At 73.0% G+C, this 112,072-nt stretch carries 108 protein-coding genes, 3 tRNA genes and 4 pseudogenes (1 of these 115 cut by a window edge); 50 read left to right on the top strand and 65 right to left on the bottom strand.

The window, feature by feature from the left end; genetic code table 11:
• Window positions 1-305: 305 nt before the first annotated feature.
• A pseudogene (locus ACTMS0_RS23325) lies at window positions 306-617 on the bottom strand (PfkB family carbohydrate kinase); the annotation flags it as partial.
• A gap of 29 nt (window positions 618-646) precedes the next feature.
• Window positions 647-1,489, bottom strand: coding sequence for an ABC transporter ATP-binding protein (locus ACTMS0_RS23330; protein ID WP_441157387.1), 843 nt, complete (start codon window positions 1,487-1,489; stop codon window positions 647-649).
• 131 nt (window positions 1,490-1,620) lie between these two features.
• Here ACTMS0_RS23330 and ACTMS0_RS23335 point away from each other — a divergent pair, with 131 nt between their 5' ends.
• Window positions 1,621-2,631 carry an ABC transporter ATP-binding protein gene (locus tag ACTMS0_RS23335; RefSeq protein WP_441157388.1) on the top strand — a complete coding sequence of 337 codons (1,011 nt, stop codon included), beginning with the start codon at window positions 1,621-1,623 and terminating at the stop codon, window positions 2,629-2,631.
• Entirely contained in the window at window positions 2,628-3,644 is a 1,017-nt protein-coding gene (locus ACTMS0_RS23340) for an ABC transporter permease subunit (protein ID WP_441157389.1), read from the top strand. The genes ACTMS0_RS23335 and ACTMS0_RS23340 overlap by 4 nt, the downstream gene beginning before the upstream one ends.
• Before the next feature lie 118 nt (window positions 3,645-3,762).
• On the opposite strand, the gene ACTMS0_RS23345 is transcribed toward ACTMS0_RS23340, so the two are convergent.
• Window positions 3,763-4,938, bottom strand: coding sequence for an ROK family transcriptional regulator (locus ACTMS0_RS23345; RefSeq protein ID WP_441157390.1), 1,176 nt, complete (start codon window positions 4,936-4,938; stop codon window positions 3,763-3,765).
• Between the two features lie 166 nt (window positions 4,939-5,104).
• Between ACTMS0_RS23345 and ACTMS0_RS23350 the strand changes: the two genes are divergently transcribed.
• Window positions 5,105-6,556, top strand: a complete 1,452-nt coding sequence (locus ACTMS0_RS23350; protein WP_441157391.1) for a glycoside hydrolase family 3 N-terminal domain-containing protein — start codon at window positions 5,105-5,107, stop codon at window positions 6,554-6,556.
• A 115-nt stretch (window positions 6,557-6,671) separates the two neighbouring features.
• Window positions 6,672-7,874 carry a PP2C family protein-serine/threonine phosphatase gene (locus ACTMS0_RS23355; RefSeq protein ID WP_441157392.1) on the top strand — a complete coding sequence of 401 codons (1,203 nt, stop codon included), beginning with the start codon at window positions 6,672-6,674 and terminating at the stop codon, window positions 7,872-7,874.
• A gap of 7 nt (window positions 7,875-7,881) precedes the next feature.
• Here ACTMS0_RS23355 and ACTMS0_RS23360 read toward each other — a convergent pair whose 3' ends face one another.
• Entirely contained in the window at window positions 7,882-8,241 is a 360-nt protein-coding gene (locus tag ACTMS0_RS23360) for an STAS domain-containing protein (protein ID WP_441157393.1), read from the bottom strand.
• A gap of 329 nt (window positions 8,242-8,570) precedes the next feature.
• The gene (locus tag ACTMS0_RS23365; protein WP_441157394.1) at window positions 8,571-9,233 is read right to left on the bottom strand and encodes a GNAT family N-acetyltransferase; all 663 of its coding nucleotides are present in this window, start codon (window positions 9,231-9,233) and stop codon (window positions 8,571-8,573) included.
• A 221-nt stretch (window positions 9,234-9,454) separates the two neighbouring features.
• On the opposite strand from ACTMS0_RS23365, the gene ACTMS0_RS23370 reads away from it, so the two are divergent.
• The 4 genes from ACTMS0_RS23370 to ACTMS0_RS23385 all read left to right on the top strand — a co-directional run bounded on the left by ACTMS0_RS23370 (window position 9,455) and on the right by ACTMS0_RS23385 (window position 12,022).
• A complete protein-coding gene (locus ACTMS0_RS23370) occupies window positions 9,455-10,150 on the top strand; it encodes a response regulator transcription factor (protein ID WP_441157395.1) in 696 nt (231 codons plus the stop codon).
• Window positions 10,143-11,204 (top strand): sensor histidine kinase, encoded by a 1,062-nt coding sequence (locus tag ACTMS0_RS23375; RefSeq protein WP_441157396.1) that lies wholly within the window; start codon window positions 10,143-10,145, stop codon window positions 11,202-11,204. Before ACTMS0_RS23370 ends, ACTMS0_RS23375 begins: the two co-directional genes overlap by 8 nt.
• A gap of 30 nt (window positions 11,205-11,234) precedes the next feature.
• Entirely contained in the window at window positions 11,235-11,417 is a 183-nt protein-coding gene (locus ACTMS0_RS23380) for a hypothetical protein (RefSeq protein ID WP_441157397.1), read from the top strand.
• Between the two features lie 92 nt (window positions 11,418-11,509).
• Window positions 11,510-12,022, top strand: coding sequence for a hypothetical protein (locus ACTMS0_RS23385; protein ID WP_441157398.1), 513 nt, complete (start codon window positions 11,510-11,512; stop codon window positions 12,020-12,022).
• Window positions 12,023-12,028: 6 nt separating this feature from the next.
• Here the strand turns inward: ACTMS0_RS23385 and ACTMS0_RS23390 are convergent, their stop codons facing one another.
• From ACTMS0_RS23390 to ACTMS0_RS23400, 3 genes are all read right to left on the bottom strand, one after another.
• Window positions 12,029-12,769 (bottom strand): Clp protease N-terminal domain-containing protein, encoded by a 741-nt coding sequence (locus tag ACTMS0_RS23390; RefSeq protein WP_441157399.1) that lies wholly within the window; start codon window positions 12,767-12,769, stop codon window positions 12,029-12,031.
• Window positions 12,770-12,834: 65 nt separating this feature from the next.
• Complete coding sequence (locus ACTMS0_RS23395) at window positions 12,835-14,118, bottom strand: hypothetical protein (protein ID WP_441157400.1); 1,284 nt, start codon at window positions 14,116-14,118, stop codon at window positions 12,835-12,837.
• The gene (locus ACTMS0_RS23400) at window positions 14,115-14,633 is read right to left on the bottom strand and encodes a SigE family RNA polymerase sigma factor (RefSeq protein ID WP_441157401.1); all 519 of its coding nucleotides are present in this window, start codon (window positions 14,631-14,633) and stop codon (window positions 14,115-14,117) included. Before ACTMS0_RS23400 ends, ACTMS0_RS23395 begins: the two co-directional genes overlap by 4 nt.
• A 200-nt stretch (window positions 14,634-14,833) precedes the next feature.
• Here ACTMS0_RS23400 and ACTMS0_RS23405 point away from each other — a divergent pair, with 200 nt between their 5' ends.
• Window positions 14,834-15,661 (top strand): DUF72 domain-containing protein, encoded by an 828-nt coding sequence (locus tag ACTMS0_RS23405; RefSeq protein ID WP_441157402.1) that lies wholly within the window; start codon window positions 14,834-14,836, stop codon window positions 15,659-15,661.
• Between the two features lie 47 nt (window positions 15,662-15,708).
• Here the strand turns inward: ACTMS0_RS23405 and ACTMS0_RS23410 are convergent, their stop codons facing one another.
• Both ACTMS0_RS23410 and ACTMS0_RS23415 read right to left on the bottom strand, forming a co-directional pair.
• Complete coding sequence (locus ACTMS0_RS23410; protein WP_441157403.1) at window positions 15,709-16,797, bottom strand: DNA glycosylase AlkZ-like family protein; 1,089 nt, start codon at window positions 16,795-16,797, stop codon at window positions 15,709-15,711.
• Window positions 16,798-16,807: 10 nt separating this feature from the next.
• A complete protein-coding gene (locus ACTMS0_RS23415) occupies window positions 16,808-17,425 on the bottom strand; it encodes a hypothetical protein (RefSeq protein WP_441157404.1) in 618 nt (205 codons plus the stop codon).
• Window positions 17,426-17,610: 185 nt separating this feature from the next.
• Here ACTMS0_RS23415 and ACTMS0_RS23420 point away from each other — a divergent pair, with 185 nt between their 5' ends.
• The 4 genes from ACTMS0_RS23420 (at window position 17,611) to ACTMS0_RS23435 (ending at window position 19,729) form a co-directional block, all read left to right on the top strand.
• Window positions 17,611-18,021 (top strand): VOC family protein, encoded by a 411-nt coding sequence (locus tag ACTMS0_RS23420; protein ID WP_441157405.1) that lies wholly within the window; start codon window positions 17,611-17,613, stop codon window positions 18,019-18,021.
• A gap of 32 nt (window positions 18,022-18,053) precedes the next feature.
• Window positions 18,054-18,518 carry a helix-turn-helix transcriptional regulator gene (locus tag ACTMS0_RS23425; protein ID WP_441157406.1) on the top strand — a complete coding sequence of 155 codons (465 nt, stop codon included), beginning with the start codon at window positions 18,054-18,056 and terminating at the stop codon, window positions 18,516-18,518.
• A 5-nt stretch (window positions 18,519-18,523) separates the two neighbouring features.
• Window positions 18,524-19,150, top strand: a complete 627-nt coding sequence (locus tag ACTMS0_RS23430; protein ID WP_441157407.1) for a glyoxalase — start codon at window positions 18,524-18,526, stop codon at window positions 19,148-19,150.
• A gap of 159 nt (window positions 19,151-19,309) precedes the next feature.
• Window positions 19,310-19,729, top strand: coding sequence for a pyridoxamine 5'-phosphate oxidase family protein (locus ACTMS0_RS23435; RefSeq protein WP_441157408.1), 420 nt, complete (start codon window positions 19,310-19,312; stop codon window positions 19,727-19,729).
• A gap of 148 nt (window positions 19,730-19,877) precedes the next feature.
• Here ACTMS0_RS23435 and ACTMS0_RS23440 read toward each other — a convergent pair whose 3' ends face one another.
• From ACTMS0_RS23440 to ACTMS0_RS23450, 3 genes and pseudogenes are all read right to left on the bottom strand, one after another.
• The gene (locus tag ACTMS0_RS23440) at window positions 19,878-20,540 is read right to left on the bottom strand and encodes a pentapeptide repeat-containing protein (protein WP_441157409.1); all 663 of its coding nucleotides are present in this window, start codon (window positions 20,538-20,540) and stop codon (window positions 19,878-19,880) included.
• 60 nt (window positions 20,541-20,600) lie between these two features.
• The gene (gene amcA, locus ACTMS0_RS23445; RefSeq protein ID WP_441157410.1) at window positions 20,601-20,783 is read right to left on the bottom strand and encodes a multiple cyclophane-containing RiPP AmcA; all 183 of its coding nucleotides are present in this window, start codon (window positions 20,781-20,783) and stop codon (window positions 20,601-20,603) included.
• Window positions 20,780-21,235: pseudogene (locus ACTMS0_RS23450) on the bottom strand (cyclophane-forming radical SAM peptide maturase AmcB); the annotation flags it as partial. The pseudogene ACTMS0_RS23450 and the gene amcA, both read right to left, overlap by 4 nt.
• Window positions 21,236-21,249: 14 nt before the next feature.
• Between ACTMS0_RS23450 and ACTMS0_RS23455 the strand changes: the two are divergent.
• From ACTMS0_RS23455 to ACTMS0_RS23465, 3 genes and pseudogenes are all read left to right on the top strand, one after another.
• A pseudogene (locus ACTMS0_RS23455) lies at window positions 21,250-22,011 on the top strand (hypothetical protein); the annotation flags it as partial.
• Window positions 22,008-22,583: a flavoprotein gene (locus ACTMS0_RS23460; protein ID WP_441157411.1), complete on the top strand. Its 576-nt coding sequence runs from the start codon at window positions 22,008-22,010 to the stop codon at window positions 22,581-22,583. The pseudogene ACTMS0_RS23455 and the gene ACTMS0_RS23460, both read left to right, overlap by 4 nt.
• A gap of 605 nt (window positions 22,584-23,188) precedes the next feature.
• On the top strand, window positions 23,189-24,469 hold the full coding sequence (locus ACTMS0_RS23465; protein WP_441157412.1) for a low temperature requirement protein A: 1,281 nt from the start codon (window positions 23,189-23,191) through the stop codon (window positions 24,467-24,469).
• Window positions 24,470-24,728: 259 nt separating this feature from the next.
• Here the strand turns inward: ACTMS0_RS23465 and ACTMS0_RS23470 are convergent, their stop codons facing one another.
• Both ACTMS0_RS23470 and ACTMS0_RS23475 read right to left on the bottom strand, forming a co-directional pair.
• Window positions 24,729-25,103 (bottom strand): HIRAN domain-containing protein, encoded by a 375-nt coding sequence (locus tag ACTMS0_RS23470; protein WP_441157413.1) that lies wholly within the window; start codon window positions 25,101-25,103, stop codon window positions 24,729-24,731.
• Window positions 25,104-25,497: 394 nt separating this feature from the next.
• Window positions 25,498-25,573 (bottom strand) — tRNA-Lys (locus ACTMS0_RS23475).
• A gap of 185 nt (window positions 25,574-25,758) precedes the next feature.
• Between ACTMS0_RS23475 and ACTMS0_RS23480 the strand changes: the two genes are divergently transcribed.
• Both ACTMS0_RS23480 and ACTMS0_RS23485 read left to right on the top strand, forming a co-directional pair.
• Complete coding sequence (locus tag ACTMS0_RS23480; protein WP_441157414.1) at window positions 25,759-27,006, top strand: Ig-like domain-containing protein; 1,248 nt, start codon at window positions 25,759-25,761, stop codon at window positions 27,004-27,006.
• A 129-nt stretch (window positions 27,007-27,135) separates the two neighbouring features.
• The gene (locus tag ACTMS0_RS23485; RefSeq protein WP_441157415.1) at window positions 27,136-28,407 is read left to right on the top strand and encodes an Ig-like domain-containing protein; all 1,272 of its coding nucleotides are present in this window, start codon (window positions 27,136-27,138) and stop codon (window positions 28,405-28,407) included.
• Window positions 28,408-28,454: 47 nt separating this feature from the next.
• On the opposite strand, the gene ACTMS0_RS23490 is transcribed toward ACTMS0_RS23485, so the two are convergent.
• Together ACTMS0_RS23490 and orn are read right to left on the bottom strand one after the other, a co-directional pair.
• Window positions 28,455-28,527: transfer RNA gene (locus tag ACTMS0_RS23490), tRNA-His, on the bottom strand.
• Window positions 28,528-28,615: 88 nt separating this feature from the next.
• Entirely contained in the window at window positions 28,616-29,212 is a 597-nt protein-coding gene (gene orn / locus ACTMS0_RS23495; protein WP_441157416.1) for an oligoribonuclease, read from the bottom strand.
• 68 nt (window positions 29,213-29,280) lie between these two features.
• Here orn and ACTMS0_RS23500 point away from each other — a divergent pair, with 68 nt between their 5' ends.
• Window positions 29,281-30,531: a glycosyltransferase family 87 protein gene (locus ACTMS0_RS23500; RefSeq protein WP_441157417.1), complete on the top strand. Its 1,251-nt coding sequence runs from the start codon at window positions 29,281-29,283 to the stop codon at window positions 30,529-30,531.
• A gap of 528 nt (window positions 30,532-31,059) precedes the next feature.
• Here the strand turns inward: ACTMS0_RS23500 and ACTMS0_RS23505 are convergent.
• The 4 genes and pseudogenes from ACTMS0_RS23505 to ACTMS0_RS23520 form a co-directional block, all read right to left on the bottom strand.
• Window positions 31,060-31,497 (bottom strand): annotated as a pseudogene (locus ACTMS0_RS23505) (hypothetical protein); the annotation flags it as partial.
• A 143-nt stretch (window positions 31,498-31,640) separates the two neighbouring features.
• Window positions 31,641-32,375 carry a YcnI family copper-binding membrane protein gene (locus ACTMS0_RS23510; RefSeq protein ID WP_441157418.1) on the bottom strand — a complete coding sequence of 245 codons (735 nt, stop codon included), beginning with the start codon at window positions 32,373-32,375 and terminating at the stop codon, window positions 31,641-31,643.
• A 17-nt stretch (window positions 32,376-32,392) separates the two neighbouring features.
• Complete coding sequence (locus ACTMS0_RS23515) at window positions 32,393-34,057, bottom strand: copper resistance CopC/CopD family protein (RefSeq protein ID WP_441157419.1); 1,665 nt, start codon at window positions 34,055-34,057, stop codon at window positions 32,393-32,395.
• Between the two features lie 61 nt (window positions 34,058-34,118).
• A complete protein-coding gene (locus ACTMS0_RS23520) occupies window positions 34,119-34,757 on the bottom strand; it encodes a zf-HC2 domain-containing protein (protein ID WP_441157420.1) in 639 nt (212 codons plus the stop codon).
• 106 nt (window positions 34,758-34,863) lie between these two features.
• Here ACTMS0_RS23520 and ACTMS0_RS23525 point away from each other — a divergent pair, with 106 nt between their 5' ends.
• From ACTMS0_RS23525 to ACTMS0_RS23540, 4 genes are read left to right on the top strand one after another with little or no spacing between them, the layout of a single operon-like run.
• Window positions 34,864-35,448: a sigma-70 family RNA polymerase sigma factor gene (locus ACTMS0_RS23525; RefSeq protein ID WP_441157421.1), complete on the top strand. Its 585-nt coding sequence runs from the start codon at window positions 34,864-34,866 to the stop codon at window positions 35,446-35,448.
• A 59-nt stretch (window positions 35,449-35,507) separates the two neighbouring features.
• Entirely contained in the window at window positions 35,508-36,026 is a 519-nt protein-coding gene (locus ACTMS0_RS23530) for a MauE/DoxX family redox-associated membrane protein (protein ID WP_441157422.1), read from the top strand.
• Window positions 36,019-36,732 carry a DsbA family protein gene (locus ACTMS0_RS23535; protein WP_441157423.1) on the top strand — a complete coding sequence of 238 codons (714 nt, stop codon included), beginning with the start codon at window positions 36,019-36,021 and terminating at the stop codon, window positions 36,730-36,732. Before ACTMS0_RS23530 ends, ACTMS0_RS23535 begins: the two co-directional genes overlap by 8 nt.
• Window positions 36,729-37,826: a hypothetical protein gene (locus ACTMS0_RS23540; RefSeq protein WP_441157424.1), complete on the top strand. Its 1,098-nt coding sequence runs from the start codon at window positions 36,729-36,731 to the stop codon at window positions 37,824-37,826. Before ACTMS0_RS23535 ends, ACTMS0_RS23540 begins: the two co-directional genes overlap by 4 nt.
• Window positions 37,827-37,834: 8 nt before the next feature.
• Here the strand turns inward: ACTMS0_RS23540 and ACTMS0_RS23545 are convergent, their stop codons facing one another.
• Genes ACTMS0_RS23545 through ACTMS0_RS23560 form a run of 4 tightly spaced genes read right to left on the bottom strand, consistent with a single transcriptional unit; the run spans window position 37,835 to window position 40,540 of the window.
• Complete coding sequence (locus ACTMS0_RS23545; RefSeq protein ID WP_441157425.1) at window positions 37,835-38,605, bottom strand: energy-coupling factor ABC transporter ATP-binding protein; 771 nt, start codon at window positions 38,603-38,605, stop codon at window positions 37,835-37,837.
• Window positions 38,602-39,372: a cobalt ECF transporter T component CbiQ gene (gene cbiQ / locus ACTMS0_RS23550; protein ID WP_441157426.1), complete on the bottom strand. Its 771-nt coding sequence runs from the start codon at window positions 39,370-39,372 to the stop codon at window positions 38,602-38,604. The genes ACTMS0_RS23545 and cbiQ overlap by 4 nt, the downstream gene beginning before the upstream one ends.
• Before the next feature lie 11 nt (window positions 39,373-39,383).
• On the bottom strand, window positions 39,384-39,827 hold the full coding sequence (locus ACTMS0_RS23555; RefSeq protein WP_441157427.1) for a PDGLE domain-containing protein: 444 nt from the start codon (window positions 39,825-39,827) through the stop codon (window positions 39,384-39,386).
• The gene (locus tag ACTMS0_RS23560; RefSeq protein ID WP_441157428.1) at window positions 39,824-40,540 is read right to left on the bottom strand and encodes an energy-coupling factor ABC transporter permease; all 717 of its coding nucleotides are present in this window, start codon (window positions 40,538-40,540) and stop codon (window positions 39,824-39,826) included. Before ACTMS0_RS23560 ends, ACTMS0_RS23555 begins: the two co-directional genes overlap by 4 nt.
• 628 nt (window positions 40,541-41,168) lie before the next feature.
• Here ACTMS0_RS23560 and bcp point away from each other — a divergent pair.
• The 4 genes from bcp to ACTMS0_RS23580 all read left to right on the top strand — a co-directional run bounded on the left by bcp (window position 41,169) and on the right by ACTMS0_RS23580 (window position 43,098).
• A complete protein-coding gene (gene bcp, locus ACTMS0_RS23565; RefSeq protein ID WP_441157429.1) occupies window positions 41,169-41,645 on the top strand; it encodes a thioredoxin-dependent thiol peroxidase in 477 nt (158 codons plus the stop codon).
• 97 nt (window positions 41,646-41,742) lie between these two features.
• Window positions 41,743-42,183: an HNH endonuclease gene (locus tag ACTMS0_RS23570; protein WP_441157430.1), complete on the top strand. Its 441-nt coding sequence runs from the start codon at window positions 41,743-41,745 to the stop codon at window positions 42,181-42,183.
• 175 nt (window positions 42,184-42,358) lie between these two features.
• Window positions 42,359-42,441 (top strand) — tRNA-Leu (locus ACTMS0_RS23575).
• A gap of 114 nt (window positions 42,442-42,555) precedes the next feature.
• Window positions 42,556-43,098 carry an N-acetyltransferase family protein gene (locus ACTMS0_RS23580; protein ID WP_441157431.1) on the top strand — a complete coding sequence of 181 codons (543 nt, stop codon included), beginning with the start codon at window positions 42,556-42,558 and terminating at the stop codon, window positions 43,096-43,098.
• A gap of 2 nt (window positions 43,099-43,100) precedes the next feature.
• Here the strand turns inward: ACTMS0_RS23580 and ACTMS0_RS23585 are convergent, their stop codons facing one another.
• Window positions 43,101-43,919: an MOSC domain-containing protein gene (locus ACTMS0_RS23585; protein ID WP_441157432.1), complete on the bottom strand. Its 819-nt coding sequence runs from the start codon at window positions 43,917-43,919 to the stop codon at window positions 43,101-43,103.
• Between the two features lie 4 nt (window positions 43,920-43,923).
• Complete coding sequence (locus ACTMS0_RS23590; RefSeq protein ID WP_441157433.1) at window positions 43,924-44,757, bottom strand: O-methyltransferase; 834 nt, start codon at window positions 44,755-44,757, stop codon at window positions 43,924-43,926.
• 116 nt (window positions 44,758-44,873) lie between these two features.
• On the opposite strand from ACTMS0_RS23590, the gene ACTMS0_RS23595 reads away from it, so the two are divergent.
• Window positions 44,874-45,941: an LCP family protein gene (locus ACTMS0_RS23595; RefSeq protein WP_441157434.1), complete on the top strand. Its 1,068-nt coding sequence runs from the start codon at window positions 44,874-44,876 to the stop codon at window positions 45,939-45,941.
• A 111-nt stretch (window positions 45,942-46,052) separates the two neighbouring features.
• The gene (locus ACTMS0_RS23600; protein ID WP_441157435.1) at window positions 46,053-47,606 is read left to right on the top strand and encodes a sugar transferase; all 1,554 of its coding nucleotides are present in this window, start codon (window positions 46,053-46,055) and stop codon (window positions 47,604-47,606) included.
• A gap of 44 nt (window positions 47,607-47,650) precedes the next feature.
• Here ACTMS0_RS23600 and ACTMS0_RS23605 read toward each other — a convergent pair whose 3' ends face one another.
• From ACTMS0_RS23605 to ACTMS0_RS23615, 3 genes are read right to left on the bottom strand one after another with little or no spacing between them, the layout of a single operon-like run.
• Window positions 47,651-48,631 carry a glycosyltransferase family 4 protein gene (locus ACTMS0_RS23605; RefSeq protein ID WP_441157436.1) on the bottom strand — a complete coding sequence of 327 codons (981 nt, stop codon included), beginning with the start codon at window positions 48,629-48,631 and terminating at the stop codon, window positions 47,651-47,653.
• Window positions 48,628-49,485: a glycosyltransferase family 2 protein gene (locus ACTMS0_RS23610; protein ID WP_441157437.1), complete on the bottom strand. Its 858-nt coding sequence runs from the start codon at window positions 49,483-49,485 to the stop codon at window positions 48,628-48,630. Before ACTMS0_RS23610 ends, ACTMS0_RS23605 begins: the two co-directional genes overlap by 4 nt.
• A 58-nt stretch (window positions 49,486-49,543) precedes the next feature.
• Complete coding sequence (locus tag ACTMS0_RS23615; protein WP_441157438.1) at window positions 49,544-51,130, bottom strand: hypothetical protein; 1,587 nt, start codon at window positions 51,128-51,130, stop codon at window positions 49,544-49,546.
• Window positions 51,131-51,649: 519 nt separating this feature from the next.
• Here ACTMS0_RS23615 and ACTMS0_RS23620 point away from each other — a divergent pair.
• Window positions 51,650-53,350 carry a hypothetical protein gene (locus tag ACTMS0_RS23620; protein WP_441157439.1) on the top strand — a complete coding sequence of 567 codons (1,701 nt, stop codon included), beginning with the start codon at window positions 51,650-51,652 and terminating at the stop codon, window positions 53,348-53,350.
• Window positions 53,351-53,368: 18 nt separating this feature from the next.
• Here the strand turns inward: ACTMS0_RS23620 and ACTMS0_RS23625 are convergent, their stop codons facing one another.
• The 7 genes from ACTMS0_RS23625 to ACTMS0_RS23655 all read right to left on the bottom strand — a co-directional run bounded on the left by ACTMS0_RS23625 (window position 53,369) and on the right by ACTMS0_RS23655 (window position 62,197).
• Window positions 53,369-54,961 carry a flippase gene (locus ACTMS0_RS23625; protein ID WP_441157440.1) on the bottom strand — a complete coding sequence of 531 codons (1,593 nt, stop codon included), beginning with the start codon at window positions 54,959-54,961 and terminating at the stop codon, window positions 53,369-53,371.
• Window positions 54,958-56,022, bottom strand: a complete 1,065-nt coding sequence (locus tag ACTMS0_RS23630; RefSeq protein WP_441157441.1) for a glycosyltransferase family 4 protein — start codon at window positions 56,020-56,022, stop codon at window positions 54,958-54,960. Before ACTMS0_RS23630 ends, ACTMS0_RS23625 begins: the two co-directional genes overlap by 4 nt.
• Before the next feature lie 17 nt (window positions 56,023-56,039).
• Entirely contained in the window at window positions 56,040-57,113 is a 1,074-nt protein-coding gene (locus ACTMS0_RS23635) for a glycosyltransferase (protein WP_441157442.1), read from the bottom strand.
• Entirely contained in the window at window positions 57,110-58,264 is a 1,155-nt protein-coding gene (locus tag ACTMS0_RS23640; RefSeq protein ID WP_441157443.1) for a glycosyltransferase, read from the bottom strand. Before ACTMS0_RS23640 ends, ACTMS0_RS23635 begins: the two co-directional genes overlap by 4 nt.
• Window positions 58,265-58,397: 133 nt before the next feature.
• Window positions 58,398-59,549 carry a glycosyltransferase gene (locus tag ACTMS0_RS23645; RefSeq protein ID WP_441157543.1) on the bottom strand — a complete coding sequence of 384 codons (1,152 nt, stop codon included), beginning with the start codon at window positions 59,547-59,549 and terminating at the stop codon, window positions 58,398-58,400.
• Between the two features lie 170 nt (window positions 59,550-59,719).
• On the bottom strand, window positions 59,720-60,841 hold the full coding sequence (locus ACTMS0_RS23650; protein WP_441157444.1) for a glycosyltransferase: 1,122 nt from the start codon (window positions 60,839-60,841) through the stop codon (window positions 59,720-59,722).
• Between the two features lie 87 nt (window positions 60,842-60,928).
• The gene (locus tag ACTMS0_RS23655) at window positions 60,929-62,197 is read right to left on the bottom strand and encodes a hypothetical protein (RefSeq protein ID WP_441157445.1); all 1,269 of its coding nucleotides are present in this window, start codon (window positions 62,195-62,197) and stop codon (window positions 60,929-60,931) included.
• A 129-nt stretch (window positions 62,198-62,326) separates the two neighbouring features.
• Between ACTMS0_RS23655 and ACTMS0_RS23660 the strand changes: the two genes are divergently transcribed.
• The 6 genes from ACTMS0_RS23660 to hutH are packed head-to-tail and all read left to right on the top strand — an operon-like array spanning window position 62,327 to window position 70,146.
• Window positions 62,327-63,178, top strand: coding sequence for a MurR/RpiR family transcriptional regulator (locus ACTMS0_RS23660; protein ID WP_441157446.1), 852 nt, complete (start codon window positions 62,327-62,329; stop codon window positions 63,176-63,178).
• A 12-nt stretch (window positions 63,179-63,190) separates the two neighbouring features.
• Window positions 63,191-64,840: a urocanate hydratase gene (gene hutU, locus ACTMS0_RS23665; RefSeq protein WP_441157447.1), complete on the top strand. Its 1,650-nt coding sequence runs from the start codon at window positions 63,191-63,193 to the stop codon at window positions 64,838-64,840.
• A gap of 11 nt (window positions 64,841-64,851) precedes the next feature.
• Window positions 64,852-66,066 carry an allantoate amidohydrolase gene (locus tag ACTMS0_RS23670; RefSeq protein ID WP_441157448.1) on the top strand — a complete coding sequence of 405 codons (1,215 nt, stop codon included), beginning with the start codon at window positions 64,852-64,854 and terminating at the stop codon, window positions 66,064-66,066.
• Entirely contained in the window at window positions 66,063-67,415 is a 1,353-nt protein-coding gene (locus ACTMS0_RS23675; RefSeq protein ID WP_441157449.1) for a formimidoylglutamate deiminase, read from the top strand. Before ACTMS0_RS23670 ends, ACTMS0_RS23675 begins: the two co-directional genes overlap by 4 nt.
• A complete protein-coding gene (gene hutI, locus ACTMS0_RS23680) occupies window positions 67,412-68,620 on the top strand; it encodes an imidazolonepropionase (RefSeq protein ID WP_441157450.1) in 1,209 nt (402 codons plus the stop codon). The genes ACTMS0_RS23675 and hutI overlap by 4 nt, the downstream gene beginning before the upstream one ends.
• Complete coding sequence (hutH, locus tag ACTMS0_RS23685) at window positions 68,608-70,146, top strand: histidine ammonia-lyase (RefSeq protein WP_441157451.1); 1,539 nt, start codon at window positions 68,608-68,610, stop codon at window positions 70,144-70,146. The genes hutI and hutH overlap by 13 nt, the downstream gene beginning before the upstream one ends.
• A gap of 101 nt (window positions 70,147-70,247) precedes the next feature.
• Here hutH and rdgB read toward each other — a convergent pair whose 3' ends face one another.
• The 11 genes from rdgB to ACTMS0_RS23740 all read right to left on the bottom strand — a co-directional run bounded on the left by rdgB (window position 70,248) and on the right by ACTMS0_RS23740 (window position 79,559).
• Window positions 70,248-70,862, bottom strand: coding sequence for an RdgB/HAM1 family non-canonical purine NTP pyrophosphatase (gene rdgB, locus ACTMS0_RS23690; protein ID WP_441157452.1), 615 nt, complete (start codon window positions 70,860-70,862; stop codon window positions 70,248-70,250).
• A complete protein-coding gene (rph, locus tag ACTMS0_RS23695; RefSeq protein WP_441157453.1) occupies window positions 70,859-71,584 on the bottom strand; it encodes a ribonuclease PH in 726 nt (241 codons plus the stop codon). Before rph ends, rdgB begins: the two co-directional genes overlap by 4 nt.
• A 56-nt stretch (window positions 71,585-71,640) precedes the next feature.
• Window positions 71,641-72,780, bottom strand: coding sequence for a glycosyltransferase (locus ACTMS0_RS23700; protein ID WP_441157544.1), 1,140 nt, complete (start codon window positions 72,778-72,780; stop codon window positions 71,641-71,643).
• 58 nt (window positions 72,781-72,838) lie between these two features.
• A complete protein-coding gene (locus ACTMS0_RS23705; RefSeq protein ID WP_441157454.1) occupies window positions 72,839-73,984 on the bottom strand; it encodes a glycosyltransferase family 4 protein in 1,146 nt (381 codons plus the stop codon).
• Between the two features lie 95 nt (window positions 73,985-74,079).
• The gene (locus tag ACTMS0_RS23710; protein ID WP_441157455.1) at window positions 74,080-74,826 is read right to left on the bottom strand and encodes an MBL fold metallo-hydrolase; all 747 of its coding nucleotides are present in this window, start codon (window positions 74,824-74,826) and stop codon (window positions 74,080-74,082) included.
• Window positions 74,827-75,104: 278 nt separating this feature from the next.
• Entirely contained in the window at window positions 75,105-76,070 is a 966-nt protein-coding gene (locus ACTMS0_RS23715) for a PLP-dependent cysteine synthase family protein (RefSeq protein ID WP_441157456.1), read from the bottom strand.
• Window positions 76,071-76,081: 11 nt separating this feature from the next.
• A complete protein-coding gene (locus tag ACTMS0_RS23720) occupies window positions 76,082-76,480 on the bottom strand; it encodes a MoaD family protein (protein WP_441157457.1) in 399 nt (132 codons plus the stop codon).
• 69 nt (window positions 76,481-76,549) lie between these two features.
• Window positions 76,550-77,038, bottom strand: a complete 489-nt coding sequence (locus tag ACTMS0_RS23725) for a Mov34/MPN/PAD-1 family protein (protein WP_441157458.1) — start codon at window positions 77,036-77,038, stop codon at window positions 76,550-76,552.
• 55 nt (window positions 77,039-77,093) lie between these two features.
• Entirely contained in the window at window positions 77,094-77,588 is a 495-nt protein-coding gene (locus ACTMS0_RS23730) for a DUF2017 domain-containing protein (RefSeq protein WP_441157545.1), read from the bottom strand.
• A 2-nt stretch (window positions 77,589-77,590) separates the two neighbouring features.
• Window positions 77,591-77,881, bottom strand: coding sequence for an ATP-dependent Clp protease adapter ClpS (gene clpS / locus ACTMS0_RS23735; RefSeq protein WP_441157459.1), 291 nt, complete (start codon window positions 77,879-77,881; stop codon window positions 77,591-77,593).
• 115 nt (window positions 77,882-77,996) lie between these two features.
• Window positions 77,997-79,559, bottom strand: a complete 1,563-nt coding sequence (locus tag ACTMS0_RS23740) for a hypothetical protein (RefSeq protein ID WP_441157460.1) — start codon at window positions 79,557-79,559, stop codon at window positions 77,997-77,999.
• A gap of 200 nt (window positions 79,560-79,759) precedes the next feature.
• Here ACTMS0_RS23740 and ACTMS0_RS23745 point away from each other — a divergent pair, with 200 nt between their 5' ends.
• From ACTMS0_RS23745 to ACTMS0_RS23760, 4 genes are all read left to right on the top strand, one after another.
• Window positions 79,760-82,450 (top strand): ATP-binding protein, encoded by a 2,691-nt coding sequence (locus tag ACTMS0_RS23745; RefSeq protein ID WP_441157461.1) that lies wholly within the window; start codon window positions 79,760-79,762, stop codon window positions 82,448-82,450.
• Between the two features lie 4 nt (window positions 82,451-82,454).
• Window positions 82,455-83,741 (top strand): nicotinate phosphoribosyltransferase, encoded by a 1,287-nt coding sequence (locus ACTMS0_RS23750; RefSeq protein ID WP_441157462.1) that lies wholly within the window; start codon window positions 82,455-82,457, stop codon window positions 83,739-83,741.
• Window positions 83,742-83,760: 19 nt separating this feature from the next.
• On the top strand, window positions 83,761-84,342 hold the full coding sequence (locus ACTMS0_RS23755; RefSeq protein ID WP_441157463.1) for an isochorismatase family protein: 582 nt from the start codon (window positions 83,761-83,763) through the stop codon (window positions 84,340-84,342).
• Between the two features lie 83 nt (window positions 84,343-84,425).
• The gene (locus tag ACTMS0_RS23760; RefSeq protein ID WP_441157464.1) at window positions 84,426-85,679 is read left to right on the top strand and encodes an MFS transporter; all 1,254 of its coding nucleotides are present in this window, start codon (window positions 84,426-84,428) and stop codon (window positions 85,677-85,679) included.
• Window positions 85,680-85,884: 205 nt separating this feature from the next.
• Here the strand turns inward: ACTMS0_RS23760 and ctaD are convergent, their stop codons facing one another.
• Window positions 85,885-87,645, bottom strand: a complete 1,761-nt coding sequence (ctaD, locus tag ACTMS0_RS23765) for an aa3-type cytochrome oxidase subunit I (RefSeq protein WP_441157465.1) — start codon at window positions 87,643-87,645, stop codon at window positions 85,885-85,887.
• A gap of 175 nt (window positions 87,646-87,820) precedes the next feature.
• Window positions 87,821-88,927, bottom strand: coding sequence for an FAD-dependent monooxygenase (locus ACTMS0_RS23770; protein ID WP_441157466.1), 1,107 nt, complete (start codon window positions 88,925-88,927; stop codon window positions 87,821-87,823).
• Window positions 88,928-89,238: 311 nt separating this feature from the next.
• Between ACTMS0_RS23770 and ACTMS0_RS23775 the strand changes: the two genes are divergently transcribed.
• On the top strand, window positions 89,239-90,390 hold the full coding sequence (locus ACTMS0_RS23775) for a GH12 family glycosyl hydrolase domain-containing protein (protein WP_441157467.1): 1,152 nt from the start codon (window positions 89,239-89,241) through the stop codon (window positions 90,388-90,390).
• 51 nt (window positions 90,391-90,441) lie between these two features.
• Here ACTMS0_RS23775 and ACTMS0_RS23780 read toward each other — a convergent pair whose 3' ends face one another.
• From ACTMS0_RS23780 to ACTMS0_RS23795, 4 genes are all read right to left on the bottom strand, one after another.
• Window positions 90,442-91,029: a hypothetical protein gene (locus ACTMS0_RS23780; protein ID WP_441157468.1), complete on the bottom strand. Its 588-nt coding sequence runs from the start codon at window positions 91,027-91,029 to the stop codon at window positions 90,442-90,444.
• Between the two features lie 111 nt (window positions 91,030-91,140).
• Window positions 91,141-92,103 carry a golvesin C-terminal-like domain-containing protein gene (locus ACTMS0_RS23785; protein WP_441157469.1) on the bottom strand — a complete coding sequence of 321 codons (963 nt, stop codon included), beginning with the start codon at window positions 92,101-92,103 and terminating at the stop codon, window positions 91,141-91,143.
• Window positions 92,103-92,267 (bottom strand): hypothetical protein, encoded by a 165-nt coding sequence (locus ACTMS0_RS23790; RefSeq protein WP_441157470.1) that lies wholly within the window; start codon window positions 92,265-92,267, stop codon window positions 92,103-92,105. The genes ACTMS0_RS23785 and ACTMS0_RS23790 overlap by 1 nt, the downstream gene beginning before the upstream one ends.
• A gap of 155 nt (window positions 92,268-92,422) precedes the next feature.
• Window positions 92,423-93,208: an aldo/keto reductase gene (locus ACTMS0_RS23795; protein ID WP_441157471.1), complete on the bottom strand. Its 786-nt coding sequence runs from the start codon at window positions 93,206-93,208 to the stop codon at window positions 92,423-92,425.
• A gap of 109 nt (window positions 93,209-93,317) precedes the next feature.
• Between ACTMS0_RS23795 and ACTMS0_RS23800 the strand changes: the two genes are divergently transcribed.
• Together ACTMS0_RS23800 and ACTMS0_RS23805 are read left to right on the top strand one after the other, a co-directional pair.
• On the top strand, window positions 93,318-94,361 hold the full coding sequence (locus ACTMS0_RS23800; RefSeq protein ID WP_441157472.1) for a DNA polymerase ligase N-terminal domain-containing protein: 1,044 nt from the start codon (window positions 93,318-93,320) through the stop codon (window positions 94,359-94,361).
• Between the two features lie 28 nt (window positions 94,362-94,389).
• Window positions 94,390-95,583 carry a threonine synthase gene (locus ACTMS0_RS23805; RefSeq protein ID WP_441157473.1) on the top strand — a complete coding sequence of 398 codons (1,194 nt, stop codon included), beginning with the start codon at window positions 94,390-94,392 and terminating at the stop codon, window positions 95,581-95,583.
• A 4-nt stretch (window positions 95,584-95,587) separates the two neighbouring features.
• On the opposite strand, the gene ACTMS0_RS23810 is transcribed toward ACTMS0_RS23805, so the two are convergent.
• Together ACTMS0_RS23810 and ACTMS0_RS23815 are read right to left on the bottom strand one after the other, a co-directional pair.
• Complete coding sequence (locus ACTMS0_RS23810) at window positions 95,588-97,384, bottom strand: glycoside hydrolase family 15 protein (protein ID WP_441157474.1); 1,797 nt, start codon at window positions 97,382-97,384, stop codon at window positions 95,588-95,590.
• A 65-nt stretch (window positions 97,385-97,449) separates the two neighbouring features.
• On the bottom strand, window positions 97,450-97,854 hold the full coding sequence (locus tag ACTMS0_RS23815; protein WP_441157475.1) for a cupin domain-containing protein: 405 nt from the start codon (window positions 97,852-97,854) through the stop codon (window positions 97,450-97,452).
• 360 nt (window positions 97,855-98,214) lie between these two features.
• Here ACTMS0_RS23815 and ACTMS0_RS23820 point away from each other — a divergent pair, with 360 nt between their 5' ends.
• A complete protein-coding gene (locus ACTMS0_RS23820; RefSeq protein ID WP_441157476.1) occupies window positions 98,215-99,312 on the top strand; it encodes a beta family protein in 1,098 nt (365 codons plus the stop codon).
• A gap of 10 nt (window positions 99,313-99,322) precedes the next feature.
• Here ACTMS0_RS23820 and ACTMS0_RS23825 read toward each other — a convergent pair whose 3' ends face one another.
• Window positions 99,323-99,601, bottom strand: a complete 279-nt coding sequence (locus ACTMS0_RS23825; protein WP_441157477.1) for an adhesin — start codon at window positions 99,599-99,601, stop codon at window positions 99,323-99,325.
• Window positions 99,602-99,881: 280 nt separating this feature from the next.
• On the opposite strand from ACTMS0_RS23825, the gene dacB reads away from it, so the two are divergent.
• Window positions 99,882-101,465 (top strand): D-alanyl-D-alanine carboxypeptidase/D-alanyl-D-alanine endopeptidase, encoded by a 1,584-nt coding sequence (dacB, locus tag ACTMS0_RS23830; RefSeq protein WP_441157478.1) that lies wholly within the window; start codon window positions 99,882-99,884, stop codon window positions 101,463-101,465.
• A gap of 91 nt (window positions 101,466-101,556) precedes the next feature.
• Here dacB and ACTMS0_RS23835 read toward each other — a convergent pair whose 3' ends face one another.
• The 3 genes from ACTMS0_RS23835 to ACTMS0_RS23845 form a co-directional block, all read right to left on the bottom strand.
• On the bottom strand, window positions 101,557-101,994 hold the full coding sequence (locus tag ACTMS0_RS23835; protein WP_441157479.1) for a nitroreductase family deazaflavin-dependent oxidoreductase: 438 nt from the start codon (window positions 101,992-101,994) through the stop codon (window positions 101,557-101,559).
• Between the two features lie 70 nt (window positions 101,995-102,064).
• Window positions 102,065-102,994, bottom strand: coding sequence for a hypothetical protein (locus ACTMS0_RS23840; RefSeq protein WP_441157480.1), 930 nt, complete (start codon window positions 102,992-102,994; stop codon window positions 102,065-102,067).
• A 202-nt stretch (window positions 102,995-103,196) separates the two neighbouring features.
• On the bottom strand, window positions 103,197-103,796 hold the full coding sequence (locus ACTMS0_RS23845; protein WP_441157481.1) for a pentapeptide repeat-containing protein: 600 nt from the start codon (window positions 103,794-103,796) through the stop codon (window positions 103,197-103,199).
• Between the two features lie 82 nt (window positions 103,797-103,878).
• Here ACTMS0_RS23845 and ACTMS0_RS23850 point away from each other — a divergent pair, with 82 nt between their 5' ends.
• Window positions 103,879-105,111, top strand: coding sequence for a serine hydrolase domain-containing protein (locus ACTMS0_RS23850; RefSeq protein ID WP_441157482.1), 1,233 nt, complete (start codon window positions 103,879-103,881; stop codon window positions 105,109-105,111).
• Between the two features lie 54 nt (window positions 105,112-105,165).
• On the top strand, window positions 105,166-105,807 hold the full coding sequence (locus ACTMS0_RS23855) for an NAD(P)-dependent oxidoreductase (protein WP_441157483.1): 642 nt from the start codon (window positions 105,166-105,168) through the stop codon (window positions 105,805-105,807).
• Here ACTMS0_RS23855 and ACTMS0_RS23860 read toward each other — a convergent pair whose 3' ends face one another.
• Window positions 105,808-106,266, bottom strand: a complete 459-nt coding sequence (locus ACTMS0_RS23860; protein ID WP_441157484.1) for a PPOX class F420-dependent oxidoreductase — start codon at window positions 106,264-106,266, stop codon at window positions 105,808-105,810.
• 12 nt (window positions 106,267-106,278) lie between these two features.
• Complete coding sequence (locus tag ACTMS0_RS23865; protein ID WP_441157485.1) at window positions 106,279-106,929, bottom strand: DUF6642 family protein; 651 nt, start codon at window positions 106,927-106,929, stop codon at window positions 106,279-106,281.
• A gap of 305 nt (window positions 106,930-107,234) precedes the next feature.
• On the opposite strand from ACTMS0_RS23865, the gene ACTMS0_RS23870 reads away from it, so the two are divergent.
• Complete coding sequence (locus tag ACTMS0_RS23870; RefSeq protein ID WP_441157486.1) at window positions 107,235-108,011, top strand: D-Ala-D-Ala carboxypeptidase family metallohydrolase; 777 nt, start codon at window positions 107,235-107,237, stop codon at window positions 108,009-108,011.
• 104 nt (window positions 108,012-108,115) lie between these two features.
• On the opposite strand, the gene ACTMS0_RS23875 is transcribed toward ACTMS0_RS23870, so the two are convergent.
• From ACTMS0_RS23875 to ACTMS0_RS23885, 3 genes are all read right to left on the bottom strand, one after another.
• Entirely contained in the window at window positions 108,116-108,625 is a 510-nt protein-coding gene (locus ACTMS0_RS23875; RefSeq protein WP_441157487.1) for a hypothetical protein, read from the bottom strand.
• 117 nt (window positions 108,626-108,742) lie between these two features.
• Window positions 108,743-109,459 carry a response regulator gene (locus tag ACTMS0_RS23880; RefSeq protein ID WP_441157488.1) on the bottom strand — a complete coding sequence of 239 codons (717 nt, stop codon included), beginning with the start codon at window positions 109,457-109,459 and terminating at the stop codon, window positions 108,743-108,745.
• On the bottom strand, window positions 109,438-110,685 hold the full coding sequence (locus ACTMS0_RS23885; protein ID WP_441157489.1) for a sensor histidine kinase: 1,248 nt from the start codon (window positions 110,683-110,685) through the stop codon (window positions 109,438-109,440). The genes ACTMS0_RS23880 and ACTMS0_RS23885 overlap by 22 nt, the downstream gene beginning before the upstream one ends.
• Before the next feature lie 131 nt (window positions 110,686-110,816).
• On the opposite strand from ACTMS0_RS23885, the gene ACTMS0_RS23890 reads away from it, so the two are divergent.
• Entirely contained in the window at window positions 110,817-111,716 is a 900-nt protein-coding gene (locus ACTMS0_RS23890) for an ABC transporter ATP-binding protein (RefSeq protein ID WP_441157490.1), read from the top strand.
• A protein-coding gene (locus ACTMS0_RS23895) for an ABC transporter permease (protein ID WP_441157491.1) crosses the window boundary here: on the top strand, window positions 111,713-112,072 show its beginning. The gene runs 483 nt beyond the window's last position; 360 of the gene's 843 nt are visible here — the first part of the coding sequence; its start codon is at window positions 111,713-111,715; the stop codon falls past the right edge of the window. The genes ACTMS0_RS23890 and ACTMS0_RS23895 overlap by 4 nt, the downstream gene beginning before the upstream one ends.

Genomic DNA, 112,072 nt, shown 5'->3' on the forward strand with positions numbered 1-112,072 from the left:
CCAGCGTGCGCCAGCACCGCCCGCTCCTGCGCGGGGGTCAGATCGAGGGCGAACCGGTACGCCTGGATCACCCTCATGCCACCACGATGCCATCGCGGCATGGCCACAACGTGGAGGCCCGCCCGCCGCGGTGGCACAACGACTTCGAGTGGTCAACGCACTGACCGGCCGATCCGGCAACGAAATCATCACCGAAGCGGTCACCGAATGACTCGACCGCAACCAGCCAGCGAACGACGCTCATCGTGGAGCACCACAGCGCGCCATCGACCACTATAGAAGGCTCATCCGACAGCGGTTAGCAACCCCTCGGCGTTGACCATCACCAACGCGACGCCCGAGGTGCCGTACGCCACCCGCAGGTGGCTGGTGTCCACCCCGGCGGCGGTGATCCGGGCGCGGAGGGTGACGCCGAACGAGTCGGAGCCGATGGCGCCGAGGAACGCGCAGGACGCGCCGGCCCGCACGGCGGCGACGGCCTGGTTGGCGCCCTTGCCGCCCGGCACCATGACGAAGTCGGTGCCGAGCAGGGTCTCGCCCGGCCTCGGCAGGGCCGGGGCGGTCGCCACGAGGTCCATGTTGGCGCTGCCCACGACGACGACGCGGGTCTGCGGCACGTGGACACCTCCCGGTGTCATGGGGAAACTCAGGCGGCGCGGGCGGTGTACCGGTCGCCGTGGCGTTCGACCAGCAGGGGCAGGCCGAAGGTCTTGGAGAGGTTGTCCCCGGTCAGCGTCTCGCCGAGCAGCCCCTGCGCCACCACGCCGCCCTCGCGTAGCAGGAGCGCGTGGGTGAAGCCGGGCGGGATCTCCTCCACGTGGTGGGTGACCAGCACCAGCGCCGGGGCGTCCGGGTCGTACGCCAGCTCGGCGAGCCGGGCGACCAGGTCCTCCCGGCCACCCAGGTCGAGCCCGGCGGCGGGCTCGTCGAGCAGCAGCAGTTCCGGGTCGGTCATCAGCGCGCGGGCGATCTGCACCCGCTTGCGCTCGCCCTCGGAGAGGGTGCCGTAGGGGCGGTCGGCCAGCGCGCCGACCCCGAGTTGGCCGAGCAGGGCCCGGGCTCGTGCCTCGTCGCCGCGCTCGTAGCTCTCCCGCCACCGGCCGACGACCGACCACGCGGCGGTGACCACCACGTCGGCGACCCGCTCGTCGGCGGGGATCCGCTCGGCCAGGGCGGCGGTGGAGAGCCCGATGCGGGTCCGCAGCTCGGTCACGTCGGTGCGGCCGATCCGCTCGCCGAGCACGTGGGCGGTGCCGGTGGTGGGGTGCAGCCGCCCGGAGGCGAGGTTGAGCAGGGTCGTCTTGCCGGCGCCGTTGGGGCCGAGGACCACCCACCGCTCGTCCAGCTCGACCCGCCAGTCCAGGTCGTGCAGAAGGGCCGTGCCGGAGCGGCGTACGCCGACGCCGTCGAGGCTGACCACCAGATCCGCGTCCACGGGCGAGGGGGCGGCAGCGGCGCCGGTCGCGCCGGGGATCAGGTCACCAGTCACGAGCCCATCCAACCACGCACCGCCGGGGTGCCCCCCACGGGCGGCGTGCCGGCCCTAGGCTGAGGCGCCGTGTCGTTGATCACCCCCACCGGAGGACCGCCGATGCCCGTTCCGAGCATGGAGCCGCGCGGATGAGCGCGGTCATCGAGATCGAGGGTCTGCGGAAGACCTTCCACAGCCTGCGGCGCGGGCGCCGGGTGGCGGTCGACGGGTTCGACCTGCTCGTGGAGGCCGGCCAGGTGCACGGTTTCCTGGGGCCGAACGGGTCGGGCAAGACGACCACCCTGCGCGCCCTGCTCGGGCTGGTACGAGCGGACGAGGGCCGGATGCGGGTGCTCGGCGAGGACTCGCCGGAGCACCTGCCCCGGGTCACCGCCCGGGTGGGTGCGATCGTGGAGAGCCCCCAGTTCTTCGGCAACTTCACCGCACACCGGACGCTGCGACTGCTGGCCCGCGCCGGGGGCGTGCCGACCAGCCGGATCGACGAGGTGCTGGAGCAGGTGGGCCTGCGCGACCGGGGCCACGAGCGGGTGAAGGGCTACTCGCTGGGCATGAAGCAGCGCCTCGCGGTGGCGTCGGCCCTGCTCAAGAGCCCGGAGCTGCTGATCCTCGACGAACCGGCGAACGGGTTGGACCCGGCCGGCATCCGAGAGATGCGGGACCTGATGCGGACGCTGGCCGACTCGGGCGTGACCGTGCTGGTCTCCAGCCACATCCTCGCCGAGATCCAGGTGATCTGCGACCACGTGACCATCATCTCGCAGGGCCGCCGGGTGGCGGCGGGACGCGTGGACGAGGTGCTGGCCGGCTTCGACCGGCACGAGGTGCTGGTCCGGGTCGACGAGCCCGACCGGGCGGCGGAGCTGCTGCGCGTGGCCGACCTCACGGTCACCCAACACCCCGACCACCTGGTGGTGCACGGTGTCGACGACGCCACCGCGGTCAGCCGGACCCTCGGCGAGCAGGGTGTCTGGGTCCGCGAGCTGACGCCGCTCCGGCCGGATCTCGAGAGCGTGTTCCTCGAGCTGACCGGGCCGGTCGCGCACCCGGCGGTGCCCCGGCAGGTGGACGGCTCCACGGAATCCGCCGCGGAGGCCCGCGACGACGTGACCGACCTGGGACGCAAGGGAGTGGACGCGTGAACCTGGTCCGTGCCGAGTTGGAACGCCTCGGGGCCCGGCGCTTCGTCCAGCTGATGCTCGTCCTGCTGGTGCTGGCGTTCGGCGTGACCGCGCTGACGAATGTGGCCATCTCCCACCGGCCGACCCCGGACGAGATGACGGTCGCCCAGCAGAGAGCCGACAGCGAGCGGCGCGAGATGGAGCTGCACCACGAGCGGTGCCTGGCCCGGCAGCGGGGCGAGCTGCCGTCCGAGCCCTTCGACGGCGGCTACTACCCGGCGGACTGCAGCGAGGTGGATCCCGCCCTGCGCGAGCGGTTGCCGGTGGCCGCCGACCATCTCGTCGAGGTCTTCACCTTCAGCCGGGACACCCGACCCCTCCTGTACTTCCTGATCGCCTTCCTCGTGCTCTTCGGTTTCCTGGTCGGGGCCTCCTACATCGGGGCCGACCTGAACTCCGGCGGGGTGGTGAACCTGCTGCTGTGGCGACCTCGCCGGATCGCGGTGCTCGGCGCGAAGCTCGGCACGCTCATGGCGGTGGTGCTTCTGCTGTCCCTGCTGGCCTCGGTGGCGTACCTCGCCACGTTCTGGATGATCGCCCTTGTCGACGGCTACGTCGGCCCGGTGGACGGGGACTTCTGGTCCGACCTGGGCGCCGTCTGGGCGCGCGGCCTGGTCGTGGTGCTGCTGTCCACCGCGATCGGCTTCGCCATCGCCACGCTGGGCCGGCACACCTCGGCGGCGCTCGGCGCGGTCGCCGCGTACGCGGTGGTCTGGGAGCTGGGGGCCCGGCTGGTGATGGAGATCCTCTCGGTGGGCCGCCCCGACCAGCTGATGTTCTCCAGCTACCTGGGCGCGTGGCTGGCCGGCCAGGCCGAGTTCTGGGACCGCCGCGGCTGCACCGATCCGTACGGCGGGTTCTGCGACGGCACGTACGTGCTGACCTGGCGGCCGGGCCTGGTGGTCCTGCTGCTGCTCGCCGGCGGCCTGACCGCGGCGGCCTTCGCGGTGTTCCGCCGCCGCGATCTCATCTGACGCACGTCGCCGGGCCCGGTGACGCACGTCGCCTGGCCGGCGGGCTGCGGCAAGACCTTGCAGTCCGCCAGCCAGGGGTGAAATATTTCTTCACATGGCGGACGGCGGCGACACCCGGTCAGCCGACCGTGGAGCCGAACACCTCGTCCCGGACGGCCTCCAGGGCGGTGTGCAGGGCGCCCCGCAGGATCGGCTCCTCGGTCAGCCCGGTCGGCACCACCCGTGGGCGGACGAGCGTGATCGCCGCGACCTCGTGCTGCACCCGCTCGGCGAGCGCCACGCCGCCGGCCTGGCCGACATCTCCGGCCAGCACCACCAGCGGCGGGTCCAGCACGACGCAGGTGCTCGCCACACCCAGGGCGAGCCGGCGGGCCAACTCGTCGAGCAGCGGGCCACCGGCCGCGCCGTCGGCGATCGCCGCCCGCACCGCCCCGGCCGCGGTGTCGTCCCGGTACCCGTGCTCGGCCGCCAGCGCCAGGACCGTGTCACCGCCGACGAGCTGCTGGAAGGCCGGCTTCGCCCGGCGGGAGACGTCGCGCGGGATGGGCGCGCCGGGCACCGGCAGGTAGCCGATCTCGCCCGCGGCGCCGCTGCTGCCGTGGTGCAACCGGCCGCCGAGCATGATCGCCAGACCCACGCCGGCACCGACCCAGACCAGCACGAAGTCGGGCACGCCCTGCGCCGCGCCGGACTGCGCCTCGGCCATCGCGGCCAGGTTGACGTCGTTCTCGAAGACCACCGGGGTGTGCAGGTCCTCCCGAAGGGCGGCGAGCAGGCCGGCGTGCCAGCGCGGCAGGTTGAACGCGAAGGTGATGTCGCCGCTGGCCGGATCGACCAGACCCGGGGTGCCCAGCACGATCCGCCGTACGCTCGACAGCTGCGCCTGCGCGCTGCTCGCCACCCGGACGACGGCGTTGTGCACCACGCCCACCGGGTCGTCGGTGTCCCGCGTCGACTGCTCGACGCGACCGATCACCGCCCCGGTGATGTCGGCGCAGGCCGCGACCACCCGGTCCGGCCCCACGTCCACGCCCACGACGTGGGCGCTGCCCGGGCGGACGGCGTACAGCTGGGCGTTCGGGCCCCGCCCGCCGGCCTGCTCGCCGACCCGGGTGACCAGCCCCCGCTCCTCCAGGCGCTCGACCAGCTGGGAGGCGGTGACCTTGGACAGCCCGGTCAGCTCGCCCAGTCGGGCGCGGGTCAGCGGGCCGCGCTCCAGCAGCAGTTCCAGTGCCGCGCGGTCGTTGAGCGCCCGCAACAGACGGGGGGTGCCGGGGAGCCGGGTCGCACTCATGCAACGTCCTCGAGATTCTATAAAGTTTGCTAACTGTAAACCGACCTGCGAACGGGTAGCCGTAGCGTATCGGCCACCTGCGACCGGAGTGTTCGGCCGACCCGGTACGCCGGTGACCGCCTCCGGGACGACGTCCGTGCCACCGGGCACCGAAAGGGGAAGATCAGTGGGGCTGGATCCAGGACTCCGCCGGCTCGCGCTGGGCACGCTGCTCGCCGCGTACCCGGGCCCGGTCCCGCCGGACTGGGCCGTCGACCTGGTGGCCGAAGGGCTCGCCGGGCACACCCTGTTCGGCACGAACGTCCACAACCCGGCGCAGGTGGCGGCGAGCACGGCCACGCTGCGCGCCGCCCGGTCGGACGTGCTGATCGCGATCGACGAGGAGGGCGGGGACGTCACCCGGCTCGCCCACGCCACCGGCAGCCCGTACCCGGGCAACGCCGCACTCGGCGCGATCGGCGACGTGGCGCTGACCCGGCGCGTCCACGAGGCGATCGGCGCGGAACTCGCCACCCTCGGCATCACCGTCAACCTCGCCCCGACCGTCGACGTGAACAGCGCCGACGAGAACCCGGTGATCGGCACCCGGTCGTTCGGCGCCGACCCGGTCAGGGTGGCGGCGCACGCCGCCGCGGCGGTGGCCGGCCTCCAGGCGGCCGGCGTCGCCGCCTGCGCCAAGCACTTCCCCGGCCACGGCGCGACCGTCGCCGACTCCCACTACGAACTGCCGACCGTCGACGTGCCCGTGGACGTGCTCCGCGAGCGGGACCTGCCGCCGTTCGCCGCCGTGGTCGCCGCCGGGGTGCGGGCGGTGATGACCGCCCACATCCGGGTCCCGGTGCTGACCGGGGACGGCCCGGCCACCTTCAGCCGCGCGGTCCTGGTGGACCTGCTGCGGGGCGAGTACGGCTTCACCGGCACGATCGTCACCGACGCCCTGGAGATGAAGGGCGCCGCCGTGGCCGCCGGCGGCGTGGGCCCGGCCGCCGTCCGGGCCCTCGCCGCCGGGGCGGACCTGCTCTGCATCGGCGCCAAGGTCGACGCCGACCTGGTGGAGCAGGTCGCGGCGGAGATCGTCGCCGCGCTCGGCGACGGCCGGCTGGACCGGGCGCGCGTCGAGGAGGCGGCCGGCCGCACCGCGGACCTCGCCGCCTGGACCCGGGCCGCCGGCACCGTCGGGGCTGCGCCCGCCGACCTGGGGTACGCGGCCGCGCGGCGCGCCGTGCGGGTGGAGGGCGTGCTGACCGGGCTGGACCGTCCCCTGGTGGTGCAACTGCACTCGACCTCCACCATCGCCGAGGGGCGGGTGCCGTGGGGCCTCGGGCCGCACCTCGCCGAGGCGGAGGAACTGCGGGTGGTGGCCGCCGAGACCGACCCGGCGACCCTGCGCGCGCTCGCCGGCGACCGGCCGATCGTCCTGGTCGGCCGGCACCTGCACCGGTTGCCGGGCGCCGCCGACCTGGTCGCCGCGCTGGCCGCGCAGCACCCGGTGGCGGTGGTCGAGATGGGCTGGCCCGCGCAATGGCGGCCGGTCGGCGTCCGCGCCTTCGTCACCACGTACGGGGCGAGCCACGCCAACGGGCGCGCCGCCGCCGAGGCCCTCGGCCTGGCCGGCTGAGGGGGGCCGGCCCGCCCCCGGTCGCCGGGATCCGGCCGGCGACGGGCGAGGGCCCGGGTGCAGAGCGCGCGCCGGGCCGTGCATCCGACGGCACGGGTACGGGTATGCGGGTCGGATGACCGCGACCGAACCATGGCTCCGGGCGTTCGCCGACCTCGCCCACCGATCGCACCGGGCGCCGCCCGACGACCTGCCGGTCGCGGTGAACGCCGCACTCCGGCCGCTTCGGGTCTCGGTGACCATCTACCTGGTCGACGCGGAGCAGGACGACCTGCGTCCCCTGCCCGAACCCGGCCGCGCGGCGCCCGAGCCGCTGCCCATCGACACCAGCCTGGCCGGCCGGGCCTTCACGCAGGTGGAGGTGCACGCCGGGCACGGCCCGCCGCCCCGGCTGTGGCTGCCGATCGTGAACGGCACCGACCGGCTGGGGTTGTTGGAGGCGTTCCTGCCCGAGGACGTGGACCCGGCCGACGAGGCGCCGCGCGACGGGCTCCGCCTGATCGCCGGCCTGGTCGGTCACCTGGTGACGAGCAAGAGCGCGTACGGGGACGGCCTGCACCGGGCGCGCCGCAGCCGGCCCATGGCGCTCTCGGCCGAACTGCTCTGGCAGTTGCTCCCGCCGCTCACCTTCGCCACCTCGAACACCGCGATCAGTGCGATCCTCGAACCCTGCTACGAGGTCGGCGGCGACGCCTTCGACTACGCCCTCAACGGCGCGACGGTGTCGCTGGCGCTCCTCGACGGCGTGGGCCACGGCCTGCCGGCGGTGCTCACCACCTCGGTGGCGCTGTCCGCGTTGCGCGCCGCCCGGCGGGCCGCGGCCGACCTGGTCGGGCAGGCCCGGGCGGTCGACGCCGCCATCGCCGGCCAGTGGACCGACGCCCGCTTCGTGACCGCCGTCCTCGCCGAGTTCGACACGGACACCGGTGCGCTCCGGTACGTCAACGCGGGCCATCCAGCGCCGGTCCTGCTGCGCCAGGGTCGAGCCGTGCAGACCCTCGCCGAGGGGCGGCGTCTCCCGTTGGGCCTTCGGAACGACCGTACGGACGTGGCGCACGTCCGCCTGGAGCCGGGTGACCGGCTCCTGCTGCACACCGACGGGGTGACCGAGGCCCGCGACACGGCGGGTGACCTGTTCGGACTGCCACGCCTCGCCGACCTCGCCGAGCGGCACATCCGCTCCGGCCTGCCCGGACCGGAGACGCTGCGGCGGATCAGCCACGCGGTGAGCGGGTACCAGGCCGGGCCGACCCGGGACGACGCCACGCTGCTGCTCGTGGAGTGGTCCGAGCGGGCCGCGGCCATCACCGAGCCCTGACCGACTGTCAGGTCAGGCGGCGCCAGGTGGGACCCTCGGCCCCGGCCGGGTCGGGCAGGCCGAGCAGCGGGCCCACCGCGGTGATCTGCAGGACGCGGGCCACCACCGGCTGCGGATCGGTCACCCGCAGGACGGCACCCCGCTCCCGGGCGGCGGTGGCGGCCAGCACGAGCACGCGTACGCCGCTGGAGTCCAGGAAGGGCACGTCGGCCAGGCCGACCACGACCTCGCGCAGGCCCGGGCGGGCCAGCGCGTCGGCGAGCGTGGCTTCGAGGGCGTCCGCCGTCGAGATGTCGACCTCGCCCGTCGGACGCAGCGTGACCCGGCCGGGATCCCCGCCCGGGCCGGCACCGGTGGACCGCCTCACTGCGCCCTCGCCTCCGCCTGACATCGTCCGCCCACCATACCGATCACCACCGCAACCGGCACGGTGAGCGCGTACGGCTCCCCGGCGTCGCCCGTCACACGCCGCATCACCGCTCGGCATCCGTGCCCGGCCGCTTCTCCGCAGGTCAGAGTCTGTTTCTCGACACTCCGACCTGCGCGCATGACCCTTGCCGTCGAGCCAATGGATACGTAGCGTGATCGATACACACGGTGTCCGGCGCGCCCGTCGGACGCCGACACGGGGCCTGGGGGGAAGGGCGCGGACCGGGGATCCGGCCCGGGAACTCCGGTCCGCGCCCTGCCGACGGGTCAGCTCGGGTAGACGCCGAACGACCGCCAGCCCCGGTCGGGGAAGCCGGCCGCCTCGGCGACCCGGGCGGAGGCGGCGTTGCGCCGGTCGTGCAGGTACGTCGGCACGGCTCCCTCGTCGAGCACGCGCCGGGCCGCCTGGGCGACCAGCCGCCGGGCCAGGCCGCGCCCGCGTGCCGCCGGCACGGTCCCGACCGCCAACTCCCGGCCGTACGCGTCGTGCCGCTTGATCCCCACGCCCGACAGGTACCGCCCCCGGTCGTCCCGCACCACCAGCACCGGCCGGTCGAACAGCCGCAGCCAGGGCGGCAGGCCCGGTGTGGTCGGGGGGACCCACTCCCCGACGTCGGGCAGCGGCGTCGGCGCGAGGCTCCACCGGAGCACGTCGTCGTGCACCGCCCACCCGGGGTGACCGACGGCCGCCGGCAGGCCGGACAGCAGCCGCCGCATGGAGCCCCGGGCCAGGTCGCGGGCGGCGGCGACCCGGTCCGGCGCCACGGACAGCACGGTGGTCGCCCCGGCGGAGACGGCGATCGCCGGGCGGAGCCGGCCGTCCCAGGCGGGCTGCGCCCGGCGGTGTGATCCGACGACGTGCAGGCCGGGGCCGGCGGGCCACTGGCCGAGCCACGTGGCCAGGTGCAGGTGGAGTCGCCGGTCGCGCATGGGCTCCTCCCTCCGGCCCCTGGTCGTCACTCCGGCGATCACCGTACGCCGACCGCGCCGCCCCCGAGGCACCCTTGCCCGCCTGCGGTACCGCCCGCCTCAGTGGTGCCCGCCGGGGGGGTATCTGCGAGGGACGTCGGTCACTGCGCCGAGGCGTAATCGACTCGCAAGGTTCGTCCCGGCCGGCCATGGCTAGGCTGGCCCGACACGAGGGAGGTCCGGTGGCGCAGCGGGTGCTGGTCGTCGACGACGACCGGACGGTCAGCGACGTGGTCTGCCGTTACCTGGAGCACGCCGGCTACCACGTCACGCACGTCGGCGACGGCGTCTCGGCGCTCGCCGCCGTGGCCACCGAGCCGCCGCACCTCGTCGTCCTCGATCTGATGCTGCCGGGGCTCGACGGGCTGGAGGTCTGCCGGCGGCTGCGCGCGCGGCCGGACGGCGTACCCATCATCATGCTCACCGCGCGCGGCGACGAGGCCGACCGGATCCTCGGCCTGCAACTGGGGGCCGACGACTACCTGGGCAAGCCCTTCTCCCCCCGCGAGCTGGTGCTGCGGGTCCGGTCGGTGCTGCGGCGCACCGGCGGCGAGCCCGCCACCGCGCCGCCGGACGTGCTGCGCGACGGCGACCTGGTGGTCGAGACCGGCCCCCGGGTGGCCCGGCTGCACGGCCGCGAGCTGACCCTCACGGTGCGGGAGTTCGACCTGCTGGCGCACCTGATGCGGCACCCGGCGCGGGCGTTCCGCCGGGCCGAACTGCTGGAACGGGTGTGGGGCTGGAGCTTCGGCGACCAGTCGACGGTCACCGTGCACGTCCGGCGGCTGCGGGAGAAGGTCGAGGCCGACCCGGCGAACCCCCGGCGGATCGTGACCGTGTGGGGCGTCGGCTACCGCTACGAGCCCACCGATGCGTGATCTCGCGCTGATCTTCGCGTTCGCGCTCGTCGCGGCACTCTGCGTGGGTGCGGTCGGCGCGCCCGTCCTGCGCCTGCTGCGCGGGCGGTCCATCACCGTCCACATCGTCGCCCTCTTGGCGGTCACCGTCACCGCGGTGGTGGCCGGCGTCGCGGCGGTCGCCGAGGCGATGTTCCTCTCCGCGCACGACCGGGACGTGGTGCTGATCACCGTGGCCGCCGCGGCCGCGGTGAGCCTCGCGGTGGGCTGGATGTTCGGGCGACGGCTGGCCACCGCGGCGGTCTGGGCCGATCAGGCCCGGCAGCGGGAACGACGGATCGAGCAGGGACGGCGCGACCTCGTCGCCTGGGTCTCGCACGACCTGCGGACCCCCCTCGCCGGGCTGCGGGCGATGGCCGAGGCGCTGGAGGACCGGGTGGTCGACGACCCGGCGACGGTGGACGAGTACCACCGCCGGATCCGGGTGGAGACCGACCGGATGACCCGCCTGGTGGACGACCTGTTCGAGCTCTCCCGCATCAACGCGGGCGCGTTGCGGCTGACGCTGTCGGCCGTCCCGCTGGGCGACGTGGTCTCCGACGCGCTCGCCAGCACGGCGCCGGTGGCCGCCGCCCGCCGGGTCCGCCTGGAGGCCCCCGACTCGGGCTGGCCCACCGTGCTGGCCAGCGAGCCGGAACTGGCCCGGGTGGTGGGCAACCTGCTGCTCAACGCGGTCCGCTACACGCCGTCGGACGGCACGGTCCGGGTGGACGCCGGGTGCGACACCGACAGCGCCTGGCTCGCCGTGGCGGACACCTGCGGCGGCATCCCGGAGGAGGATCTGCCCCGGGTCTTCGACGTCGCCTTCCGGGGCGAGCCGGCGCGTACCCCGCGCCCCGGCGACGGCGCACCCGCCAGTTCGGGCGGGCTGGGGCTGGCGATCGTGCGGGGGTTGGTTGAAGCCCACGGCGGGCGGGTACAGGTCAAGAACATCACCGACGGCTGTCGATTCGAGATCCGGTTGCCGCTCGCGGGAACCGGCGGCATCGATCGACCGTCATATCTATTTCCATAGACGTACAACTTTCTTTGGGACGGTAGGGTCATGCCGAATCAGCCGAATGACCGTTACCAACACGACCCCGAGCTGCTCTGGCCGGACACCGGGGTCGCGGGACGGTTCCCGGCCCAGCCGCCGTACCGGGGCAACCGCACGGCCACGCTCACCTGGGGTGAGCTGAACCGCCTGCCCGCCGGCACCTCCACCCACAACCTCAACACCCGCTGACGCACGGCGGCGAGCCAGCGCGGGCTTTCGCACACCTGTCGGGTAACGTCTTCTGGTCCTTCGACCGGCCTACGACAGGAGAAGCTCCGCGCATGGGCAAGAAGACGATCCGCGTCTCCGACTTCAGCGGCACGGTGCTCCAGCCCGACGACGAGGCCGTCCGCGTCGTCGTTCTGGAACACCCTGACCTGGTGGCCGGGCCCGTGCAGCTGGACGCCACCCCGGTCGAGGTGGAGAGCATCGACGACGCCGCCCTGGACGTCGCGGTCGTCGAGATCCACGACCGGCACGGCGGCGGCGAGCCCCGCCGGGTGGTGCTGACCGCCAGCGAGTTCGACTCGATGGCCACCGACGTGCCGATGGCGCAACTGCTGAAGACCGCCGAGCGGGTACGCCCGCCGAAGACACGCCGGGCCGCCGAGAAGGTCGACTACGGCACGATCGAGCACGCGGGCAGGCCGCACCGGGGCCGGGTCACCGAGGAGGAGGCCCGGCTGGTGCGCGAGCGGCTCGACGAGGTCAACAAACGCCTCGCCGACGCCGGGCTGCGCCAGATCGACCCGGCCGACCCGGAGCACGCCGCCCGGTACGGCTTCCCCGCCTGACCGTCGTCACTCGTCGGCGGTCGTCTGCTTGACGGCCGCCGCGACCGCCGCGGTCAGGTGCGCCTCGGCGGTCGCCTTGTCGACGCCCAGGCCGGACAGCACGCCGTCGCCGTCCTCCTGCTCCAGCAGGGCGAGCAGGATGTGCTCGGTGCCGATGTAGTTGTGCCCGAGCCGCAGCGCCTCCCGGAACGTCAACTCCAGCGCCTTCTTGCTCTGCGCGTCGTACGGGATCAGCGCCGGCACCTCGCCGCCGGGCGCCGGCGACAGCGCGGCGGTCGCGGCCTCGCGCACCCGCTCCAGGGACACGCCCTGCGCGACGATCGCCTTCGCGGCGAGCGCCTCCGGCTCGGCCAGCAGCCCCAGCACGATGTGCTCGGGGCGGATCTCGAGGTGTCCGGTCGCCCGCGCCTCGTTCTGGGAGGCCATCACCACGTTGCGGGCCCGGGGCGTGAACCGGTTGAAGCCCTCCTGCGGGTCGATCTGCGTGTCGCCCGACTTCGACACGAACCGCTTCTGCGCGGCCTGCTTGCTCACCCCCATGCTCCGGCCGATCTCCGTCCAGGAGGCGCCCGAGCGCCGGGCCTGGTCGACGAAGTGCCCGATCAGGTGGTCGGCGAGCTCGCCGAGGTGGTCAGCGACGACGACCGCGCTGGCCAGTTGGTCGAGCGCGTCGGTGTGCACCTTCTTGATGCCGTGGATGAGGTCGTCGAGGCGTACGGGGTTCGTCATCTGCACCGGATCCGTCATGCGTCAACCATAGGTTGACGCATGAGTGCCGTCAACCACCGGTTGACGGCACTCCGCGATCGACATCACGTGCAGCGCCAGACCACCGCTCGGATCGTGCCGGAGGCGTCGTCGGCCTGGCCGCCGATCGTGCGTCCGTCGTCGCTCACCGTCTCCCCGATGTTGGTCAGCGCGCCCGGCTCGTGCTTCACCAGGTCCGGCAGGGTCACCGGTCCCGCCTCGGAGAGGAACAGGCCGCGGCCCTGCGGGTCGGTTCCGACCTGCCAGCCGTGCGCGTTCGCCGTGCTGGCCCGGATGGCGAACTCCGGGAACACCCGCACCTCGCCGGTGCGGACGTTCCACCGGACCGCCGAGGCCGCGGCGCCGCCCCGCGTTCCGACGAGCACGCCGGTCGCCCAACCGTTGCGGACCGTGAACGCCCGTGCGCCGGTCACCCCCTGGACGTTCGGCAGCGGCAGTTCCCGGTGCGACCCGTCCGGGAACCAGACGTACGGCCGCTCGGTCCGGGCACCGTCGGTGATGACGGTGCCGACCACCGTGCCGTCCTCGTCGACGTCGTGCGCCTCACCGCCGTCCGCCCCCCGCGGCAGCGGCAGGGGGACCGCCTCGCTCGCCGGAGACGCCCAGACCACCGGCCGGCGACTCCGGTCGTCCACCCCGACGATCTTCCCGGCCTCGTTGACGGCCCTGGCCGAACCGAACGTCACGCCGCGCAGCCGGGTCAGCCTCCCCTCGGCGTACGCGTACGGGACCGGCCCGAACCCCTCGTCGCCGGCGCCCAGCCGCTGGTGGGCCGCCCCCACCGCGAGCCCGGCCGTCGTGACGTCGTGCAGCGTCTGGTCGGAGCCCCGCATCGGCACCTTCGTCGCCTTGCCCGCCGTCCAGACGAGGACCTGGTGATCGCCGTCGCGCGGGTACGAGCGGCCGAGCAGGATCCGCCCGGTCGGGTCGGCCCCGGTCACCAAGGCCATCGTCACGCCGTCGGGAACCGGGAGCTTCGAGATCGCGCAGCGGGTCGGTGGCGGAGGCGCCGCGGCGACCGACGGAGCGGCGGTCGGCCGGTCCGACGCGCTCGGCGTCGGTTCGGCGCTGGCCGACGCACTCGGCGCCGTGGTGGGCGCGCTCGCCGACCGGTCCGGCTGGTCGGTCCGGAGCGCGGCCACCGCCAGCGTGCCGCCGGCCACCACGACGACGCTCATCCCGCCCGCACCGACGTACGTGAATGCCCGCCGCAGCCGGCGTCGCCGCCGGCCCTCGGCCATCGCCCGCCCTACATCCACGGTGGACCTGGTGGACGGCTCACGGTCCAGCAACCACAGCAGCCCCAGGTCGTGATCGCGCTCGGTCATCCCGCGTACCTCTCTCTCGTCGCCGCGACAGGCGCCCGCTCGCCGAGCAGGCGGCGCAGGGCGGCCAGACCGTGCGAGGTCTGGCTCTTCACCGTTCCGGGCGAACACCCCAGGATCTCCGCCACCTCGTTCACCGGCAGGTCGCAGATGAACCGCAGCACCAGTACGGCCTGCTGCCGACGCGGCACGCGCGCCAGTGCGGCGCGGAGGACCTCCCGGTCCTCGGCGCCGGCGTCCTGCACCGCCGCCGGCTCCGGGGGCGCCGCGAACAGCCGCACCCGTGACCACGCCCGCCGCCGCTCGTCGATGAAGGTACGCACGAGCATCGTGCGTACGTACCGGTCGAGGTCGTCCGCGGCGCGGGCGCGGGCCCACTTCACGTACAGCGTGGTGATGGTCTGCTGGACCAGGTCGTCGGCCCGGTGTTCGTCCCCGGTGAGGAGACAACCGAGCCGGCGCAGCGCGGGTATCCGCGCCGTGACGTACTCGACGTACTCGTCGTCGCCGTCTGCCATTCGCCGCTCCTCCAACCGGTGACGTCCCACCCTCAGACGGGCCCGGCGGTCCGTCCGGTTGTATCCGATCGCGGGGAGGGCCCGGCACCCGTGCGTGGTCACGTTGCCCCGTCGGGCTCCTTGGACCGGACCCGCCGGACTTGCGTACGGCAGGCGGCATGGCGTAGGAGCAACGCATGCGCCTTCACGTGGGATGTGCGATGTGGACGCTCAGGTCGTGGCAGGGACGGCTTGTGGCGCATCCGCTGCCGTCCCAGGAACGCCTGCGGCACTACGCCGGTTGGTGCAACGCGGTCGAGGGCAACACCACGTTCTACGCGACCCCCACGCGCGACACCGTGGCCTCCTGGGCACAGCAGACCGACCTCGACTTCCGATTCGTGCTCAAACTGCCGAAGCTCGTCACGCACGAACGCCGCCTCGGTGACGTCGACGAGCCGCTCCGCGTCTTCCTCGACGCGATCGAGCCACTCGGGCCGCGGGCCCACGCCCTGTGGATCCAGTTGCCGGGATCCTTCACGCCCGCCGACGTCCCCGTACTCGCCCGCTTCCTGCGCCGGCTCCCCACGTCCCACCGGTACGCCGTCGAGGTCCGCCATCCCGCGTTCTTCGGCGACGCCAACGCCATTCGCCCCCTCGAAGAGGCACTCGCCACCGTGGCCGCCGAGTGGATCCCCTTCGACACCACCGCCTTCTTCCAGAGCCCGCCCAGCAGCGACGCGGAGCGGGACGCCTGGACCAAGAAGCCCCGTATGCCGCGCCGGTCGGTCGCGCTCACGGACCGGCCGATCGTCCGGTACCTCGGCCGCGACGACGACGCGCGGACGATCGAGGGTTGGCAGCACTGGGTGGACGTCGTCGCCGGGTGGCTGCGCGAGGGGCGGTCACCGACGGTGTTCATCCACATTCCGGACAACGCGGACGCGCCCGTCCTGGCGCGCCGCTTCCACGACGAGGTACGGGCCCACGTACCCGGGCTCGACCCGCTGCCCGAGCCGATCCCGGTCGAACCCCTGACCCTCTTCTGACCGTGTCTCGGCCGCAACGACTCAGACTGTGAGTCGCCGGGCGGCGATCAGCGGGTGCCGGTGACCTCAAGTCCGAGCCACACGGCGAGATCGTCGATCTCGGCGCGGACGGCAGCGGTCATGGCCTCGGTGAAGGGGACGTCCTCGTGGATCGCGTTGACGACGAGGGCACCGGCCCTGCGGTCCGCGGTCGCGTCGAGTTTTCCGACGAGTCGATCGTCGTGGAGGACGGGGAGCGCGAAGTAGCCCCACCGACGCTTCTCCCTGGGCTTGTACATCTCGAGGATGTACTCGAAACCGAAGAGCTGCTCCGCGCGAACGCGATCCTGGATGAGGCGGTCGAACGGCGACAGCAGCGCCGTACGCCCGGTGAACGGCAGGCCCAGATAGGCCGGGTGGACACGCCAGGTTCCCGGCGTGCCCTCGACGACGGCCTCCTCTCCGGCGTCGCCGACGTACGGCGACTCGCCCGGATTCTGTGGCCCGGTGGAGCGGGCGATGCCGAGCGCCGCGAGCCGGCGCTCGTTGCGGTGCCGGGATGCCGCCGCGCGATCCAACGTCGGCAGGTCGGCAGGGAACACGCGCTCGGGGAGGTCCCAGTAGCGCTGCCGTCCCTTGCGACCGGAGATCGCGACATCGCCGCGGAGGGCGAGGAACTCGAGCATCTTCGTGACGTTCCGATTGTTGGTCCAGCCCGACGACGGCCAGGGCTCGACGCTGGTGTCAGGGATGTCGCGGGAGAGCAGGGGGCCGTCCTTGTCCAGCAACGCGAGGATGTCGCGGCGGAACGGTGCGTTCTTCGCGAGCCATGCTGCCATTGCGGGGTACGCCTCCGCGTCGCGCACCTCGGCGATCACGGCGGGAAGGTCGCGCGGCACCCGGATGTAGGCGACGGTTTCGACAAGCGTGCGGTCGTTCTCGATCGCCGTGGTCAGATCGGCCGGGTCGTAGGTCGAGCCGAGCCGGCTCCACAGCACGAGGTCGGCGCTGGGGGCGATGGCCGCGGTCGGGTCGATCTGCAGGACCGCCAGGCGGTCGACGACGTCGACGAGGTCGGTCGGACGCGGGGCGTCGAGCAGTTGGGCATGGATCGCGATGCGGCGGGCTTCGTCCCGGTCCAGACGGTGGGCGGCCATGCTGACGACCCTAGTGGCGCCGCTGCCCGAACACGATTCGGGCGAGATGGCCCTTGTTCTGATTGGTATATGCAAGGACCAGCATGACAAGAAGGCTTGACCCGGCAAGCCAGATCAGCCAGTCACCGGGGGACTCCAGATGCGAGAGAGTTGCAATCAGGCAGGCGAGCCCGGACAACGGAAAGATCAGTTGCAACCCGAGTTCGTAGAGCAGCGACCGAGCGTCCTTGTGGCGCGCATAATATTCCTCCCACATGAACGTTCGCTCATCGGCCGAGCACTGAATGGCGACCGGCCGGAGAACCTCGCGAATGTACCTGTTCGCCGCCTCGCGATCCCTCCGACGCCTGAGGATGGTGACGCCAGAGACGGCCGACAGAACAGGAAGGGCAAGGAGCAGTCGTGGATCGGCGCTGTTCGCCACAACAAACCCCAGAATTACGGCCACAACGGTCATGTATGCGCCAACCAGAGCGTGTGACGCTGCCGACTTCTGAGCCGCGACAGCTCGAATTGCGTTGTACTCCGCGATAAGCAAATTCGTACGGCTGTCTGTGCGCGCGCCCGTCGCGACATTCTCATAGCCCCGCGGGGCGCCCAACTGACTGACCAGGTCTTCCCACGCCATAGCCCGATGATGGCAATTGACCGCAACCACTTGCCCGCCCACGCCTCGCTAGCCGCATCCCGCGGTGGCCGTCTCCTGCGCCACCAGGGCGGAGGTGACCGCCGGACCGGTCCATGGTGAGAGGTGGCCAGATCGATCAGGGATCGAGAAGCGCGGGCCACGGAGCCGCACCTAGCCTGATCGTCATGGACATCACCATTCACACCAGCTTCCTCCCGCATGTCGACCCGGACGCCTCCCTGGCTTTCTACCGTGACGCCCTCGGCTTCGAGGTCCGCAGCGACGTCGGACAGGGCAAGATGCGCTGGATCACGGTCGGCCCTGTCGGCCAGCCCGACACGTCCATCCTCCTGGCGCCGCCGGCCGCCGACCCCGGGGTCACCGAGGACGAGCGCCGCACCATCGTCGAGATGATGGCCAAGGGCACCTACGGCTGGATCCTGCTGGCCACCCGGGACCTCGACGGCACTTTCGAGAAGGTGCAGGCCGCCGACGCCGAGGTCGTCCAGGAGCCGACCGAGCAGCCGTACGGCATCCGCGACTGCGCCTTCCGCGATCCCGCGGGCAACCTGGTCCGCATCCAGGAACTTCGCTGAGCCGTCCGGTCATCCATCAAAGGAGTTCTCTCATGTGTCACCCCGCCTGGGGGCGCGCACGCACCGCGGCGCAGCGCCTGAGCGACCTCGCGCGATTGCGCCGCGTCCGCGACCGGATCGACCGGGAGTACGCGCAACCGCTCAACGTCGAGGCGCTCGCCCGCGGCGTGAACATGTCCGCCGGGCACCTGAGCCGCCAGTTCCGGATGGCCTACGGCGAGTCGCCGTACGCGTACCAGATGACGCGTCGCATCGAGCGCGCCACGGCGCTGCTGCACCGGGGCGACCTCAGCGTCACCGAGGTCTGCTCCGCGGTCGGCTGCTCATCGCCGGGCACCTTCAGCACCCGCTTCACCGAGTTGGTCGGCATGCCGCCCGACGCATACCCGCGCCGTGCAACGGGCGCCGCGGCGGGGAGGCCGCCGTATGCGGCAAAACGGGTGACAACACCGGTCAGGAATCAAGAAGCGCTAGTCGCCGAGCCGCACCTAGCGTGATCGCCATGGCATCCATCGAATCCGTCACCCTCGACGTGGCCGATCCCGCGGCCGCCAGCCGCTTCTACACCGCCGCCTTCGGTTTGGACACGCAGATACGCCTGCGGGCCTCGGAGGCACCCACAACCGGCTTCCGTGGGTTCACGCTGGCGCTCACGGTGTCCCAGCCGGCCACCGTCAACAGCCTCGTCGAGGCAGCCCTCGACGCCGGCGCCACGCCGCTGAAGCCTGCCGCGAAGTCGCTCTGGGGCTACGGCGGTGTCGTACAAGCCCCGGACGGGACGATCTGGAAGGTCGCGACCTCGGCGAAGAAGGACACCGGCCCGGCCACCCGGCAGATCGACGAGATCGTGCTCCTGCTCGGAGTCGCGGACGTGGTCGCGAGCAAGCGGTTCTACGTCGACCAAGGTCTTGCCGTGGCGAAGAGCTTCGGCCGCATGTACGTCGAGTTCGCTGCCGGCTCGAGTCCCGTCAATCTGGCGCTGTACCGGCGCCGTGCCCTTGCCAAGGTCGTCGGCGTCTCTCCCGACGGCACCGGATCGCACCGGCTCATGATCGGTGGCGATGCCGGGCCTTTCACCGACCCGGACGGGTTTGCCTGGGAGGCCGCATCGCCGGCACGCACGCCCTGATGTGTCACTGCTGCCTGCCCTGCCTGGTCGCCGATCAGGAGACAGCCGCCCCGGTGAACCGACCGAGGACCGACTGAGCCCGTCCGGTAAGGAAGGACTCTGCACGACGTGACTGGAGGAAGCATGACGGGCGCGCCGCCGCGTGGACGTGAGGAGAGGTTGCGGGACACTCGCGCGAAACTGGAGAGCGACGTCGATCTCTGGGTCGCGACGTCGGGCTCCCCGGGCGGCGTCCACCTCGTCCCGCTCTCGTACCTCTGGGACGGGACCGCGTTCCTCATCTCGACGCCGCGTGCCTCGGTCACCGGCCGCAACCTGCTGGCGGACGGGCGGGTGCGACTCAGCCTCGGGCCGACCCGCGACGTCGTCGTCGTCGACGGGACCGCCGAGCCGGTGGACATCGCCGACCTCGCCCCTTCCACGGGCGACGCGTTCGCGACCAAGACCGGTTTCGACCCGCGCGAGCTCGACGAGCCCTACCAGTACTTCCTGATCCGGCCGCGGCGCATCCAGGCCTGGCGTGAGGCGAACGAGCTGCGGGGACGCGACCTCATGCGCGACGGCCGCTGGCTCGGCTGACCGCAACACGGGAAAACACCGGCCCCACCCGGCGCCACTCGTGCGCGACGCTGCTCTACGGGCAGGGCGTGCCGATCGAGGATGCAGACGAGGACCGTGTCCGGGCTGCCGCTCGAAAGAACGTCGGCGGCCACGGTTTCCCTTGAAGTCAGTCGTTGCACACGGTCAGGCCCAGGGCGTTGACGGCCAACTGAGTGAGGTCAGAAAGTTGGTCCTCGGCGAGGGTGACGCCGTACAGGTTGTCGAGGGGCGTCTTGAGCCCGTGAAGGCGGCTGCCCCGCAGATCGGTGCCGTCGAGGTGGCAGGAGTCCAGTTCCAGGCCGTTGAGGTCGCAGGACCGCAGCGCGATGCGAGGTAGTCGGCAGGTGGACCAGGTGCCGTTGGTGAGGGTGCAGTCGGTGAACGCGACCGAGCCGGCGGCGGTGACGCGCTGGAAGGTGGCGTAGTCGAAGCGGCAGCCGTCGAACAGGACGTCCTTGAGCCGAACGTCGGCGAACCGGCTTCCGGTGAACCGGGAACCGGTGATCGCGCACCGCTCGATGGTGATGCCGGTGAGGGTCGCGCCGGAGAAGTCGGTGCGGGTGATCTCGCAGCCGTAGAGGCTGCCGGCTTCCCAGGTGCTCTCGCTGAGGTCCCCACCAGCGATCCGACTGCTGCGGATGCTGGGGTCCTCCAGCTGCGCACCGCGCCACGATGCGCCCTCGACGAAAGCCTCGGTGAGGCCGTCTGCCAGGTCGGTCACGCTGTCGAGGTCGTCCGGGTCGAGGTCCGGCAGCAGGATCCTCACGTCGCCGACTGTCGTGGTGCGCATGTCTCCTCAACCTGTGTAGGCGCGGGGTGGGCGCGCCACCCCGCGCGTTCCATGGTGGGGCTACTTCTTCTTGTTCCAGTTGTCCCAGCCGGGCCGGCTGTCGAACCTACCCTTGTTATCCCAGGTGGGGCGGTTGTCGAACTTCGCCGCGTCGATCGACGCTACCGACCGGTCCCGGTCGACGCCGAGGCCGGCGAGTTGCTCGGGTGCGGCGTTGACGAGGGTCGCCAGGGCGTTGGTCATGGTGGTCCTCCTTGAGGGGTGAGGTGGTCCGCAGCGGCGCGGACGAGGGCTTGCCTGCTGGTGCGGCAGTGAGCGGTCTCGCGAGCGGTGAACGTCGCGTGCTCGAAGTAGCGGTTGCCGGCCTGGGCGCCACGGCAGAAGTCGTAGAAGGCGCAATGATCGGCGCAGTCGTTGAGGGCGATGACGAACTCGGCGACGTACCGCAGGTCGCCGGCGCGGGCAAGCATGGCGGTGATCGGCTGATGGAGGACGTTGCCGGCGATGAAGTCGCCGTATCGCGGGTCGGTGATGCCGAGTAGCTCGGGCGACAGCAGGACCACCTGGCCATCCCAGGAGACGGTCGCGATTGGCTCGTACGGGGCGTGATGGACGTGTCCAGTGCGGGTGGCGGCGAGGTAGTCGGCCAGGCGGTCCACGTCGCGGATCCGCAGCGGGCTGCCGCCGAAACGGCGGTGCGGAGACCGAAGGCGAGCAGCGAGCGCAGGTAGAAGCCCTGGCCAGCGACCTCTACCACGTCATCGGCAGTGTGCTGCTCAAGGTCGGTGACAAGGGCATGGCTCTGGTCGCCGCCGAACGCAGCACGCGCGCCGCCTCGATCAGTCAAGACCCGGTGGCGATGGCCGCCAGCGCGCGGATCATGACCCACGCCCTCATGAGCAACGGCCACAACACCCAGGCACGGCAGTTCGCCGAAGACATGGCCGAGACCCTTCGACGCGACACGCGGCTCGCCTCGGACGACGCGGTGGCCGTCTACGGCGCCCTGCTGCTCCGCGGTGCTGTCGCCGCCGCCCGCGACGACAACCGCGACAACGCACAAGCCATGCTCGACGAAGCCTCCCATGCCGCCGGACGGCTCGGCTACGACGGCAACGACCGCTGGACCGGCTTCGGTGTCACCAACGTCCAGTTGCACCGCGTCAACATCGCGCTGACCCTCGGCGACGCCGGCACCGCCATCACCCTCGCTCGCCAAGTGCCGCTGGGCAAGATCAGCCTCGCCGAACGCAAAGCCTCCCTGTTCATCGACGTGGCCCGCGCGTACACGCAGTGGGGTCGCTACGAGCACGGCCTGAACGCACTACGCGGCGCCCATCAGGTGGCACCAGAAGAGATCCGGTGCCGTCCAGCAGTGCAGCGCATCGCCAGCGACCTGGCAGTCCTCACCCGCGGGCACGTCCGCACCGCAGTCCTCGACTTCGCCCAGCACGCCGGGATCCAGGTATGACTCGCGGCCATCTGCAAATCGTCGTCTGCGCCGCCGGCCCCGCCTCAGACGTGACCCAGCTGATCAACACCGCGACGCAACAATCGTGGACAACAGCGGTCGCCGCCACCCCCAGCTCCCTCGACTTCATCGACGCGGAAGCGATAGAGCGGCTGACCGGGCACCCTGTCCGATCCACCTACCGGTCGTCCCCCGGCACCCGCCGCTCCCTCCCCACCGCGAACGCGCTCATCATCGCCCCCGCCACCTACAACTCCCTCAACAAAATCGCCTTCGGCATCGCCGACAACTATGCGATGACCACGGTCGCCGAGCTGATCGGCCGGCAGGTGCCGACTGTGGTCGTACCGTTCGTCAACGCCGCCCTGGCCACGCGCGCGCCCTTCCAGCGCGCCGTGGCGAATCTCCGCGACGAGCGCGTCCGGGTCATCCTCGGGACCGACGACGGATGGGAGCCGCACCCGCCCGGCAGCGGCAACAGCCGCCAGCGGGCTTTCCCGTGGGCGGCGGCGTTCGAAGCAGCGACCCGGATGGCCGGCGACGTGCCTGCCAGCAGCACCGATCGGGGCTGATCCCACCTTGCGTCCAGCCCGGAGGCAGGAGGCATGATCAGATCCCGAGGTCGGCCAGTCGGCGGTTGTTGGCGTTCCCGGGCAGCCTCCACACCTGATCGTTGGGCCAGTGCCGATACCCACGGACGGGCGCACCTCAACCGACACCCTCCGCCGCCAGCCGCGCCGTCGCACGGTTGGGCGGGTGGCGTCCACGACCACGGCGCCACGTCCATCGACAGCCGGAACGGTCCCATTGCTCCCGAGCACCCCACCGAGCACTGGCCATCGCCCCGGACACAAAATGGCTCCGGCCGGGTGGAGAATCACCAGGCCAGAGCCCTTATTGCTGGTGCGTCGCCAGCGACTCGAACCCTGAACCCCTCGCGGCGGCTCAGGATCATTTCGAATCGGGCGGATCGGCGCTCTGACCTGGGTCGGCTCTTCCGCCGCCTTACAGCAGTTGACAGCCCTTGCCGGCGTCAGTTGTGCCCGGCTTGTGCCCGATGATCTAGCCAATTCCTGACGTACCGTCCAAGATCCGGCCTCGGCCGCGACCTCCCAAGGGAGAGCGCGTCTTACGCGTTTTGCGGTTGTTCGGTTCTTGTGGATTGAAGACTAGATCGGTGACCGAGGGTGAGGCCGGTGGTTGGCGGGATGAAGGGGGAGGGCGGAATCCGGATCCGCCCGGCCAGGAAGTGGCGAGGACGGAGAGCGCCGCGCGAGACAGCCGCCGGGCCAACTTCCTGGAGTTGTTCTTCGATCTGGTGCTGGTCTTCGCCTTGTCGGGAGTCGTCTCGCGGGTCGTGCCGGACTTGTCCTCAGAGGCCCTCGCCCAGCAGTGGGCGGGGCTGCTGTATGTCCTCGTGCTGGTCCTGCCGATCATGTGGCTCTGGACGACCACCGCCCACATCACGAGCCGCTTCGACCCGCGCCGGCCAGCCGTCCAGGCGATGGTGCTGCTCACCGCGTTAGGCGTGGTGTTCATGGCGTCGTCGTTGCCGTACGCGTTCTTCGAGCGCGGCTACGCGTTTGCCGTACCGTACGTGGTCCTTCAGGTGGGACGACCGTTGGTCCTCATCACGCTCGTGCGGGATCGTGCGCAACGAGCCCTCTACGCACGGTCGGCGCTCTGGTTCACCGTATCGGCCGTGCCGTGGCTGGCCGGCATCCTCGTTGAGGACGTGGCCCGGGTAGGTCTGTGGTCACTGGCCATCACGATCGATCTTCTGTCGGCCCGCTCCGCCTGGCCGGTACCCGGCATGAACCGGCAACTGGAGACCGCTTGGGAACCCACCAAGACCCATCACCTCGCCGACCGGTACGAGCAACTCCTGCTGATCGCACTCGGCGAGAGCGTGCTGTCTCTCGGGATCGCCTACACGGTCACGCCAGTGTCACTGGCCTCGACACTGGCGCTGCTAGTCGGCTTCGCCACCACCGTGCTCCTGTGGCGGATCTACTACTACCGGGCCGGGCAGGTGCTCCCCGAAGCCGTCGATTTAGCCGGCGACCAGGTCAGAGCCGGCCAGAACACCGGACGCGCCCATATCCTGATGGTCCTGGGCATCGTGCTCGTGGCGACCGGCTACGAAATCGTCCTGGCCCACCCGGGCGGCCCCGTGCGGCCAGCCTGGCTGGTCGCGATCCTCGGCGGGCCGATCGTCTACGTCGTCGGCCGGATCGTATTGGAACGCGTGGTCTTCAACCGGCTCGCCCGGCGCAGGCTCGTCGGCATCGCGGCCGTGGTCGCGTCGGCACTGCCGCTGGCCTTCACCACACCGTTGATCGTGGCCACAGGCGCCCTCGCAATCCTCCTCGGCATGGCCCTGGCCGACGCCCGACAGGCCTGGGGTCGGCCACCAGAAGCCCCATCACCAGCCGGTGCCCAGCCGAAGAGCACCTGATTCCGCAAAGCCGCAACGACATCACTCTGATGGGTCGCTGGCTGCGGTCGGCGTTGCCACTCCCACCAGAACCCGTCGAGACAACCTCTGCTTTGCAAAGGCGGCTCGATGCAGTGGACCTTCGCTGATCGATGTCGGCGATTGGCGTTGGAGGCAATGACCTTGCTGTCCTACGCCTGCGGATGCCGGTTATTGCCATGCATCTCGCTGACTTTTCGCTGACGGATGAGGTGGACAGTCTTCATCCGGCCCGCACGGCTCACCGCTCGTGCGCGGGCCGAGGCGCACCCACCGGACGCGGGCTCAGCAGGTGCCGCAGTACGCCGGGGCTCGCCGCCAGAACGGCCACCTGGTCGCACCCGACGCCGGAGCGGGTACCGCGGATTGAGATTGCCTCTATCTCGGTACCCGAGTCGATCAACTTCGCCAGCGTCCGGACCTTTTGCTTGTTGACGTACGCGGCCAGGTACTGCCCTGTGGCGTCGTACACCGCCACCGCGTTTCGGTCGTACGGGTTCTCCGGCTCGCGGACGAGCCGCACCGGCTCGCCGGGGTGAAAGTTGCCCGCCCGGCACTCCGCCTCGTGATGAGCTTCGCCGCGTAGCTGCGAAACGTAGATTCCAGCGCGGGGCAATCGGCGATCCGTCGGCCCGACCAGGAGGCCGGTGTCGTCCTCGCAAAGCCGCAGAACGTACTCGCCGCCTGTGTCCCGGTACGGGATCAGGCGCAGCGTTGGTAGGCCGCCCGCACCGACGAACCGATCAGGGTTGCCGTCCTGCGGGGCATACCACCTATCCGGGAGGCCATCGCCCTCTCTCGCCTGACTCGGTATGCCTCGTCCAGCTGGCTTGTCCTCCGGAGCAGCCTGTCCATGAAACCCATTAGCAGACTCTTTCAGCCCAGGCGCCCACGTGTTCGATTGGTGCGCGGGTGGGGTGGCATGAGGCCGCTGCTGTCGCCGTTGCTGTCACTCGCGCCGCAACGACGTCTGGGCACCCACCCTCAAGGGTGAATGCCCAGATGCTTGCTGGTGCGCCGCCAGGGACTCGAACCCCGAACCCGCGGATTAAGAGTCCGCTGCTCTGCCAGTTGAGCTAGCGGCGCTCGCTGGCAACGGGGAGAACCTTAGCACGCCCCGTCAGCCGGGTTCCAATCCGATCCCCGGCTCCCCCTTCGGTCGAGCTTATGGGGCAAAAGCGGCAAAGCGACCACCGCAATCACCGCGGAGCACGTACGGGATGGCCGCGATGGTGCACGATGTCGCCAGCTACGCGAGGACAGAGGTGGGGATGGGCAGGTTCACGCGGGCCGGGGCGGTGCTGGGGGCCCTCGGTCTGGTGGCGTCGTTGGCGCTGACCGGGTGCGGCAGCGACCCGGAGCAGGCGAAATTCGTGGAGGGCAGCGGCCCCACCGCGAGTGCCACGCCGGGCGAGCCGACGGCGGCGAACGGCCCGCCGTTGCCGCTCACGCCGGCGGACGGGGCGACGAACCGGCCGGTCAGCGCCGAGATCGGCGCCACCCTTCCCGACGGCGCGAAGGTGTCCGGCGTCACCCTGACGGCGGCCGACGGCAAGCAGGTCCAGGGTCGGCTGCGCGCCGACGGCTCGTCGTGGGTGCCGTCGGCGCCGCTGACGTACGGGACGAGTTACACGGCCACCGTCACCGCGACCGCGGCCGACGGCAGCACCCGCGAGGGGCGCAGCACGTTCACGACGATGGCGAAGCCGAAGTCGATGATCACCTCCGGCCTCTACCTCTTCGACGACAAGGAGTACGGCGTCGCGATGCCGGTGGTCGTCGAGTTCAACCCCGGCATCCCGAAGAAGGACCGGGCGGCGGTGCAGAAGCGCATGTTCGTGCAGACCGACCCGCCGCAGCCCGGCGCCTGGCATTGGATCGACGGCGGCACGCAGGCCTACTACCGCGCACCGAAGTACTGGAAGCCGGGCACGACGCTCAGCGTCCGCATCGCCCTGGCGGGCATCCCGCTCAGCAACGGCCGGTACGGCAACGTCGACCGCGTCGCGACCGTGAAGATCGGCCGCGCCTTCGAGATGAAGGTCGACAACTCCACCAAGCAGATGACGGTGTACGAGGACGGCCAGGTGGTCCGTACCCTGCCGGTGAGCCTCGGCAAGAAGAAGACCCCGTCGTCCAGCGGCACGATGGTGGTGATGGAGAAGAAGGAGTCCACCGTCTTCGACACCAGCGACGACCCGGACCCGGACAACCGCTACGTCACCGAGATCGACTTCGCGCAACGGCTCACCTGGGGCGGTGAGTACATCCACGCCGCACCCTGGTCCGAGCACGTGCAGGGCCGCCAGAACGTCTCCCACGGCTGCGTGAACGTGTCGATGGCCAACGCCCGCTGGCTGTTCGGCAAGACGAAGATCGGCGACCCGATCACCGTCACCGGCACCGAGCGGCGGTTGGCGGCCGGCAACGGCTGGACGGCGTGGAGCCTGAGCTGGTCCGAGTTCGTCAAGGGCAGCGCCCTTCCGGTGCCCGAGGGCGGTGCCGCCGCACCCTTCTGACCAGCACCGGAGCTGTCGAGGTTCGGACATCTCGGCCCGTGTGTTTCGGTTCACCCGGTGCAACGGGTATCAGGTCTGGTACGTCACTGAGAGAGGATGAGCAATCGGCACCACGACTGTGAGGAAACCATGCGAGCTGTCCAGGATCAGCCGACCCGGCGCGGTGGGCGACGCCGCATGCTCGCGGCCGGGCTTCTCGCCGCGGCGCTGACGCTCACCGCCGCGTGTACCTCCGGCGGCGACGACGGATCGTCCGGGCGGCGCGACGGCGGCGGGAACGCCCCGCCCGCCCCGAAGGCCGCCGTCACCATCGTCGAGCCGGCCGCCGACGCGAAGGACGTGCCGGCCTCGACCGGCATCACCTTCACGACGAAGGAGTCCGAGGAGACCACCGTCGAGCTGAAGGACTCGGCCGGCGGTGCCGTCGAGGGCACGCTCGCCGCCGACGGCGGGAGCTGGCTGCCGAGCGGCGCCCTGAAGTACGGCGAGACGTACACGGCGACCGTCACCGCCACCGGGGACGACGGCCGGCCCGCCACGGCGACCAGCACCTTCACCACCATGGCCGAGCCCGCCAAGCAGATCCGGATCAGCAGCTTCCTGGGCGACGGCCAGGTGGTCGGCGTCGGAATGCCGCTGATCGTGAAGTTCGGCCGGGCGATCCCGGAGGACCACCGGGACGACCTGCAGCGCCGGATGACCGTGACGGCCACCCCGGCGCAGGAGGGGATCTGGCACTGGGTCAGCCCGACCGAGGTCCGGTACCGGCCGAAGGAGTTCTGGAAGGCCAACAGCACCGTGTCGTACCGCCTCCAGGCCGGCGGCCTCCCGCTCGGCGACGGCTGGTACGGCCGGTCCGACCTGACCGTCGACATCAAGATCGGCCCGTCGCTGGTCATGACCGTGGACAACAAGACCAAGCGGATGACCGTCACGAAGAACGGCACCGTGGTCAAGACGATCCCGGTCAGCCTCGGCAAGAAGTCCACCCCGTCGTCGAGCGGCACGATGGTCGTCATCGAGAAGCTGCGGAAAACGGTCTTCGACACGTACGAGGAGCTGGGCCCCGAGGACGGCTACCGCACGAAGATCGACTACGCGCAGCGCCTCACCTGGGGCGGCGAGTTCATCCACGCCGCACCCTGGTCGGAGGGGCAGCAGGGCAGCGTGAACGTCTCCCACGGCTGTGTGAACGTCTCGATGGCCGACGGCGCCTGGCTCTTCACCAACACGCGGATCGGTGACCCGATCACCGTGAAGGGCACCGAGCGGAAGCTCCAGAACGGCAACGGCTGGACCGACTGGAACATGAGCTGGGAGGAGTACGTCAAGGGCAGCGCCCTACCGTACGAGCCGCCGACCGCCGACGACGCCGACCCGGACGCCAGCCCGACCCCCTGAGCAACGACGAAGGCCCCCTCCGTGCGGAGGGGGCCTTCGTCATACCGGGTGACTGATGGGAATTGAACCCACGACAACCGGGACCACAACCCGGTGCTCTGCCAACTGAGCTACAGCCACCATGCCGCCGCGCCGGTCATCCGGGCGGTGCGGACCAATAATAGCCACATCCCGGCCCGCCGCGTCCAGCGGGTTCGGCCGGCCGGAGCTACAGCTCCGCGGCGATCGCCTTCGCGCTCTCCACGTCCGGCCCCGGCAGGGGTACGAAGATCGTCCGCCGGTAGTACTCCAGCTCCCGGATGCTCTCCCGGATGTCGGCCAGCGCCCGGTGCGCGAGGCCCTTCTGCGGCTGCCCGAAGTACACCCGCGGGTACCAGCGCCGGCAGAGTTCCTTGAGCGACGATACGTCGATCATGCGGTAGTGCAGGTGGGCGTCGAGCCGGGGCATGTCCCGGGTGATGAAACCCCGGTCGGTGGCGATGGAGTTGCCGCAGAGCGGGGCGGTGCGGGGATCCTTCACGTGGCTGGCGACGTAGTCGAGGACCAACTGCTCCGCCTCGGCCAGCGTCACCGTGGAGCGCCGTACCTCGTCGGTCAGCCCCGACTTGGCGTGCATCGTCGCGACGATCTCGGGCATCGCGTCCAGCGCCGCGTCGTCGGCGTGGATCACCACGTCGACCCCCTCGCCGAGCACGTTGAGATCCGGGTCGGTGACCAGCGCGGCGACCTCGATCAGCTTGTCCTTGCCGAGGTCCAAGCCGGTCATCTCACAGTCGATCCAGACGAGAAGATCTGCCACCGGCACAGCCTACGCGCAGCCCAGCGGCCCGCGCGCCGCGCACCGCACCGCGGGGCGCCCGCTAGGGTTTCCCCGTGCCAGCCAAACCCGTCGCACCGCCCGCCGTCACCGACGACGACGCCGGCGGCCGTAGGGTCCGTCGCATCGTCGCCGCGCTGGCGCTGGCCGCCGTGCTGCCGGCGCTCTACCTGCCCGGGCGGGTGCACGACTTCTTCGACCTGAAGATCTACATGCGGGCGATGGACTGGTGGGCGGCCGGCAACCCGCTCTACGACTACGTCCAGCCGGACCGGGTGCAGGGTGCCCTCTACTTCACGTACCCGCCGTTCAGCGCGCTGCTGCTGCGCCCGTTCGCGCTGCTGCCGCTCGGTGCCACCGTGGCGATCTTCACACTGCTGACCATCCTGGCGGTGGTGGTGACCACCCGCTGGCTGGTCGGCCCGGTGATCGCCCGGCACCACCTGCCGCGGGTCTTCACGCTCACCGTGGCAGTGCTCCTGGTTCTCGCCGTGGAGAGCACCCGGGAGACGATCACGTTCGGGCAGATCAACATGCTGCTGGTGGTGCTGATCCTGGCGGACCTGCTGTTCGCCGTACCCCGGAACGGGCGCTGGGCCGGCGTGGGCGTCGGGCTGGCGGCGGCGCTCAAGCTCTTCCCCGGCATCTTCATCGTCTACCTGCTGGCCTGCCGCCGGTGGCGGGCGGCGGCCGTGGCCAGCGCGACGGCGGCCGGCGCGACGCTGCTCGCGGCGGCGGTCGCACCTCGCGACTCCTGGCGGTTCTGGACGCACGAGCTGTGGGCCACCGACCGGGTCGGCCGTACCGACTACACCGGCAACCAGTCGCTGTTCGGGCTGCTGAGCCGCCTCACCACGCCGCAGGAGCCGGACCGCCTGATCTGGCTGGCCCTCGTCACCCTGGTCGCCGGGTACGGGCTGTGGCGGGCGGCGCGGGCCGCCCGCGCCGGGGACGCGCTCACCGGCCTCACCCTCACCGGCCTGGTCGGCGCGCTGGTCAGCCCGATCACGTGGACGCACCACATCTACTGGTTCGTCCCCGCGGTGGTGGTGCTGGTCGACGCGGCCCTCGCCACGTCCGGGGGCGAGCGCCGCCGGCTGCTGACGGCCGCCGCCGGCACGACCGTCGTCATCGTGTACGGGGTGGTGACGTTCCAGGACTGGGGCACCGCCCAGGTGCCCACCGACTCGGTGGGCGAGTTCCTGGTGCGCAACACGTACGTGCTGATCAGTCTGCTGCTGCTGGTGGGGCTGCCGGCTCGCGGCGGCACCGGGCTCCCGGTTCAAACGGACAGACTTCCCGAGTAGCCCTCTTCGGCGCTAATCTGGTCTCAACTACCCCAGAGACGCTGCGGTAGCACCGAATCCCCCGGTGAGGACGGCCCTCCGTGTCGGCAGCACGGAGGGCCGTCCGCGTCCACCAGTCCCGCCCGGACCGGTGGCGGCTGCTCAGGAGGCCGGATCGGCCGGCACGGCGGGACGCAGCGGACCCGCGGGGGGCTCCCGCCGCGACGCGCGCTCGGGCCGCGACAGCGACGCCGGCGGCCGGACCGGCTCGGCCGGCCGGACGGGCTCCGGCGGCAGGACCGGCTCGGCCGGCGGGACGGGCTCCGGCCGCGACGCGGGCGCCGGCGGGGCGACATCCTTCGGTGTGGTGGGCGGCCAGGCGAGGGACAGGTCCACCTCGGACGGCCGCAGCGGCCCGACGCAGCGCGTGGCGTCCCGGCCCCGCCGGTCACGACGGCCGTCACCGCTGCCGCTCCACGGCCCCTCGCCGGAACCGTCCGGCTCGCCACCGTCCGGTGTCTCCATGAGGTCGGCCAGCGTCGCCGGGCGGCCGGCCGGCACCGGCCCGGTCGCGGGACCGCGTGTCGGCACCGGCTCCAGCGCCGGACGGGGCCGGTCGAGGGGCGCGCCGACGGACGCCAACTGGCGGGCCGGCGCGAGCGCAAGGTCGCCGTCCCGCGGCTGCTGGGCACCGAGCCCGCTCAGCGAGGTCACCCCGAGCCGGCCGGCCAGCACGGGCACCTGGTCCGGTTCGACCACGAAGACCACCTCGCGGGGGCGTACCGGCCGCAGCAGCAGGAGCAGGGCCGACGCCACGAGCACCAACCCACCGGCCAGCAGGCCGGCGGTGACCGGGGCGGTCCAGCCCGCGCGCAGCTCGGCGCGCAGGTCCAGGGTCAGATCCGCACCGAGTACGGCGCCGGCGAGCAGCGCCGGAATCCCGACGGTCAGCAGCAGCACCCCGGCGAGTACCCGCACCATCCGCATTGGCTTCGTCCCCCTCCGTAGCCGGACACCCGGCCGACCTTACCGAGACCGACCGTGCGATCAGGGGATATCCACGGCACCCGGCCCGGAAATGCGCTGGCCCGCCGGACGGATCCGACGGGCCGGTACGCGGGCGGGCGGGGTCACGCCTTGGGCGCGGGCTCCCGCCGGGTCCGGGCGAACGCCAGCCCGCCGAGCACCAGGCCGCCCAGGCCGGCGACCAGGCCGGCGACGCCGAGGCCGGTGGCCAGGCCGGTGCCCTCGGCCTCGTCGTCCGTCTCGGCCTCGCTGTCGGCGACGGCGTTCGCCGCCGGCGCGGCGGACGGGGAGGCGGCGGTCAGCTTCAGCACCGGCGCCGGGCTCTCCGGCTCATCGCCACCGGCGGTCGGCTCCTCGATCCAGCGCACGACGGTGCCGTCCGAGTACGTCTGGAGCGACTTGAAGACCATCTGGTCGACCTTGGGCAGCGGGCCCATCGAGACCGGGAACTCCTGGAACGTGCCGGGCTTGATCACGGCGTCCGCGGCGGCGGTCCAGGTCAGCTTCGACACCGCCTCGGTGAGCTGGCTGCCGTGCACCTCCACCGGCTGGTCGAGCTTGCGCTTCTCGACGGTCACGGTCCAGCCGGGGACCGGCATCGTCGAGACCGAGCCGACCGGCGCGTTCTCCGGAAGCACCACCTCCACCTTCGTGGTGGACGCCGTGTCGCTCTCGTTCGGCACCCGGAACGCGAGCCGGGCGTAGCCGCCCTGGGTCGCCTCCTTCGGGTTGATGCTGACGTGCGCCGACGCGGGCGCGGCGAAGCCGAAGACGGTGGCGGCGACGGCGCCGAGGGCGAGAGTGGCGGCGGCGGTTGCGGTACGCCGGAGACGGATCATGGAATGGGGACCTTTCGCTACCGGACGGGCACGGTGGCGGTCACCGTGGCCTGGTCGATGTCGGACGTACGGACCGTGACGCGCAGCTGCCACTCCCCCGACGCCGGCAGGTTGATCTCGCCGGTCACGTGGTTGTCGGTCAGCGGCAGCAACGGCACCTCGATCGGCTCGATTCCCGCGGACGGCAGGGCGGCGGTGGCCCGCCACTCCACGACCGGCTGGGGCCGGTTGTCCGGGGTGTACGCGTAGAAGTGGACGGTGTTGTTGCCCCGCTCGGCCGGGTCCATCTCGACCTGGAGCGAGCCCAGCGAGCTGGACAGCGTGGTCGAGAAGTAGCCGCTGCCGCTCGCGGCGGTGTCGGCGGCGGCGGTGCGGGCCGGCGTGGTCTGCACCAGGGTGGCCGTGAGGCCGAGCACCAACGCGGTGATCGCCAGCTCGGCCCAGATCGCCCGCCGCACGGGAGTGGGCCGGCCGGCGACGGTCCGCCGGCGCACCAGCGCCCGGGAGTACGCGGCCACGGCGATGACCAGCACGAACAGCCCGATCTTGCCGAGCAGCAGCCGCCCGTACGTGGTGCCGACCAGGGCACTCGGCGTGGCCACCTCGATCAGCGCCTGCACGGTGCCGGCGAGCAGCAGCGCGGACACGGCCAGCGCGGCCCAGCGGGACCAGATCGGCAGGATCGCCCCCAGCTCCCGCTCGTCGGCCTGGCGCAGCAGGAAGACCGCGAGCATGACCAGCCCGCCCAGCCAGACCGCCATGCTGCCCAGGTGCACGGCGTCCATCACGACGGAGACCGCCGGGGCCGGTGACGCGGCCGGGTGCCCGGCCAGCGGCCAGGTCAGCAGCGCCGCCCCGCCGAGGATGCCCAGGATCACCAGGTCGGTGCGGCCGACCGGCCCGGCCAGCAGCGGTCGGAGCAGGAACGCGGCGGCCGCCAGCAGGCCCAGCCGGACCAGGTGGGCCGCGCCGAACATGCTGCCCAGCACGCCGCTGAACCCCTCTCCGGTGACGTCGAACACGCCGCCGCCGGCGGTGTAGGGCACCTGGAGCCAGAGCGTCGCCAGAGTGGACAGCACCACCAGGCCCAGGCCGGTCCACGCCAGGCGGGTGGGCCCGCGGCGGGACAGCCGGCGCGGCCAGAGCGCGGCGAGGACCAGCGCCGGGCCGATCAGGAGCAGCAGGCCGGCGTAGCCGACGTACTTGGCGACCTTGACCGCGGCGCCCACCACCGGGTCGGCCCGGCTGTCGTCGCCCGTGTCGACCGGCGGCGGCGAGGGGGCGCCGACGGAGTACGTGAACGCCCCGGAGACCGGGTGGCTGTCGGCCGAGATCACCCGGTAGCTGACCAGGTAGGTGCCGCGGTCGCCGGCCGGGTCGACCGGGATGGTGACGACCCCGCCCTCGAACGTGGGCTCGCCCCGGTCGGCGCGGGACCCGTCCGGTGCGATGACGCGGACCTTGCCGGGCACCTTGCGGACGGACTCGCTGAACGTGAGGACCACCTCGGCCGGCGCGTTCGGCACCACGGCCGACGCGACCGGGCTGCTGCTCACCAGCACCGCGTGGGCACTGGCGGGCCCGGCCGGGGCGACCAGCAGGGCGACGAGGACGAACAGGAGACCGGCGGCGGCGGTGAACCGGCCGAACCAGCGGCGGAGGGCGGCAGTCATGTCGGTCATGCTCGCCCAGAACACCCCGCCGCGCCCAGCCCGGGCCGCGACGGCACGGAACCGGCCGCCGTCACCCGCGCCCCGCCGCGACAGCCGGCGTGAACGGCCGGTCGGTCTCGCCACTCACCCGGCCCAGCGCCCACAGCAGCCCTGCCTGCACCACCGCCGCCAAGTGGCCGACCTCGTGCACCAGAGCGGTGGTGGAGTTGGCGATGTCGACCGCGCTGGTGCCGGCCAGGCACACCGCGAGCACCAGCGCCACCGGGGCGAACACGCGGGCCCGCTCGGGCCGCCACGCCGCCAGCGCGAAACCGACGGCGAGGGCGACGTCGAAGGAGGCCATCTCCCGGCTGGTGTGCGGGTCCTGCGCCACGCCGAGCCCGGCCAGCAGGACCGGCAGTGCGATCGACAACTGCGCGACCGCCGCGACCGCGACCGCCACCCGCAGCACCTGGCGGCGGGCCCGTCGCGCGGCCGCCGGGGCGGTACGGGCCGCGTCGGCGGCGACCGCCGCGAGGACCGGGGCGGTCAGGTCCGGCACCGCCACCGGCTGGACCCGCACCAGCCGGGTCACCTGCTCGGCGCGGGCCAGCCACGCCCGGCACGCCGGGCAGGTTCCGGTGTGGGCGTCGAGCACCGCCGGTGCCGCCTGCGGGTCCTCCCCGTCCAGCCGCGCCGACAGCGCCACGCGGACGTCGTCGCAGTTCATGAGCGGATAGTCGGCCGGTGCACCGGAAAAGTTCCCGACGTGGCGCAGGCCATGAAGGGCCGAAGGACCCTCGCGGGGCACGACGCTCCGCGTAACCTGGACTGTCGTGATCCCCGCCCAGCGCGACACCGCCGCCGCCGGCCCGGCCGACGCCGAGGACGGGCCTGCGCGGGCCACCGAGTGGGCGCTCGCCGCCCGCGACGGGGATCCGGTCGCCCAGGCCGCGTTCGTCCGGCTCACCCAGGCCGAGGTGTGGCGGTTCGTGGCGGCGCTCGTCGATCCGGACACCGCGGACGACCTCACCCAGGACACGTACCTGCGGGCGTTCCGGGCGCTGCCCGGCTTCGAGGGTCGCTCCTCGGCGCGCACCTGGCTGCTCGGCATCGCCCGCCGGGCCTGCGCCGACCACCTGCGCACGGTCGTACGGCGACGCCGGCTCGACGCCCGCCTCGCCGCCGACGCGTGGACCGACCGGCCGCATCCCGATCCGGCCGGTCAGCTCGGCGCCGCCGACCTGCTCCGCCGGCTGCCCGCCGAGCGCCGGGGCGCGTTCGTGCTCACCCAACTGCTCGGCCTGTCCTACGCCGAGGCCGCCGCCGTGGAGGGGGTGCCCGTCGGCACCATCCGGTCCCGGGTGGCCCGGGCGCGCGCCGACCTGGTCGAGGCGGTCGACGACGCGCTGGCCGGGTAGGGCCGGTGTCGACGTCACCGGCTCCCGGGCGGGAACTTCCGCCGGACGGAGAACGACCAATGACCGTGACCGCGCCGAGCACCAGCCGCTGGCCCGCCGTACGCCCCTGGATCGGCACCGCCGCCCGGCTCGGGCTGGCCGCGGTCTGGCTCGTCGCCGGCGGCTCGAAGATCGGTGACCTGGCCGCGTCCGGCCGGGCCGTCAACGCGTACCAGATCTTCCCGTACGACGTGGCGACGGTGATCGGCGCCGCGCTGCCGTTCGTCGAGCTGGCGCTCGGCGTACTCCTGCTGCTCGGACTGGCCACGCGACTGGCCGCCGGGGTGTCCGCGGCGCTGCTGGTGGTCTTCATCGCCGGCATCGCCTCGGCCTGGTCACGCGGCCTCGCCATCGACTGCGGCTGCTTCGGCAGCGGCGGCCAGCTCGCCGAGGGGCAGGCCCCGAGCTACCTCCCGGAGATCCTCCGGGACCTGGGATTCCTGACCCTGGCCGGGTTCCTGCTGATCTGGCCCCGCACCCCGTTCTCGGTGGACGGCTGGCTGACGGGCGAAGCCGCCGTGGAGGACGAGGATGAGTAGTCGCAAGGAGCGCCGGGACGCGGCCCGCGTCGTCCGGGAACAGATCGCCCGGGAACGCCGGCGCAAGCGGACGCTGTGGGTGTCGGTGGGCGCCGTCGCCGTGCTGGTGATCGCCGGCCTGATCGGCTGGAGCGTCTACTCCAGCCAGCGCTCCGACGAGTTCACCCCGCCCCCGGGCGCCAACGACGCCGGCACCGGGATCGGGTACGGCTCCGGGCCGGTCACCATCGACCTGTACGAGGACTACCTCTGCCCCGCCTGCAAGCAGTTCCAGCAGGTCAGCGGCGAGACGATCGACCAGCTCGCCGACGAGGGCAAGGCCCGGGTGGTCTTCCACCCGGTCGCGTACCTCAACCGCTTCTCCACCACCGAGTACTCGACCCGGTCCTCAGCCGCCGCCGGCTGCGCGTCCGCCGGGGGGAAGTTCCGCGAGTTCACCGAGGCGCTGTTCGAGCGGCAACCGCCCGAGGGTGGCGCCGGGCTGAGCGACGACCAGCTCATCGACATCGGGGCGGAGGTCGGGCTGAACCGGGACTCGTTCGGCTCCTGCGTCCGGGACGGCACGTACGAGGCGTGGACCGAGCACGTCACCGAGGAGGCCAGCAAGGCCGGCGTCACGGGCACCCCGACGGTCCTGGTGAACGGGCAGCCGGTCGCCGACCGCTCACCGGAGGGCATCCGGTCGGCGGTGGAGGCCGCCGGGTGATCCGTACCCTCGTCACCCGCGCCGGCCTGGTGCTCGCCGGAGCCGTCACCGCGACGCTCGCGCTCGCCGCGCCGGCCGCGGCACACGGAGCGGACGCCCCGGACGGCACCGACTACCGCACCGAGGTCACCGCCGTCACCCCGGCCCGGGCCGGGCTGACCGCCCGTGCGGTGGAGGCCGGCGCCCGGCTGGAGCTGACCAACACCGGGGACCGGCCGGTCGAGGTGATCGGCTACTCCGGCGAGCCGTACCTGCGGGTCGGCCCCGACGGCGTGTACGAGAACCGGCGCTCCCCGGCCACGTACCTGAACCGCACCCTCGCCGGGGACACCCGGATCCCGGCCGAGGCGGACCCGGCCGCCCCGCCGGACTGGCGGCAGGTCGACGGCTCGACGACCGTGCGTTGGCACGACCAGCGGGCACTGTGGCGCGAGTCCGCGCCGCCGCCGCAGGTGCGTGCCGCCCCGGACCGGGAACACCGGGTCCGCGACTGGGTGGTGCCGCTGCGCGCCGACGGGGAAGCCCTGGAGATCCGGGGCACGCTCGACTGGGTGCCGCCGCCGGACGCGTACACCTGGTGGGTGGCCGCCACCCTCGGCCTGCTCGCCGTGGGTGCGCTGGGGCTGCTTCCGGCCGGGTCGACGCCGGGCGGACGGGCCCTCGCGGTGCTGGGCGGGCTCCTGGTCGCCGGTGGGGTCGCCGGCGTGGCCTACAGCGTCGGCCGGGAACTGGACGCCGGGGCGGACGGGATCGGCGGGCTGCTGCTGGGACTGCTCGGCGGTCAGGTGTGGCCGCTGCTCACCGGTCTCGGCGCGATCGCCGCCGGGGCGTACGCGCTGGCCCGCCGCCCGGCGGCGGACTTCGCGGTCGCGCTCGCCGGCGCGTGCCTCGCCCTGTTCGCCGGTGTGGCGAACGCGGCGGTGTTCGCCCGCTCGGTCGCCCCGGTCCCGTGGTCCGCGACCACCGCACGGATCCTGGTCGTCGCGACCCTGATCACGGGGGCCGGCGCGCTGGCGGCCGGCGCCCTGCGCCTCCACTCCGCCTCCCGGAGCCCCCGCCCCGAACCCCGAACCCCGACCCCCTCCCCGTCCTGACCCGGCGGTCAGCGGGGAGTGGGGCGGGGGGTGAAGCCGTAGGGCAGTTCCAGGCGGTGGCGGGACAGGAGGTCTTCGTCGGCCAGGATGTCCGCGGTCGGGCCGTCGGCGACGACCCGGCCGGCGTCCAGGATCACCGAGCGGTCGCACAGCTCCAGCGCGTACGGCAGGTCGTGGGTGACCATCAGCAGGGTCACCGGCAGGTTGCGCAGGATCTCGGCCAGCTCGCGCCGGGCGGCCGGGTCGAGGTTGGACGAGGGCTCATCGAGCACCAGGATCTCCGGGTGCATGGCGAGCACGGTGGCCACCGCCACCCGGCGGCGCTGCCCGAACGACAGGTGGTGCGGGGCCCGGTCCCGGTGCTCGCCCATCCCCACCGCGGCGAGCGCCTCGTCCACCCGGGCCGCCAGCTCGGCACCGCGCAGCCCCAGGTTGGCCGGGCCGAACGCCACGTCCTCCGCGACGGTCGGCAGGAAGAGCTGGTCGTCCGGATCCTGGAAGACGATGCCAACCCGGCGGCGCACCTCGGCGAGGGTCGCCCGGTCCTGGCTCACCGTCAGCCCGCCGACCGTCACGCTCCCCTCGGTCGGGGTGAGGATGCCGTTGAGGTGCAGCACCAGGGTGGTCTTGCCGGCGCCGTTCGGGCCGAGCAGCGCCACCCGGTCGCCGCGCGGCACCGTCAGGTCGACCCCGTGCAGCGCGACGTGCCCGTCCGGGTACGCGTACCGCACACCATGGACGTGGAGGCTCGGAGTCGTGGGCTGCACGCCTCCGATCATGTCAGGGCGAGCGCGGTGGCGGCGACGCCGGCCGCCAGCACCGGCACGGTGGCCGCGACCGCCCACTGACCGGCGGTCGCCGCGCCCGCGCCCTGCCACACCACCGGCATCCGCCCGGTGTAGCCGCGCGACAGCATCGCCAGGTACACCCGCTCGCCCCGCTCGTACGCGCGCAGGAACAGCGCGCCGACACCGGCGGCGAAACCCCGCAGCTGCCACACGAAGCGCGGGTCGTCGCCCCGGGACACCCGGGCCACCCGCATCCGGCGGGCCTCGCCGACCAGCACCTCCAGGTAGCGCAGCATGAACGTGGCGATCTGGGTGAGGATCTGCGGGCAGCGCAGCCGGTCCAGGCCGACGATCAGGTCCCGGGTCGTCGTGGTCGCCGCGAGCAGCAGCGACGCGAGCACCCCCAGGGTGCCCTTGGCGAGGATGTTCCACGCCCCGTACAGGCCGTCCTCCGACAGCCGCAGGCCGAGGACCTCCACCCGCTCGCCCGCGCCGAGGAACGGCAGGGCGAAGGCGAACAGGACGAACGGCAGCTCGATCAGCGCTCGGCGGAGCAGCCAGCCGGGCCCGACCCGCGCGGCCGCGGCGACGACGGCGACCAGCACCGCGTACGCCCCGAAGGCCCAGAGCGCCTCCCGGGGGGTGGCGACCACGGCCAGGGTGAAAGCCACCATCGCCGCGATCTTCACCTCGGGCGGGAGGCGGTGCACCGGCGAGTTGGCCTCCCGGTAGAGCGGGTGGGTGTAGCCGGCGCCCATCGTCGTACCCCTCAGCCGGCCCGGCCGGCGGACGTCTGCTCCGGCGTCGCCTCGACGGCCTGGCCGTCGGCGGCTCCGCGCTCAGCGGCCTGGCCGTCGGCGGCTCCGCGCTCGGCGGCCTGTGCCCCGCGGCGGCGGACCAGCCAGAACGCACCGCCGGCCACGGCGAAGGTCAGCAGGACGCCCAGCACACCGGAGAGCCCGGTGGAGAGGAACTCGTTGTCGATCCCCGCGATGCCGTAGTCGGCCAGCGGACCGCCGATCTCGTGCTCCTTCTCCTGCTGCGCCGGGCAGTTGCCGCCGGTGATGTTGTCCTCGGCGTCGAACGTGCAGCCCTCCCGCAGCGACGAGTCCAACCCGTCCGGGTGCGACGAGGCGAAGTTGCTCACCACGCCGGCCAGCAGCAGGGCGACCAGCAGCCCACCGACGAGGAAACCCCAGGAACGCTTCTTCACCGGACACCTCCGACAACCGGAACGGACGCCGGCGCGGCCGGCTTGAGGGCGCGCAGCGCGTACACGAGATCGGGCCGGACCTTCGCGACGGTGACCACCGTGGTCGCGGTGATCAGGCCCTCGCCGATGCCGATCAGCAGGTGGGAGACGGCCATCGTGCCGGCCAGGCCGGCGAGGTTGCCGCCGAGGTCGGTGGTGCCGCCGAGCTGGTACTGAACGACGAAACCCATCGCGGCCACCACCACGCTGACCAGCGCGGACACGAACGCCGTCACGGCGAGCCCGGCCGGTGTACGCGGCAGGACGCGCAGCAGCGCGGCGATCAGCAGGTACGCCACGGCGGTGCCGAGGACCGCCATGTTGGTGATGTTGAGGCCGAGCATCGCGACGCCGCCGTCGCCGAAGACCAGCGCCTGCACGACGAGCACGACCGCCACGCAGAGCGCGCCCACCCAGGGGCCGACCAGCAGCGCGGCGAGCGCGCCGCCGAGCAGGTGACCGCTGACCCCGGCGGTGAAGATCGGGAAGTTGAGCATCTGCACGGCGAAGATGAACGCGGCGACCAGGCCGGCCATCGGCGCCAGCCGGTCGTCCAGGTCCTGCCGGCCGCGCAGGACGCAGAACGCCATCGCCGCCAGCGCGACCGCCGCGAAGGCCGCGGCGACGGGACCGTTGATGATCCCGTTCGAGATGTGCATCGCCAGGGTTTCCACGCGACCTCCCACGCATCGGCGGGCCCGTCCACGCCGGCAGGGTCAGCCTATTTGGCACCCCTCTCTGTTGCCAATATCTGGCAACAAGCCATGGCTTTGATCACGCAGCCCGCCGCACCGCCGGGCTCCCGGCGCCTCGGCGCGTACGGCGAGCCGTCACGCCGGGATCACCCTGCGTGACGGAAGCCTGCCCTTCACAACCCCCCGCCGCCTGCCTTTGCTCTGCACCCCGATCCGCACCAGGCACGAAGCGCGACTATCGGAAATCCCCATCCCCCCGGACCGTTGACGAAAGACGCAGCTCACGGGGCATGGTGCGTGGAGGGGTGCAGAGCAAAGCCCCCGGCACGCGATCCATGCGCCGCGCTGACCAGCACGCTGAGTAGCCCGTCCCGGAGCCACAGAACGTTACCGACGACGACGCGCTCGCCCGGCGCGCGATCCGGAGCAAGGAGATCTTGGAAGGGAACGGCCCCTGGAGGGGCCGGAATCTTCCAAGATCTGCGCTCCCTGTCCGCCAGGCGCGGCCCTGGGGAGCGAGCGGGCAGGGAGCGGGCGGAGCAGCAGCCGTCGGTCGCGGCGCGTCGGGGGCGTAAAGCCGAGCCGGGGCGGCGGTAGGGTCGTGGCCATGACCGCGCCTGCCCGTCTCTCCCCCGGCGATCCCGCCCCCGAGTTCAGCCTCCCCACCGACACCGGTGACACCCTCTCGCTCGCCGACCTGCGCGGCCGCAAGGTCGTGCTGTACGCGTACCCGGCCGCCATGACCCCCGGCTGCACCAAGCAGGCCTGCGACTTCCGCGACTCGCTCGCCTCGCTCCAGGCCGCCGGCTACGAGGTCGTCGGCATCTCCCCGGACAAGCCGGAGAAGCTGGCGAAGTTCCGCGAGCGCGACGCGATCACCTTCCCGCTGGTCTCCGACACCGACAAGGCGGTGCTGAACGCGTACGGGGCGTACGGCGAGAAGCAGATGTACGGCAAGACGGTCACCGGCGTCATCCGCTCGACCTTCGTCATCGACGCCGACGGCAAGATCGAACGGGCGCTCTACAACGTCAAGGCCACCGGCCACGTCGCCAAGCTGCGCCGCGACCTCGGCCTCGACTGAGTTTGTCGCACCGGGTCACTACGGTCGTGCATGGTCCGGTACCGGTACACCCCCGAGGCGCTTGCCGGGGCCCGCCGCCGCGCGCAGCGTCACCGAGGTGATGCGGCTGCTCGGCGTACGCCTGAGCGGCGGTTCACACGCGCACATCAGCCGGCAACTCAAGCGCTTCGGCATCGACACATCCCACTTTCGTCGCCAAGCACACAACCGCGGCCAGCCGAGTCAGCGACGTACGACGTCGTCCCAACTGCTGGTGCGTGTGCCGGAAGGCTCCCGGCGGACGCCGGGTGCACGCCTGAAGTGGGCATTGAGCACTATCGGGGTGCCGGAAGAGTGCGAGGAATGCGAAACCGGGCCGTTCTGGCGTGGACAGCCGTTGATCCTCCACGTCGACCACATCAACGGTGACTTCCTCGACAACCGCCCGCCGAACCTGCGCCTGCTATGCCCGAACTGCCACAGCCAGACCCCCACCGGAGACGGGAACCGCCGCCCCTCACTCTCGCCGGCCGCGCTCTCACGGCTCGTCGGACCGTGAAGTCGTGATCAGGTATGCCCTCGACAATCCGGACTTGGGCCCGCGTAGGCTCGCACACCTGATACGCGAGTCCACCGACGGCCGGGTCAACGTACGTCACGGAACTGTCTCGAACGCCCTTCGAGCCGCCGGTCTGAACACGGCAGCAGCCCGACGCTCTAGACTCGTTGAGCCAGCGGGAGTGGCGGAATGGCAGACGCGCAGGATTTAGGTTCCTGTGTCCGTGAGGACGTGGGGGTTCAAGTCCCCTCTCCCGTACTCCAACACAGCCGGGCACGGTCGGCCACTCGTGGCTGGCTCTCGCACCGCCGGTAGTGTCACGCACGCCACAATCCTGGCTTGGGCAGATGCCCTTTGCGCAAGATGGCCGGCGTGACACTGCGGTTCGTTCTCGACCCCGACCTGACGCCCGAGCTGCGCGAGCAGATCGTCGCGCTCTGGACGGACGTCAGCAACGCCGGTGGCGCGGTGGGCTTCGTCCCGCCGGTGACGACCGCCGACGTCCGGTCCATCGCTGATCCGACCCTCGCCGGAATCGCCGACGGCCCGGACCGGTTGCTGATCGGGTACGCGGACGACCGGCTCGTCGCCATGACGATCTTCACCGACAACAGGTTCCACCTGAAGACCCACTATCGCGTGCTGACCCGGGTGATGGTCCACCCGGACACGCAGGGCCACGGCTACGGCCTGGACGTGATGCGGGAGGCCGAACGGATCGGCCGCCAGCTGGGTCTCGAGGCACTGCAGATCACCGTCCGGGACGGGTTGGGCCTGGACCGGTTCTACCGGCGCCTGGGGTACCGCGAGGTCGGACGGTTGCCCGGCGCGCTCCGGGTCGCCCCAGGAGACGACCGCGACGAGATCTTCATGTGGCTCGACCTGACGCGGACAAACGCGCTGAGCCGAAGCTGAGGTCACGCGTCGACGACCACCTCGTCGCCGACGGCGACGCGGCCCGTCGTCACGGGCACGAGGTTCAGTCCGAACAGGAGCTTCTGCCGCACGTTGCGGTACCGGCCCAACGTGCGCAGCGGCTCCTTGCCGCGTACCCCGGTCTCCTGGTCCGTCGTGGTGACGACGCACCGGTCGCACGGCCCGGCGGCGCGGAAGCGGACGCCCCCGATACGCAGCGGCCGCCCTATCCAGGTGTCCTCGGCCCAGGACGGCGCGCCCTCGACGACGAGGTTGGGGCGGAAGCGGGTCATGGGCACGGACGGCTCGCCGGCGTCGGCGAGCCACCCGTTGAGCGCGTCGAGCGAGGCGGCGTTGGTCAGCAGCAGCGGGTAGGCGTCGGCGAAGCTGACCTGGTCGCCCGTGTCGTGCTCGCGGTCCCCGGCGGGGATGTGGCGGGTGGGCCGGGCCAGCCAGACCAGGCGGACCGGCCGGTCGAGCAGGGCGCTGACCCATGCGTCCGCCGCCGGCCCGGCGGGGAGCGCGGGCACCGACAGCTTGCGGTTACGGAAGGTGCGGACTGGAACCGGTTCGCCGCCGGACGGTTCCGGGACCTCGAGATCGGGGTGGCCGGCCGCGCGCAGGGTGAGGCCGCCGTCGCGGGCCACCGCGCGCAGCGCGACGAGACCGGCGACCTCACGCTGGGTGACGCCGACACCGGCGGCGTCGACGACCATCCAGCGCCGGTCGCCGGCGAGGCCCCAGGGCCGCACCTCGGCGCCGTCGTGGTCGAGCCGGTGACACCCCTTGACGGGGTACGTGTGGATCGCGTTCAGCCGCACCGGCCTACCATGCCACGCCGATGCCGTCCCCCGGGTACCAGTGGTTGGCGGGCGTCTCGCGGTAGGCGAGGAACTTCCGGCCGGTGCGCTCGGCGTGCTCGGCGAGGACGTTGGTGACGGTCACGTTGTCGGTGAGCAGGATCGCGCCGGGGGCGAGCTTCGGCTCGACGGCGGTGAACTCGCGCCGCTCGTGGACGGTGCTGTGGTCGCTGTCGTGCAGGAAGAGGTCGACCGGCCGGTCCAGGGCGGCGATCGAGGCGAGCGAGTCGCCGATCACCAGGTCGACGACCTCCGACCAGGGGGCGACCTTGGCCAGGTAGCCCGCTTCCGGGTTGATGTCCAGGGAGGTGACCCGACCGGGGTGTCCCTCGGCGGCGTTGCGCAGCAGGGCGGCGGCTAGCACGACGCTGCCGAGTCCCTTGTCCACGCCGGTCTCCACGATGTGCTTGGGGCGGGAGGCGCGCACGATCGCGTACCAGCCGATGCGGCGGGCGTACCGGATCTGCTTGTCGGCGAGGCCGCGCCGCTCCGCGCCCGCGATCGCCTGCTGGAGGTGCTGCCGCAGGTTGTCGTCGGCCTCGATCTCGTCGAGGTACGCCCGGACCTGCTTGACCGGGATGTCGCACACGACGCTGACGAACCAGGCGAGGTGGTTGCGGCTGAGCGGGGTCAGGTCGTACGTGTAGTTGTGATGCTCGCGGGACTGGACCAGCCAGCGCGCCGAGGTGCTCAGCACCTTCGCGTCGTAGCGGGCGACCGCCCGGAGGCGCTTGGGGAAAGCGGCGACGGGGGCCAGCCGGGTGCGGGCGATGGCCCGCCGAAGCTTGATTCGATCCACGGGAGCGTTCTACCAGCCCGGGCCGCCCGATGGTATGAAAGTTTTCATTCATGACGCGGCCCGCCCGGCCCGGACGGGGGTACGCGGTTGCAAGGCGGACTCAGTAGCATCACGCCATGCGAGAGCGCCAGTCGTACGCGGAGCCCGAGACCCAGATTCTCGACCTCCATCGGGAACCGGAACCGACCAACAACCCGCGCCGGCGGCGTCCGCGGTGGCAAAAGGTCGCTCTGATCACCTTCCTCGTGCTGGCGTTGCTCGGCGGCGGCGGCATGATCGCGGGTGGGTTGTACCTCCGCTCGGTCGAATCCGGCATCGAACGTGTCGACGCCTTCGCAGGCGTGCCCGAGGAGTCCCGGCCGCAGGTCGTGGCGCAGGGCGCCATGAACATCATGATCCTGGGCAGCGACTCCCGGGACCCGGAGAACAACTCCGGCTCCCGGGCCGACACGATCATCCTGGCTCACCTTCCGAAGGACCGGTCGAGCGCCCAGCTCATCTCGATCCCCCGGGACACCTGGGTGAACGTGCCGAAGTCGCCGGAGGGGCGGGGCGGCCGGGACGCGAAGATCAACGCATCGTACGCGTGGGGTGGCGTTCCGCTGATGGTCCAGACTGTGGAGAAGTTCACCGGCGTCCGCGTCGACCACGTCACGATGGTCGACTTCGCCGGCTTCAAGGAGATCGTCGACGCCCTGGGTGGCATCGAGATCACCGTCGAGAAGGGCTTCACCTCGAAGCACTCGCTGAACCCGGACGGCCGGCGGGAGTTCGTCGCGGGCAAGCAGACGATGGACGGGGCCGCCGCGCTGGACTTCGCCCGGGAGCGGTACGCCTTCGCCGACGGCGACTTCACCCGCATCAAGCACCAGCAGCAGGTCATCAAGGCGATCCTGGACAAGGCCGCCTCCGGCGGCACCCTGGCCAGCCCCACCAAGCTGAACTCGTTCGTCCGGGCCACGGCCGACGCGGTGGCGGTGGACGAGTCGATGTCACTCCTGGACCTGGCGATGGAGATGCGCCACCTCCGCAGCGGCAACCTCGGCTTCTTCACCTGTCCCACGACGGGGACGGGCCGGATCGGCAACGAGAGCGTCGTGCTGGCCGACAAGGCGAAGGCCGACCGGCTCTTCGACGCGGTCCGTCGCGACGCGGTGCCGGAGATCCTGTCCGCCGCAAAGTAGGAACGCGAACTGTCTTGCCGGCCATGGTGGCGGGCTCCGCCCGGTCATATCCTGCGGTCGCCCTCTGAGTCGTGTCATGTGGCCGGGGGCTTTCACGGGGGAGGGTCGACCATGTCAAGCCAACGGGCGACGAGTGAGTCTGCGCCCGCGCCGCACCTCGGCGGGGTGGCGCAGCAGATGGTGGTACCGCGGCACGGTGCCGTCGGCGAGGACGTTTTCCGGGGCGGGCCGCCGTACGTCGGTCCGGTGACCGGCGAGCCGGAGGGCGTTGCGGCGTCGCGGGCCGGTCTGGACACGACCGCGGTCCTGCCGTACGCCAAGTCCCGGGCCTCGTCCCGGACGAGCTGGCTGCGCGCTTGGATGATGACGGTCCCGATCGACGTCGCCGCGCTGCTCGCGCCGCTGTTGCTGAGCCAGAACTACTGGCGCGGGACGCTGGCCAACGCCGTGCTCACGGTGGCCATCTTCGCGGCCGGCGGGCTCTACCGGCCCCGCCGGCACGTGAGCATCCTCGACGAACTGCCCAGCATCTTCGGGCGGCTGCTGGCCTCGGCCGCGGTGGTGGCCATCATCGCGGCGGAGCGTCACTCCTCCGTGGAGTACGTCGGCGGGTTCATGCGGGGCGTCGCACTCTCGGCGGGCCTGGTGATCGTCGGCCGGACGGCCAGCAGGTCGCTCACCAAGCTCGTGCGCAAGCGCCGGTGGGTGGAGCACAACGCCATCATCATCGGCAGCGGGCCCATCGGGCTCGAACTCGCCCGGCTGCTGCGCCGTTACCCTCAGTACGGTCTGCGGTTCGTCGGATGCGTCGACGCCCCGTCACGCCAGGGCACCGGGGCGCTTCCGCTCAGCGGCACCCTGGACGACCTCGAACACCTCGTCCGGCTGTTGGAGTGCGAGGTCCTGGTCATCGCCGACCCGGACTGCCTCGAGTCCACCCTGATGGAGACCCTGCTCCTGCCCCGCAGCTCCCGCTGCGACCTCTGGGCGGTACCGCGCCTGTGGGGCTCGCGCTCCCAGGGCGGCTACCCCGACCACATCGGGGCCATCCCGATCGTCAAGATCGGCGACATCTCGCTCTCCGGCCCGCGGTGGGCCATCAAGCGGGCCTCCGACATCCTGTTTGCCGCTGTCGCGCTGATCGCGCTGAGCCCGGTGCTGCTGCTCTGCGCCGTCGCCACGCTCATCGACGGCGGCCCCGGCATCTTCTTCCACCAGGAGCGGATCGGCCGCTACGGCAAGCCATTCAAGGTGATCAAGTTCCGGTCGATGCGTCCGGTGGACGAGCGTGAGTCGCAGACCAACTGGTCCATCGCGCACGACCAGCGGGTCGGCCCGATCGGTCGGTTCATGCGCCGCACGTCGCTGGACGAACTGCCCCAGCTGTGGAACATCCTGCGGGGCGACATGAGCGTCGTCGGGCCGCGGCCCGAGCGGCCGTACTTCGTCGAGAAGTTCTCGGCGGAGTACCCCACGTACGCGGCCCGCCACCGGGTTCCCGTCGGCCTCACCGGTCTCGCGCAGGTCAGCGGCCTGCGGGGCGACACGCCGATCTCCGACCGGGCGCGGTTCGACAACTACTACATCGAGAACTGGTCGCTCTGGCTCGACATCAAGGTCGTGCTGCGGACGGTCTCGGAGGTGTTCCGCGCCGGCGGCCGCTGACCGGGCAGGCCGGGTGACCGGCGAGGACGGCGGGTCGGGCAGCGCTAGCTGCCGGCCGCGGCCGTCCTCGCCATCACCTCGTCGATCGCCGCCGACCAGTGCTCCGCGAAGCGTTCGAGGCTGTTCTCCGCGCGAACGAACGCGGTGGCCTCGGCGACCGCCCGCTGCCGGGACGGAAGCAGCGTCAACGCCCGGGTGAACTCGTCCAGGTCGCCCGCCGGTGCGGTCAGGTCGCGGTAGGCCGGTAGCTGGTCGACGAGGGTGTGGACGTAGCCGACCCGCGTCGTCACGACGGCCGTGCCGGTCGCCATCGCCTCCAGGATGGCCAGCGAGCACGCCTCGTAGTCGCTCGGCGCGAGCACGCAGTCCACCGCCTGGATCCAGGTCCGCAACTCCGTCGGCGACAGCACACCGAGGCTGGTCGCGCCGTCGACGGAACCCGAGCCGGCGGTCAGCAGCCGGTAGCCGGCGCGGGACGCCGCCGCCGCCGCGATGTCCGGTCGCTTGCGCGCCTCCGCTCGGCCGATGAAAAGCGCGAGCCGCTCGTCCGCGGGGATCTGCAACTGCTTGCGGGCGACCTCGCGGTCGCCGATGGCGAACGTCGCGGTGTCGATCCCGTTCGGGATCACCCGGTGGACGCGGAGCCGGTACCAGTGCGCCACCTCTGCGGCCGTCGGCACCGAGACGGCCACCCGGTACGCGTTGGCGCCCGCCCAGATCTCCTTCGCCGCGCCCTTGACCAGGAACTGCGTCTTCCACGGCAGGGAGTAGTCGTTGGTTCGTGATCCCAGCCGGACGTGGTCCACCCAGCACCCGTGGTAGACGTGGATCCGGGGGGTCACCGTGCGACGGCTGACCATCCCGTTCGTGATCGCCAGATCGTGGGGAACCCTGTCGAGGTCGGCGGCGCCGACCACGGTGGCGGCACCGCCGAGCCGTCCGATGACGTCGCTGAGCGTGTGGCAGAAACGCTCGACGCCACCCGAGTTGTTGGCCGGGTTCGGGCTGACGATGGCGACCCTCATCGCTGCGCCCACCGGGTGAGGCGCCGTCCGGCGGCGCGGGCGAGCGGCTTCATCCGTCGGACGAACAGCGACGTCTGCTCCTGGGTCGATCCACGGATGAGACGCTGCTCGCGCAGCCAGGCGCCGTGCTTGCGCAGGAAGTACCAGTTGTTGCGGAGCACCGAGTACTCGTACCGGAGCTTCGACTGCCGGTCGATGCCGCCACCGAGCCGCGAACGGATGTACGTGTAACCCCGGTCGGTCACCACGACGCGGTGACCGGCCCGCGCCGCCGACACGTAGAGGTCCGTCTCCTCGCGGTAGAAGTTGCCGGTGTAGGACTCGTCGTACGCGACTGCGTCGAAGACGGATCGCCGGAACAGCGCGTTGGCGGGCATCCAGACGCACTGCGCCCATGCCGTCTCCGGGAAGAGCCCGGGTCGGTCCAGTTGCGGACCGCCGGGCGCCCTCGGGGCCCGCGCCACCAGCTCCTCGACGTTCTCGGCCTCACCGAGGTTGAACCAGGGCACGCCGACGACGTCCGCACCCGCCTCCTGCGCGACGCGGAGGAGCTCGGCGATGAGGTTGTCGCTGGGGATGTCGTCGTCGTCGATGACGAGCACCCACTCCGAGGTCGCGGCGCGGATCCCCATGTTCTTGGCCTTCGGGGGACCGACGTTGCGCTGGTTCACGATGACGCGGAGCCGGGAGTCCTGGTCCGCGAGGCTCTGCAGCCGGGCGGCGGTGTCGTCGGCGCTGCCGTCCACCACGAAGATCACCTCGCGTACGGCGGGTTGCGACAGCGCCCATTTCGCTCTCGCGCAGGCGAGGTGGCTCCGGTTCCGGGTCGGGACGACCACGGACACCGTGGCCACACCCGGATGATCCGCCTCACGCTCACGCAGCGGCACCCCTGTCACCATGACCTCCACATCAGGCTCTACCGGACTCTGTGCTGGCCCTCGCCCGGTGGGCGAGGATTCCGACCGCCACGCCCGTCAACAGCGGCCACCGGCTCGTCTCGGACAGGAACGGCGCAGTCATGAAACACAACGGCGCGATCAGGCAGAACGCGGCCGCCGACCGGACCACGACGTCGCTGCCGGGGTCGCGCAGACGGGCCAGTGCCATCAGACCGGCGACCGTGAGGAAGAGAACCACGAGCGCCGGCGCCGCGGGGCCGTACCGCAGCCAGTTCTGCAGCAGTTCGTTGTGCACGTACACCCGCTCGGCCTTGTCGGCCGTCAGACCCGAGAGTTGCGGCGCGAGAGGGCCCACCCCGGTCCAGACGTGCGCCCGCACGTGATCCCACCCGACGCGGAGGTCGCTGATGTGGCCGCTCGTCGACGCCGCCTGGTGGTCGGCACTCTGCGGCCCGGGCGCCGGTCGGCCGGATCCGGCAGGCGGGTTGGCCGGCTTGGGCGGCGGGGCCTGCCCGGGTGGCTGCGGAACACCCGTCGGCGCCGCCGGTCCGCCGGTCGCGGACGGGCGGCTCGTCCCGGGCGGTTGACCGGTCGCGGACGGGCGGCTGGTCGCGGGTGGTTGACCGGTCGCTGCGGGTGCACCGGTCGGAGCCGGTTTGCTGGGCGTGACCCATTGACCGCTCGCGACCGGTTCGCTGCTGCCGCCGAGCTCGAAGCTTCCCACGCTGCGCAGACCGATGTCCGCGGCGAGGCCCGGTGCGGAGAACACCACCACCGTCACCACGAGACCCGCGAACGCGAGCTGCTGGATCATCGGCCGCCACCGGGACCAGGCGACCACGAGAACGGCGACGAGGACCACCAGAACCGCGAGCCACACGCTCCGGCGAAAGCTGAAGACGACCAGCAGCGGTGCCGCGACGGCAACGCTCATGTGCCGCCAGTCCCAGCGCCACCCGCCGAGCATGCCGAGGAACACCGCCGCCGCGATCGCTGGCAGCGCCGAGTCGTAGAAGACGAAGTAGGCGCTGAGCCGGTCGTCGGCGATCTCGCCGAGGGGGATCGCGATGGCTGCCGCGACGAGCAGGCCGACCAACGCCCCTCCGGCGGCCCTGGCGAGCCACTTCTGGTCGTCCGGTAGCCACCGCAGGCTCATCCCGGTGACGAGGCCCAGAACCAGCAGGACGAAGGGGCGGGCGTTCTGGTTGACGGCCGAGAAGACCGACTGCCCGTGGACCAGGCCGCTGCCGACGGCCAGGAGGACGAGAGCCCCGGCGAGCCCGAGCAACACACCCCCGGCCGACCGGAGGCGGAGGTGCCTCGGTGGCCACCACCGGACGGCAGCCGCGAGCGCGGCCGTCACCGCGAGCGGCAGGACGACGGGAATCTTCCCGGACCCGAAGAACAGCTGGTGGCCCAGCGTCGTCAGCTCGCCGAAGCGCCCGTTGGGCCTGATCTCCTGGGCAAGCACGGCCACGAGCACGACGCCCGTCAGGGGAAGGCGAAGCATGAGGAGGGGCAGTACGATCGCGAAGACGATCCCGATGAGTGACGGCATCGTCCACGCCGTGTAGGCGGCGGAGAACGCCGCAACCACCCAGGCAGCCCATCCGACCGGCCGTCGAGCGGTGGCGAAGAGGGGACGCAGGACACGGGACACGGGATGCGGCGTGCGACCCGCTTCACCGGGGGCTTCGGGCTCGCGGCGGGGCTGCCGGGGCGACTGGATGTCGGCGTCCGTGCGCCAACCAGTCGAAGTTCCTCTGGAACCCATCGCCGCCTTTGCCCCGTGACCGGTTTCCGTCGTCCTTCGCTGAGACGGAACCCACTGACAACAACGCCGAACCGGTGCCGTGACAGTCGCGGGTCGACCACAGCCGAGGCGGCCCTGTGACCAGAGCGGTCGTGCATTGTGGTAGGTCGAAACATCACGGCGCAGCGGCCGTCGCGGCACACAGTATCAGGCACCGCGACCTGGAGCGCTACCGGAAGATTCGCCCGGCGAACCCTCGGGCGGGGGGTTTCAGTAGGATGCCGGCGGCGTCTGTTCCGGTTTCCGACCGAGTGCGCCGCCACGGCCTCCTGACCAGGTTGCCGATCACCCCCGGAGCCGCAGATGACCACCCGCCGCAGCCTGCTCGCCATCGCCGGCGGCATGCTGCTGGCCGGCGACTCCCCGCGGCCGGAGGCCACCATCCTGCCCGGCCCGTCGGGAGGGGACGACACCGCCGCGCTCAACACCGCCCTCCGCACCGGCGCGGGTGGCCTCGTCCGGGCACCCCGAGGCGCCGACTACCAGGTCAGCGCCCCGCTCGTGGTGCACAGCGGCACGACGCTGTTCATGTCCGAGTGCACGGTCACCCTGACGGCCGGTAGCGGCTGCAACCTCCTCACCAACGCGGCGGTCTCCGGCGGCGGTCGGGACCGGGACATCACGGTCGTCGGCGGCACCTGGGTCCGCGCCGACCGCGTCGGTGGCACCGGCCCCGACCTGCACACACTGCGGTTCCGGCGGGTGGACCACCTCGTGCTCAAGGGCTTGGCGGTGGAGACCTCCGGCGACAAGTACGCCATCTCCCTCGGCGACGTCACCGACGCCACCGTCAGCCGCATCCGGTTGAAGGTGCAGTCCGACGGCGTACACATCCAGGGGCCGGCGGCGCGGACCCGGGTCACCACGATCCGGGGGTCGACGGGCGACGACACGGTCGCCATCACCCCCCGCGACTGGCAGGCCTACGACGACGTCTCGGGACCGGTCACCGACACGGTCATCGAGGACATCGACGTGACCTCGGCCGCGGCGCTGGTCAAGGTGCTCGGCGGATCGCCGGAGACCGCGGTCCTCCGCACCACCGTCCGCGGCGTCGGCGGCCGCGCCCGCAACAACGTCGTCTGGATCGGCGACGACACCGCCGAATGGCGTACCACCGGCGGCCACGTCGACGATCTGGTCGTCGAGCAGGTCCGCGCGGCCACCGTCCCCGGCCGGCACGTCGTGTACGTGAACGGCTCGAACGTCGGTCGCGTCCACATCCGGGGGCTGACCTTCGCCGACCCGGGCGCGGACGGGGCGGTGGTGCGGGTCTCGCCGAGGACCGCCGCGACCGTCGCGGAGTTGACCGTCGAGGGCGTCGATGTTGCTCACCTCGGCGCCGGGCCGGTCGTGGGCATCGATCCCGCGGCACGGGTGCAGCGGCTGCGGGTGGACCGGCTGACCGTCGCCGCATCCGCTGCCGGCGCCACGCTCCTGCAGGTCGCCGGCGCGGTGGACGACCTGACCGTACGGGCGGTCAGCGCCGCGATGCCCGGCGACAGCTTCCTCCTGGAGCTGCCCCGATGGGCGGCGAACGCCGCGGTGCGGCAGGCGAGCGTGTCGGATACGGGTGTCGCCGGCCGAGGTGGCGGCCTGGTCGCCGCCACGGCGGCGACGCACACGCTTCCCCGGCTGGCCTTCACCAATGTGCGGACGGCGGGGAAGGCGTGGCTGGCCGACCTGAACACCCGGACCGAGTTGCTGCTGTCGCGCGTCACCGTCGACGACACCACCGGTGGGGTCGCGAAGGTGCGCGGCTCGGGCGCGGCCGTGGTCCGTGGCAACACCCTGCGGACCGCCCCGGGTGCGCAGGGGGTGGCGGTCGGCTCCGGCGGCTCGGTGACCTCGTACGTGCTGGACCTGGCCGTCGACGTCAGCCGGCTCGTCCGCGCCGAGGGCAGCTCGGCCACGAACACGAACGCCCGGCTGTCGTGCGGGACCGGACCGGTGGTGTGCGCCGGTCTGACCTGGCAGAACCTGCAGACCGGCGCCACCTGGTGACCGGCGGCGCCGGCGGACTCAGAGGGCCTTGCGGGACAGCACGCGCTTGAGGTCCGCCATGGTGAGTGCCCGCGAGACCAGCACCGCCGCGCCGAACATGCCGCCGGCCAGCGCCGCCTCGATCGGCCACGGGAGCCGGACCAGCCACAGCACGAGGATCGTGGCGGCTCCGGCGGCGAACACGCTCGCCACCTCGCGTACGGGCAGCCGCGACGTCATCGCCCGGGCGGCCAGCAGGCAGGTCGCGAGGCCGATGACCAGCTCGGTGCCGGCCGCGACCGCCGCCGCGCCCGTCGCTCCCCAGCGGGCGCACGCCCAGAACTGGGCCGCGAGGTTGACCACCGCCACCGACACGGTCAGCACCGCGATCGGCCGGACGAGGCCGAGCGCCGAACAGATCGTCGTGCCGACGTAGCCGAGGGTGACGCCGACGAAGGCCACGGCGAGCAGGATCAGCGGCGTGACCGCCGGGCCGAAGTCATCGCCGTAGAGGTAGGCGACGAGGGCGGGAGCGAGCGCGATCAGCAGGACCGCCGTGCCGGCGCCGATCACCACACCGGTCCGCGTGGCCAGGCTGAAGATCAGGCTTCGGCGGTGGGGGTCCATGGACATGCTGGTCGCCACGATCGGCAGCAGCGGAGCCACCAGCATGGCCGGGCCGAGCTGGGCGACGTCCAGGAACTTGTAGGCGGCCGAGTAGTAGCCCACCTCGGCGGCGCCCTGGAGGTGGAACAGGATCACCGAGCCGAGGCGGTAGTAGGCCATGACCGCGAGCGAACTGATCGCGAGCGGCCAGCTCAGCGCGAAGATCCGCCCCGCCTCCGTCCAGGACGGCCGGCCGAGGGGCACCAGCCTCCGGTTGATCAGTACGCCGATGCCGGTCTGCAGGGTGACGACGGCGACGAAGAACCAGGCGAGCAGGACCAGGTCGCCGCCGGTACGCGCGATGACGACGACCGCGACCAGCCAGAGGACGCCCTGGACGAGAGCGAGGATGGCCGACACCTCGGGGCGGAAACGGGCGGTCGCCCCGGCGGTGAGGATGGACGCCGCGGACAGCGGCGTCGCGATCGCGACGACGCTGACGACCGCGCTGGACTCGCCGAACAGTCCCTGGGCGGCCGCGACGAGCAGGCCGACGGTCGCGGCCAGCGCCACCGACGTACGGATGAACAGGCCGGTGCTCAGGATGCGGCCGGCGAAAGCATTCTCCCGCGCGATCCGAGAGCTCACCGTGATCGTGGTGCCCATGTCGGCGACCTGCGCCGCCGCCGTACCGAGAGTGAGGGCGAGGGCGAAGACGCCGTACCCGTCCGGGTTGAGGTAGCGGGCGAGCACGGACGTGGTCGCCATGCCGACGACCATGCCCAGCAGCCGGAGCCCGAGGGAGAGGGCGGTGGCCTTGCTGAGCCCACGCGCCGAACGTGAGCCGTCCCCCGTACCAGCCGTCCCGCCGGTCGGGCCCGGATCCGCCGGAACGACGGGCAGCACCATGGTGTCCTGGTCCGCCGTGCCGGCCGCTTGGCCGGCCGCGCCTCGGCCGGCCGGGACAACGGGCAGCACCATGGTGTCCTGGTCCCCCGGCTCGGTCGGCCGTCCAGGCCAGGTCACCGGAGGCACTCCCCGAAGATCTGTTCGTACGCGTCCACCCAGGTATCGCGGCCGTGCCGCTGCTCGACGTACGCGACGCCGCTGCCCCGCAGGTCCAGGAGAGCCGCCGCCTTGTCGGGCGTCAGCTCCGCCGGATCGCCGATCACCAGACCACCGCAGCGGGGCACCAGCTCGGTGCCGGGATCGCCGTGGAACGCCACGACCGGCAGTCCCCCGGCGGCGGCCTCGAGGACACAGGTGGGCGTGCCGTCGGTCTCCGCGCCGCAGTAGATGTAGAAGTCAGCGGCCGCGAGGAGGTCGGGCACGTCGTCCCGGTGACCCGTGAAGTGCACGTCGGCGCTGCCGGCGCTGATCCGCTCCAGCCGCTCCCGGTCCGGCCCGTCGCCGACGACGACCAGGGCGCTGCCGCTGGCGAGCGCCGCCGCGATCGCCCGGTCGTGGCGCTTGGCGCCGTGCAGCCGCGCGGCGAGGATCGCGACCCGCCGGTCCTGGAACCGGCTCGGGAGCAGGCGCTCCCGCACCGCCGCCCGCGTCGCGGCCGGCGGGGCGGCGTAGCGCCGGGTGTCGATCGCGTTGGGCACCACGACGAGCTTGTCCCGCCCGACCACCGGTTCGAGGTCGTCGGCCACGGCCTCGCTGACGCAGACCACCCGGGAGACGTGCTCGGCGGCGCGCGCGTAGCCCGCGAGGAGCAGCCGACCGGCGGCCCCGCCCATCCACCGCCCGTGCTCGGTCCAGACCACCGGCGCACGGCGGGACAGGGGGGCGGTCAGGGCGATCTGTTCCCGCTTGAACTGCATGTAGTAGAGCGAGGAGTCGCCGATCTCCTGGGTCCGACGCCGCTCCAGGGGCACCCGCAGGATTCCGGAGGCCATCGTCCGGCGCGACCACTTCGGCCCGAGCGCGATCTCCCGCCGGTCGAGGCCGTGCTCCTCCCAGCCCGGGCACCGGCCGTACAGGCGGACGTCGTGGCCACGCTGCCGCATCCCCTGCCCGAGCGCGACGGTGTGCGCCTCGGCGCCGCCGGCGGTGTCCGAGACGGAGACCATCGTGACGGTCAACGTGGACAAGGTGGTCCTCACTTCTGGGCCTCGATCCGGCTCTGCTGGGCGACGGCGTACTCCTGGAGGAAGCGGCCGGCGGCGTCCGCCGTGTCGAGCGGCTTCGCGCCGGTCTCGTACGCGGCCACGACGGCGTCCCGTACCGCTGCGACGCTGGTGTCCCGGGCGACGGCGGTGGCCAGTTCCCCCAGACCGCCGCACGGCACCACGGCGGTCGGCACACCCAGCCGGGCCGCCACCGCCAGGACGCCGGACTGGCTGGCGATCTCGTACGGCGCGACGACGACGTCGGCGGCCGCGACCAGCGCGGTGAACTCGTCGACGTCCAGGTAGCGGTAGGCGGTCGTGACCGCCGCCCCGGTCTGTGCGATCAGCGCATCCACCTGCCGGCCCGGCCCGAGATCCTCGCCGACCACCGCGCCCCGCCAGCCAGGCAGCTCCGCCAGCGCCCGGACGAACAGCTCCGGGTTCTTGTCGGCCCGGACCTGACCGGGAAGGAGGGCGAGCCGACCCCCGTCCGGCGTCAGCTCGGCACGCCAGCGCTCGACCAGGGCCGGGTCGGCGGGCGGGGTCCACTGCACCAGGGGGACCCGGGCGACGTTCGCCACCCCCCGGTCGAGCAGCTTCTGCCGGTCGGCCTCCGAGTAGACGAGGACCCGGTCGGAGTCCTCGAGCGCGCTGCGCAGCGCCCGGCCGCCACCCGGGGCGTTCGACCGGACGAACGTGTTGTGCGGGCTGGCGACGACGGTCGCGGCGCGGCGCCGGGCCACCGAGACCAGTTCCGGGGTCAGCGCGAACATGCCCTGGATGTGGACGACGTCCTGCGCGTCGATCGCCCGGTGCAGGTGCGGCAGCGTCCGGAGGACATACCGCGCGGACGTCCTCGCCTGCCGGACGACCCGGTTGGCCGAGGCGCGGTGCCAGGTGACGCACCGGCACAGGCGCACCGAGGCGGGTGCCGCGTCGCAGTCGTCGGCGGTGTGGACGACCACGTCCACGCCGAGGTCCGCCAGGCCGGCGGCGACCTCGACGGAGTGGTTGAAGACCCCGCCCCGGCCGCCCGACTCGATGAGGTGGACGCGCCGGATCACGACGCCGCCTCCCGGCCGGCGAGGCCCGCCACGGAGTCGACCACCGCGCCGATCGTCCGGGACCAGCCGAGCGACTCGCAGCGCTGCCACCCGGTGTGCTCCCGGGCGTGCCGTGCGGGCAGGTTCCGCAGCGCGTCGACGACCGCCTTCGCGAAGGAGTGCGGCTCGTCGCCCACCCAGTAGGCGTCGGCGTCCCGCACGGCGTCCGGGAGGCCCTGGGCGGCGAACGGGCTCATCACGACGGACCGCCCCCGCGACATCGACTCGGTCAGCTTGAGCTGCGAGCCACCGCCGGTGGTGGCGGGCGCGACGGTCACCGCGGCGCCGGCGTAGGCCTCCGACACGTCGTCGAGCGTGCCGAGGACGGTCACCCCGGGGACCCCGTCGAACTCCGGGGCCAGCGCCTCGCTCCGCCGGCCGGCGATCACGAGCCGGGCCTCGGGGGACTCGGCGCGGACGAGGGGCCAGACGTCCCGCACCAGGGTCCGCAGCGCCAGCACGTTCGGCTCGTAGTCGTACGACGCCAGTGCGAGGACGTACCCGTCCGGCGGCGACGGGTGGTAGGGCCAGATGTCCACCCCGTTGGGGGCGAGGACGACGTCGCGGGTCCACCCGCGCAGCACGTCCAGGTCCGGCTGGGAGAGCGCGACGCAGAGGGCGGCGCGGGCGGCGACCCGGGGCTCCCAGAAGCCGGCCTTGGTCGCCTCGGCGCGGCGGGCCATCCGTTGCCACCCCTGAGCCGACGTCACCAGCGTCTGGAGGCGGCGGCTCTCGATGTTGGCGAACTCGACGATGTGCGGCACGAGCCGGGACGCCGGGGGCGCCCAGGCCGCCAGGTAGGAGTGGGACCAGTACACCGCGTCGGGCCGGAACTCGGCGCAGAGCGCGTCGAGGGAGTCGGCGACCGGCACCATGTAGTGCCCGCCCAGGTGGGGCCGGCCGGACGCCCGGGTGCGCACCGCCGACGGCGGTGACCAGGGCAGCGGGCGGGTCTCGACCGGCGGGTCCGGCTGCCGCCTGCCGTGGTCGGGGAACGTGACCAGCACCTCGACGTGACGGCTCAGCGCCTCGGCCACCCGGGCGGTACGGATACGCCCGCCGTGCTGCGCCGGCCAGGGCGGTTCGACGCTGACCACCAGGACGCGGCTCATGCCGGCACTCCGCCGGCATGGAACACCGGGGCGCCGAACCTGATGATTCGCTCGCTCTGCTCGCTCATGCCCGAACCATCCGACACCCCCGTGTGCGACCGCGACGCGGTCGGCGATCGTTGCTCATGGCCCGCTATCGTCCACGGGCCAGTTCGGTCTCCAGCAGCGTGCGCAGCACCGCGCCACGGCCCTCCCAGCCGTGCTCCGCCGCGCTCGTCATCCGGTCGGTCACGACGGTGTCGGTGACGGGCTGGAGAAGGTCCACCAGACGGGCCGCGAAGTCGTCGGCCCCGGCCACCGTCACGTGGGCGTTGGTGCGCGCCAGCTCGGTCACCGACGGAAGCCCGGTGCTCAGCACCGCCAGGCCCGACGACAGGTACTCGAAGCACTTCAACGGACTGACACCCCGGGTGTAGTCGTTGATCGCGTACGGGATGAGCCCCACCGCGCAGGTGCCGGCGACCTCGGCGAGCTGCGCGGGCGTGAGGACGCCCAGGTGGCGGGCCCCGAGCTCCTCGAGACGCCGCAGTTCCGCGTCGAAGCTGCCCCCACCGGCCGCGAGCGGGCCGGCCAGCAGCAGCTCACCCCGCCCCCGAAGGGCGGTGGCGACCGACTCGAGGAGGCGCATGTCGAGCTTGTGAACGGTGAGGTTCCCGGAGAAGAGAACGGCGGGGCGGCGCTCGGCCGCCGGCCTGCTCGCCGCCGTGAAGACCGACACGTCCGCCACGTTCGGCAGGAGTTCGATCCGGGGGAAGCCGGCGGCGGCGAGGTGCTCCTGGACCGCCTTGCTGGTGGCGATGGCCACGGCGGTGCGCGACGACAGGGACCGCTCGCCACGGCCCACGGCGACGCCGTCCACGCCGGGGAAGGTCGCCAGCAGGTCCACGCAGTGGTAGATGACGACGTCCGACGAGGCCTCCAGGCCGTACGTGACCGGCGTGAACGTCCAGAGCACGCGCGGACGTGGGCTCTCGAGCCAGTCGCTGGTGGCGCGCCGGAGCAGGGCCCGGTTGATCGGGAACGTCGGCGTCCGGTGCACGGGCAGCACGAGCGGCGACACGATCTCCGCCCCGGCCGGGCGGGGCCGGTGAGCGGGGCTCTCCTCCCGCTCGCCCAACGCCCTCCGCACCCGCGAGGCCATCCGGACGACGTCGTCCCGCCGGAGCTTGGGCCGTCGCAGGCCCAGTGACTCGACGAACGTCACCTTCGTGGCACGGGCGAGCTCCCGCGCGACGTAGTGCTGGTTCGTCGCGATCGGGGAGTCCCACTCGGCCGTTCCCAACATCAGCACGTTCGCCACCGGAACGTCACTGAGTCGGGCATGCTCCGGCACTGACGCCGTCACCATAAAGTCATCTCCAGCTCGCAGTGCTCTGAGCCCGGCGCAAGATTAAGGGAGTCGACAGGCGAAGCCAATACCGGGGCTGCGGCCGCCTGCGGGGGTGCTCCGGTCGGCTACGCCTCGTCGGCCAACCAGGCGGCGATGTTCGCCTGGAAGGCGTGCGGGGTGAACCGTTGGGCGTTGGTCATGGTCGCCGACACGGGCAGGTGCGCGGCACGCCGGATGGGGTCCACGTACGCGGCCGGGTCGGTGGCGTTGAGCAGGAAGCCGGTCTCGCCCGTCACGACGGTCTCCAGCAGCCCGCCGCGGGCCCAGCCCACGACCGGCGTGCCGCAGGCCTGCGCCTCCACCGGGATCATGCCGAAGTCCTCGAGCGCCGGGTAGAGCAGCGCGATCGCGCCCCAGTACAACTCGCGGAGCCGCTCCGTCGACGGCCGGAACTCGAACTCGACCGGCACGTCGACGCGGGCGGCGAGGCGGCGCAGGTTCTCCTCCTCCGGCCCTCCGCCGGCGATCACCAGCGGCAGGCGGGCCGCCGCGGCGATCTCGATCATCAGGTCGAAGTTCTTGTACGGGATCCAGCGGCCGACGCCCAGCAGGTAGCGGCGGTCCTGGTTGCGTACTTCCGGCGGGGCCGCCCCGAAGTAGTCCACCTCCACCGGCGGGTTGATCACCCGGGCGTCGCGCCCCCAGAAGCGGCGGATCCGTGCCTGCACCTCGAGGGAGTTCGCCGCGTAGCTGTGGACGTGCCGGCTCAGCCGCTTGTCCCCGGCCTGGAGCACGGCGCGCATCGGCGCGAGCATGGCGTTCGCGCCCCGCTGGTCCAGGTCGGGGCTCCACACGTATCGGGCGGGCGAGTGCACGTAGCTCAGGTGGCGGGTCTGCTCCGGGTCGCCGATCTTGACGGTGTGCGCGAACGCGTGACTCGACGAGATGACGAAGTCGTACTTCTTGCGGGTGAGCGTCCGCCAGGTCAGCGGCATGAGCGGGAGCGCGAGGGCCTTGCTGCGCCGCAGCGGGGTCTTCGCCATCCAGGATTCGTGGATCTCCTGGTCCACCGTCGCGTCGTCGTCCTTCCAGAGGACGAAACGGTCGGCGTGCGGCACGACCTCGGCCATGCTCAGGAAGACCTGCTCGGAACCGCCGGTGGCGCCGAACCACTCGTGGATCAGCGCGACGGAGTGGTCGGCGAGGGGCCGGAGCGCGGCATCGGGTGTGGACGAGGTGAGACTCATCGGCTTTCCCCCACGCAACCGGATCGCCCGGTCACGGTAGCTGGAACAGGAATTCAGGACGGACGGTGGCGTCCTCTGTGGACGTGCTCAGAAGACGACGACGTCCCGGATGTAGCTGGCGAAGCGGCGCAACTGGTAGGCCTCCGGCACGGGCGAGGTCATCCGCACCACGACCTGACGGTTGACCAGCCCGGCTTCGCCGTTGCGGAAGTAGGCGACGACGACCAGGCCGTGCCGCTTCTCGCCGTCGACCTCGATGATCTGCTCGGCGTAGCTGGCGTACTGGCCGCTGCGGATCCACTGTGCGCCCCAGGCCTCCTCGACCGCGCGCATGGCGTTCTGCCACTGGTCGTTGCACGGCTCGGGGCAGGTCCGCACGATCAACTCGCCGCCGGTCATCTGGTTGCCCGACGCCGAGTTGCCGCAGTTGTACTTGACGTACCCGTCGGCACGGGCGGCGAGCGTGCACTTCCAGTCCGTCGGAACCTTGACCGGGAAGCCGACCCCCTCGAGGTCGGTGAGCGTCAGCACCCGGTCCCGCTCGGTGAACCTCGGCCACTGCGTCGGCCAGGCGCCGGGCTTCGGCGGCTCGATACCGGGCGACTGGGGCGGTGCCGTCGGCACCGGCGGCGGCACCGGGTTGTTGCTGGACGCCACCGGCGGCGTGGGGTCGTCGTCCGAGCCCGACCAGAGGGCCACGCCACCGGCGCTCGCGAGCACCACCAGGACCAGCGCGGCGACCCCGATCCAGAGCCCGATCGGCCGGCGGGGTCGCTCGGAGGGCGTGATGCGGCGGACGGGCGAGGCGAACGGGTCGCGGGGCGGGACGTCAGCCGGCGAGGTGTGTGGGACCGGGCTGCGCGGGGCCGCGTCCGGCGCCGCGGGCGAGGCCGGAGCACCCGAGATCGGGTGCGGGGCCGCCGACACCGGCTGGCCGGGGATCGGGTTGGCCTGCACCGCCCACGGCGCCTGCGCCATTCCGGGCGCGGACTCGGGCGCGCCGGACACGGGCTGCGGCGGGGCGGAGGTCGGCGACACGGCCGTCGGGGTCGGGGTGTACTCCACGCCGAGGGCCCGGAAGAGCCTCTCCGCGCCCGGGCCCGCCTCGGCCGGGTAGGCCACCCACGGCGCGTCGGCCGCGAAGTCGGCGTACGTGTAGGGCAAGCCGTCCGGGGCCTGCGACAGCGAATTCGCGACACCGGCGAAGGCCTCGCGCCAGCCGGGAGAGGCGGCCACGGCGGCGTCCAGCACCGCCACGGTCACGAAGCGGCCCTGGTCGTCGATGGCCGCCCACGCCTTTCCCACCGGAGACCCGCCCAGCGCGTGGGTGAACCTGTAGGGGCCTTCCGGCTGCATGCGCACTCCTCCGTTGAACCGCCGTGCGGATAGTACCGACCAGCGCCCAGCCCGGCCCGCCCCGGCCGGCCCCACGTCCGGACCGGACCGCCGGTTGCTCGTGAAAGTTTTCATGCATAGAGTCAGCTCATGAATGAAGGAACTGTGGTGGCGCCCGAGGACCGGGTGCTGGACCTGTTCCAGGGGGTCCGGCTCACCCCCACCCAGCGCCGGATCGCGCACTGTCTCGTGCAGCACGGTCCGGCCGTGGCGTACCTGTCGGCCGCCGAGGTCGCCGAACTGGCCGGGGTCAGCCAGCCGTCGGTCACGCGGTTCGCGATCGCGCTCGGCCACGACGGCTACCCCGCCCTGCGCCGCCGCCTCCGCGAGCTGACCGTCGGCTCGGCCGGCGGACGCGGGGACGCGGGCAACGAACTCCAGCAGGCGGTACGCGCCGAGATCGGCAACCTGGACCGGCTCGCCGGCCAGCTCGCCGACCGGGACCGGATCGCCGAGACCGGGCGGCTGCTCGCCGCGAGCCGCCCGCTGCCGGTGCTCGGCCTGCGCGCCGCCGCACCCCTCGCCGCGTACTTCGCGTACTTCGCGGCGAAGGTGCACCCGGACGTGCGGGTGCTCGACGACGGCGGCAGCCTGCTCACCGACCGCCTGGAGCAGGCCGCCGCGGCCGGGGCGCGCGCCCTGCTCGCCTTCGTGCTCCCCCGCTACCCCCGCGAGACGCTGGACGCCCTGCGCGACGCCCGGGACGCCGGCCTGACCGTCGTCGCCATCACCGACTCACCGGTCAGCCCGGCCGCCGAGCACGCCGACGTGGTGCTCCCGGCCGCCGTCGGCGCCCAGCTCGTGTTCGACCTGCACACCGCCCCGATGACCCTGGCCATGGTGCTGCTCCAGGCGATCTGCGACGCCGCACCCGCCGACACCCAACGCCGGCTGGAGGCGTTCGAAGCCTCCGCCGCCCGTCGTCAGTTGTTCCTCGGTTAGGAGGAGGTACCCATGACGCAGCCCGTCCGCGCCGCGCGCGGCACCGAGCGCACCGCCCGTGGTTGGCCGCAGGAGGCCGCGCTACGGATGCTGATGAACAACCTCGACCCGGAGGTGGCGGAGCGTCCCGAGGACCTGGTGGTCTACGGGGGCACCGGGAAGGCCGCGCGGGACTGGCCGTCGTACCACGCCCTGGTGCGGACGCTGACCGACCTGCGCGACGACGAGACGATGCTGGTGCAGTCCGGCCGGCCGGTCGGGGTCATGCGCACCCACGAGTGGGCGCCGCGGGTGCTGCTGGCCAACTCGAACCTGGTGGGCGACTGGGCCACCTGGCCGGAGTTCCGCCGCCTCGAACAGCTCGGCCTGACGATGTACGGGCAGATGACCGCCGGGTCCTGGATCTACATCGGCACGCAGGGCATCCTCCAGGGCACGTACGAGACGTTCGCGGCGGTGGCCGAGAAGCGCTTCGGCGGCTCGCTGGCCGGGACGCTGACGCTGACCGGCGGCTGCGGCGGGATGGGCGGGGCGCAGCCCCTCGCCGTCACCATGAACGGCGGCGCCTGCCTGATCGTCGACGTGGACCGCACCCGGCTGGAGCGCCGGGCGCACGACCGCTACCTGGACGAGATCGCCGACTCCCTCGACGACGCGGTGGAGCGGGCGCTGGCCGCGAAGCGGGACCGCAGGGCGCTGAGCGTCGGCGTGGTCGGCAACGCCGCCACCGTCTTCCCGGAGCTGCTCCGGCGCGGCGTCGCGATCGACATCGTCACCGACCAGACCAGCGCCCACGACCCGCTGTCGTACCTGCCGGAGGGGGTCGAGCCGGCCGACGCGCGGGACTACGCGGCGGCCAAGCCGGCCGAGTTCACCGACCGGGCCCGCGCCTCGATGGCGAAGCACGTCGAGGCGATGGTCGGCTTCCTGGACTCCGGCGCCGAGGTCTTCGACTACGGCAACTCGATCCGGGGCGAGGCGAAGCTCGGCGGCTACGAGCGGGCCTTCGACTTCCCCGGCTTCGTGCCCGCGTACATCCGGCCGCTGTTCTGCGAGGGCAAGGGCCCGTTCCGGTGGGCCGCGCTCTCCGGCGACCCCGCCGACATCGCCGCCACCGATCGGGCGATCCTCGACCTGTTCCCGGAGAACGAGTCGCTGGCCCGGTGGATCCGGATGGCCGGCGAACGGGTGGCCTTCCAGGGCCTGCCGGCGCGCATCTGCTGGCTGGGGTACGGCGAGCGGGACAAGGCCGGCGTGCGGTTCAACGAGATGGTCGCCTCCGGTGAGCTCTCCGCGCCGGTGGTGATCGGCCGGGACCACCTGGACTGCGGCAGCGTCGCCAGCCCGTACCGGGAGACCGAGGCGATGGCTGACGGCTCCGACGCGATCGCCGACTGGCCGCTGCTCAACGCGCTGGTCAACACCGCCAGTGGGGCGTCCTGGGTGTCCATCCACCACGGCGGCGGCGTCGGGATCGGCCGGTCCATCCACGCCGGCCAGGTCTGCGTCGCCGACGGCAGCGCCCTCGCCGGCCAGAAGATCGAGCGGGTGCTCACCAACGACCCGGCGATGGGCGTGATCCGGCACGTGGACGCCGGCTATGACGACGCCCGCGAGGTCGCCGAGCGCACCGGCGTCCGCGTGCCGATGGCCGAGGCGTAAGGAAGGGCCCCTTGTTAACGCATTCGGTAGTAAAAGGGTCCCTTCCTAACCGGTTCCGGGAGCTGTGGGACGAGATCGCGCCGGTCGGGCGGGACGACCGCAGCGGCGGGTACCTGCGCTACGCGCTGACCGAACCGGAGCTGCGGCTGCGCGAGTGGTTCCGCGCGCAGGCCGAGCGGCGCGGCATGCCGGTGACCGACGACGGCAACGGCAACCTGTTCGCCTGGTGGGGTGACCCGGAGGCCGGGGACGCGGTGCTAACCGGCAGCCACTTCGACTCGGTGCCGCACGGCGGGGCGTACGACGGGCCGCTCGGCATCGTCAGCGCGTTCCTCGCGGTGGACGAGTTGCGCGCGGCGGGCGTCACGCCGGCCCGGCCGGTCGCGGTGGCCGCGTTCGTCGAGGAGGAGGGGGCGCGGTTCGGCGTACCCTGCCTGGGGTCGCGGCTGCTCACCGGCGCGCTGGCGGCCGACCGCGCGGCCGGCCTGCGCGACGCGGCCGGGGTGAGCTTCGCCGAGGCGCTGGGTGCCCGGCCGGCGGGCGCCCGGCCGGAGCTGCTGGGCCGCTTCGCGGCCTTCGTCGAGCTGCACGTCGAGCAGGGCCGCGCGCTGGTCGAGCAGGACGTGCCGGTCGCGGTCGCCAGCGCGATCTGGCCGCACGGCCGCTGGCGCTTCGACTTCACCGGCGAGGGCAACCACGCAGGTACGACCCGGATGGCCGACCGCCGCGACCCCATGCTCACGTACGCCTTCACGGTGCTCGCCGCGAACAAGGAGGCCCGGCTGCGCGGGGCGCACGCCACCGTGGGCCGGGTGGCGGTGGAGCCGAACGCCACCAACGCGATCCCGTCGAGGGTGACCGGCTGGCTGGACGCCCGTGCGGCCGAGCCGGAGACCCTCGCCGGGCTGGTCGAGGCCGTCCACGGCAAGGTCGCCGAGCGGGCCCGGCGCGACGGCACCGAGGTGGCGCTGACCGAGGAGTCGGCGACGCCGCTGGTCGCGTTCGACGGCGGGCTGGCCGGCCGGCTCGCGACGCTGCTCGACGCGCCGGTGCTGCCCACCGGGGCCGGTCACGACGCGGGGGTGCTCGCCGGGCACCTCCCCACCGCGATGCTCTTCGTGCGCAACCCGACCGGTGTCTCGCACTCCCCCGCCGAGTCGGCCAGCGACGACGACTGCGCCGCCGGGGTGACCGCGCTGGCGCGCGTGCTGGAGGAGCTGACATGACCCGGTGGCTCGCCGAGTACGCCTGGCTGCCCGACCACGCCGAGCCGACGCCCGACGTCCTGATCGAGACCGACGGCGGACGGATCACGGGCGTGATCCCCCTGACCGCCGGGAGCCGGCCGCCCGCCGGGGTCGAGGTGCTGACCGACGCGGTACGCCTGCCCGGGCTCACCCTGCCGGGGCTGGCCAACGCGCACTCGCACGCGTTCCACCGCGCCCTGCGCGGGCGTACCCACAACGGGCGGGGCGACTTCTGGACCTGGCGCGACGTCATGTACACCGTCGCGGCCCGCCTCGATCCCGACTCGTACCTGGCCCTGGCCCGGGCCGCCTACGCCGAGATGGCGCTGGCCGGGATCACCTGCGTGGGCGAGTTCCACTACCTGCACCACGGGCCGGGCGGCAAACCCTACGACGACCCGAACGCCATGAGCGCGGCGCTGGTCGAGGCGGCCGCGCACGCCGGCATCCGGCTCACGCTGCTGGACACCGCGTACCTGACCGCGACAGTGGACGGGCAGCCGCTGGTCGGGCCGCAGCGACGGTTCGGCGACGGCGACGCGCTGCGCTGGGTTCGGCGGGTGGACGCGTTCGCGCCGGACGGCGGCCACGCGCGGGTCGGCGCGGCGATCCACTCGGTCCGCGCGGTGCCGGCCGACCAACTGGCCACCGTGGCCGGTTGGGCGGACCGCCGGGGCGCGCCGCTGCACGTGCACCTCTCCGAGCAGCCGGCCGAGAACGATGCCTGCCGGGCCGTGCACGGCTGCTCACCGACCCGCCTCCTGGCCGAGCACGGGGTCCTCGGCGGGCACACCACCGCCGTCCACGCCACCCATCCCACCAGTGCCGACATCACGCTGCTCGGGGACAGCCGGACCGGGATCTGCCTCTGCCCCACCACCGAACGGGACCTCGCCGACGGCATCGGGCCGGCACGCCGGATGGCCGAGGCGGGCAGCCCGCTCAGCCTCGGCAGCGACAGCCACGCGGTGGTCGACCTCTTCGAGGAGGCGCGCGCCGTGGAGCTGGACGAACGGCTGCGCACCCGCAAGCGCGGTCACTTCGCCGCCGCCGACCTGGTCACCGCCGCCACCGTCGCCGGGCACGCCGCGCTCGGCTGGGGCGACGCCGGCCGGCTGTCCGTCGGCGACCGGGCCGACCTGGTGACCGTACGACTCGACAGCGCCCGCACCGCTGGCGTACCGCCGGTGGGGGCGTTCTTCGCGGCGAGCGCGGCCGACGTCGCCCAGGTCGTGGTGGACGGCCGGGTCGTGGTGCGCGACGGCCGGCACCTGACCGTGGACGTGCCCACCGAGCTGCGCACCGCCATCGGGGAGGTGACGTCGTGAGCAGTCTGCTGGTGGACAACATCGGGGAGCTGGTCACCAACTCCGAGGGCGGCGCCGGGCCGCTGGGTGTCCGCCGGAACGCCGCGCTGCTGGTCGAGGACGGCCTCGTCGCCTGGGTCGGCCCGGCCCGGGACGCGCCGGCCGCCGACCGGCGGATCGACGCCGAGGGGGCGGCCGTGCTGCCCGGCTTCGTGGACAGCCACGCGCACCTGGTCTTCGCCGGGGACCGGGCCGCCGAGTTCGCCGCCCGGATGGCCGGCGAGCCGTACACCGGGGGCGGCATCCGCACCACGGTCGGCGCGACCCGCGCCGCCACCGACGACGAGCTGCGGGCCACCGTGCGCCGGCTGCGCGACGAGGCGCTGCGGCAGGGCACCACCACCATCGAGATCAAGAGCGGGTACGGCCTCACCGTCGCCGACGAGGCCCGCTCGCTGCGGATCGCCGCCGAGGTGAGCGAGGAGACCACGTTCCTCGGGGCGCACGTCGTCCCGGCCGAGTACGCCGACCGCCCCGACGACTACGTGGGCCTGGTGTGCGGGCCGATGCTCGCCGCGGCGGCACCGTACGCCCGCTGGATCGACGTCTTCTGCGAGCGGGGCGCCTTCGACGTGGACCACGCCCGGGCGATCCTCGCCTGCGGGCAGGCGGTCGGGCTGGGTGTGCGGGTGCACGCCAACCAACTCGGCCCCGGGCCGGGTGTGCAACTCGGCGTGGAACTCGGCGCGGCCAGCGTCGACCACTGCACCCACCTCACCGACGCCGACGTCGACGCGCTCGCCTCGACCCGGATCGACTGCATGTGCGCCGAGGGGCAGCACACCGCGACTGTCGCCACCCTGCTGCCGGGCGCCGAGTTCTCCACCCGGTCGCCGTACCCGGACGCCCGGCGGCTGCTCGACGCGGGCGTGACCGTCGCGCTGGCGACGGACTGCAACCCCGGCTCGTCGTACACGTCGTCGATGCCGTTCTGCATCGCGCTCGCCGTACGCGAGATGCGGATGACCCCGGCGGAGGCCGTCTGGGCCGCGACCGCCGGCGGGGCGGCGGCGCTGCGCCGCACCGACGTGGGCCGGCTGGCGCGGGGCGCGCGGGCCGACCTGATGATCCTCGACGCCCCCTCTTACCTGCACCTGGCCTACCGGCCGGGTGTTCCGCTGATCCGCCAGGTCCTGTGCAACGGAGTACCGCAATGTCGACCGTAGTGATCCAGCCCACCGGGGTCTCCCCCGCCGACGTGCTCGCCGTGGCCCGCGGTGCCGCCAAGGTCGTCCTCGACCCGGCGACGATCGACGCGATGGCCACCAGCCGGTCCATCGTGGACGGCATCGAGGCCGCCGGCCGGCCGGTCTACGGCGTCAGCACCGGCTTCGGGGCGCTCGCCAACACCTTCGTCGCGCCCGAGCGGCGCGCCGAACTCCAGCACGCGCTGATCCGCTCGCACGCCGCCGGCGTGGGCGCGCCCATGCCGCGCGAGGTCGTGCGGGCGATGATGCTGCTGCGCGTACGCTCCCTCGCGCTCGGCCGCTCCGGCGTCCGGCCGCTGGTCGCCGAGGCGCTGGTCGACCTGCTCAACCACGAGGTGACGCCGTGGGTGCCCGAGCACGGCTCGCTGGGTGCGTCCGGGGACCTGGCGCCGCTCGCGCACTGCGCCCTGGTGCTGCTGGGCGAGGGCTGGGTGCTCGGTTCGGCCGGTGAGCGGATCGAGGCCGCCGACGCGCTGCGCCGGGTCGGGCTGCGCCCGATCGAGCTGGCCGCCAAGGAGGGGCTGGCGCTGATCAACGGCACCGACGGCATGCTGGGCATGCTGCTGCTGGCGATCCACGACGCCGCGCACCTGTTCACCATGGCCGACGTCACCGCCGCCCTGGCCATCGAGGCGATGCTCGGCTCCGAGCGGCCCTTCCTGCCCGAGCTGCACGCCATCCGCCCGCACCCGGGGCAGGCCGACTCGGCGGCCAACATCCACCGGCTCCTCCAGAGCTCGGCGGTGATGGACTCGCACCGCGACGACCTGGCGCACGCGGTGCAGGACGCGTACTCGATGCGGTGCGCTCCCCAGGTCGCCGGCGCCGCCCGGGACACCCTCGACTTCGTGCGCCAGGTGGCCGGCCGGGAGCTGGTCTCGGTGGTGGACAACCCGGTGGTGCTGCCGGACGGCCGGGTCGAGTCGACGGGGAACTTCCACGGCGCGCCGCTGGGCTTCGCCGCGGACTTCCTGGCCGTCGCCGCGGCGGAGGTCGGCGCGATCGCCGAGCGGCGAGTGGACCGGCTGCTCGACGTGACCCGGTCCCGGGAGCTGCCCGCGTTCCTCTCCCCCGACGCCGGGGTGAACTCCGGGCTGATGATCGCCCAGTACACGGCCGCCGGGATCGTCGCGGAGAACCGCCGCCTGGCCGCGCCCGCCTCGGTGGACTCGCTGCCCACCAGCGGGATGCAGGAGGACCACGTGTCGATGGGCTGGGCGGCGACGAAGAAGCTGCGTACGGTCCTGGACAACCTGACCAGCCTGCTCGCGGTGGAACTGCTCGCCGCGGTGCGCGGCCTCCAACTGCGGGCGCCGCTGGAGCCGTCCCCGGCGGGTCGCGCCGCGATCGCCGCGCTCGGCCCGGTCGCCGGCGAGCCGGGCCCGGACGTGTTCCTCGCCCCGGTGATGGAGGCCGCCCGGGCGGTGGTGGCCAGCCCCGAGCTGCGCACCGCGATCGAACGCGAGGTGGGCACCCTCGCCTGACCGGGCGGAGTCACACCGGCCTCTTTCACGGAAAGAGTGGCTGTTCCGCGTCGAACAGCCACTCTTTCCCGGAAAGTGCGGGCGGGCGAGCCCCCGGGAGGTCAGGCCGGCGGGAGGATCTTGGCCACCAGTTTGGCCAGCTCGCGCAGCGCCTTGCCCCGGTGGCTGACCGCGTCCTTCTCCTCGGGCGTCAGCTCGGCGTTCGTGCGGTCCTGGCCGTCGCCCAGGAAGATCGGGTCGTAGCCGAAGCCGCCGTCGCCACGCGGCGCCCGCAGCAGGCGGCCGGACTGCCGGCCGTCGACCAGGTGCTCCTTGCCTCCGGGCAGCACCAGGGCCACCGTGCAGACGAACGAGGCGGCCCGGTGCTCGTCCGGCAGGTCGGCGATCTGGTCCAGCACGAGCTGGAGGTTGGCCTGGTCGTCACCGTGCCGCCCGGCCCAGCGGGCGCTGAAGACCCCCGGCATGCCGTTGAGGGCGTCCACGGCCAGCCCCGAGTCGTCCGCGATCGTCGGCAGGCCGGTGCGGCGGCACCCCTCGCGCGCCTTGATCAGCGCGTTCTCCCCGAAGGTGAGGCCGGTCTCCGGCAACTCCGGGTACGCCTCGACGTCGTCGAGGCCGAGCAGAGCCACCCGGTGGGCGCCCAGTGCGCCGTCGAGGATGCGCTGCAACTCGGTGAGCTTCTTGCGGTTCCGGGTGGCGAGCAGGACCTTGTTCATGAGAGCGCCTTCCGCTGGGCCTCGGCCAGTTCCACACAGCCGGCGACGGCCAGGTCGAGCAGGGCGTCCAGCTGCTCGCGGGCGAACACGCCCGCCTCGCCGGTGCCCTGCACCTCGACGAACTCCCCGGTGCCGGTGCAGACCACGTTCATGTCGACCTCGGCGGCCACGTCCTCGTCGTAGTTGAGGTCGAGCCGCGGCTCACCGGCGATGACGCCGACGCTGACCGCCGCCACCGAGCGGTGCATCACCGTCTCCGGCCGGCCGGCGAGGGACTTGCGGGCGGCCAGCCAGGTCACCGCGTCGTGCAGTGCCACGTACGCGCCGGTGATCGCGGCGGTGCGGGTGCCGCCGTCGGCCTGGAGCACGTCACAGTCGAGCACGATGGAGTTCTCGCCGAGCGCCTTGAGGTCGATGGACGCCCGCAGGCTGCGGCCGATCAGGCGGGAGATCTCGTGCGTCCGACCGCCGACCTTCCCCCTCACGCTCTCCCGGTCCGACCGGGTGTTGGTGGCGCGGGGCAGCATCGCGTACTCGGCGGTGACCCAGCCGAGCCCGGAGCCCTTGCGCCAGCGCGGCACCCCCTCGGTGACGCTCGCGGTGCACAGCACCCGGGTCGCACCGAACTCCACGAGCACGGAACCCTCCGGGTGTGTGCTCCAGCCTCGGGTCAGGGTCACCGGTCGGAGTTGGTCGGGCAGTCGCCCGTCAGGTCGCGCCATGCCTTGCACCCTATGTGGTGCCCTGATCGAAGCGCCCCGGGGTGTCCCGACCCGGCTCAGGCGGCCACCGGCACCGTACGGGTCGGCCCGCCGTGCAGCGCGTCGTGCGCCCGCAGGAAGCCGGCCACCGACGCCGGCCAGCCGAACTCCTCGGCCCGGGCGCGCGCCGCCCGCCGCCGCTCCGCCTCCGGCCGGGCGAGCAGCCGGCCCACCCCCTCGGCCAGCGACGCCGCCGAGCCGTACGCGGCGAGGCCGGCGGAGCCGACCACCTCCGGCAGGGCGCTGGCGGCGTTCACCACGACCGGGGTGCCGCAGGCCAGCGCCTCCAGCCCGGCCAGGCCGAAGGTCTCCACCGGGCCGGGCGCCAGCACCACGTCGGCGCTGGCGAGCAGGGCGGCGACCACCCCCCGGTCGGGCAGGAAGCCGGTGAACGCCACCGGCAGCCCCTCGGCGCGCCGGGCCAGCGCCGGCCGCAGCGGCCCGTCCCCCACCATCACGAGGACGGCGGGTACGCCGGCGCGACGCAGCTCGGCGAGCGCGTCCACGGCCAGTTCCGGCCGCTTCTCCACCGACATCCGGGCGCAGTGCACCAGCAGGACCTCGGTCGGATCCGCGTACCGCTCGCGCAGCGCCGCGTCCGCCCGGTCCGGCCGGAACGTGTCCAGGTCCACCCCGAGCGACACCAGCTCGACGGGTGCGGCGATCCGGTCGAACTCCTCGGCCGCCCAACGGGTCGTGCAGACGATCCGGTCGTACGACCGCGCGGTCTCCCGATTGAGCCGGTCGGCGACCCGGCGCCGCAGCGCGTGCGGCACCCGCCACTCGCCGAGCAGCCCGGTGAGCGACTCGTGGGAGACCATCAGCGACGGCACCCCGTGCGCCCGCGCCCAGGCGCCGGTCCAGCGCAGCGTCGAGCGGTCGGACACCTCCAGCCGGTCCGGTGCCAGCCCGGCCAGCACGCGGGCCACCCGGCGGCGGTCGGTCAGCAGGCGGTACCCGCCGGTCCGGGGCACCTCGGGGCCGGCGACGGTGATCACCCGCCCCCACGGGTGCCGCTCGTCCGCGTCCCGCCGCCCCGGCACCACCAGCACCGGGTCGTGCCCGGCCGCCAGGTATCCCGTACCGAGGTGGCGCAGCGCCGTCCGGAGCCCGCCGGAGCGACCGGTGACGAAGTTCGCCAGCCGCACGATCCGCAGGCCGCTCACGACGACACCGTCCAGGCCCCGCCGCCCCGCCGGGCGGCACGTCCCCCGGTCACGACGCCGCCGGCAGGTCGAGCGCCGACGCGCCCGCCCGCACCGCCTGGTAGTGGCCGATCAGCTCGTCCCCGACCGCCGTCCAGCTCCGGCGGCTGACCGCCGCGCGGGCCGCCCGCCCGTACGCGAGCCGGCGCGACTCGTCGGCGGCGAGCGCCACGACCGCGCCAGCCAGCGCGTCGGTGTCGTCGGGCGGCACCAGCGTCCCGGTGGCCCCGGTCTCCACCAGGTCGACCGGCCCGCCGGCCGCCGGGGCCACCACGGGTACGCCACTGGCCAGCGCCTCCTGGATCGTCTGGCCGAAGGTCTCGTGCGGTCCGGTGTGCACGAAGACGTCGAGGCTCGCGTACAGGCGGGCGAGGTCCTCGCCGTGCTGCACCCCGAGGAACGTCACGTCGGGCAGGGCCTTCTCCAGTTGCCGCCGCGCCGGGCCGTCCCCGGCCACCACGACCCGTACGCCGGGCAGGGCGGCGGTGGCCGCGAGCAGGTCGACCCGCTTCTCCGGGGCGAGCCGGCCGACGTACCCGACCAGCAGTTCACCGTGGGGCGCGAGGCTGCGCCGCAGCTCCTCGCACCGCTTCGCCGGCTGGAACCGTTCGGCGTCGACGCCGCGCCGCCAGAGCCAGATCCGCTGCACGCCGTTCGCGATGAGGTCGGCGGCGGCGCGGGTGGAGGGCGCGAGCGTGCGGTTGACGGAGTTGTGGATCTCGCGCAGCCGCCGCCAGGCCGCCGCCTCGCCCCAGCCGACCCGGTACGCCCGGGCGTACGAGGCGACGTCGGTCTGGTAGACGGCGACGGTCGGGAGGCCGTGCCGCACGGCCAGCGCCGCGGCCCGCGCCCCGAGGACGAACGGGCTGGCCAGGTGGACGACGTCCGGGGCGTACGACAGCAGCGCGCCGGCCAGCCGGGCCGGCGTGGGGACGCCCAGCCGGAAACCGTGGTAGCGCGGCAGGGGGACGCTCGGGATCCGGACCACCGGGTACGGGTACCGGTCGGGTTCGTGCCGGTGCGACCCGGGCGGTGCCGGCGCGACGACCACCGGCTCGTGGCCGCGGGCGACGAGGTGCTCCGCCGCCCGGACCACCGAGTGTGCGACGCCGTTCACGTCCGGCGGGAACGACTCGGTGACGATGGCGATCCGCATGCCCCTCACCGTGCGGGTGCCACGGGTGCGCCAGACGACGGGACATTGACCGCCCGGCGAACAGTTCGGCAAGAGCCGCCCCGCGAGGGCGTGGGTCAGATCTCGTAGCTGGCGCCCGGCCGGACCACCTCGAGCGGGCCGGCGTACGCCGCGGCGGCGGAGGCGACGGTGTGCGCCTCGCTGCCCCAGGCCGCCACCAGATGGGTCAACAGCAGCCGGCCGACGCCCGCCTTGGTGGCCGCCTCGCCCGCCTCCCGGCCGGTGAGGTGCAGGTCCGGCGGGTTCTCCACCCCGTCGAGGTAGCTCGCCTCGCAGAGGAACACGTCCGCTTCCTGGGCCAGCCGCAGCAGCGCGTCGCACGGTGCGGTGTCCGACGAGTAGCAGAGCACCCGGTCGCCGTGCTCCAGCCGCACCCCGTACGTCTCGATCGGGTGGTTGACCCGGTCGACGGTGACGGTCAGCGGGCCGATCGGGAACGTCCCCGGCTGGAGCGCGTAGAACTGGTAGACGTCCTCGACGTTGGTGTCCTCCTGCCCGTACGCGGCGGCGAGCCGGTCGGGCGCGCCGGACGGGGCGTACACCGGCAGCGGCGGGTACGGGCCGTCGGGCGCGTACCGGCGCACGACCACGTACGACGCGGCGTCGAGGATGTGGTCACAGTGCAGGTGGGTGAGGAGGATGGCGTCGGGGGCGTGCAGCCCCGCGTACCGCTGGAGGGTGGACAGCGACCCGGGCCCGAAGTCCACCAGGAGCCGGAAGCCCTCGGCCTCGACCAGGTACGCCGAACAGGGGGCCTCGGGGCCGGGGAAGCTCCCCGCGCAGCCCAAAACGGTCAGTCGCATCGGGTCGTCTCGCTGTCACGCTCCGTAGCTGCCGTGCCGGCCGTCCCTCCGCGGAGCATGATCTTCACCGACGCGTACGCCACGCTGCGCAGCCTACGCTCGCGTACGCGAGGCCATGAATCATCCGCAGGAAGATGTCACGAACGTGACACCCGCTCCCGGTGGGCGCCCCGCCGTGCCAACCGGTACGGCCACACCGCGTCCCGGCGCTGCACGGCCGGCGCCACGAACGGGGGCGCCGCCACAGGCTGGCGCCCCCGCTCGCGGTGCTCGTCCGGTCAGGCCCAGAGCTGGCCCTCCAGGGCGTCCTCGGCGTCGGCGAGGGTGCCGCCGTACGCCCCGGTGGACAGGTACTTCCAGCCGCCGTCGCAGACCACGAAGGCCACGTCGGCGCGACGCCCCTCGCGGACCGCCTCGTGCGCCACCGCCAGGGCGGCGTGCAGGATCGCCCCGGTGGAGAACCCGGCGAAGATGCCCTCCACCTCCACCAACTGGCGCGTCCGCAGCACCGCGTCCCGCGTCCCGACCGAGAAGCGCCGGGTGAGCACGGTGGCGTCGTACAGCTCCGGGACGTAGCCCTCGTCGATGTTGCGCAGCCCGTAGACCAGCTCGCCGTAGCGCGGCTCGGCCGCGACGACCTGGATGCCGTCGACCTTCTCGCGCAGGTAGCGCCCGGTGCCCATCAGGGTGCCGGTGGTGCCGAGGCCGGCCACGAAATGGGTGATCGTGGGCAGGTCCTGCAGCAGCTCGGGACCCGTGGTCTCGTAGTGCGCGCGGGCGTTCGCCTCGTTGCCGTACTGGTAGAGCATCACCCAGTCTGGGTGCTCGGCGGCGATCTGCTTGGCGGTGGCGACCGCCTGGTTGGAGCCGCCCGCCGCCGGCGAGAAGATGATCTCCGCCCCGTACATGCGCAGCAGCTGCACCCGCTCGGTGGAGACGTTCTCCGGCATCACACAGACCAGCCGGTACCCGCGAAGCTTCGCCACCATGGCCAGGGAGATGCCGGTGTTGCCGCTGGTCGGCTCCAGGATGGTGTCACCCGGCCGCAGCCGGCCGGCCTCCTCGGCCGCCCGGACCATGAACAGGGCCGCCCGGTCCTTGATGCTGCCGGTCGGGTTCCTGTCCTCCAGCTTGGCCCACAGCCGCACCGGCGGCGCCCCGTCGGGCACCGTCGGCGAGAGCCGGGGCAGCCCGACCAGGGGCGTGCCGCCGCAGGCGTCGAGGAGGCTGTCGTACCGCGCCATGACGACCGCCCTCAGCGGGCGGCGACCGAGGCGCCACGCGCTCCGCGCGTGGCGCGCGCCGCCGCACTGTGCTGCGCGATCGCCGCGGCGGCGGCACTGTGCTGCGCGATCGCGGCCGCCGCCGCGAAGCCGAAGGCGCCGCCCGCCACGGCCGGCAGGATCGTCACACTGTCGCCGTCGTTGAGCTTGGCGTCCAGCGCGCCGAGGAAGCGGACGTCCTCGTCGTTGACGTAGACGTTGACGAAACGGTGCAGCGCGCCGGTCTCGGTGACCAGCCGGGCCTTCAGGCCGGCGTGCCGGGAGTCCAGGTCGGCGAGCAGGTCACCCAGCGTGTCGCCGGTGCCCTCGACGACCTTCGCGCCGCCGGTGTAGCTGCGCAGGATGGTGGGAATGCGAACCTCGATGGCCATGATGTCGTGCTCCTTGATCGGGTGTGCCGAGATGGTGACGGGACGTGACAGGGTGTTACGGCGCCGGGATCAGCGGCCGGAACACTCGTAGTCGACCGTCGCCGGGCTCTGCCCGAACATGTAGGACTGCACGGCGTGCGAATCCACCCCCGGCTCCAGGATGCGGACCGGCTCCTCGGTGACCACGCCGTCCACGATCCGGAAGGAGCGGATCTCCTCGGTGTCGGGCTCACGGGTGGAGACGAGCAGGTAGTGCGCGTTGGGCTCGCCGGCGAAGGAGATGTCGGTGCGCGACGGGTAGGCCTCCGTCGCGGTGTGCGAATGGTAGATGACGACGGGCTCCTCGTCCCGGTCGTCCATCTCCCGCCACACCCGCAGCTGCTCCATCGAGTCGAACTCGTAGAACGTCATCGAGCGGGCGGCATTCTCCATCGGGATGTGCCGGGCCGGGGCGTCGCTGCCGGCAGGACCGGCGACCACGCCGCACGCCTCGTCGGGGTGGTCCCGACGCGCGTGGGCGACGATCGCGTCGACGATCGACCGGTCGATGCTCAGCACGCCGACCAGCCTAACGCCTGCCCGCGCGACCCTGCGAGGTGGCGGCCGTCACGAATCAGTCGATCAGGGCGTTGAGCAGGGATTCCTGGAGATAACCCAGGTACGCGTAGACCGACAGCTGGAACACCCGGCTGGATGTCGGATCCTCGGCCACCGCGTCGTCCAGCTCGGCACCGAGGTCGGTGCCGTCCTTGATCTCCAACCGGACGCCCATCGCCAGGCGGGCGTCGTTGAGCGCCCGCAGCCACGCCTCGGCCGCCTCGGCGTCGAGGCGCACCTCACCGTCGGCCTCGTCGGGCAGCGCCGCGAGGATCGCGCCGGCCTGGTCGATCTTCGCCGTCTTCAGGTCGCCCTCGGTGTACCGGCGGAACTCGGCGCTGCCCGCGGCGTCCTCCGGGTAGGCCTCCGGGAAGAGCCGCCCGACCACCGGGTCGGAGTGGTCGAACCCGTCGGTGAGCAGGCCGACCACCTCGGAGGCGACCTTGCGCAACACCCGGACCTCGTCCACCGCGAAGGTGGCGACGTAGCGGTCGCCCTGGCGCCGGAACATGCTCACGCCCGATCCACCGTCGCCCAGAGACCGTACGCGTGCAGCTGCGACGCGTCGTGCTCCATGCGCTCGCGGGCGCCGCTGGAGACGACCGCCTTGCCCTTGTGATGCACATCCAGCATGAGCTGCTCGGCCTTCTCCCGGCTGTACCCGAAGAGCTTCTGGAGGACCCAGGTCACGTACGTCATCAGGTTGACCGGGTCGTCCCACACGATCGTCACCCACGGCCGGTCGGCAGCCGGCACCTCGTCGGTGTCCGGCGTCTCGACCGGTGCAACCTGCGGAGCCGCCATGCCCCCCATCGTGCCACCGGATCCGGCGAACCGAGGAACCGGAACGCCGGCTCGTCGCGGATCGGCGCCGTTACCCCGCGCGGAGGCCCGCGGACCCGACGCGTCGGCACCCGGCTCAGGCGAGCAGGATGCCGTGGTCGACCGCATCGGAGAGCACCCCGTCCAGCGAGAGGCGGATCACCTCGAACCGTCGGGACACCTCGCGGGTCAGCTCCAGCTCGACCTCCCGCAGCGCGCGCTGGGCCCACGCCCGCGCGGCGTTGGGGTCGTCGTTGCCCGGACTGCGCCAGTGCTGCCAGCAGCCGCCGGAGAGGGCCACCGCCACCGGGGGGAGCACGTCGTCCCGCGCGGCGCCGGGATAACCGGTCAGCGCGTCGATCGCGCCCGCGCCGGTCAGGCCGGCCACCCCACCCGTGCTGGTCACCAGGAGAACCCGGTCCAGTTCCTCACCGGAGCGGTGATCGGCCAGGCCCCACCGCACCGCGTTGGCGATCCGCCGTCGGACACCCGGTGCCAGCGGCGCGCCGAACACCCGCCCGGCCGCCTCGTCGACCAGGTTGCGGACCGCCTGGTCGCAGTGCGTGGTGGCCAGCAGCGACAGGGACTCCATCTCGCAGTCGAGCAGCTGCGGGAGGCCGGCGCAGCCGACCCCGAAGACGATCTCCTGCACCACCCGCAGGTGGATGTTCGCCAGCTCCAGGGCCAGATGCTGGCGGATGCGCCGCGCGACCGACCGGGCCTGCCGCTCGAGCTGGTCGGACCACGGGCCCGGCTCCGGCAGCACCGGCACCCGACCGTGCGCGCCGGGCAGCACCGGCGGCGTGGCGCTCGCCCGGCGCAGCCCCTCGTCGGCGGCCCAGCCCACCAGTCCCCGCCGCAGGTCGTCGGCGTCGCCCGGGTTGACCGGGAACCACCGGGCACCGGCGAGACCGGGGACCGCGGCGAGCAGGGCGGCCCGGTGCGCCGCCACGGGGACGGCGGCCGGGTCCACCGGGTCGACCGCCGACGCCGCCCCGGTGGACCCGGCGTCGGCCGTACGGACGGACGCCCCCGTGCCCTCCGTCGTCGACCCGCCGTCGGGCGGGGACCAGCCACCCGCACCCGGCGTCACGGCGAAGAAGACCTCGACCCGCGCGGCGGCGAGATCGGCGAGCAGGTGCAGCTCGGCGGCGGTGAACGCCTGGTCGGCGGCGATCACGAAGAGCACGGCGCCGGCACGGCCGGCGGCGTCCAGCAGCACCCGGCCGCCGGGCACACCGAGGCTGCCCGTGTCCGGCGTGTCGATCAGGGCGAAGTGCCGCAGCAGCGGCTCCGCGACGCTCAGCTCGACCCGGCGCGGCGGTCGGGCGAGCGCCGGCCCGGCGGCCAGCCGGTCGGCGCCGTACGAGTGCGGCTGGCGGTAGCCGGGCACGTACGCGGCCCGGCTCGGCACCCGCGCGTGGCGGACGACCAGCCAACTGCCTGCGGGCACCGCGAGCATGGCCGGATCCAGCCGTAGCAGGGCGGCGAGCACCTCGGCCCGGCCCGCGGCGGCGGGGCCGGCGGCGACCACTCCCAGCGGCTCCTCCGCACCCGGCGGGGGCGCACCCAGCCGGTTGGACAGTGGCCGGCCGCGGGGCAGGTCGGCGGCGCCGGATGGATCGCCCGACATGTCGACCGCGGGGAGCGGACCCGGCATCACAGGCGGCCTCCCAGTGCTGGTGACCGGCGGTGCCGGCCGCGTGGAACTCTCCGGTGGTGGATCCGGATGCCGGAAGAGTACGGGCGATCCGGGACAGAGTCGGAACACCCACTCTACTCAGCGGTAACGGCGGGGTTACTCAACTTCGGCGCGTGACGGAGTACACACATACGGAATCGCGTCGATATGCTGCGCGGATGAGTCGGTGGAGATTCGTCGGCCGTACCCGCGAGCTCAACCGTCTGTTGTCGGCGGTGACGGGCGCCGACGGGCGGGGATTGTTCGTCAGCGGCAGCGCCGGCATCGGCAAGAGCCGGCTGCTCCGCGAGGGAGTGGACGCGCTGCCCCGTGACCGGTACGCGGTCTGGTACGTGGCGGCGAGCGCCACGACCGCCGCGCTGCCGTTCGGCGGGCTGGTCCAGGTCCTCCCCTCCGATCAGCCGCAGGGGCTGTCGCCGGCCGGCGTCCTGCGCTGGGCGGTGGACGTGCTGCAACAGCAGGCGGCCGGCCGCCGCATCGTGCTCGCCATCGACGACGCGCACCTGCTGGACCCGCCGTCCGCCGCGCTGGTGCACCTCATCGCCCGGTCGGAGAACGCCACCGTGATCGGCACCCTGCGCAACGGCGAGCAGATCCCGCTGCCGATCCGCGCACTGTGGACCGACGACCTGGTCGACCACGCCGAGCTGAGCCCGATGGACCCGGCCGACACCGCCGGACTCCTCGCCGCGATCCTGGACGGGCCGGTCGACGCCGGCTCCGCCGACCGGCTCTGGCGGCTCTCCACCGGCAACCCGCTGCTGCTGCGCGAGCTCGTCCACGCCGCCTCCGGGACCGGGGAGCTGACCAGCACGTACGGAGTGTGGAAGTGGACCGGCCGGCTGGAGCTGGCGCCGAGCCTCACCGACCTGATCGACACCCGGATCGGTCAACTCACCCCGGGCGTCCGGGCGGTGGTCGAGCTGGTCGCGTTCGGTGAACCGCTCGGCCTGCACCTGCTCGGGCAGGCGGTCGAGCCGGCCGATGTGGAGACGGCCGAGGAGCGGGGCCTCATCACCGTGGTCCGCGACGACCGGCGACTCGACGTACGGCTGGCCCACCCGCTGTACGGGGAGGTGATGCGCCGGCAGTGCCCGGTCAGCCGCACCCGACGCCTGCAGGCCCGCCTCGCGCAGCTGCTCGAGGAGGTCGGCACGCGCCGCCGTGACGACCTGCTGCGGGTGGCCGTCTGGCGGCTGGAGTCGGGCACCGCCCAGGACGAGACCATGCTGCTCGGTGCCGCGGTGCAGGCGTTCACCCGCTACGACGTACCGCTGGCGACGCGGCTCGCCCGGGCGGCACTCGAGACCGGCGGCGGGTTCGACGCCGCGGAGCTGCTGGCCACGATCCTGATGTTCGCCGACCGGCCGGACGAGGCGATCGAGGTGCTCGACGCGGTCGCGGCCGACCTCGGCGACGACCAGCGGCGCAGCCGGTGGCTCACCGTACGCGGCATGGTCAGCTACTGGGGGCTCAGCCGCGAGTCCACCGTGGAGGAGGTCGCCGCCCGGGGCGCCGAGCTGCGCGACTCCGCCGCCCAGGCCCGCGTGCTCGCCTTCGAGGCCATCATGCGGTTGCACCGCATGGACACCGGCGCCGCGCTGCGGCTGGGGCAGACCGTGCTGGACCGGCCCGCCGCCAGCGTGGCCGCACGGGAGCTGGCCCGGTGCACCATCGCCTACCTGCACACCGTGCAGGGGCAGCTGCGCCGCAGCGCCGTGGCCATCGAGCTGGTGCAGGCGGCGGCCGGGCACTGGCGTGCGGACATGCCGTACCTGCAACTCGCGCTGGAGCTGGCCCGGGGCACCCGGCTCGCGCTCGCCGGGGACCTCCCCGGCATCGACGCCATCGTGGCCGACGAGTTCGCCGACCTGGCCGGCGCCGGGGACTTCCGGCTCGGCACCGGCTACCTGGCGATCCTCCAGGCGTACGCGGCCCGGCTGCGCGGCGAGAGCGACAGCGCCTTGCGGACCAGCCTCGGCGCGTGCGCCGTCCTGGCCACCAGCCGGGTCTACGCCGGTTTGGCGCAGGCCGAGCGGGCTCAGGCCGCGGCGCTGCGCGGCGACAGCGAGCAGGCCGCCGAGGCCATGGCCGAGGCCGACCGCACCCACGCGGGCGGCATGGCGGTGCTCTACCCGTGGCTGGAGCAGGCCCGCGGGGCGGTCCTGGCGGCCGACGGAGACGTGTCCGGCGCGGCCAAGCACCTGGCGGAGCTGGCCGAGCGGCTGCGCGCCGACGGCTTCGCCGGCCACGAGGTGCACGTGCTCCACGACCTGGTCCGCCTGGCTCAGGCGGGCGCGCCGGTCGGGCCGGTCTGCTTCGACCGGAGCCGGCGGACCGTCGCCCAGCGCCTGGCCGAGCTGTCCGAGCAGGTCGACGGGGTGCTGCCGCCGCTGCTGGCCCGGCACGCCCGGGCGGTGGCCGACGATGCCGCGGAGGACCTGCTCGCGGTCGCCGAGGCCTTCGCCGAGCTGGACCTGAACGTCTGGGCCGCCGAGGCCACCGCGACGGCGCTGCACCTCCTGCGGCACCGGCGCTCGCCGGCGGCCACCACCGCCCGGGAGCGGCTGGCCGCGCTGCTCGGGCGCTGCGGCCAGGTCAGCACCCCCGCGCTGCGGGCCGGGGCGCCGACGCTGACCGACCGGGAGTGGCAGGTGGCGCGGCTGGCGGCCAGGGGCGCCACCAGCCGCGCCATCGCGGAACGGCTCTACCTCTCCGCGCGTACTGTCGAGAACCACCTCCAGCGCATCTACAGCAAGCTCGGCGTGACCGGGCGGGCCGAGCTGGGGGCGGCGCTGCGGGCGATCCCGGGCCACGACGCCGCGGATCCGGGGTCGACTCTAGGCTGAAGCGGTGAGCACCCTTCGCCCCGCACTGCTGACCGACCACTACGAGCTGACGATGGTCAGTGCCGCCCTCCGCGACGGCACCGCCGACCGCCACTGCGTGTTCGAAGTGTTCAGCCGCCGGCTGCCGACCGGCCGCCGCTACGGCGTGGTCGCCGGCACCGGCCGGCTGGTGGACCTCATCCGTAATTTCCGGTTCGACGCGGACGAGGTGGACTTCCTGCGGCGTACCGGGGTGGTGGACGAGGCGGCCGCGGAGTGGCTCACCAACTACCGATTCACCGGCGACGTCGACGGGTACGCCGAGGGCGAGCTGTTCTTCCCCGGTTCGCCGATCCTCACCGTCTCGGGCACCTTCGCCGAGTGCGTGGTGCTGGAGACGCTGGTGCTGTCGGTGCTCAACCACGACTGCGCCGTCGCCGCGGCGGCCGCGCGGATGGTCACCGCGGCCCGCGGGCGCGCCCTCATCGAGATGGGCTCCCGGCGGGCGCACGAGGAGGCCGCCGTCGCGGCGGCGCGGGCGGCCTACCTGTCCGGGTTCCGGTTCACCTCCAACCTGGCGGCCGGGCAGCGCTACGGGATCCCCACCGCGGGCACCGCCGCGCACGCGTTCACCCTGCTGCACGACGACGAGCGGGCGGCGTTCGCCTCGCAGGTGGCCACGCTGGGCAAGGACACGACGCTGCTGGTCGACACGTACGACATCAGTCAGGGCATCCGCAACGCCATCGCGGTGGCCGGGCCGGACCTGCGCGCCGTCCGGATCGACTCCGGCGACCTGGCCGTCATGGCCCAGCAGTCCCGCGAACTGCTCGACTCGCTCGGCGCCACCGAGACGAAGATCATCGTCTCCGGCGACCTCGACGAGTACGCCATCGCCGCGCTCGCCGCCGAGCCGGTGGACATGTACGGGGCCGGCACCGCCGTGGTCACCGGCTCCGGCGCCCCCACGGCCGGCCTGGTCTACAAGCTCGTCGAGGTCGACGGCCGCCCGGTGGTCAAGCGCTCCGAGCAGAAGGCCACCATCGGGGGGCGCAAGGTGGCGGTGCGCCGGCACAAGCCGACGGGCACCGCCACCGAGGAGGTGATCGTGCCGCAGGGCGTGCCGGACCGGCGGCCGCACGACCGGCTGCTCCAGCGGTCGTACGTGGTCGGCGGAGAGCCGGTCGAACAGCCGTCGCTGGACGAGTCCCGGGAGCACCTGCGGCAGTGCCTGATCTCGATCCCCTGGGAGGGGTTGAAGCTCTCCGCCGGTGACCCGGCCATCCCGGTCACCGTCGTACCGGCCGACTGAGTCTCTGGAGGGGCGTCACATGGGCAAGGCGTTGATCATCGTGGACGTGCAGAACGACTTCTGCGAGGGCGGCTCGCTGGCGGTCGGTGGCGGGGCCGGCGTCGCGGCCGGCATCAGCCGACTGCTCGCCGCCAAGCCGAAGCGCTGGGACCACGTGGTCGCCACGAAGGACTACCACATCGACCCGGGCTCGCACTTCGGCGATCCGCCGGACTTCGTCGACTCCTGGCCCCGGCACTGCGTGGTGGGCACCCCGGGCTCGGAGTTCCACCCCGACCTGGCCACCGACCGGATCGAGGCGATCTTCCACAAGGGCGAGCACGCGGCCGCGTACTCCGGCTTCGAGGGCCATGCCGACGACGGCGAGTGCCTGGCGGACTGGCTTCGGCGGCACGACGTCGACCGGGTGGAGATCGTGGGGATCGCCACCGACCACTGCGTCCGCGCCACCGCCCTGGACGCCGTCCAGGAGGGGTTCGACACCACCGTGCTGCTGGACCTGACCGCTGGCGTCGCCCCCGACACGACCGACGTGGCGCTGCGCGCGTTCGAGGGCGCCGGGATCGCCACCCAGGGGAAGCCGGTGATCAGGGCCGCATGACTCAGGGCCCGATTCACGGGTGTCGGCCGGCACCTGTGAATCAGGCCCTAAACCTTTGGCGGTTGTCGTACCCGCGGCCGAGGATGTCCGCGGAGGTACGGACCGTCGTGAACATGAAGCCTTACCGGGAGGCGCTCGCCCTGCCCGGTCTCCGGTCGCTGCTGCTGGTGGCGGTCCTCGCCCGGGTCCCGCTCACCGCGACCGGGGTGACGATGACCTTCTTCGTCGTCGAGGACCTCGGCCGGGGCTACGGCGCGGCCGGGCTGGTCGGCGCCGCGATCACCGTCGGCGCGGCCATCGGCGGCCCGCTGCTCGGCCGTCTGGTGGATCGGCGCGGCCTGCGCCCGGTGCTCGTGCTGACCGGCGTCGCCGAAGCGGTCTTCTGGTCCACGGCGCCGATGCTGTCGTACGCGCTGCTCCTGCCGGCCGCCTTCCTCGCCGGTTCGCTGGCGCTGCCGATCTTCTCGGTGATCCGGCAGTCCATCGCTGCCCTGGTCCCGGCGGACCGGCGCCGCCCCGCGTACGCGCTGGACTCGATGTCGGTGGAGCTGTCGTTCATGGTCGGCCCCGCGCTCGCCACCGTCGCGGTCACCGCCATCTCCGCCCGGACGACCCTCTACCTGGTGGGCGCCGGCATCGTCGCCGCCGGCGTCGGGCTCTGGCTGCTCAACCCTCCGGTACGCGGCGCCGGCGAGCCCGTCGGGCCGCACCGGAAGGTGCCCCGGCGCGAATGGCTCACGCCGCGGATGCTCGCCGTGCTCGCCGCGAGCACCGCGGCCACCCTCGTGCTGGGCGGCACCGACGTGGCGGTGATCGCGGTGCTGCGGGAGGGCGGCGAGGTCGGCTACACCGGGGTGGTGCTGGCCATGTGGGCGGTGGCCTCGCTGGTCGGCGGCTTCGCGTACGGGGCGGTCACCCGCTCCTGGTCCCCGCTCGCGCTGATGGCGGCACTCAGCGTCGCCACGATCCCGGTGGGGCTGGGCGGCTCTCACTGGTGGCTGCTCTGCCTGGCCCTGATTCCGGCCGGGCTGCTCTGCGCGCCGACCATCGCCGCCACCTCGGACGAGGTCAGCCGGCTGGCGCCCGCCGAGACGCGCGGCGAGGCGATGGGGCTGCACGGTTCGGCCATCACGATCGGCATCGCGGTCGGCGCCCCGCTGGCCGGGGCGGTCATCGACGCGTCCGCGCCCGCCTGGGGCTTCGCGGTCACCGGCGCGATCGGCGCGCTGGTCGCCCTGGCCGTGCTCCCGGTCGAGCTGCGCCGCCGCCGGGCCCTGGAGGCACCGGCGACGACCCCCGAGCCCGAGCCCGAGCCCGAACTCGCCCCCGCCGCCTGACCGACGACGGCCACCTGGCCCGCCCGGCGCGGATGCGAGCGGGCCGGTGTCGGGGGCCGGTGTCCAGGCGGCGGCGGACCGCGCGACCGGGGCTGGTGCTGGCGCCCGCCCGTGGGCCACCCACTCTGGACGACCAACGGGCACGAAACGGCGACGGGCGCCGGTCCCCGGGGGGAGCGGCGCCCGTCGTACGGAACGCGGAGCGTCAGCGGCGGTCGATGTCGCTCGCGACGTCCTCCTGGTAGCTGGCGCCACCGTCGGACTCGCTGGTCAGCGGCTTGGCGCCGCCCTCCGGCGGGCCGGCCAGCGACTGGCCACCGGCGGCCAGCTCCGGGAACTTGTAGTCGAACGCCGGCCGCTCGGAGCGGATCCGCGGCATCCGGTCGAAGTTCCGCAGCGGCGGCGGCGAGCTGGTCGCCCACTCCAGCGAGTTGCCGTGGCCCCACGGGTCCTCGACCTCGACCACCGGGCCGGCCTTGTACGACTTCCAGCAGTTGTAGATGAACGGCAGCGTCGAGATACCGGTGATGAACGCGCCGACCGTGGAGATCATGTTCAGCTCGGTGAAGCCGTCGGACGGCTGGTAGTCCGCGTACCGCCGCGGCATGCCCTCGTTGCCCAGCCAGTGCTGCACCAGGAACGTGGTGTGGAAGCCGATCATGGTCAGCCAGAAGTGCACCTTGCCGAGGCGCTCGTCGAGCATCCGGCCGAACATCTTCGGGAACCAGAAGTAGATGCCGGCGAACACCGCGAACACGATCGTGCCGAAGAGCACGTAGTGGAAGTGGGCCACCACGAAGTACGAGTCGGACACGTGGAAGTCCAGCGGCGGGCTGGCCAGCAGCACGCCGGTGAGACCGCCGAAGAGGAAGGTCACGAGGAAGCCGATCGAGAACAGCATCGGCGACTCGAAGCTGATCTGGCCCCGCCACATCGTGCCGATCCAGTTGAAGAACTTCATGCCGGTGGGGACGGCGATCAGGAAGCTCAGGAAGCTGAAGAACGGCAGCAGCACCTGGCCGGTGGCGAACATGTGGTGCGCCCACACGCTCATCGACAGGGCGGCGATGGCGAGGGTCGCGGCGACCAGGCCCTTGTAGCCGAAGATCGGCTTGCGGGAGAAGACCGGGATGACCTCGGAGACGATGCCGAAGAACGGCAGCGCGACGATGTACACCTCGGGGTGCCCGAAGAACCAGAACAGGTGCTGCCAAAGCATCGGCCCGCCGGTCGCCGGGTCGTACACGTGGGCGCCCAGCATGCGGTCCGCGGCGAGCGCGAAGAGCGCGGCGGCCAGCAGCGGGAAGACCAGGATCGCGAGCAGGCTGGTGACCAGGATGTTCCAGGTGAAGATCGGCATCCGGAACATGGTCATGCCGGGGGCGCGCAGGGTCAGGATCGTGGTGATCATGTTGACCGCGCCGAGGATGGTGCCCAGACCGGAGATGGCCAGGCCGACGATCCACATGTTGGCGCCGACGCCCGGCGAGTGCTCGACGCTGCTCAGCGGCGTGTACGCGAACCAGCCGAAGTCGGCGGCGCCGCCCGGCGTGATGAAGCCCAGCGTCGCCATCGACCCACCGAACAGGTAGAGCCAGTAGGCGAAGCTGTTCAGCCGGGGGAAGGAGACGTCCGGGGCGCCGATCTGGATCGGCACGATGTAGTTGGCGAAGGCGAACACGATCGGCGTCGCGAAGAACAGCAGCATGATCGTGCCGTGCATGGTGAAGAGCTGGTTGTACTGCTCGGGCGACAGGAACTGCAGCCCGGGCCGGGCCAGCTCGGCCCGCATGATCAGGGCCATCAGGCCGCCGATCATGAAGAACGCGAACGCGGTGACCATGTACATGATCCCGATCTGCTTCGCGTCCGTGGTCCGCAGCAGCCGCGCGATGGCCGACCCCTTGACCGGCGCTCGGACCGGCCAGGGCCGGGTCACGACCGGCTTGGGTGCGACGGTGGTCACGAGTGGCCTCCGGTTCTGGGTTGTCCCGCTCGGCACGCGTTGTTGTCTGCGGGCCGTCATCCGCAAGGAGGATAGTCCCCGGCAGGTGGGAACGCCGCGTGGGGTGGTCGGGTAACCTGCGCCACCCGCGGCGCCCGATCGCACCCATGCCCGCCCGGAACGGCCCCGACCGTCGTCACAGCGGCCCCAGCAGCAGCCGGTAGTGCTCGCCGAAGATGCGTCCGCCACGCCCGCGCAGCAGCGGGTCGCGCAGCGCCGGCGGCACGTCGCGGGTCCGGTTGCGGTCCCGGGTCCGGTCCCGCACCCATCGGGTACGCGGGCGACGACGACTCTCGTACGCCGTCAGCGCCGCCTCGACGCTGCCGGCCGCCTTGAGCGACTCGGCGAGCACGACGGCGTCCTCCAGGGCCATGGCCGCGCCCTGGGAGAGGGTCGGTGCGGTGGCGTGCGCGGCGTCACCGACCAGCAGCACCCGTCCCCGGTACCAGCGGCCCAGCTCGACCTCGTCGGTGACGCCGACGTGCACGCGGTCCAGGCAGTCCAGCACCTCTGGCACGGGCCCGCCGTAGTCGCCGAACAGCTCCCGCAGCCGGGCCACCGGGTCGACCGGTGGCTCCCTGCCCGTCTCGTCCGCGTAGCAGTGCAGCCGCCCGGCCCCGATGGGGACGATCAGGAAACCGGCCCGCTGGCCGAGCAGCGCGGTCCACTCCCGGACGGGCGGCCCGTCCCGCACCACGCTGCGGTAGACCACCTGGCCGCTGGGGCGCGGCGGGCCACCGAGCGAGGCGAGCGTACGGATCGAGGAGCGCGGCCCGTCCGCGCCGATCACCAGGTCGTACTCGGTGGCGGTGCCGTCGACGAACGTGACGCCGACGCTCTGCGGCAGCAGGTCGATGCTGCGGACCTCGGCGCCGTGCCGCACGGCGCCCCCGGCGCCGGTGAGCAGCACCCGGTGCAGCTCGGCCCGGAGCAGCGCCCGGCACTCCCCGACGCCGGCCCACAGTGTGTCGAGGTCGACCTCGCAGAGCGGCGCGCCCGCCGCGTCGAGGAAGTACTGCCGGTGGATCACCTGACCCAGGGGGCGGACCGGCCCGTCGAGGTCGAGCCGACGCAGCGCCCGCGCGGCGTTACCGGGCAGATAAAGGCCGGTGTCCGGAAGCTCACCGGCGGGGAGCTTCTCGGTGACGTCGGGCCGGAAGCCCGCCATTCGCAGCGCCCGGGCCACGGCGAGGCCGGCGATGCCCGCGCCGACGACGAGGATGCGCAGGGGGGAGCCACCCATGGTGGTGTACGCCTCCGGAGGGGTTCGGCACGCGTTGGAGGCAAGACACTACTCGGCGCAATCGGCCCACACCAGAGTCAATCGGTCCGCTCGGGGCAACCCCTTTCCGCGCTTGCCCGGTTGCCCGGACGACCACCAGCGGGCCGCTCGTCGCTGACGTGACAAACCTCACTTTCCATCCCAATACTCTCGCCCTGTTGCGCGAGGGTTTCAAAGATGTAAATGTGTCGACTAGCGTGGGAGCGCTCCCGAACCCGCCCGTGACCCACCGACCCGTCCGGCGCCACGGGCGCCGGCACCCGAGGAGCACCATGAAACGTCCACTCCGGACCCTCGCGGCCGCGACCCTGCTGGCCACGGGGTCGATCGTCGCCGTGGCCCTCGGCGGCACCGCCTCCGCCGACACCCAGATCTGCGAGCAGTACGGCTCGACCACCACCCAGGGCCGGTACGTCGTGCAGAACAACCGCTGGGGCACCACCGCCCAGCAGTGCATCAACGTCACCGACACCGGATTCGAGATCACCAGGCAGGACGGCAGCAACCCCACCAACGGCGCGCCGACGGCGTACCCGTCGATCTTCATCGGCTGCCACTACACGAACTGCTCCCCCGGCACCAACCTGCCCATCCAGGTCAGCCAGATCAGCAGCGCAAACAGCAGCATCACCTACCGCTACGTCAGCGGGGCGACCTACAACGCCTCGTACGACATCTGGCTCGACCCCTCGCCGAAGCGCGACGGGGTGAACCAGATGGAGATCATGATCTGGCTCAACCGGCAGGGCCCGATCCAGCCCATCGGCTCGCCGGTCGGCACCGCCAGCCTCGCCGGGCGCACCTGGGAGGTCTGGCGCGGCAGCAACGGTTCCAACAACGTCATCTCGTACGTGGCGCCGTCGGCGATCAGCAGCCTCAGCTTCAGCGTGCTGGACTTCATCACCGACGTCCGCAACCGGGGCGCGATCACCAGCTCCTGGTACCTGACCAGCATCCAGGCCGGCTTCGAGCCCTGGCAGGGCGGCACGGGCCTTGCCGTCGCCACCTTCTCGGCATCGGTCAACGGCGGCGGCAACCCGACCACGCCCCCGCCGACCACCCCGCCGCCCAGCACGCCCCCGCCGACCACGCCACCGCCGGGCGGCAGCGGGTGCGCGGTGAAGTACACGCCGAACTCGTGGGGCACCGGCTTCACCGCCGACGTGCAGATCACCAACACCGGGTCCAGCACGATCAACGGCTGGACGCTGGCGTACACGCTGCCCGCCGGGCAGACGGTGACCAACGCCTGGAACGCCACGGTGGCCCGGAGCGGATCGTCGGTGACCGCGCGGAACATCAGCTGGAACGGCACGATCGCGCCGGGCGGCACGGCCAGCTTCGGCTACCAGGGCACGCAGAGCGGGGCGTACTCGTCACCCACCAGCTTCACCCTCAACGGCACCACCTGCACCCGGTCCTGACGCCGTGCCGGGGTGCCGCGTCGTGCTGACGCGGCACCCCGGCCCGCCGGGTCAGGCGGCCGGCGGGATGGTGCGGACCCGGCTCAGCACGCCGAAGCTGTTCGTCGGGTCGTCGTAGGTGCTGCCGAAGCCGCTGCCGGACACCGTCGTGTCGCTCCTGGTGGTGATGTAGACGGTGCCGTCCTCGCCGGTGTACCGCTCGCGGTAGGGCTCGGCGGTGGCCGTCCAGGTCACCCGCAGCGTGGTCGTGCCAGCGCCGGTCTCCTCGGTGCAGTTCTCGGTCTCGTCGACGAACTCGCAGTGCCGACGGGTCTCCCGGTACGGCACGGTCGCGGCCAGGTTCGCCTCGCTGAGCGAGAACGCGAAGCGGGTGACCGGGACGTCGTACGCCCGCCGGGAGACGCTGTCGCACACGTAGAGGTCGCCGACCGGGCCACAGGTGCTGTCCTGCCACTCGACGTCCACGGTGGTGGCACCGGTGGCCGGACGATGCACGTCGACGTACATGCTGCCAGCACCGTCGAAGTGGGCGTGCGCGTACCGGTCGACGGTGTCGGCGGCGGCGGGGGTGGCCGGCAGCGCTGCCGTGGTCGCCACGGCGGCGCCGGCGACGGCCAGGATGCTGCGGAGTCGGATCACGATGCTCCTTCGTGGAGGGGTTGACCCGCCGACCCTAGGGCAGACCGCCGACATCCGCCGTCCCGTTCCCGGCCACCGCCCGGGGGCCACTCCCGGTCCGGGACCGCCTGGTCAGACCCGGGTCAGCCGCACGGCGTCGGCGATGACGTAGCCGGCCGCGCTGCTCCACCGGCTCACCGCCACCCGGTTGGCGTCGCCCGCCGGCAGGGTGAAGGTGCCGAGACTGCGCCACTGCCCGCCGTTGACCCGCTGGTCGACGTACACGGTCTGGTTGCCGGTCGTCGTCGCGACGATGTACGGCGTGCTGGCGTTGTAGCCGGAAACCGCCGGCCACCAGGCATCCACCCGGTAGCTCGCGGTCGCCGGGACGTTGAACTTGTACCAGGCCGCGTCGCTGGCGGCGACGGGGTTCGCGTAGCGGTAGTCGGACCCGTAGCGCTGCCCGGAGTACGACGAGACACCCCAGTTGGCGCTCGCGGTGAACCGGCCGGCGGTGGAGTTGTCGACGACCGCGCTCCACGCCGTGCCGCCGGCCATCTTCGCCGCGACGTCGGCCCGCATCACGTTCAGGTCGATGAAGGACGGGTCGATCTTGCCGGTGGTGCTGGTCTCCCGGTGCCCGCGGGCGTAGCTGGCGTCCCTGCCCAGTTGCTTGAGCACGGCGGCGGTGGCGGCGATCGAGGCGTTGTACTGCGCCGCCGTCATCTCCTGGTCGACCCCGTTGTAGTCGATCTCCCAGCCGATCAGCATGGTGTTGCCGTCCCCGGCGGGGATCGGCCCGCTCGCGCGGGCGGTGCCGGCGTGGTTGCAGCGTCCGGCGGAGATGACGTGGAAGACGCCGTGGTAGTCGACCAGGGCCTGGCAGAGCGGGCCGGGCAGGTCGGACCGGCCGTTGATGCAGATGTTGAGCGCCGGGTGCGGGTTGCTGGCGCTGGAGGTCGCGGCCGTGTGGTGCCAGAGCACCCCGATCGGGTTGAAGTCCCCCGGCCGCATCCGGTTGAGCCAGTCGCCCTCGACCACGACCTGGACGCCCGCGCCCCGCAGCACGTCCACCAACCAGGGAATGGTGGCCATCAGGACTCCTGGAGCAGGTCGGCGAGGCACTCGAGCTTCCTGGGCGCGGCAGCCGCGGCGGTCGCCGGCGCGGGCCGGGCGGCGACGGCGAGCGCGGCGGCCACCAGGGCCGGTACGCCGAGCAGACCTCGGCGGCGCAGACGGGCGGGACGGGCAGGGGCCATGGCGTCCTCCAGATAACTACGAGGATCGATTAATGGCCGTGACGCTACCCTGTCACGTTCGTCAATGTCGATACCCTACGACGGGCCTGTTCGCCATGAAGGTTTTCGCCATCGGCGGACATGCGCCGGCCGAGCCCCGTGCGCCGGGGGCCCGGTCAGGAACCGCCGAGCGCGTCGATGTCGCGCATCTCCTCCGCGGTGAGCGAGAAGTCGAAGACGTCGGCGTTGGCGCGGATCCGCTCCGGCGTCACGCTCTTCGGGATGACCACGATCTCGTGGTCGATGTGCCAGCGGAGCACCACCTGAGCCGGTGAGACGTCGTGCGCGGCCGCGATCCGGACCAGCACCGGGTCGGACAGGTCGCTGGTCTTGAACGGGCTGTAACCCTCCAGCACGACGCCCCGGTCCCGGTGGTCCCGGTGGCGCTGGCGGTCGTACAGCGACGGGCTCCACCGGATCTGGTTGACCGCCGGGGTCTCCTCGGTGGCCTGGATCAACTCGTCGATCTGCGCCGTGCTGAAGTTGCTGACCCCGACCGCTCGGGCCAGACCCTCCTCCCGCGCGACGAGCATCTCCCGCCACACCGGGATGTTGTCGGCGTCGCTCGACGGGGGCCAGTGCACCAGCCACAGGTCGACGTGGTCCATGCCGAGCGCGCGCAGGCTCGCCTCGATCGTCTCCTGCTCCCGGCCGACCCGGTCCGGCGGCAGCTTCGTCGTGATGAAGACGTCCTCCCGGCGCAGGCCGCTCTCGGCGACCGCCCGACCGACCTCCTTCTCGTTGCCGTACATCGTGGCGGTGTCGATGTGCCGGTAACCCGCGTCGAGCGCGGCCAGCACGGACTCGTACGCCGCCGGCCCGGTGATCTGCCACGTGCCGAAGCCGAGCAGGGGTATCCGCACCTCGCCGGGGAGCAGGACGGTGGGCTGGTCGAGGTCCATACCGACGGTTCTACCCGTGATCGCCCCTGGCACGCCGCCCAACCGCACCGACACCCCCCGACGGGGCCGACCCCGGGCGGAATCCGCCCCGGTGCCGGAGAATGCGGATGTGGCTGACCGGCTGGAGGAGTACCGGCGCAAGCGGGACGCCGCGCGTACCCCGGAACCGGTGCCGGAGCGGACCCCGCAGGCCGGTGGTCCGGACGGTGCCCGCTTCGTCATCCAGCAGCACCACGCCCGCAGCCTGCACTGGGACCTCCGGCTGGAGCACGACGGCGTCCTCGCCTCCTGGGCGGTGCCGCGCGGCCTGCCCCGGGACCCCGGCCGCAACCACCTCGCCGTGCACACCGAGGACCACCCGATGGAGTACCTCGACTTCTCCGGCGAGATCCCGGCCGGCGAGTACGGCGGCGGCCGGATGACGATCCACGACCGGGGCACCTACCGCTGCGAGAAGTGGCGGGACGACGAGGTCATCGTGACCCTCGACGGGGAGCGGACCAACGGCCGGTACGTGCTCTTCGCCGCCGGCGGCCGGGACGGGCGGGACTGGATGGTCCGGCGCACCGACCCGCCGCCGGAGGGCTGGGAGAGCATGCCGGAGCTCGTCCGCCCGATGCTCCCCACGCCGGCACGGAAGCTGCCCCGCGACAAGGAGGACTGGGGGTACGAGCTGCGCTGGGACGGCGTCCGCGCGGTCGCGTACGTCTCGGGCGGCCGGCTGCGGCTGCTGTCCGAGACCGACGACGAGATCACCGGGACATACCCATGGCTGCGGAACCTCGCCGAGACGCTGGCGCCGACGGAGGCCGTGCTCGACGGCGTCCTGGTGCGCATCGACAAGGCCGGTCGGGTACGGCCGGCGCGTGGTGGGCGGGCCACCGCCGACGCCCAGTTCCTCCTGTTCGATCTGCTGTGGCTGGAGGGCGTGACCAGCGTCGAGCTGCCGTACGTGCAGCGCCGGGAACTGCTCGACGGGCTGGCGCTGGCCGGCACCCACTGGCAGACTCCGCCCTGGTTCCCCGGCACCGGCGCCGAGGCCCTGCGGACGGCCCGTGAGCAGGGGTTGCCGGGTGTGGTGGCCAAGCGCCTCGACTCGGCGTACGAGCCGGGCCGGCGCAGCCGGCACTGGCTGAGCATCGACACGAGCTGACCGACCGCCGACGATGCGAGGAGCGCCCGTGTACCTGACCCACCTGGAGTGTCCGCGCTGCGGCGGAGAGCACGACGCCGGCAAACCGCAGAACCTGTGCGCGTGCGGCTCCCCGCTGCTGGCCCGCTACGACCTGGCGGCGGTGGCAGACGTGGTCACCCCGGAGCGGTTCGGGCTCCGGCCGGCCGACCTGTGGCGGTACCGGGAACTGTTGCCGGTGGCCGACCCGGGGCACGTCACCACGTTGGGCGAGGGCTGGACGCCGCTGTGGCGCGCCCCGACGTACGGCGCGGAGATCGGCATCCCGGACCTGATGGTCAAGGACGAGGGGCTGACCCCGACCGGGTCGTTCAAGGCGCGCGGGGCGGCCGTCGGGGTGAGCCGCGCCCGCGAGCTGGGCGTCGAGCGGATCGCCATGCCGACCAACGGCAACGCGGGCGCCGCCTGGGCCACGTACGCCACCCGGGCCGGCCTGGGCGCGACCATCGTCATGCCGCAGGACGCGCCCACCATCTGCCGCCGCGAGTGCGTCGCCGCCGGAGCCGACCTGCGGTTGGTCGACGGGCTGATCAGCGACGCCGGCCGACACGTCGCGCGGCTGGTCGCCGACGCCGGCGGCGCGGTCTTCGACGCCGGCACACTGCGCGAGCCGTACCGGCTCGAGGGCAAGAAGACCATGGGGTACGAGATCGTCGAGCAGCTCGGCTGGCAGGTGCCCGACGTGATCATCTACCCGACCGGCGGCGGCGTCGGCCTGATCGGCATCCACAAGGCACTGCACGAGATGCGCGAGCTGGGCTGGATCACCGACCGGCTGCCCCGCCTGGTGGCCGTGCAGTCGACCGGCTGCGCGCCGATCGTCCGGGCCTTCGCCGCCGGGGCGGAGCGGGCCGAACCGTGGGCCGACGCGCACACCGTGGCGTTCGGCATCACCGTGCCGGCCCCGCTCGGCGACGAGCTGATCCTGACCGCACTGCGGGAGAGCGCGGGCACGGCCGTCGCCGTGACGGACACGGAACTCCTCGCCGACCTGCGGGGCTTCGCGGCGCGGGAGGGGCTGCTGCTCTGCCCGGAGGGCGCGGCCTGCCTGACGGCGGCCCGGCAACTGCGGGCGGGCGGCTGGATCCGGGCCGGCGAGCGGGTCGTGGTGCTCAACACCGGCGCCGGCTTGAAGTACCCGGAGACGGTGGACGTGACCGGGGTGCCGCTGCTGCCCGCCTGAGCGGTCAGTCCGTGGTGGGGTCGGTGAGGCGCCACGCGGCGTTGATCAGGCCGATGTGCGAGAGCGCCTGCGGAGTGTTGCCGAGCTGGGCACCGGTGTGCGGGTCGATCTGCTCGCTGAGCAGGCCGACGTCGTTGGCATGCCCGACCACCCGCTCGAACAGCTCCTCGGCCCGCTCCCGCTCCCCCGCCATCACCAGGCACTCCACCAGCCAGAACGAGCAGAGCAGGAAGCCGGCGGGGTCGGTGTTCCAACGCCGGACCAGGCCTCCGTCGGTGCCCAGCTCCCGCTCGATCACCTCGATGGTGGCGCGCATTCTCGGGTCGGTGGCCGGGAGGAAACCCGCCACCGGCAGGAACAGCGCGGAGGCGTCCAGCTCGCTGGAGCCGAACGCGCTGGTGTACGCGCCGACGCGCTCGTTCCACCCCGCGCGCAGCACACTGGTCCGGATCTCGTCCCGGATCGCCGCCCACCGGTGGGGGTCCGCGCGCTCGCCGAGCCGGGGCGCCAGCGCGACGGCCTTGTCCATCGCCACCCAGCAGAGCACCTTCGACGACAGGTAGTGCCGGTCGGTGTCCCGGGTCTCCCACATGCCCCGGTCCGGCAGGTGCCACGTGTCGGCGACCTGCTCGGTCAGGCCGAGCACCATCTCGCGCAGGTCCTCGTCGAGAGGGTCCCCGAGCAGGTGATGCAACCGCCACACCGACGAGATCATCTCGCCGGGCACGTCGAGCTGCCGCTGCCGCCAGGCGTCGTTGCCGAAGCGCACCGGCCGGCTGCCGGCGTACCCGCGCAGGTGCGTCGAGGCGTGCTCGGAGATGTCCCGCTCGCCCTCCAGACCGAAGAGCACCGGCACCGGCTCCGGGCCGACCCGGCCGATCGAGCGGGACGCCCAGGCGAAGAGCCGGGACGCCTCCGTGGGACAGGCGGCCACCCAGAGCGCGCGCAGCGTCATGGCGAAGTCGCGCAACCAGGCGTACCGGTAGTCGTAGTTGCAGTCGCCGCCGATCCGTTCCGGCAGCGACGTGGTGAGCGCGGCGGCGACCGCGCCGCTGCGGGTGTACGTGAGGCCGGTGAGGACGACCGCACTGTGCCGTACCAGGTCGGCGTAGCGGCCGTCGTACTGGTGGGTCTCGCGGTACGCCTCCCACGCCACCGCCGTCTCGGCGATCATGGTCGCCGGATCGAGCCGGGCCGGCCGCTCGCCGTACGTGCGCCCGTACGCGGCGGTGAAACCGACGGTGTCACCGGCCGCGACCTCGAACTCGGTGCGGACCCGGTCCACGCCGGCGCGCAGCGGCGGGCCGTCCGAGCGCAGCTCCAGGACCGTCGCCCCGGCCACGGCCAGCACCGCGCCGTCGGGTTGGTCGTGCAGGTACGGGGTGAGCAGGCCGTGGTCGGGGCGCGGTGCGAAGTCCGACGCCATCCGCACCCGCCCGGCGAGACCCTCGACGGTGCGCAGCAGCACCGCCGGTGAGTTCATGCCCAGCTGGTGGCCGCGGGCGCCCAGCTCGGCGGCGAGCGCGTCGGTGACCGCGACACTGCCCTCCGGGGTGTGGTGCACGGTCCGCAGCACCAGCGTGTCCGGCCGGTACGCGCGCTCCACGCGGTGTCCGGGGTGGCCCGCGCCGACCGGGGCCAGGCGCCAGTGCCCGGCCTCGGGGTCGAGCACCCGTGCGAACACTGCGGGAGCGTCGAACCGGTCCGGGCACCACCAGTCGACCGAGCCGTCCCGGCCGACCAGCGCTCCCGAGCGGCAGTCGGAGAGGAATCCGTAGTCGGAGATCGCCGGCTGGTCCACCCGCTGCGGGTACCCCGATCCGCCCCGGTCAGACGACACCGGGGCGGGCCCGACGGTCCGCCGCGTCAGGAGGTGGGGGGCTGGTCCTCGCCGGCCGCCTCGGCCGCGTCCGCCTCCTCCTTGGTGCGGTGCACCACCTGGTCGGCGTGCTCCGGCGGGCCGTAGACGGTGTAGAGCACCAGCGGGTTGGGGCCGGTGTTGACGAAGTTGTGCTTCGTGCCGGCCGGCACCACCACCAGGTCGCCCTGGGCGATCTCGCGCTTCTCCCCCGCCACCCGCGCCTCGCCGGTCCCGCTGACGAAGGTGAGGATCTGGTCGACGTCCTCGTGAACCTCCTCGCCGATCTCACCTCCCGGCGGGATCGTCATGATGACGAGTTGCGTGTGTTGCCCGGTCCACAGCACCCGCCGGAAGTCCGGGCTCTTCTCGGCGACGGTCGCGATCGTGAAATGCTCCATGCCGCGCTCCATACCCGCTGCGGCCGTACGCCACGCCGAGACTCGCAGATGGTGGAATTCCCCACGTTCCGGAGGTTTGGATCCCCGGTGGACGGGGATCGACACCTCGAGCGGACCAACGTGTCCGGTCGAGCCAGGTCCCCGCTGGCGTACCGCCGTACGGCTGCGGTGGTGGGAGACGGCCAGAGCGCGGCGACGTTCCGACCAGGAGTCGGGCGGCGCCGTGCGCTCGTTGGCTGATCCCCGCGACCACCCCGAGAAGTGTCCGATCATGGACAGTTGGCACCGCCCGCACCCCGGCTGACCTGCGACGGAGCGACCGGTGTGGCGGGAACGCGGTGACCGGCGCGAATGCCGCGGCTAGGCTGAAGTATGGTGCCCGCCCACGGGGGCCGGGAGGCGGAACCGGTCTACCGCCCCATCCTTGCCAACCGGCGTGGTGAGCTGGAGGCACTCAGCCACCTCGACCCGGCCCTGGCGCCACTGCTCGCTCCAGTCATCGACGTGTCCCTCCTGGATTCCTTCACCGTGGACGTCCTCGGTCGACTGCCGGCGGGGCTGCTGCCCGCGGTCGACGTCTCCGCCCTTCCCGACGCGCCGGAGACAGAGCTGGCGGGTTGGGGCGTACCGCTGGTGCCGGTGATCGGGCTCGCCGAGAGCGAGCGGCGGCTCGTCGCGCACGGCGCCGCGGCCCGGGCCCACGCCCAGCGGGCGCTGGTCCGGTTGCGCATCGGCACGGACCGGGCCGGGCCGGACGAGGCCACCGCCGCGGTGGAACGGATCTGGCGGTGGACCCGGCTGGACCCGGAGCAGTGCGACCTGCTCGTCGACGCGGCGGACGTGTGCTGCCGGGCCGACGTACGGATGGTCGAGCCCCGGGTCCGCCGGCTGCTGGACTGGGCCCGCCGGCACGCCTGGCGCTCGGTCGCGGTGGCGGCGGGCGGGATGCCGCCCACCCTGTCCCGCCTGCCCATCGACGAGCCGGTCCGGGTCGACCGGTGGGACTGGCTGCTGTGGCAGGAGCTGGCGGACCTCGGCGTCGGCTACGGCGACTACGGGGTCAGCCCGGCGGCACGGGACGCCGAGCAGGCGGGCGACCGGCTGCCCACCATGCGGTACACGACCGACGGGGCATGGTGGGTCTACCGCTGGTCCCGCCGGGGCGGCCGCGGTGACGAGCGTTTCGCCGACCTGTGCCGCACCCTGGTCGCGGCCCCGCACTGGCCCCCGGCGGGCGCCGCCTACTCGTGGGGCGACCACGAGATCCTGCGGCGGGCGCGCCGGATCGGCGGCGCGGGCTCGACCAGCACCTGGGCGGCGTGGTGCACCTCGCACCACCTGGCCCACGTGCTGTCGACGCTGCACGGGCCGGTACGCGAGGCCCAGCCCGAGCCGTGGCGGCCCGGTCAGTCGCTCGCCGGCCGGCCCACCCGGCCGAACCGCGGCGGAGCCGCCCGGCGCGCGGGCTGACCCGGGCTCACTACTTCTCGGTGAAGCCGAACTGCACGATTCCCTCGTCGTCGACGCTGGCGTCCACGGAGGCGTCCCCGAGCAGGTCGGCCGCGTCCTCGTCGAGGAAGATCCGGGCGCCCTGGTTGTCGACCACGTGGTCGCCCTCGGCGGGCCGTTCGACCAGCTCGACGGTGAGCGAGCCGGCGTCCGGGTCGGCGGCGATGCGTACCCCGCCGTCCTCCGCGACGTCCTGCTGGTTGGCGAGGTCTCGGATCACCATGACGGCGTTGTCGGTCATGGTCAGCATGGCGGAACTCCTCGTGTGTCCTGGGATTCGCGACCGGCCGCCGATGGCGGGCCGGGGGCGACAGGGACGTTGCCCGTCGCGGCTCGGGGCCCACGACAGGGCCCCTCAGACCCTACGGTGCCCGCTACCCGGGCGTCCGTCAACCGGGCCGCCGGCCTGTACCCGATCGGATGAAATCCGGCGAATCGCCCCGCCGCCGGCCCGGCCCGTGCTAGCAGGGCGGAGATTTTCTTCGCTCGACGCCCTTTCCTGGCAGATATCTCCGTGGCAGCATCACCGCATGCATCGTCGTCTCTTCCCCCGGACGCTCGCGCTGGTGGCCGTCGTCGCCGCCGCGGCCACCGCCGCCGCGCCCACCGCGACGGCCGAGTCGCCGACCCCCGCCGCGACCCGGCTCAACGCCACGATCGACGCAATCCTCGCCGACTCCCGCCTCGCCGGCGCCCAGGCCTCCGTCGTGGTCAAGGACGCCGCCAGCGGCGAGACCGTCTACCACCGCAACGGCGACCGCCGCCTCGTCCCCGCGTCCAACACCAAGCTGCTGACCTCGGCCGCCGCGCTGGAGCTGCTGGGCCCGGACCACCGCTTCCACACCGACGTGCTCGCCGGCGGGTCCCGCCGCGGCACCGTCGTCAACGGCGACCTCCACCTGCGCGGCGGGGGCGATCCGACGATGCTCGCCGCGGACTACGACGCGCTGGCCGCGAAGGTGGCCGCGTCCGGCATCCGTGTGGTGACCGGGAACCTGGTCGCCGACGACACCCGCTACGACGACACGCGGCTCGGTCCGGACTGGACGTGGGACGACGAGCCGTACTACTACGCGGCGCAGGTGTCCGCGCTGACCGTCACGCCGGACACCGACTACGACGCGGGCACCGTCATCGTCCACGCCGCCCCGGCCGCGGCACCCGGGGGCAGGCCGGTGGTCACCACCACGCCCGCCACCGGGTACCTCCGGATCGACAACCGGGCGACGACCGTCGCCGACGGCGACACGTCGATCTCCTTCGAGCGCGTGCACGGCGGCAACACCGTCGTGGTCACCGGCCAGATCGCCGTCGGGGACGCGCCGGCCAGCGACTGGGTCACGGTCTGGGAGCCCACCGGGTACGCGGCCGACGTCTTCCGTTCGGCGCTTCGCAAGCACGGCGTACGGGTGCTGGGCCGCACGGTCCTCGGCCGGCCCACGCCCGCCGGAGCGGCCGAGGTGGCCCGCCACGACTCGATGACCCTGGCGGAGCTGATGGTGCCGTTCCTCAAGCTCTCCAACAACGGGCACGCGGAGGTGCTCGCCAAGGAGATCGGCCGGGTGCTCGCCGGGTCCGGCACCTGGTCGGCCGGGATCGCCGCGATCAACGGGTACGTGGCCGGCGCCGGCATGGACCCGGCGACCTTCCGCCAGCGGGACGGCTCCGGGCTCTCCCGGCGCAACCTGGTCCCGGCGACCGAGTTCGTCGACCTGCTCACCGCCGTCCGCGCCGAGCCCTGGTTCCCCGCCTGGTACGCGGCCCTGCCGGTGGCCGGCGCGGCGGACCGCTTCGTCGGCGGGACGCTGCGCAGCCGGATGCGGGGCACGCCGGCGGCGGGCAACGTGCACGCCAAGACCGGCAGCCTGACCGGGGTCTCCGGCCTGTCCGGCTACGTCACCGACGCCGACGGCCGGCTGCTGGCGTTCTCCATCCTGCTCAACAACTACCTCGCCTCGTCCGTGAAGGGGCTCGAGGACCAGATCGCCGTGGCGCTGGCGTCGTACACCGAGAAGGACGCGACCGCCGCGCGGACCGCGCCACGGACCGTGGCCGAACCTCCGGCCGTCCCCGAGGACCGGGAGTGCTCCTGGGTGAAGCCCATCGCCTGCTGAGGACGGACGAACGGGCGGGGCTCCGGCGGAGGCCGGTGCGTCCGGGGCCGCCGGTGAGTCGTACCAGGTCCGGGCCCAGGGTGCGCGGCGGTCAGAGCCGTTCCAGCACCACCACGGGGATCTCGCGGGCGGTCTTCGCCTGGTAGCCGTCGTACGCCGGCCAGATCGCCACCATCGTGGACCACATGCGGGGCTTCTCCTCCGGCGTCGCGGTGCGGGCGCGGGCGGTGAACCGCTCGGCGCCGACCTGCACCTCGACCAGCGGCTCCTCGCGCAGGTTCAGGTACCACCCCGGGTGCTTCGGGTCGCCGCCCTGCGAGGCGACCACCAGGTAGGCGTCACCGTCGCGGCCGTAGATGAGGGCCGTCCGCCGGAGCTGGCCGCTGCGTCGCCCCCGCGTGGTCAGCAGCAGCGTGAAGACACCCGGCCGCCACTCGTGCCCCTCGGCGCCGTCGGTCTCCACGTACCGCCGGATGTGGTCGGCCACCCAGCCCTCGGGGCTGTCCAGCACCTGCTCACCCGTCGTCATGGGCCCTCCCGTCCTCAGTGGTCGACCTGCGGGCACCACGCTACCCCGACCGGCGGCGGGCAGCCGACGATCACTGCAACGCCACCGCCTGGAGGCTGACGCCGGCGCAGTCGTCCGTGAAGGCGTGCTCGGCGGTCCACGTCAGCACGAGCCGCGTACCCTCCGGCGTCTGGAAGCGGACGACGAACTCGGCGGACCGGCTGGTGTGCGGGTCCTCCACGCGCAGGGTGCGGGTCGGGCCGCCGCTGGAGAGCCGGGCGTCGAAGCGACCCCGGGCCATCCAGGTCCCGGCGTAGATGTGGACGGTCCGCAGTTGGCCGCTCCCCGTTATGGCGAGGGCGAAGCCGCGGCCGGCGCCGCAGGTGAAGACCCCGCGCGGAGTGCCGTCGGCCGCCTGCACGGGCGCGCCGTCCCGCCACCGGAAGGTCTCCTGGTTGCCGTCCCAGGAACCCCGGCGGCCGCTGCCGCCGTCGTCGCGGATCTCGCCGGAGCCGCCGCGCTTGCGCACGGTCGAGTCGTCGCCGTGCAGTCCCCAGTGGATCCAGTCCCGGGTGCCCACGGCGGTCAGGTCCACCTCGGCCGGCACCTCGTTCCGGGCCAGGGTGAGCACCGGTGGCGGCGTCGTCGGCGTGGGTGACGGGCTCGGCGGGCGCTGCCGGGGACGCAGGCCGGGTGAGGCCGGACCGGCGCCCGGCTGCGTACCGGGGAGAGCGCTCGGCCGGCCGACCCCGGCCGGCACGGTGCCGGTGGTCGGCGGCTCCTCCGGCGCCGGCTCGGAGTCGAAGTTGACGTACGAGAGCAGGGCGACGAGGCACGCGAGCACGGTGACGCCCTCGAGCGCCCAGCGTCGGCGCCGCCGGGCCCGGTCCAGCCGGCGAAGGGCGCTGCGGGTCCGCCCCGCCGTGGTCGAGGACCGGTGCCGGGCGCACAGCCGGTCACCCGGGTGCCGGCCGTGCCGAGGTCCACCGGTGCCCGGCCGCGTGACGTCCTCCTCCGGCACCGACCCTCCACTCCCCACCGTGCAGCACGCAGCGCCCGAACCGGCGGAAACGTTACACCGCCGTGGGCCGTTTCACGTTTGCATCAGATCGGACTTTCCGCCACCCCACGCCCGGCCGGTGTGCCCACTTCGTTACCCGCTGGTAGCGTTCCCAGCTCCGCATGCATCCCGTGCTCAGGGAGTAGTCACGACCGTCACTGGATCACGGTCCGCCGAGGTGGAAGCCGAGCGACTGGGCGATCACCACCGCCTGCTCGGCGTCGATGACCGCGCCCGCCCGCTCGACCTGCGTCGGGTCGAGCGCGGTCAGGTCGCTGCCACGGAGGTCGGCGCGGACCAATCGGGTGCGGTGCAGGGCCGCGCCGGACAGATCCACGCCGGTCACGGTGGCACCGGTCAGGTCGGCCGCGGTCAGGTCGGCCTCCCGCATGCGTACGCCGGTGATCCGCACCCCGCGCAGGTCGGCGCCGGGGAGCGCGACGAACGACCAGTCCCCGCCGTCGACGGTCAGCGGTCGGAGGTCGCACTCGGCGAAGGTGCTGCCGACCAGCTTGCAGCCGGTGAACTCGGCCTCGAAGAGGTTGCAGCGGCGGAACACGCACCGGGTGAAGGCCGAGTCGACGTGCCGGGAGGCGTTGAAGCGGACGTTGCCGAACGTGCACCCGGTGAAGACCGCGCCCCGGGTGAGCGCCTCGGTCAGGTCCACCCGGTGGAACTCGCAGCCGACGAAGTGCCGGTCGGTGATCTCCTCGCCGTACCAGTCCTCGTCGCGGAAGGTGGTCGCCTCGGTCAGCTCCGGCATCGACCCAGGCTACTGACCGGCACCGACATGTGTGGCCGGCCGCCCTTCCGGCCGCGGCGTACCGGCGGGTAGGTTCGCCGGTGTGAGCGTGGCACGCAGCATCGACCCGGACCAGATCGGCTTCGACCCCGCACGCCTGGCGCGGATCGACGAGCACTTCGGCAGGTACGTCGACGACGGACGGCTCGCCGGCTTCCAGGTGGTGGTGACCCGCCGCGGCGAGGTCGCGCACTCCTCGACGTACGGGCTGCGGGACGCCGAGGCGCAGGTCCCGGTGAAGGCGGACACGCTCTGGCGCATCTACTCGATGACCAAGCCGGTCACGTCGGTCGCCGCGATGATCCTCTGGGAGGAGGGCCGGTTCGAGCTGACCGACCCGATCAGCCGCTGGCTGCCGGAGTTCGCCGACCTCCGGGTCTACTCGAAGGGGTCGGCCCTCAAGCCGTACACGGTGCCCGCGGTCGAGCCGATCCGGGTCTGGCACCTGCTCACCCACACCGCCGGGCTGACGTACGGCTTCATGCAGACCTCGGTGGTCGACGGTCTCTACCGGGCCGCCGGGTACGACCTGTACCCGCCGGCTGACGTCGACCTTGCCACCGCCTGCGCAGCCTTCGGCGAGCTGCCGCTGCTCTTCCAGCCCGGCACCGCGTGGGGCTACTCGGTCGCTACCGACGTGCTCGGCCGGCTGGTCGAGGTGATCTCCGGGCAGAGCCTGGACGCGTTCTTCGCCGACCGGATCTTCCGCCCGCTGGGCATGACCGACACGCACTGGTGGGTGGAGGGCGACACCGCGGCGCGACTGGCCGCGCTGTACGCGCCGGACCCGCGCACCGGCCGCGCCTTCCGTTACGACAAGCTGGGCGCCCTGGCGTACGAGAAGCCGATCCTGCTCTCCGGCGGCGGTGGGCTCATCTCCAGCGCCGCCGACTACCACCGCTTCACCCAGATGCTGCTGCGCGGCGGCGAGTTGGACGGCGTACGCGTGCTCGGGCCGCGCACGGTGCGGTTCATGACCCGCAACCACCTGCCCGGCGGCAGGGACCTGGAGACGCTGTCCACCGGCGGCTTCGCCGAGACCACCCTGGAGGGCGTCGGCTTCGGGCTCGGGTTCGCCGTCGTGGAGGATCCGATCCCGTCCCGGGTGCCGAGCAGCGTCGGCGAGTACTACTGGGGCGGGGTGGCGAGCACGGCCTTCTGGGTCGACCCGGCCGAGGAGGTCACCGCGCTGTTCTTCACCCAACTGCTGCCGTCGAGCACCTGGCCGATCCGGCCGCAGCTGCGCCAACTGGTCTACTCGGCCCTGCTGGACTGAGAGCGTCATCGGCGTTCCCCGGCGGCGGGGCCTCGGCGTCCATAGCCTGGGGGCGTGAGCAGCATCGTCGTGTTCGGGGCGGGCGGGACGGCGGGGTCCCGGATCACCAGCGAGGCTTTCGAGCGGGGGCACCGGGTCACCGCCGCGGTGCGCCGGCCGGAGGCGACGTCGTACCTGCCGGCAGGGGTCCGGGTCGTCACCGGGGACGCGACCAGTGAGCGCAGCGTACGGGAGCTGGCGCCGGAGGCGGACGCGTTCGTGGTCGCGATCGGCGGTGACCAGCACGGCCTCTGGCTGAGCGCGGCCCGGACCCTGGTCGGCACGCTGCGCGACATGCGGGCCACGCCTCGGATCATCCACCTGGGCGGCGGGGCCACCCTGCTCACCCCGAAGGGGACCCGGATCCTCGACGAGCCGGACTTCCCCGAGGAGTACCGCGACGCGGCGCTCGGCCAGGCCGAAGCCTTGGACTTCTACCGCTCCTCCGCCGACGGGGTGAGCTGGACCTACGTCTCCCCGCCGCCGCTGGAGTTCCACCCGGGCGAGCGGACCGGGCGGTACCGCACCGGCGACGACCATCCGGTGACCGACCGCGAGGGCCGCTCGGTGCTCAGCTACCAGGACATGGCGGTGGTGATCGTGGACGAGATCGAGAACCCGCGCCACGAGAACACCCGCTTCACCGCCGCGTACTGATCAGTCGGCGAGGCGGGCGGGGAAGCCGCCGGTGGCGATCGGACCCCACGAGTCGATCGTGACCCGGATCAGCGACTTGCCCTGGCGGACCATCGCCGCCCGGTACTCGTCCCAGTCCGGGTGCTCACCGGAGATGCTGCGGTAGTACTCGACCAGCGGCTCCAGCGCCTCCGGCAGGTCCAGCACCTCGGCGGTGCCGTCGACCTGCACCCACGGGCCGTTCCAGTCGTCCGACAGCACGCAGGCGGCGACCCGGGGGTCGCGGCGGATGTTGGTCACCTTGGCCCGCTCCGGGTAGGTCGAGACGACCAGTCGCCCCTCGGCGTCGACGCCGGCGGAGACCGGGGACGACTGGGGCCGCCCGTCTGCGCGGGTGGTCATGAGGACGACCTTGTGCCGGGGGCGGAGGAACTCGATCAGCTCGGCCGGGTCGACGCGGGTGTTCGTCGCGATGCTCACCGCTCGTTTCTATCAGCTCGGCGGCACCGCGGAACGGCCGCGGGACGCGGCGGCGGGCTGGGTGGGGACGCGGGGCCGGACCGGCGGCCGCCAGGCACGGCCGTTGGCGTAGATCACCCGGAAGCCGAGGTACGAGGCGAGCGGCGCCCAGTGCGCCGAGCCCATCCGCAGTTCGGCGGCGTTGTGCCGCTGCCCGTTGGCGAGCACGTCGAGGAGCACGGTTTCGAACGCGGCCGATTCGACCCAGTCGACTTCCCGGGTGAAACCGCAGACCAGCGCCGCTCCGGTGGTCTCCAGGAAGTCGCGGAGCACCGCGTCGGAGGCGCGCAGAACCGAACAGCTGCCGAAATAGAGCCGCCGGCCCTCGCAACGACCGGCCATCCGCTCGGCCACGTCGGCGAGAGCCACCGATTCCCAGTCGGTGAGGCAGAGCCGGCTCGGTTCGCCGTGCATCGCGAAGAACCCCACGCGGTAGTCGGCGTACTGCTTGAGCAGCCAGCGGTCGACGAAGTAGAACAGCTCGTCCCGGGTCGCCGCGTCCTTGTGGATGAACCGGATCTTCCCGAGGCGCTCCAGCAGCTCCAGGGTGGGCAGGACGGACCCGCGCTCGTTGAGGTCGCGGTGCCACTGACCCTCGACGCAGAAGACGCCACCACGCGCCACGCGCCCACCTCCCTCACCCGCGGCGCTGACGTTACCGGCTCTCCGGGCGGCGGAAACATCACCCAGGGTGGGGCGGGACACGACGTTCCGTGCCGTTCCCGCCGTTCCCGCATTCTTGCGCGCCTCGGGGCGGAATGGGTGATTCGCAAATCACCGTAATTCACAGGCAAGACCCAGCAGGCGCGGGATCTGAGGACAATTCTCGTTTATCCCCGCCTAACCGTCCGACCAGTGTCAGGGTGGAAATCGCGGGACGTCCCGGTCGATGTCCCATCCCATTCGCTTCTCCTACCGGGAGGACTTCTGTGCGCATGAAGACCCTGAAACGGGCGCTGGTCGCGTTCGCCCTGGCGCTGCCCGGGGCCGCGATCGCCACCGTGGTCGCCGCACCGGCCGCCCACGCGGACGGCTGCTACACCTGGACACGCAACCTCTACCAGGGACGCTCCGGCGACGACGTCCGCCAGCTGCAGCTCCGCGTCGCCGGCTGGGCCGGCAACCGCGACATCGTGGAACTCGACGGCCGGTACGGACCGAAGACCGCCGCGGCGGTCCGGCGGTTCCAGTCCGCGTACGGGCTGCGGGCCGACGGTGTCGCCGGGCCGCAGACGTACGCCAAGCTCTACGAACTGCAGGACAACGACTGCACGCCCCGCCACTTCAGCTACAGCGAGATGGACGACGGCTGCGGCCGGGGCGGCTGGACCGGCGGCCCGCTCTCCCCGACGGAGACACGGCAGAACGCCCTGCGGACGATGTGGAAGCTGGAGGCGATGCGCCACAGCCTCGGCGACCAGCCGCTCCACGTCACCAGCGGCTTCCGCAGCCGGGCGTGCAACAACCAGGTCGGCGGGGCGCGGGACAGCCAGCACCTCTACGGCAACGCCGCCGACGTGGTGTCCCGCAGCCGGTCGCTGTGCGACGTGGCCCGCGACGCCCGCAACCGCGGCTTCAGCGGCATCATCGGCCCGGGAACGCCGGACCACGACGACCACGTGCACGTGGACTCCCGGCGCGAGAACAACCGGGACAACACGGCCAACACCACGAGCTGGTCGGCCCCGGACTGCGGGGTCCGCTGACGACCGCACCACCGGTCACGGCGACGCCGGCCCGGTCAGGGGTGGGGAAATCCCCCCGACCGGGCCGGCGTCGTGCGCCCCGAGCCTCGCGGGCGTACCTCCGCTCAGCTCGCCCGGGGCCAGCGCGGCGTGGCCGCCGGGGTCGTGCGGCCGTGGCCGGCAGGTCGGACCGCGGGCCGCGCGCCGGGCGCGGCCACCCGGGCGGCCGCCTGGCCACGCACCGGGTACGCGGGACGTGCCGGCGCGGCGGCCGCTGTGCGGGGCGGCGCGGCGGCCCCGGGACGTGCCGGCACCGACGCCGGCGTACGCGCCGGTCCGTTCACGGTGAACGGGAACGGCACGTGCACGAACGGGTTGCCGTGCCGCACCAGCGCGTCGACCTGCCGCTCGTTGAGGCCGTGTGTCAACAGCACCCGCCGGCCCCAGCGGTGCAACCGGCACGGATAGGTCGCGCCGTCGTTGCGGCACAGCGGCCCCGACGGCCACTCCTCCGCCCCGTGCACGACCACCGCCCGGACCGCGAGCCGGACGTCCTCGGGGGTCAGCGGCACCGGGACCGGCACCTCGCCCAGTACCTGATCGATGGGATCCGTCGACTGCTCACCAACTCGCACGGTAGGCCTCCCGCAGCTTCGGCAGCGGGGCGGCCGACGCGCCGCCCCACATCCTCGGCGGGGAGTACGTCGCCCGCCCTCGGAAGGTTCAATCCGGCCCGGCGACCACCATTCGCCTCAGACCAGGCCGGCGTCGTGGACCAGGAGGGCCACCTGGACGCGGTTGTTGAGGTCCAGCTTCACCAGCAGCCGGGACACGTACGCCTTGACCGTCGCCACACTCATGAACAGCTCCGCCGCGATCTCCGCGTTGCTGCTCCCCCGGCCGAGCGCGACCGCGACGTCCCGCTCCCGTTCGCTGAGCGTGGCGAGCTGCCGACGGGCCCGCTCCCGGCGCGGGTCAGGGCCGGCGGTCCCGGTGACGTGCGCGATCAGCTGGCGGGTGACCGTCGGGGAGAGGGTGGCCTCGCCGGCCGCCACCCGGCGGACGGCCTGCACGATCTCGGCGGGCGGGGTGTCCTTGAGCAGGAAGCCGCCCGCCCCGGCCCGCAGCGCCCGGAGCACCTGCTCGTCGGCGTCGAAGGTGGTCAGCACCAGCACCTCGGGCGGGTCGGGCGCGGACCGCAGCGCCTCGGTGGCGGCCAGCCCGTCGAGCCGGGGCATCCGGATGTCCATCAGCACGACGTCCGGCGCGTACGCGGCGACGGCCGCCGGGACTTCGGTGCCGTCGGCGGCCTCGCCCGCCACGGCCAGCTCCGGCGCGCCACCGATGATCATCGACAGGGCGGCCCGGACCAGCGGATCGTCGTCGACGATCAGGACCCGCACCGGACGCACCGGCGACGTGGTCGGTGCCGCTCCGTGCGGAGGCGTCACGCCGGCCACGGCAGCCACGCGGCGAGCCGGAAGTCCCCGGCGTCGTCCCGCCCGTACTCCAGCCGCCCGCCGGCCAGGCTGACCCGCTCGGCGATGCCGACCAGACCGGTTCCGGCGCCCGGCAGGCCGGGGTCGGTGCCGCCCCCCACCGGCCAGCGGTTGCGGACCTCCACGGCCAGCCCCTCCCCGGGTCCGCCGGCCAGCTCGACGGCGACCGCCGCGCCGGCGGCGTGCTTACGGGCGTTGGTCAGCCCCTCCTGCACGATCCGGTAGACGCTGCGTCCGACCGCGTCCGGCACCCGGTCGGATGCGGCCACCCGGTCGACGGTGTCCACCCGCACTCCGGCCGTCCGGGACTCCTCGATCAACGCGGGCACGTCGGCCAGGGTGGGCTGGGGCCGCTCCGGCTCCTCGGCGGCCGAGGTCTCCGCCCGGAGCACGCCGATCACCTCCCGCAGGTCCTGCTGCGCGGCGTGCGCGCTGGTCCGGATCACGCCGGCGGCCCGCGCCACCTCCTCGGGCGGGGCGTCCGGCCGGAACTCCAGCGCCCCGGCGTGCAGGCTGAGCAGCGAGATCCGGTGCGCGAGCACGTCGTGCATCTCGCGGGCGATGCGGGTGCGCTCCAGCTGGCGGGCCTGCGCCACCCGTAGCTGCTGCTCCGCCTCGGCCCGCTCGGCGCGCTCACGCAACGAGACGACCAGTTGCCGGCGGGCGCGGACGAACATCCCCCAGGCCAGCACGGTGACCGAGATGACGACCCCCCAGACGGTGGCCGCCCAGTACGACAGGTCGGGCTCCGGTCGCACGTACCCGAAGAGGAAGTTGGTCATCAGGCCGGCGGCGGTGACCGCCAGGGCGACGGCCGTACGGCAGTGCACGACCACCGTGAAGTAGATGATCAGCAGCGGGATCGCCGCCCCCATCGAGAAGGCGGTCAACGGCAGCGTGGCGACGGCCAGCCCGAGCGGCCAGCGGCGGCGGACCCAGAGCAGGGCGCAGCAGATGAGACCGATCACCGCGTCGACCGGGATCAACCAGCGCTGCTCCAGGGGTGCGGCGAGCTCCGGGTCGGGCAGGGTGGCGTCGACCGTCGCGAACGCCACCCAGCCGAGGGAGAGCAGGAACGCGAGGACGTCGACCACCCAGTCGCGCGTGGTGCGGCGGGGGCCGCGACCGGCCCGGTCCCCGGTGGTCAGCGAGCCTGGCAGCAGCCAGGGGTGGTCGGGTACGGCGGCGCTGGTCACGCCCCAAGCGTAGGCAGGCGCCGGAGCACCGGACCAGCTACCAAAGTCGACGGGCGAGCGCTACCTCGGTCGATGCGGCGACGACCGCCGGCCGCTGCCGGCGGCCGGGTGGCCCGGGCAGTGTGATCCGCATGATCACCGTCGAACACCTGACCAAGCGGTACGGGCGGCACACCGCCGTCGAGGACGTGTCGTTCCGCTGCGAGCCGGGCACCGTGACCGGGTTCCTCGGGCCGAACGGCGCCGGCAAGTCCACCACCATGCGCATGATCTGCGGTCTCACCCCGCCCAGCGCCGGCGCCGCCACGGTGAGCGGGCGCCCCTACCGGCAGCTGCCCAACCCGGGCCGGGAGGTGGGGGTGCTGCTCGACGCCTCGGCGCAGCACGCCGGGCGTACCGGCCGGGAGGCCCTGACGATCGCGGCGGCCACCATGGGCGTGGACCGGCGGGAGGTGGCCGCGAAGCTCGACCTCGTCGGGCTGGACGGGACCGCCGCGAAGCGCCGGGTACGGGCGTACTCGCTCGGGATGCGGCAGCGACTCGGCCTCGCGCACGCCCTGCTGGGCGACCCCCGGGTGCTGATCCTGGACGAGCCGGCCAACGGCCTGGACCCGGAGGGGATCTTCTGGATGCGCGGCCTGCTGCGCGACTTCGCCGACCGGGGCGGCACCGTGCTGCTCTCCTCGCACCTGCTGCGCGAGGTGGAGGCGGTCGCGGACCGGCTGGTGGTGATCGGGGGCGGCCGGATCGTGGCCCAGGGCGACAAGGGCGAACTGCTCGCCGGCGACCGGACGCTGGTCCGGGCCCGGGAGGTGGCGGCGCTGCGCCGCGCCCTGGACGCGGCCGGCCTGGCGGCGACCGTCGGCACCGACGCGTCGCTGCTGGTGCCGGCCACGCCCGAGGCGGTCGGGCGGGCCGCCGCCGACGCCGGCGTGCCGCTCACCGAACTGCGCCCCGCCGACGGCGGCGGTCTGGAACAGCTCTTCCTCACCCTCACCACCGAACCGTCGACCCGGGAGGCCGTCCGATGACCAGCACCGCCGCCACGACACCCGGCGAACAGGCCGGCGGCTCACGCCGTGCCGGGGCGCCGCCGGCCCATTCGTCCGTGACCCCGCGCGCTCCCCGGGAGGTACGCGGGCCGTCCCTGTTCCGACTCACCGGCGTGGAACTGCGCAAGCTCGCCGACACCCGGGCCGGGCTCTGGCTGCTCGTCACGATCGGCCTGCTCACCGCCGTCCTGGTCGCCGTGCAGCTGATCTGGGCGCCGGACGCCGACCAGACCTTCGTCGGGTTCTTCACCTCGTCGCTGCTGCCGGTGGGGCTGCTGCTGCCGGTGCTCGGCATCCTGTCGATCACGGCCGAGTGGTCGCAGCGCACCGCGCTG

Origin of the sequence: Micromonospora sp. H33 (genome assembly GCF_052068455.1) — a bacterium.
In the GTDB taxonomy this organism is placed as follows: domain Bacteria; phylum Actinomycetota; class Actinomycetes; order Mycobacteriales; family Micromonosporaceae; genus Micromonospora.

Bases quoted from the DNA above. Each gene is read 5' to 3' on its own strand.
- ACTMS0_RS23385 (WP_441157398.1), top strand. From the start codon at position 11,510: ATGGGCAAGAAGACGATCCGCGTCTCCGACTTCAGCGGCACGGTGCTC.
- ACTMS0_RS23770 (WP_441157466.1), bottom strand. From the start codon at position 88,927: ATGGGTGGCTCCCCCCTGCGCATCCTCGTCGTCGGCGCGGGCATCGCC.
- amcA (WP_441157410.1), bottom strand. From the start codon at position 20,783: ATGACCAACGCCCTGGCGACCCTCGTCAACGCCGCACCCGAGCAACTC.
- ACTMS0_RS23440 (WP_441157409.1), bottom strand. From the start codon at position 20,540: ATGCGCACCACGACAGTCGGCGACGTGAGGATCCTGCTGCCGGACCTC.
- ACTMS0_RS23515 (WP_441157419.1), bottom strand. From the start codon at position 34,057: ATGACCGACATGACTGCCGCCCTCCGCCGCTGGTTCGGCCGGTTCACC.
- ACTMS0_RS23600 (WP_441157435.1), top strand. From the start codon at position 46,053: ATGTCAAGCCAACGGGCGACGAGTGAGTCTGCGCCCGCGCCGCACCTC.
- ACTMS0_RS23645 (WP_441157543.1), bottom strand. From the start codon at position 59,549: ATGTTGGGAACGGCCGAGTGGGACTCCCCGATCGCGACGAACCAGCAC.
- ACTMS0_RS23795 (WP_441157471.1), bottom strand. From the start codon at position 93,208: ATGGACCTCGACCAGCCCACCGTCCTGCTCCCCGGCGAGGTGCGGATA.
- ACTMS0_RS23705 (WP_441157454.1), bottom strand. From the start codon at position 73,984: ATGCGGATCGCCATCGTCACCGAGTCGTTCCCGCCGGACGTGAACGGC.
- cbiQ (WP_441157426.1), bottom strand. From the start codon at position 39,372: ATGGGCGCCGGCTACACCCACCCGCTCTACCGGGAGGCCAACTCGCCG.
- ACTMS0_RS23485 (WP_441157415.1), top strand. From the start codon at position 27,136: ATGCGAGCTGTCCAGGATCAGCCGACCCGGCGCGGTGGGCGACGCCGC.
- ACTMS0_RS23430 (WP_441157407.1), top strand. From the start codon at position 18,524: ATGGCATCCATCGAATCCGTCACCCTCGACGTGGCCGATCCCGCGGCC.
- ACTMS0_RS23745 (WP_441157461.1), top strand. From the start codon at position 79,760: ATGAGTCGGTGGAGATTCGTCGGCCGTACCCGCGAGCTCAACCGTCTG.
- ACTMS0_RS23365 (WP_441157394.1), bottom strand. From the start codon at position 9,233: ATGCGCGACCGGCGACTCCACCTGCACCTGGCCACGTGGCTCGGCCAG.
- ACTMS0_RS23760 (WP_441157464.1), top strand. From the start codon at position 84,426: ATGTCCGCGGAGGTACGGACCGTCGTGAACATGAAGCCTTACCGGGAG.
- ACTMS0_RS23410 (WP_441157403.1), bottom strand. From the start codon at position 16,797: ATGGCCGCCCACCGTCTGGACCGGGACGAAGCCCGCCGCATCGCGATC.
- ACTMS0_RS23730 (WP_441157545.1), bottom strand. From the start codon at position 77,588: ATGTTCCGGCGCCAGGGCGACCGCTACGTCGCCACCTTCGCGGTGGAC.
- ACTMS0_RS23675 (WP_441157449.1), top strand. From the start codon at position 66,063: ATGACCCGGTGGCTCGCCGAGTACGCCTGGCTGCCCGACCACGCCGAG.
- ACTMS0_RS23400 (WP_441157401.1), bottom strand. From the start codon at position 14,633: ATGGCAGACGGCGACGACGAGTACGTCGAGTACGTCACGGCGCGGATA.
- ACTMS0_RS23785 (WP_441157469.1), bottom strand. From the start codon at position 92,103: ATGGCCACCATTCCCTGGTTGGTGGACGTGCTGCGGGGCGCGGGCGTC.
- rdgB (WP_441157452.1), bottom strand. From the start codon at position 70,862: ATGAACAAGGTCCTGCTCGCCACCCGGAACCGCAAGAAGCTCACCGAG.
- clpS (WP_441157459.1), bottom strand. From the start codon at position 77,881: ATGGCGGCTCCGCAGGTTGCACCGGTCGAGACGCCGGACACCGACGAG.
- ACTMS0_RS23355 (WP_441157392.1), top strand. From the start codon at position 6,672: ATGACCGCGACCGAACCATGGCTCCGGGCGTTCGCCGACCTCGCCCAC.
- ACTMS0_RS23655 (WP_441157445.1), bottom strand. From the start codon at position 62,197: ATGCAGCCGGAAGGCCCCTACAGGTTCACCCACGCGCTGGGCGGGTCT.
- ACTMS0_RS23825 (WP_441157477.1), bottom strand. From the start codon at position 99,601: ATGCTGACCATGACCGACAACGCCGTCATGGTGATCCGAGACCTCGCC.
- ACTMS0_RS23720 (WP_441157457.1), bottom strand. From the start codon at position 76,480: ATGGCCATCGAGGTTCGCATTCCCACCATCCTGCGCAGCTACACCGGC.
- ACTMS0_RS23640 (WP_441157443.1), bottom strand. From the start codon at position 58,264: ATGAGCCGCGTCCTGGTGGTCAGCGTCGAACCGCCCTGGCCGGCGCAG.
- ACTMS0_RS23335 (WP_441157388.1), top strand. From the start codon at position 1,621: ATGAGCGCGGTCATCGAGATCGAGGGTCTGCGGAAGACCTTCCACAGC.
- ACTMS0_RS23520 (WP_441157420.1), bottom strand. From the start codon at position 34,757: ATGAACTGCGACGACGTCCGCGTGGCGCTGTCGGCGCGGCTGGACGGG.
- ACTMS0_RS23755 (WP_441157463.1), top strand. From the start codon at position 83,761: ATGGGCAAGGCGTTGATCATCGTGGACGTGCAGAACGACTTCTGCGAG.
- ACTMS0_RS23710 (WP_441157455.1), bottom strand. From the start codon at position 74,826: ATGCGACTGACCGTTTTGGGCTGCGCGGGGAGCTTCCCCGGCCCCGAG.
- ACTMS0_RS23510 (WP_441157418.1), bottom strand. From the start codon at position 32,375: ATGATCCGTCTCCGGCGTACCGCAACCGCCGCCGCCACTCTCGCCCTC.
- ACTMS0_RS23845 (WP_441157481.1), bottom strand. From the start codon at position 103,796: ATGCCGGAGCTGACCGAGGCGACCACCTTCCGCGACGAGGACTGGTAC.
- ACTMS0_RS23405 (WP_441157402.1), top strand. From the start codon at position 14,834: ATGTGGACGCTCAGGTCGTGGCAGGGACGGCTTGTGGCGCATCCGCTG.
- ACTMS0_RS23390 (WP_441157399.1), bottom strand. From the start codon at position 12,769: ATGACGGATCCGGTGCAGATGACGAACCCCGTACGCCTCGACGACCTC.
- ACTMS0_RS23530 (WP_441157422.1), top strand. From the start codon at position 35,508: ATGACCGTGACCGCGCCGAGCACCAGCCGCTGGCCCGCCGTACGCCCC.
- ACTMS0_RS23415 (WP_441157404.1), bottom strand. From the start codon at position 17,425: ATGGCGTGGGAAGACCTGGTCAGTCAGTTGGGCGCCCCGCGGGGCTAT.
- hutU (WP_441157447.1), top strand. From the start codon at position 63,191: ATGACGCAGCCCGTCCGCGCCGCGCGCGGCACCGAGCGCACCGCCCGT.
- ACTMS0_RS23460 (WP_441157411.1), top strand. From the start codon at position 22,008: ATGACTCGCGGCCATCTGCAAATCGTCGTCTGCGCCGCCGGCCCCGCC.
- ACTMS0_RS23535 (WP_441157423.1), top strand. From the start codon at position 36,019: ATGAGTAGTCGCAAGGAGCGCCGGGACGCGGCCCGCGTCGTCCGGGAA.
- ACTMS0_RS23420 (WP_441157405.1), top strand. From the start codon at position 17,611: ATGGACATCACCATTCACACCAGCTTCCTCCCGCATGTCGACCCGGAC.
- ACTMS0_RS23375 (WP_441157396.1), top strand. From the start codon at position 10,143: ATGCGTGATCTCGCGCTGATCTTCGCGTTCGCGCTCGTCGCGGCACTC.
- ACTMS0_RS23820 (WP_441157476.1), top strand. From the start codon at position 98,215: ATGGTGCCCGCCCACGGGGGCCGGGAGGCGGAACCGGTCTACCGCCCC.
- ACTMS0_RS23380 (WP_441157397.1), top strand. From the start codon at position 11,235: ATGCCGAATCAGCCGAATGACCGTTACCAACACGACCCCGAGCTGCTC.
- ACTMS0_RS23425 (WP_441157406.1), top strand. From the start codon at position 18,054: ATGTGTCACCCCGCCTGGGGGCGCGCACGCACCGCGGCGCAGCGCCTG.
- ACTMS0_RS23815 (WP_441157475.1), bottom strand. From the start codon at position 97,854: ATGGAGCGCGGCATGGAGCATTTCACGATCGCGACCGTCGCCGAGAAG.
- ACTMS0_RS23740 (WP_441157460.1), bottom strand. From the start codon at position 79,559: ATGCCGGGTCCGCTCCCCGCGGTCGACATGTCGGGCGATCCATCCGGC.
- ACTMS0_RS23890 (WP_441157490.1), top strand. From the start codon at position 110,817: ATGATCACCGTCGAACACCTGACCAAGCGGTACGGGCGGCACACCGCC.
- bcp (WP_441157429.1), top strand. From the start codon at position 41,169: ATGACCGCGCCTGCCCGTCTCTCCCCCGGCGATCCCGCCCCCGAGTTC.
- ACTMS0_RS23545 (WP_441157425.1), bottom strand. From the start codon at position 38,605: ATGATCGGAGGCGTGCAGCCCACGACTCCGAGCCTCCACGTCCATGGT.
- ACTMS0_RS23345 (WP_441157390.1), bottom strand. From the start codon at position 4,938: ATGAGTGCGACCCGGCTCCCCGGCACCCCCCGTCTGTTGCGGGCGCTC.
- rph (WP_441157453.1), bottom strand. From the start codon at position 71,584: ATGGCGCGACCTGACGGGCGACTGCCCGACCAACTCCGACCGGTGACC.
- dacB (WP_441157478.1), top strand. From the start codon at position 99,882: ATGCATCGTCGTCTCTTCCCCCGGACGCTCGCGCTGGTGGCCGTCGTC.
- ACTMS0_RS23480 (WP_441157414.1), top strand. From the start codon at position 25,759: ATGGGCAGGTTCACGCGGGCCGGGGCGGTGCTGGGGGCCCTCGGTCTG.
- ACTMS0_RS23595 (WP_441157434.1), top strand. From the start codon at position 44,874: ATGCGAGAGCGCCAGTCGTACGCGGAGCCCGAGACCCAGATTCTCGAC.
- ACTMS0_RS23605 (WP_441157436.1), bottom strand. From the start codon at position 48,631: ATGAGGGTCGCCATCGTCAGCCCGAACCCGGCCAACAACTCGGGTGGC.
- hutH (WP_441157451.1), top strand. From the start codon at position 68,608: ATGTCGACCGTAGTGATCCAGCCCACCGGGGTCTCCCCCGCCGACGTG.
- ACTMS0_RS23835 (WP_441157479.1), bottom strand. From the start codon at position 101,994: ATGACGACGGGTGAGCAGGTGCTGGACAGCCCCGAGGGCTGGGTGGCC.
- ACTMS0_RS23650 (WP_441157444.1), bottom strand. From the start codon at position 60,841: ATGAGTCTCACCTCGTCCACACCCGATGCCGCGCTCCGGCCCCTCGCC.
- ACTMS0_RS23790 (WP_441157470.1), bottom strand. From the start codon at position 92,267: ATGGCCCCTGCCCGTCCCGCCCGTCTGCGCCGCCGAGGTCTGCTCGGC.
- ACTMS0_RS23395 (WP_441157400.1), bottom strand. From the start codon at position 14,118: ATGACCGAGCGCGATCACGACCTGGGGCTGCTGTGGTTGCTGGACCGT.
- ACTMS0_RS23715 (WP_441157456.1), bottom strand. From the start codon at position 76,070: ATGGCGCGGTACGACAGCCTCCTCGACGCCTGCGGCGGCACGCCCCTG.
- ACTMS0_RS23660 (WP_441157446.1), top strand. From the start codon at position 62,327: ATGAATGAAGGAACTGTGGTGGCGCCCGAGGACCGGGTGCTGGACCTG.
- ACTMS0_RS23620 (WP_441157439.1), top strand. From the start codon at position 51,650: ATGACCACCCGCCGCAGCCTGCTCGCCATCGCCGGCGGCATGCTGCTG.
- ACTMS0_RS23775 (WP_441157467.1), top strand. From the start codon at position 89,239: ATGAAACGTCCACTCCGGACCCTCGCGGCCGCGACCCTGCTGGCCACG.